We start from the raw sequence: 115,343 nt of genomic DNA, 5'->3' as shown, positions 1-115,343 counted from the left end.
TCTCGATTACGCCGCAGAGGTGCTAGATAACATCTGTCATCTGTCACTCTATTTCATGGGTGGATATTAGAACTGGCAGGTGCCGTTAAAGCAGGTAAGTTCGTGGATTACCACGCTGCTGGTAACAATTTTTTTGGTTATCTTTAATGGCGCGCAGTACCGGTGTGGTCGCGATACATCCACCTCGGCAGGAACGCCGAGTATCGACCAGCGGCTCTGTTAACCGCGAACAGATGTATATCGTAAGGAATAAAGACGATTGACACTTGTCTGCTAAACTTGCGTCGTACATCATCTTCGTAATATTGTGATTATAGGTGCGTCCTTCGAGAAGGACATAACGATTGTCGTAACTGACGTCGTCCCATTCGCTGGTGCCGTTGAGCCACAGGTAGCTACGAACTTCGTCGTGGGACCAACCGAAGGACGCGATGATGCTCGGTGCCGAGACAATGAAACGCAATATTCCTTGGGAGTCATCCGAAATGTACTTTGCTCACGCTCTGCGGTGCCTCGGCATCTATCACCGCCGGGTGCTGTACGTCGATGTTCGACGCGATACGGCGTCCGCGGGTTAATCTCTTCGTTCTCGGAGCTGTAGAATGTGTGTCGAGGGTGCTCTTGTCAAATTTAGTCGGAATGCCTCCGCCTACGATGAGCAAGATCAGTCGAAGCGCGCGGCCGATGGTGGCGCTGGAACAATTACCCGAACCAACCACGTTGCCGCCAGCGTTCATCCCAATCCAGCGGACTACGGCGCCATTGACCACAACTAGATGTGCGACGACATGAGTGGTAGCCTTAATGGTGTTACAATTGAACCGAGCATCGGTAAGTACAAGAACGGACCTCCACAATACCGGTACATATTCGGGCTTGCAAATTGCAAGTACCATGTTGACGGCCAGCAACTCACCCGTCCGGTTGCCCATCGTGGTGAAATGCGCGCCACTAGTTCTTTTGGGTCTCCGGCCAAATATCTCCAAGGCCGCAGCGACGTGCTCCGACGTAGTTAGCACCACCGACAAGTCATCGCTATTGGTCACAGTAATACTTTGACGAGATCGAGCTCTTTAGTGGTCGTAGCGGTTACTGGATGCCTTTCTCAGTAGATCTAGCCTCGTTGTGAAAATTAATTTTGCCACACCATCACTGTCTAAGACATATCTGTACACTTTATTATATCCTTTCTATGAAAGATCCAGAGTTGCGTTACTCCGTAACCGCGGTCGCCGGGCGACTCCACACCACCCAACCACCGCTGAGCCAGCAGATTCGAAAGCTGGAACGCCACCTGAAAAGAATCTCATCGATCGGTCCCGCTGCTCGATCCAACTCACTGATGTTGGCAACGCGTTGTTGGATGAGTCCAGGCCGGAGCTCACACACAGCGAGGGGTTTTGCAACTGTACGCGGGGTCGCTGCCGGCCAGGACCAATGCTGTGGTTAACCAGGTGCCTCCCTTCTTAGCTAGGGGATGAGATTGCTTAGCGGCCAAAGCTTTTGGTTGAGCATGCTGGTTACGACATGGTTTGTCGATTGTCAGGCCCCCATAGTGGTTGCATGCCGCAGGGCACCGCCAATTGGGTTGCGGTGATCGCGTCGGCCAAGTCACGCAACGCGGTGTCGACCGCGGCGAGTAGCTCAGCCAGCACATAGCGGCGCCCGTCGGCACTGACCTCTTTCAGCTGAGCGGGAGCGGACCGGCGCAGCCGGGTGCTCATCTCGGCCACCATCCGCTCCGGGAGTGATGACCTCGACGAGCCCGGAAGGTCAGCGAGATCGACGCGTAACCGATCCAGTTGATACACCAGTGACCGCGGGTTCGTCGCGTCGAACAGCATGAGCTCAGCGACAACGGCAACATCGATCGTGCTTACCGTGCGGCGCTGGTAGATGACCGATGACTCACAAATTACCAGGATTGACTCGATGATGCTGTGCTCAGCCGCGGGGCTACGGACGTCGGTAAGCGTGGCATGCAGTAAGGCGGTCAACGCCAGCCCGCGTTCGATGCGCTTTCCGATGTCCATTATGGTCCAGCCGATATCACGCACCATCGATTCACCGGCTAATCCGGACAGTGTCAGCATGCCAGCAAGTGTCCGTGCTTGCACCGACGCCAGCAGGGCGTCGCCCTCGACCAACGACTCCGGCGGCTCGGTCTCGTGCACCATAGCGCGCTCTACTTCACTGAGCACCATCCAGGTGTCGCGGGACAATTGGGCGCGCACCGCTCTTGCTGCCAATACTAGCCCGTCCACCGACTGCACCAGAGACCCTGGCAGATTACGGTCGGTAGTGAGCGACCACAATGTCGAGGGCGCAACGGCTATCACGTCAGCCTGACCACCGGATCCGGTGTCGGTCCCGGTGATCTTACCAAGCGCCGCTATCAGCACCGGCAAGCACGCGTTTTCTTCCGTGTTCTGGCGGTGCCGGGAATCGTGGTAGTGCTCGCGGGTGACAATGAGCAACCGTGCCATGTTTTCGGCGCGCTCACCATAGCGCCCCATCCAAAACAGGTCGGACAGTACCCGCGGCGAGCTCACCCCCAAGGTGCCTGTTCCCGTCATTGGCGGCGACTCCAATAATGAATGGGTTATCGCCTCGGTGCGTGCGCGCTCCGTTGGAAGAACCCAAATATCTTTTGCTGCAACTTTTTTCAGAGAGTAGGCATCAATTCCAGATGCCAGGGCATACCCTAGACCGCCGATCATCGGTGCATAGCCGCTGCGTTGGGCAACCGTGAACACTCGCATACCGATGCTAGCCGGTGACAACACGCCATCATGATCTGTGGGTGCAGTTGAGAATTGCGGCAGTTCTTGGCCTACCCACTGCCACGGCTTAGCTGCGATTCGAGCAGCCATTTCAGTCAGTTGTCCGGACGAAAGTGATGGTCCTACAATGGTTTTTCCGCCTACGGTGGATTTGATTAATAGCGACGACAAATTCGTCAGCAGGTGCAAGCGTTCGCTGTCGATTCCTGCCCAGTAGACGGGTGCGCTGGGCAGCAATAGGGTTTCTCCGAGTAAACGCTCGGAGAGTTGGGGCAAGAACCGCAGTAGCCCTGCGCTTTCTAGAATGCCGCTGCCTAGTGTGTTAACAACGGTCACCGTTCCGCGATGTTGTGCCTCCACCAAACCGGCCACGCCTAACAGCGAATCGGCACGAAGATCCAGGGGGTCCATATAGTCCGCGTCGACGCGGCGCAGTACCACGTCGACGCGTTTAAGTGTGCCCAAGGAACGCATCCACACCTTGCCGTCGCACACCACTAAATCCGAGCTTTCTACCAGTTGGAAACCCAGCAAAGTTGCGAGATACGCTTGATCGAAGGCGGTTTCTGAGTAAATTCCCGGGCTCAGCACTACAACTACTGGGTCCTGAGCGACCTCGGGTGCTGCGTCTATCAGTGCCAACCGCAGTGCTTGAGCAAACGGTGTAGTCGGTCGCGGCCCGATCGTTTCGTAGAGGTCAGGAAGTGCTTGTGCGACCACACGTCGGTCCGCCAGCGCATATCCGGCCCCCGAGGGCGCTTGCGTCCAGTCGGCGTTGATCTGGAACCCGCCGTCTGGCAACCGGCTGAGGTCACAGCCGTGCATGAAGAGCTGGTGATGCCCAGGAACCTCGATGCCGTGGTCGGTACGCACGTAGCCAGGGTGGCCGAACAGCAGTTCTGGCGGCAGCACGCCGTCGGTTAGCAAGCGGCGTGGCCCGTACAGGTCTGTGAGTACGGCATCGAGTAGGCGTGAGCGCTGAATCAGCCCGGCTTCTAATACCTCCCAATCGGTCGCAGAGACCAACAGCGGCAACGAGTCTAGCCGCCAGAGCCCCGGCACCACACCGTGGTCATTGGTGAGCGCTCCTGGGTCGATCCCGGTGTAGGTAATGCCATCGTTGTAGATTAGTCGGTGCATCACCGAACGCAATTGATGCAGTCCGGCCCGACCTCGGCCGCCGATCGCATCCGCCAACTCGGTCCAGCTAGGTCGCACGTAGCCAGAGTCGTCGACGAATTCATCGTAGCCGATTCCCGGGCCGGCCGTGCCGGCAGAGTGTAGGTCGAACAGAACTTTCTGGGCGCGGGCGGCGCGGTACCCGTCTAGCAGTCGGTCGGCGTCAGAGTGATTGAAACGCGCCGAGGACGATGCACTGTTGCTCAGTGCCATTTCTGTGGATACCATATACCGTATCACGGTGCGGACGCGTCTGAGGTTGAGGATGCTAGGCGCGTCGATGTCGGTGGAGATACTGACTTGCTTTTCCGGATGCAGGACATAGTAATTTTGCTTGGGATGAAACCGGTGGCTTCAAAGCGACGGCTCCAGCGTGCCTGGGCTTCGAGGGTGCTGCCAGTGTTGATTGCTTTTGACCCGGTGTGGCTGGCGTGATAAGTGCAGCCACCGCGCGAGGTTACGGTGGACTTCTCGCCGAACGTAGTCCACGGTTCGATCGCGTTCCGTAACTCGATCTCCACACCGTGGAAGACAGAAGTGCCGAGGCGCGGTAAGCGGAATTCGATGAACGGGTACAGCCAGTTGGTCTCGAAAGCGAGGCCGTGTTCACGCAGGCTGGTTGCTATGGCAGCCATATCATGGCTAACGAAGTGGGGAAACAGGTATCGGCCGTGCAGATTGGTGCCGTGGCGTATCACTGAGGCGCGCAGCGGTTCCTCCCAAAACCACGCCACCAGCGAGCGAACCAGCAGCCAACGCACTATCACCATTTGCAGGTACAGCGGCATCGCAAAGCCACGTAACTCTAACAGACTGAGCCTGCCGTGGGTGTTATCGTGGCTGTGAAGCTTGTCGATGCAAAACTCGGCGTGGTGGATGTTACCGGTGATATCGACAACCAGGTGCCGAAACGCGCGCACCTCGTCAACTTGCGGTGCCTGCGATATGGGGCCAACGAATTGCCCCGCAAACCGGTAGGATCGCGAAGGGTGTCGTTGCCAGCAGGTCAGCAGCGAGACCAACAGATCGGGGTGACGCCGTAGCGGTGTGACGTCGCCGAGTGTGATGTGGTTATTGCCGCCGGTTCTGCCGTGTGCGCCGCTGTCGTCAAACGACTCCGTCGACAACCGAGCCATTCCTGCCTGTGCATAAAAGGTTTCCAACTGCTGGCGTTCTGCAGCAAAGCTGGCAGCGGCCGCGACTTGCCCTGGCTTGACGCACATCGACTTCAGCCGCAGGTCCGTCGGCAGCCCGTAACCCTCGATCACGACTGGGCAGCCAATGTTCGCGGCAGCGGTCTCGCCTCCGGAGACTAGACTGACGAAGTGTTTGAGCGTTTCGGTAGGCGATAGGAAAATAGACAGAAACTCACCGCGAATTTCGGCCACCATCGCGGTAGGCGGTGCGGAGTCGGGGTTCTCGAGCACAGCTGCGGCGGTGTTGGGTTCCGCCGACCACGCGCGCCAGAAGGTCATCGGATCGAGGTAAAACGACACATGCGGTCGTGGCCAGCTGATCGAATCCAGCGGCAGCAGCAAGCCTGCCAGCGAAGCGTCCTCGATCAGCACAATGCAGCCGCGGTGCAGCTGCAAGGTTGCTTGGACCCAGCTGAGGTTGTCGTCACGGCTGTGCAGCGACAGCATATACGCGTCCGGCAAGGTGACTGATTCCTCGAGACGCGTAAGCAGTGCGACACGGTTGACGGCGCTGTCCGGGGTAGTGGGGCCGCGGTCGTCACTTAATTGCACTGGGGCGCCGCTCGGAATCCGCACTTTAGCTGCTAGACGGCGCAGCGTATCCTTGTATGCTGCCCGCATTTGTGTGAGTGGTAACCCGAGACCGTCAGCTGCCTGGGCTAGCACCTTGTGGGCTAGCTCGCTATCTTCAAGGGTTGTCTTGTTTCGTTCGCTTGGACCGGCTTTCCAGGTATCAGTCAGCAGTGCATCGTTGGTCCATAGTGGCTGTCCTTTGGTGCGCCAATACAGTGTAATCTGCCATTGCGGCAACGGCTCTCCCGTATACCACTGGCCCTGTCTGAAATGGATCAGCCCCTGCGGCGCCCAGGCGGCCTTCAGCCGGGCAGTAAGATCGGATGCCGGCTGGCGCTTAGACGGGCTTTTGGCGACCATCGTCCACTCTTTGCGGCCCTTGTTCGGGTGGATGTTCACCAAGACGACTGTCGGCTTCCCGCCGACGGTCAGCCGTTGGTAGCCGTGCTGGCCTATCGCGCAGATCGCGTGCCACGCCACGTCGGAGTAAGGCAGCGTGATGTGCGGGTCTTCTTGGACCTGGGTGGACAATGTTAGGGAAGTCCAGCACCGCTTCGCACGGGTCGGTTGAGCCGTTGGTCGGCGCTGCCGACGCAGTATGTGGTGTGGTTGCCAACGGTATGCGGACCTCGTTGGCGAACAGCCCCGAGATCGGGTCCAGCCTGATTTTGCCCGTACAGGGGATGGACACTTCGGTCCAGGCGTGCAAGTAGGTGAATTCGGTGGCAGGCCCCGATGGCTCGTTGAGTGCCTCGATATCGGAGGGCAGTTGTACGAGGTAGCTGAGCTGGACACAACCCAGGCGGTTAATCTCATCTGCCATAAAATCGATACCAATAACCATGCCGAGTCCCGACACGAGCTGATGCCGGTGCGCAGCGTGAAATCCGTTGTCGGGACACCGTGTTCCATGCACACGATATCGCTGACCTCGGCGTTCATCGCTTGATTGAACGCGACCAGGAAGTTGATGAAGTTGATGGTTCGGATGCCATCTGGCACCGGGAAGTTGCGAATCCATGCCCACACTAGCTCATTGTCGACGAATCGGTTGCCTGCTTCGTCGACGGGCCGCAGGTAAGGCTTGAGGTCCTCGGCTAGCGCTTCGGGATAGGTGAATGTCGGTCCTGACCTGGCCGTGGCAGGCCACGTCTCGGCCCAGTTTTCGATATAGCAGTCGAACGGGCTGATCATCTTGAGGTTGGTGATGAGCCCGAATCCTATGCTCCGTCGGCGCATAGGATTCGGCAAGACCAGTCGGGTCAAGCCGTTGCCTAGCGTGTCTTGCTGACAGTTGATGAAGTGGCCGGCTGGCTCGATCTGCAGCGAGTGGGCCTCGATAGGCGGGCGTGAGTGTGGTGCCAGGTGTACCCGAACGACATGCGGACACACCTGGACCAGCCGGTTAAAGGTGTAGCTAGTGCGGTGCTCCAGCGTGACCTTGATGTTCATAGCCGCCGATCTCATCACAAGAGCGAACTCGTCGCAGCGCGTGGTAACAGTTCGCCACGCTTGCCTCTGTGACTACGAGTCCTGGTGGAGCGATGACGTATGTGCCGGGTCAGTGCCTCGCAGCTGGGTCGTGCAACATGCTCTCGATGAGTCGGTGCAGCACCTGTCTGGTTCCTCGCTGGGCTCGCTTCGGGTAGTCGGTGGTGGCGTCGTATGGCCATGGCCGACTCGTAGAGCTTGCCGATCAGCACGTGGTCCAGCGGCTGCGCCAACTGCCTCGCCCGGCTGGCCTCGCTGAGCAACTGTTGTTCGGTCATGCCCAGGCTGTAGTGTTGCGCGACGTCGCGGAAGGCCGCCCAGCCGAGCACACTGGGTGCATACAGCAGGATCAATTGACGCACCTGTGGATCGGCCAGGCCCTCGAGCCATGCGTCGACCTTGGCCCGGATCGCGTCCACGGGGGTTTTGGCTCCTGACGAGGCCACTACGGAGGCTATTTGGGCCATCGCATCCTGCTCTACCGTCTCAACGACATCGCGGAATAGTGCGGCCTTGTCGGTAAATTGGTGGTAGACCGCTCCTCGGGTGGTGTCCGCTTCTTTGGCTATCTCGGGCGTGCCCACTTCCGCGTAACCCCGTAGTCTCCACAGCCTGTGCCGAGCTAAAGTCAGCGCATCACGGGTGGCTGTGGAGCGCTCTTCCTGGGTACGCCTCTGGCTTTCCATACAATCTGTTTGTAAGTTACAAACAAGCTGTCTGCAACAGTATCTCGAATTGGAGAGGCACCTATATATATATATATATTATCTAAATATTATATATATTATATCGACGATCGACATTAATGCCGGAGCTATCCATACATGAAGCAACCGGGTCGGAGAATGACAGGCCTGTCTTGTTTGTGCACGACTACATGATGGGCAATGAACTGTGGCGGCAGGTCAGTCGAACGGCTTAGCAACTTCGGCCTGCGGAGCATTGTCCCTACCTGGCCGCTGGGTGCACATGCTGACCTGCTGTGCCCTGTCGCTGATCGAACCATCACTGGCGTCGCCAGCATCGTAGCTGGTGCTTTTGCTGCCCTTGGCCTAGAGAATTTCTTTGTTGATCAGCTACGATACCGACGGTGTCGTAACATAACGCACTACTCCGAGTGGTTGGGTGCCCTTGTTATCACGAGTGGCGATGCGTTCGAACACGTTCTGCCGATGGTCCTCAAGTAGCCTCAAATCGGTTATTTTTGTCGGCCAAGTCGAAGACGTTGTTAAGGACTGTCATTCCGGTTATGTGGTCGGCGCTGTCCGGTTCCGCGATTGTCGGAGACCTACGTCAATTTTCGTTATCTATATCTCTATGCGCACGGGGTGACCCACCGGGGCTGCGTCCCGACTACCTTAGCTCGACAAACCAATGTTCATCGCGTGGTCGGCCGACGCCCAGTTCTTTGCGTTCGGCGCCGACCAGCGACTGGCTGCGACCATCTCCGCCGTTCGTGTTGAATTGATCGGGGGAACGTGCACGTTCTCCCTAGTGGATTGACTGGACCGGCTGGCCGATTTTGCTGTCTATGATCGATGTGCTCACCTAGTCTCACGCTAGCCGTACGGAATGTCTTTGTCCGTGTCGGTTTCCGCTCTGTAACCGGATCCTCGGTCGAACCGCTTTGGATTGTCGTACTGCGGTGCCAAGGCCCCGGCTGGTGTCATTGGACCTTGCCGCGGCCTGCTTTGGCTTGACGGTCCTTTATTGACGCGACCATCCTCGAATCCTTATAGATCCTCACCGCCGTCGGCGAGAGTGCCTACCATTTTAATCGAATTAGCGCTGTACGGCGGCGCCCCCCAACATTGCGTGGTTGTGTTTTAGGGATCGCCGGTCTGACCCGGAAGACGGTTGTCCATCATTGCATACATCCACGCCATTGCTGCCATCGTTACGGCATTATAACAGTTGGTCAGTCGGTTACGGGTAGGGCAGTTCGCTGGAGCTGCCACGTGCATAAATCAGATTGTAGCACGGAATTATAGAATATCCAGCGATTGTAACGGATACCACCGGGGGTGTTTGTTAGTTGTTGCACGTGTATTCGAGGTGATTGTATTTGTAACCGAATGCTTGGGTGTATCTAGCACATTTACGGTGGCAGGGTTGATGTTATTCATGTGTGTGTCAAGTGCGCGGAGATAGATTGAAAATCGTTGTGCTGTCGCTATTGAAACCATCTTCGGAGAAAGAGAGTATTCGGCTGTATCTTTGGGTCGAGGACTGTCGATTCGATATCCTAGTAATTGGGGTAGAAATTTTCTCTGAAATTTTTTGCGGCGTTGCTGGCGCGTTTTACCATGAGATTTTTTGTGTATAATTCTGGGGTCAGACACGGGATTATTATCCTAGTCAGTATTAGCGACTAAGGGCAGCAGAAAAAAATACCCAAACCATGTTGGCTGCGCTATGTATTTTAGCGCGGATGTTTACGGCTTGTTGTGCGCATAATTTTGTGCTAGTGAATCAGTAATGTAAGAAATGACGTGGTAAAGATTGTGCAGTGGCTGGGCTCGTGCCTAAGCCAATGGGATACCGTGTCACGTTGAGAATTGCACACAGCTGCAGGCGCATCTCGCCGTGGGGTGGCTGGATCAGAAGGCAACAGAAATCAGCTATGTTTTTAGCGGTATCCACTTGTGCTGGGATATGCGAAAATGATCGCTTCGCGGTCGGATTTAACCACGTCTTCCACGTTGCTGCATGTTTTGTGGAGTTGCGGTTGGATCGACTAGTCCCGATGCAAATTCGCACTGCGGTTTATGGCTGTGTAGTGAATTTTTCGCACACTGAGTCGACGATTATAACCGCGCTTAGCATCGCAGGAATGACTGTGTTACTGTGTGAACACGACTAAGGCGGCAAACATCAAGCAGGAGTTGAACCCATCTGCCTGACCTGATGGAGTGCTATATAATCACGACCAAATCCTTAGCAGTCATCAAATAAAGTAAAATACACGTCGATTAACGAAACGCGGTTTTTTTGTATTTCGAACCAGCCTCCCTAGAGTGGGTGGTGATTTTTGTGGCTAGCTGGTGAGCGGCAGCGAGAATGGGGATTCAGAGCAACCGCAGTAAACGTCCTCTTAATGGCCCTGCAGCTCTCGAATGACAGCAATTCGGTCAGTAGCGTACTAGGTTACGCTAGGCGTACATGTAATAATTCCGGGCTAAGATAGTTTGACATGGGCCGAACGCTTCGGGCATATCCGGCCATTACTCCCGTATAGGTACCTGTTTGCTTATTCGGTGTTCATAGACGGCGACATCCGCTGTTAATGCGACAGATTTGTGTCGTGACGAAGTGCGGTGACAGAGCGATTTAGTTAATAGCTAGTGAATTCCTAGGGTCCTTTTTGGGTGTGTTGCGGTTCGATTGTGCATGAGTCTCGGCCACTGCCATGTCCAGGCCATGAGCGTTGAGTCCAATGCGCCTCGTAAGGAATTCGACGAATCTAAACAGACATGACTCACTCCCAGTGTTGGTGTCGTGGGGTGGCGGGCTCCTTCTCAGATACCGGCTATGAGATAATAATGCTGGTGCTGCCTACGTTTTTCACCGGAACATCGGGCACGTTGGCAGCGGCGCTCGGTGTATTCGACAGAGTCAATGAAACTGTTCGGTGGCCCTCTGCAAATAAGCGGGGAACTAATACCGTCGGGTAGCTCTCTGAGCGCCGTGCTGGCAGCAGGAGCTATCGGTAGGGCAGTAACGGTGTGGCCCAGGCTGGGGTTGCGTGTCGTTGTGCATTCGTTGGTCTGCGATGCACTGTTGGCGCCGCTGAGTCTGGAATGAGCCCACGTTCCGGGCATTCGGGCTTGAAATGAGCCGACGACCACCTGGGCGCGGTGATGTGCCTGTTGTGCTCCACTGGGTTGGTGGCCTGTTTAGGCCTCCAACCGGCGCTGTATCTGGCCACTATTCTTGATCTCTTCCGCAGTGGTGGCGATCGTTGTAATCGGCATGTGAGGGCCTGTAGGCGGGTTGATGCCGTATCCGAATCAGCACCACGGCGGTTGGAATTCAAAGCATTGCGGCACGTCGGTATGTTGCCGGCTGCGGTGTTTCGAGTTCGTCTATCTCGCGACAACCTTGTTGATCCTTTAGGTAACGCACGCAACGTAGTTGTGATGGTGGCTTAACCGGCGGGGTGCCGTGACCAAACAAAACTGCGCGCGGTATTTCGCACCGTGTACAGTCCTGTACATCGTCTCTGTAGAATCTCTTATGGATTACGAGCCAGTATACCGCATAGTGTGTTCGTGATAACACTGGGTTTCGCCTTGGCCGAAGCGGGTATCGGGGCTTGCTGGGCCGACACAGTCAGCCGTAGTTTCTAATCTTATTCCAATCGACTTCGTGGTATCGGGCCATCGACGTGCTCGGCGCGGTCCAGGTAACAGGTGACCTAGTGTGGCGACAGTGGTTGCCAAAGCTGGAAACGGTGCTGCTTTCGGTTACGTGGCAGTATGAATAGCGGTGGCCATCGTTACGGCAGGTATGTTGCGGCCGTAGGCAAGCTACAATGAGTAGCTGGCAGTCACAACAGCCGATCTGGTGTTACCGGAGCGATTTCGAGAAGCCGATTGTATTTTGCGACTTGTTCTTTGCCCCCTGGAGAGTCAAATTTGATTTGACCGCACCCGGACGCCACCACGATGTCGGCGGTGAGCCTATTAACTTTTTATCTTTGAGCTAGAGGAAAACGTCGCAATGTAGCTCGCTTGTCAGCACAAGAGAGAGCCTCTTTCATTTCCAATGAAGCGTCAATCTGACGGACCTTGATCAAGGCGGCGTTTCCGATGCTGGAGGGCACCGAGACAGCTATTAATTAGAGGTTAGTTACCAAATTGTTATCACCAGCTAGTTGCACTTTTTTGCCCTAAGGCTTCAGTTAACTTCCGTTAGCTTTAGATGTCGCCTTTATCCATCCCGTTTTTGATGTTCCATGCCAGTATAGTTCGTAACGACGTGCAGTGCTTCAACGTCTTCTGGACACCGCATCTCGGGTCCGATGCCGCCTTCGTCTCCCAACTTTGTCGAACGTGCCATCCAGCGTCTGCAGAGTGAGATCGCTTGATTCAGGGCGGTAAATGGACGACCCGTCAACGGTTCCACGATTGGTTCGTTGACATTGCCAGTGCTTGATGTACATGCCTGGCCGGCATAGCGCGTCGTAATGGTCGCGGTTCAATTGCTTTCCAGCTACCCGCCATGGAAATCGAGAATTTTAATTGCAAATTTTGACAAAAACGAACGGTCCTTTAATTATCTTCAGAATTATGCGGTTATCAGTCGCTGATAGTGTCATGGTCCTCGATGGCATCGGTCAGTTGTGTCACGCCGAGCCGCTCAAGGAAAGCTGGGCATCGTGTAGCTGACGGCCGTCGTATCGGTGCAGGCGAACACGGTAGCCGAGTGTGGCAAGTGAAACAGTACGCCGATTTTGCTGAAGTATTATTCAGGGCCAGTCATGTTGACAAAGTCCTTACCGCCGTTGGCCAATTCGCACATAATCTCGAATCTATCTTCAGATACCACGTAGATACGCTTGCCTATTGTGCTCTGCTTGAGCAACACGGCACCGGCCTTCATATGCATTGTTTCGAATGGCCGATTCGTTTACGCAACCGCGGATACCAGCTCGATTACCCGGTAGGCCAACGGCAACATTCGATTGTCATGGGTCGTAATCATTACTACACTGTTGGCTCCGTTCGTTCTGCGTGCGTGAGCGGATGAGCTGTAGCACCTCCTCCATTTGGTTGAAGTCGAGGTACGCGGTTGGTTCGTCGACAATGATCTTAGGCCGGATCCAGTGTGAGCGGCGATCAGCAGTAACGCAGCGCTGTTGCTGACCGCCGCTCAAGTCACCTGGGCGGTGCTTCATTTGCTCTGCGAGATTGACCCGCGACCGCGACTCCACATCGAAGTTTAAGCCGCCGATTGGCTGTACGGCATACCCACTGCTGGAGGTATTTCGACGATGAGCTCCTGATTATTTAGCTTGTCCATCGCTCAGGGACTTCCGACCGCGAATGCCCTATCGAACGCGATTATACACTGCCGTCCAGCGACGCTGACCAACTGCCCGATCGTCACTGTGATACCGGTAGCATCGCGAAAATGCTAGCAGGAATCGTGACAAACAATCATCGGGAACAACGGTGCCACCAACAGCGTAAGAATGCTTACCACTGTGGCAAGTAGCGTTACCACGACCACCTTAATGGTGGTGAAGACTCACGCCGCCGTTCGAGTAACAGGGAAGTAGACAACTGATTCGATAATCACCGTCGCCGCGACTCACAGCAAGACCCCAAGGATCGTGATCGCGGCCACTGTAACTGTTAATGGGCGCATCTGATCGTTGACAGCTACTCCTTGATCGACGGTCTTATACCCGGTCGGGAGCTGTGTTGCATTGCCTACGACGAGCTGCGTGGACTGTATGTCTGTTAGTATTTTAGAAGCTCCCCGTTGTTACTGGCATCGGCCCGGCGTCCTTGGTGGATGTGCCCGTATCCATTTTGCAGCGGACCGGCTGGCAATCGTTGCCAGGATCGGAATCCTTCTTTCTGGCGGTCAGGGCCAGTGAGGTGTCGCTGCTCAATCTTTTATAATACTACGACAGTTTTAGCTGAGAAATTTTCTAGATGACTTAATTATCCGGTGATAATAGCGGCGAAATAGTTCCGGATATTGACATCAAGAGCGGTATATATCTACATATCATAGTAGCTATGTGATAATGTCCTTGACCGCCGTTATTCTGTAGCCGATTTTGGCGTCGTAGCGAACGGTTATTTAGACACAGTTTTGCTCTATAATTCCCACAATTATGAATTGCTGGATCCCGTGTTTTTGATCTGGAGATCGAAATTGGTGTTGGTGAAACTACTGAAACACTGATATGCTTGGAAAATAATTTAACCCGATTGAAGTATAAACTCGAAATGACTCTACTCGCCACAGTTTCTGTACTCGAAGGTCCAACGTGACCATGCAGCTCTTTAGACTAGCTAAATATAAATATATTATTATGTAGCGTAGTAGTTAGGTGATTTCGCCAGCGCCGTGCGTAGAAAAAAAATTTATATTGACTTTGTGTGCGGCAGTAAGAAATTTATCCGTGTGTGGAGCGTACCGGTTGGTTTCAGCGACACTATTTCAGACGATTCTATATCTTGCTGCCCTCGGAAATAAAATCGTTGTACAGATCAATAACAACAAGGCCGGTGAGTTTTTCTGTACATCATGTCGGTCATGTTTCTTCTATATATTTTAAAGCCTTACATTGAACGAACGTCGATGTAAGTCCTCGAAATGTATACTAGATTAATTCTGATGGCTTATTTGAGTGGCACTTCTAGTGCTTCATCGCGCGGCTTGGAGAGTGAATTCCAGATTTACTGAAATTTATTCTCTACCAAAATATTTAGCTTGCATAGCAAGAAAAATTTACGTTAAGTGAATTGGAATAACCAGTTCGTGACGACCTTGTTCAAGCCAGGGTGATCAACTAAGGCAACTAACTCGTCAGTTACAGTAACGAGCTAAGCTGTTTCAGCGCTGCTACGCAGCCTCGTCTTTGTGGACTTGGCTCTGGTCCTGCTGAACTTCCTGTTTTACGCGGCCCACGTCTTGTTTGATTGTTGACTCAACAGGTTTCGCCGTAGTGAATCATCGTAAAGCCACATAACATTATAACATTTTGCCGGATTCCCTGGCTTCGATGACCGACACCATCTACTCAAGTGGTATTATGGCTGTTGTCAGCCAGTCTCGATAAAAGTCCCGTGCCATCTATCGGCTTGGTGTGTAGAGACGCGTTCCTGCCGTGCAACTCGGCCTGCTGAATGACCAGCGCCAGCCCTAAGCTGGGTCCTGAAGACGATGCTGTTGATCCGCGGATAGAGCGCTTGAAGACTGCGGCGCGTTCGATTTCTAGCACGCCGCTGCCGTCGATGGCGATTTCTACGCCTTCACGGGAACTGCTCACGATGAGCTGGATTTCGGTGTCACCATCGTGCTTAACCGCGTTGGGGATGGCGTTATCGATAATTAGCTGCAGCCCGGTGGGCAACCCCACCATCAGTATCATGGGCGAGGGCACCAGCCGCACTTACTATCCCGGCTAGATGCCAAGCTCATTGTGCGCGGCGCGATCCAAAAGCTCGATGACATCGAACGGGACAAAATTGTCGATGGTGGTCAGGTTCACCCTGTGCCAGCCGTTCAGGCGTCGTCAATGTCGCTTAGATCCGGTTTTGGGTGCGAATGATGTCATTTATTACCTCCTCACGCTGCTCGGAGACTAACTCCAGGACGGCCAACACCCCCAAGTTAGTGCGCATCGAGGTTAACGGAGTGCGCAGTTCGTGTGAGGCGACGTCGACAAAGTCACGAGCCACCTCTAGCACTGTCTTGGTGTGCTCTTGCTCGTTTCCGATGCGGTCCAGTACTCCCTTAAGACTAGCCTCGGCGATCTCGATGGCTTCCACGCACGCTGCGTACCTGAACTTCGTCTGAACCGCGCTGGACATTGATGGCACGAGCTTGCTGGGCTAGCAGGAGGGAAGGATTGAACATGATGAACGAGATCACCCAACCTACTAGACCTGTTCCGTCTATGACACTGGCACAGATCAAAACACCCGTGAATGCAGTTCGTTTATCCGATGTTGCGCTTCGGCTAACGGTGCTGCTAACGCAATTGAGGCCGGACCCGCCGAGAAGGTACGGACGCGGTATTGCACGCCGTTGATGGCGGTGTTCGAATATCCTTCTGTGAGTTTAGGCAGGATGATATCCGTCGGGTACTGATACAGTCACTCCGCTAATGCATGTACCATGTATTAGTTACTAGGTTACTCTCCGATGTGGGCCGATTAAGTATGGTCTGTTGCACTCTGTTGAGCAGTGTGTCTATATTGCCAAGGCTGTTGACTCAATCAAGGCGACGGTCGAGTTGACTGTATTGATAGTTGGTGACGTCAATGCACACCACAAGTGCCTAGGGTGAAGACGAGAGCAATCACCGATAGTTGTCCCGCAATGATGATGGTGCGCAGTGGACAGCACACGCATCGGCAGCCGTATCCCGAACATATGTATGCAGAGCTCCATCATCGAGTTTGTTGCGGGAGTAATGCACCCACCGTGTGGTTGATCCGGTGGCATGTCCCGTCAACGCTTTATCTTTGCCATCTGTCCTTCCCTTATTACCCGGCTCGGCCGTCGACCTCGGGCATGAGCTGTATCTCGTCGTCTGTCTACGACAGCGCGCCTAACCCTCCCCGGTGCCAGCGGACCAATCAATGGTCACCTTATCTCCGAACGCTTACTGGAGTCCTGGCTGCGCCCACCCAAATTCATCACCGCCGCGCGCTTGCTACGCATGTTGGAGCCGCGATACTAAATAGCCGCCGTTATAACGCAGAGCCCTCAACATCTGACCAACAGTTACGCTGGGAGAACAATCATGAGCGCCGAGCAGTGGACCATCATCTACACGCTGACCGACGAGGCGCCGCTGTTAGCGACCTACGCCTTTCTACCGATAGTGCGTGCCTTTACCAAGCCCGCGGGTATTAAGGTCCAGACTAGCGACATCTCCGTGGCAGCACGCATACTGGCCGAGTTTCCCGATTACCTGACCGAAGAGCAACGTGTGCCGAACAACCTTGCCGAACTGGGCCGGTTGACACAGTTACCGGACACCAACATCATCAAGCTGCCGAACATCAGTGCTTCGGTGCCGCAATTGATGGCCGCCATCAAGGAGTTGCAGGCCAAGGGATTCAAGCTTCCAGACTATCCGCAAGATCCGAAGTCCTACCAGGAAATCGACATCCGTAACCGCTACGGTAAATGCCTTGGCAGCGCCGTGAACCCGGTTTTGCGGGAAGGTAACTCCGACCGTCGTGCACCTAAGGCTGTGAAGGAGTACGCACGTAACAACCCGCACAGCATGGGCGAATGGTCGATGGCTTCGCGCACACACGTCGCGACCATGCGGCACGGCGACTTCTATCACGGCGAGAAGTCGATGACTTTAGACCGCGCGCGAGACGTGAAGATGGAGCTGGCAACCAAGAAAGGCAAAATAGTCGTGCTCAAGCCCAAGGTGTCGCTACGGGACGGCGACATCATCGACAGCATGTTCATGAGCAAGAAAGCCCTGTGCGAATTCTACGAGGAGCAGATGGAGGATGCTCGCAAGACCGGCGTGATGTTCTCACTGCACGTTAAAGCGACGATGATGAAAGTGTCTCATCCTATCGTTTTCGGCCACGCGGTGAAAACCTTTTACAAGGAAGCCTTCGCCAAGCACCAGGATCTGTTCGACGAACTGGGCGTAAACGTCAACAACGGGTTAGTCGATCTCTATAGCAAGATTGAGACCCTGACCGCATCGCAGCGCGATGAGATCATCCAAGACCTACATGCGTGCCACGAGCACCGACCCGAGTTGGCTATGGTCGACTCAGCGCGTGGAATTTCGAACTTCTATTCGCCTAGTGATGTCATCGTGGATGCGTCGATGCCAGCGATGATCCGTGCGGGAGGCAAGATGTATGGCGCCGACGGGCGGGCCAAGGACACCAAGGCCGTGAACCCCGAGTCCACCTTTTCCCGCATCTACCAGGAAATCATCAACTTCTGCAAGACCAACGGAGCTTTCGATCCGGCGACTATGGGCACCGTCCCCAACGTTGGCCTCATGGCGCAACAGGCTGAGGAGTACGGCTCGCACGACAAGACATTCGAAATTCCCGAGGACGGCGTCGCCAACATCGTGGACCTCACGACGGGCGAAGTGCTGCTGACCCAGAATGTAGAAACCGGTGATATATGGCGTCTATGCGTCGTTACCGACGCAGCAATTCGCGACTGGGTCAAGCTGGCTGTCAGCCGTATGCGCAACTCCGGCATGCCAGTATTGTTTTGGTTGGACCCTTACCGTCCACACGAGAATGAGTTGATCAAAAAGGTCCGGGCGTACCTGAAGGACCACGACACCAGTGGCCTGGATATCCAGATCATGTCGCAAGTGCGCTCAATGCGTTACACGTGCGAGCGCCTCATCCGCGGGCTAGATACCATCGCCGCCACTGGCAACATCCTGCGGGACTACCTCACCGATCTGTTCCCGATCTTGGAGTTAGGTACCAGCGCCAAAATGTTGTCCATAGTGCCGCTAATGGCCGGTGGCGGGATGTATGAAACCGGGGCGGGTGGATCGGCGCCCAAGCACGTCAAGCAGCTTGTCGAAGAGAATCATCTGCGGTGGGACTCGCTGGGTGAGTTCCTCGCGCTGGCCGTCAGCCTGGAAGACCTGGGCATCAAGACCGGCAATGAGAGGGCCAAAATCTTGGCTAAGACGCTGGATGTCGCAACCGGAAAGTTGCTGGACAACAGGAAGAGTCCGTCACGCAAGGCCGGTGAGCTCGACAACCGTGGAAGCCAGTTCTACCTCGCCATGTACTGGGCTCAAGAGCTTGCCACGCAAACCGATGACCAACATCTGCGGAACTACTTCACCCCACTGGCCGAAACGTTGGCCAAGAACGAATGCACTATCGTCGCCGAGCTCAACGAGGCTCAAGGCAAGGCGGTCGATATCGGTGGTTACTACGCACCGGATGCTGAGCTGGCCAAGGCGGTGATGCGTCCGAGTGCCGTGTTCAATGCTGCGTTGGCGGCTGCTCAAGGTAGTTAAAGGCCCCCCACTTTTCGTCCTGTGTGTCACTGTTACTGACGTGCGAGTTCTCCTATCGAAATACGAGTCGTGGGCAACACCAGCGACTGGCTGTAGTGATAGCAATAGGCTATATTTCGGCGAATATTAAACGAACTTCAGAAGCACGACACTAGCTCCTTAATGAAAACCGTGTAGTGCACAGAATTTGCCATCAAATGGGGAAAAGTTCACCGGCATCGGACAGGATCGGTGATATCGACTGTTGTTGTACATACCGAACTCGATGCCCGTCTCCCACAAGTTGTCCGCCCCGGCGGCACGGTGTTGACCCACTGGTGTTTTGACGCCTCAGCCACACTCGACCTCCGCTATAAGTGTGGTTTCGATCATGCCTGGTGCGCATCCTCGGACTGCCCCGATCTGGTGGGCACCCGCAACCCCGTGCCGTCCCTATAGGTGGCATTGTCCAGCGGTAACTGGCTCGATTCCAGCTTGGCACGCCGGTATGTGGGATGACTACGGGCAACCTCCTCGACAACGGCTACGGCTCAACCGAGGTCTACACCGGCCGAACTACGGCATGTCCAGAAAACCGTGGGGAAGCTGGTTGCGGGATGCCCGGTACGTATCTTCGACAGAAGTTGCCGTCCTGTCGGGCTGTGCGTGACCGGACGCATCGTAGTTAGCGGTGACCAACTTTTCTGGGCCAAATTGGCGGATCGGTTGTGGGAGACGCCGAAGTCATCATTGACTAGATTGGCTAGCACCGGATACATCGACTTTCGACCATTCGGGTCGGCTGTACATCATCGGTCGCTAGGACGACATGATCGTCTCGGGGGCGAGATGTTTATCTACGTGCGCTGGAAAACGCGCTCGCGGAGCATCACGGCATCGCCGCGAATGCGGTCGTAGGTGTTCTTGATGAGACGAGTAGTTAGGGCAATGCCTTGTCGTGTTTAGCGTGCTACGGCACGCAGTAACGTCATCGATAAGCCGGAAGTACGTAGAGTACTTGAGTGGCAAGGTATCTCGTTTTGAACAGACCAAAGATATTGGCATCGTCGATAACATTCCGGACAATCCCGCTGGCAAAGGGGTGACCAGCTAAAGCAAGGTTAATGCTCACTCCTGATTGAGTTGCGCGATACCAAAAGCTTTGTTTAACCACTGGGGTGCCAGTACCGAGACTGCGGTGGCTCCTGCTGTGGCAGTTATTACTCCTGACCAGGCTATTGGCCCAAGCGGTGTGCACCCGAAAAACTGACTGATTACCGGGGTTTGAATGATACCGATCAAAACACCCGCGCTGCCTAGTGCGGTTGCTACGACGAGCGGGCTGTGTCGGCGCGTGAGCAGGGTCTGTGCCAGCTGCGTCGTCACCAATGCGGTCAGTCCCATTGTCGCCGTTCGTCGTTCGGTACCCGGCGTCCAGCGCCCGATAGCCCAGGCTGTGGTCGCACCGGCGGCCGTGACCACACCACGGTTGACGATCTGTCGCATCAGTGGCGCGTCGAGCGAGGGCGTAGGTCCGGTCAGTACCTCGTGTTGGTGTGTTCGTCGCGCCTCGTCTGCCTCTTCGTCGGTTTGATATTCGTCCTCGCCGGGTTCTTCGTATTGCGAGGTAACAGCGATCGAAAGCGCGGGGAACATATCGGTGAGCAAGTTCACCAACAGTAGTTGACGGGTTCCCACCGGCGCCCGACCAGCACCGAATACCGTCCCAATGATAGTAAAGACGACTTCGCCGACATTGCCTCCGACCAGAATCGTGACCGCATCACGAACGCCTGCCCACATGCTGCGGCCTTCGACCAGGGCATCGAGCAGTACACCCAGATCGTCGTCGGTCAAGACGATGTCAGCGGCTCCTCGGGCGGCTGAAGAACCGCGGCCACTCACGCCGATGCCCACATCGGCCATCCGGATGGCAGCGGCGTCGTTGGCACCGTCACCAACCATCGCCGTCACTTGCCCGCAGCGTTGCAACGCTGCCACAATCTGCACCTTTTGCTCCGGACTGACTCGGGCGAAGACCTGCACGTCGGCGGCAAGTTCGGCGCATGCGTCCTCGTCGAGGCCGATAAGTTCGGTGCCGTTCACTACCCGTGCATCCGAGCGCAGACCCAACTGCTGGGCGATAGCCCGTGCGGTGATGGGGTGATCGCCGGTTATCAGTACCACGTTGCGGCCGGCGGTTACCAACGCTTCGATCAACGGACGCGAGGATGGCCGTGCGGTGTCCGCTAGTCCGATATAGCCGACCAGCTCGAGGTCATGCGCGGCAGCGTCGACGGCATCAGCATCGGTGTCGTTATCGTCGGTGGTGTCGTGGCCCCAGGAGCATTGCGCGACCGCCAAAACGCGCAGGCCTTGCTCGGCGAGGTGGCGCACCAAGGACTCTGCGTGAGCAACGTCGGCCTCTGGATCGGCGAACCGGCAACGCGGCAGGATCTTTTCAGGGGCGCCCTTGAGCATCAGCATCGGCGCCTTACCATTGCCGGTTATGCCGATCGCGGCGGCATAACCGCGACTGGACTCGAACGGTACCTCCGCAATTAGGCTCCAAGTCGAATCGGTATGGCTGTTAAGCGAACTGGCTGCCGTGAGGATCGCTTCATCGGTGGCGTGCGTGTGGCCTTGCCCGTCGTGGGGTTGGGTGGACGCCCGCGCGGCGTCCCGCAGCACCGCAGCAGAGTGCGGATCGGTGATGTCGGGAAGTGGATCGTGTGGCATCCTCGTGTTCGGCACCGCACAGACGACACGCAGTCGATTTTCGGTGAGCGTACCTGTCTTGTCGAAACATATGGTGTCAACGCGGCCCAGGGCTTCGATCGTGCGGGGCGATCGGACCAGCGCCCCCTTCGCCGTTAAACGCTGGGCCGCGGCGAGCTGGGAGAGGGTGGCCACCAATGGCAGACCCTCCGGGACAGCGGCCACGGCGATTGCGACGCCATCGGCGACTGCTTGACGCAGTGATGCGCGGCGTAGCAAAGCCAAACCCGTCACCGCGGCGCCACCGGCCAGTGTCAGAGGAAGGACCTTGCTGGTCAGCTCCCGCAGCCGTGCTTGCACCCCGGCTGATACTTCCACGTCGGCGACAGCCGAGATCGCGCGGTGTGCGGCTGTGCCGACCCCGGTGGCCACCACGATCGCGCGGGCATGTCCTGCCACGATCGCGCTGCCTTCGAACAGCATGCTCGCTCGGTCGGCGTCGTTGATGGCGACGGGGTCCACTCGCTTGTCCACCGGCAACGACTCCCCGGTGAGTAAAGACTCATCGACTTCGAGGTCTTCGGCTACCAACACGCGAGCATCTGCCGGTACCACTTCCGGAGCAGCCAGGTCGATGACATCACCGGCTCGCAGCGACTTGGCGGACACCGTGACTGTCCGTGTGGCGTGCTGTGCAGCCTCCAATCGACGACGGGTCGTTGCCACCGCCGGGACAACGACGCGTCGCACCAACTGATCCTGCTCGGCGAACAGCTCGGCGGCGGCCGCCTCGGCCCGCAACCGTTGCACGCCACCGGTAATCGCGTTGACCGTCATCACGCCCGCGACCAAAAGGGCATCGATATTACTGCCAACGATCGCCGACGCAGCTGCTCCGACCGCCAGGATGGGAGTCAGCGGATCGGCGAATTCCTGCCGGGTCGCGCTCGCCAGCCGAGCCAGTTTGGTTACTGGTTTGCGCAGCGGTGACAGCGCCCGGGTGTAGGACAGATCGTCGAGACGACGTCGCCAATCGGGGGTACCGGGCTCAACGGCTAACGGTTGTGTGACGCCGGCCAATCGTGAGTAAACGATCTCGGGGTCCAGCGCGTGCCAGGCGGTCAGCGGTTGCGGGGTAGGGTCCGGCAGCCGGAGCACCTTGCTGGCTGAGACGACGCCAGTCACCAATGCGGTCGCTGCGGCCGCATTGACCGGACTAAACCAGCGCCGCAAAGTAATTGGGCTAGCGGATTTGCTACCAGCGCTCGCGGTGATCAGCAGCAGCCCTGCCAGGGTAGTACCGCCCTGAGCAAGGTGCACCGAAGATTCACTGGCTGAACGGGCCACGGGCAGCGCAGACAGGATCCGCACTGCGGCCGCCAGATCAGTGCCAGTGATGATGTCCGCGGTCCACGGTGTAGCTGCATGGGGATCGTCCAGGGCTACCCCGACGTCGGCAATGGCTAGTGCGGCCAGCGTGTCGGTCGATGCGAAGTCCCGGTGCACGGCGGTGATCAGTAACACCGGTCCGCGATCGGTGCGCAGCTCACGTACCAACTTCAGCAGCGGTGTACCGGGCGGATGCGTCGCGCCGACGCTGGCGGAGAGATCTTCTGTGCCAGCTACATGACGCAAGACTACGCGTGCCCCGGTTCGGTGTGCGGTCTGCAGCAGCGGGATCGCATAGGGGTCGACTTCCCATCCGACGTCGACACCGCCGACGCACTCGCCATTAACCACCAGATCCGCGTGCTCGCGGCCCTGTACGGGTGTTGCCGACGGCCCCTGCAACGGAACCCATCTGAGCCGCGCTCCAGTGGCCGGTGACTCGTCGGGATCGGGCTCGGGTGCCCGCTCGCCGTGCAGCAGTGCGTCGGTAACCTCATATACACGGTCGTCGTCCCAGCCGGGCGTATTTCCCCGGGCAAGCAATACCGCGCGGTGATCACCGCGCAATGCGGCCCCGTCGATGACGACCACCTTGACCTGGTCCAGGCGGCGCAGCGCACCCGGATCGAGTACCAGTTGCCCGGCGTTGGCCAGTCCGCGGCCCAGTGTCGCCGCGAACGCTTGCTGGCCCATATGCGCCGCTCTTGGCACCCCGGCCAGGATCGCGCCGGCCGCGTCTTCGGTGCCACCGCCCGCGAGCAAAGCACTCGCCGCGGCAATCAACGAACCGTTTGCCGCTGAATCGACATAGCTCTCTACAGGTCCTTTCATCGACCCTTTTGCGGTGTCGATTGCGGCGTCGATTGATCCGCCGACCACGAGGTGCGACGCTTCATTCGACGCTGCGGCTGTCCAGTTGTGGCCTGCGGCATGCGATTTTTCCCCTGCCGACGAGATCACGGGGACCACCGGCGCTTGTGGCCGCTTGGGTGAGGCCAGTTGAGGCTCTCGATCTCGCCACACGCGCTGGTGAGCCGCCGCTTCGGAGAGTTGCAGGCCACGGCACGCCAGATCCAGCAGTGGTGTGCCTACCGCTTGGGTCAGCCCGCTAGCCGCCGCTGTTGTAATGCTGAGTGCAATATCGGTGCCGACCCTACCCAGTCGTGATTCCAGCAGTGACACCATGCGCGGTTGATGATTGACGAGAGCCGCCGCGGCCCGGATAGTTTGCGGTACGGCGGGCAGTCGGGTGACCCAGCCGGTCACTGCGGCACTCAACGCGACAAGGTCCATTACCGCGGCGGTTAGCGGCATAAGAATTGCCAGCGGATTACCTGGGTCGGCAAATGGAGCAACCTTGGGGGCCGATCTCGCCCCTGTCAATGCTAAGTCGGCGGCCAGGGCAATAACCACGTCACGCACTTTGCCCAAGACAACGTCGCTATCCGCGTTCTTGTCTAGTTCGATTACTAGCCGTCCCAATGAGCCCTCGACATGGCCCTTAGCCACCCCTGGAATTCTACGAACCGGTTCTTCTACTACTGCTGCGTACTCATGCCAGCGGGGGAACGGTAGCAGCGGATCCAGGTCTAGGTGTACACGCTGACCGTTGTGCCAGCGCACCGGTGGATCGACCCGGTTCGCAAAATTCGGTGAATGGCCCGTACCGAGCGCTCGGCCGGTGGATTTAGCTACCGATTGCACCACCGGCCAAGCGAACTCGGCGACCGGGCTGGCCAGCATCTGCATCGTGTTGACAGCGCCGGTGGCGGCATGCGTACTGGCCCGCACCACCTGCGCCATGCCGCCGACCATATTGCTTACGGGGTCGGTCACATGCGGAATCTTCATTCTTCACCCTTCAATCGCCGCTACCGCGCCTAAATTCAATCCTGGTAATGCCTGTTTGATATGTCTACCGCTAGGCCCCATAGATAGGCGAGTGAACAACTTCAGTGACTGCGTGGGCGCTGGGCTTTCGCCCAGTTATGTTAGGGTGATAGTCGGCGCAGCTTTAGGAGCCTCACCGGCTTAAAGACAAACCGAACGCGTTAAACAGCGCTGTATCGAGAAATACGGTGAAGTGTAGTGATGCTGGCGTGGGTGGACGTGAATGGGCTGGGCCCGAATTACGTGGTTCGAGCTGCCCGCGTTTTGACGTTATTTAGGCAGCCGTGGCCTGCGCGTCTGTAGCAGTAGGGATCAGTGCCACGTCGTCGTCCGCCTTGACGACGACGTGGCGGTCACCACAGCGCAGCACAGTGTCTCGACTTGTGAACTGCACCATCATCGTCGGCATTTTGATTTGAGTTGTCCTTCGGTTTGCAGCGGCTCGAGCGCGGGGTTATGGGGTTATGCAGTCCGTCGCACACTTTGTCGGGCGGCGAAGGCTGTTCGCCGGGGCTGCCACCTTTGGTGGTCAGCGCAGCATGCCTCGGAAACGCCGAGGGGGTGACGTCGCGACGAGGACGAGTTCTCTCACCAGATCGGGTGCTGCCATTGCCGTCGAGACTGACGTCCGAATCGACCGGAGCATCGCCTAGCCTAGTGGGTTAGGTGTCCTAGCTTCCTCCGGCACGCGGCTGTCGCGATCCGGTGCAATTAATTAGCTCCGCAGCGCCGTGCATTCCTTAAACTCCGGAGGAACGCTGTTGTGGCCCGGCGCCTTCACCCCCATGTCCATCTCGGCGAGCTTGATTTCGCAACCGAAGCCGATCCCACAGTTCGTCCTGGTTCCGATCGCTACCTGCATGTAACTGGTCTGCTTTACATCAATGTTGTTCGAATTTGGTGTTTCGCCGCTTTTCCTGCGTCGTTTGTCGGTAGGACATCCCAAATGCCTATTTGTTCGGGTACCTTGAACTGCGCCATGCCGCGTCGGATTTTAGTATATCTGCGCAAGCTGTCAACGGCCGATCCGAGTGTGATGATAGGCACCATGACTGCGCACGCCCGCTCACCGGTGTGCTCGTCAGGCATGCTTACGCTAGCTATGTCTGAGGTGGCGGGCCAGGATAGAATCGATTTTCTTGGGATAGAGATGTTCTCGCCGTTGCAGGTAATGACATCCTTCGCCCGGTCGGCGCGCAACGGGGTACTCACCAGTGTTCTAATGACCTTTGGCCGCTAGAACGTCAAGAATCGTCTTGGAGTTTTTAGGTTGTGTTTGCTATAATATCCACTTTTGTCTATGGTCTGCCATATCATTTGCGACGGCGGTAGTGTGGGCATATAGTTTGGTGCTCAGGAGCGTACGCACCAGCCGAGCGTAGAATTTTTAGTGTAGAGGGTCGCCAACTGCAATCCGTCACTAGAGTAATGTTGTGTAGCGGTTCTGACCGAAAGTCCGAGTTCAGCTGGCTCTTGGGTTTATGATGTTGATGTCGGTGAACACGCTGGTGAATGGTCCGCCGAACTACAGGGCGGGGGTTCTTCTACCATCCTCGGTGAGGGTGTGCCGCGCTATCCGCTCAAAGGCTAGACTCGCAAAGACACAGCCTTAGCTGACAGGTTGCGTATCGAGCGGACGACGATGGACCGTACGCGCGCGGGCCTGTAACTCTATCTATGGGCCGTCAGCAGCCCACATTGTCGGTGTCGTTTATGACAGTTTGACGCGCAGCAACCGCCCATCCTTCAAATATGATTTTATGCGCAAGTGTCGGTAGAAGGTGTTGACATTGACCTGGGCTGGGTGCCGTAAGTAACGATCTGGATCTTGTACTGCCCGCCCGCCTTTGCGCCACAGCGTTGGCCGCGTTTGAAGCTCAGCTTGATCACTTCCAGTCGACCGATGTCGAGGTGTCGGCCATCAGGGTCTCGAATAACCCCCAAGCTCGGAGGGGAGCATTGAACACCTAGAGTGTGAGGTTTCGACTCGGCGCATCAATAGCTCCCATCAATAGCTGCCGCGGCCGTGCTCTGCCTGCGGCAACATCGACCACCAATGTTGTTGGGCGAACATCTGGATCGCATCTGGGCCTAGCCGATCGCAGATCCTCTGCAGCAGCCGGATCGGTGGTTGTGGTCAACCCCTTGGACAGTTCAGTGAGCCATATACCACTTTGCTCGCCTGCCGGTTAGCCTACTCGTAGCCCGTTGAGCTAAATCTTCATTGGATATGGAAAATAGGCACAGACCTTGATGAATGCCGGCTCGAAATCAACGTCCTAAACGTAGCTAGAAATAGATAGAAGTAAAAACACACTACTCGCCGCTGAAATGCGGCGAAGGTAAACTGCACTCCCGATGTCTGCCTGGTGTGTTTGTCGCGGTGTATACGATGCGACTTCTGGTCCACCCTGATTGCAGTCCCACTCACGCTTCCGGCCGCGGCTTGCCCAGCCAGATACGGGTGCATAACGTCGATCTTGCGGTCATTCTTGGCAAAAAGACCACCAGGGTTAATTGGTCTCGGCGAATGAGACCACCTCCCAGCGAAACCTAATACCAATTTTTTCTAGAACCACAGGCGAGAGGATCTGATTGCCCAGATGCTGGATCAGAAACGACATCACCTTACCGCTCATCTGCAGATTTGACGCATCACCGTTGAGTTAGATCCGATCCAGATACTCGATATCCAATCTCACATGCCCATCAAGGATATCGTGGCTTCTCACCATCACAGCCTTGACCGACCAGCCTCGGTGGCCAGGTGTGGACCGATTCGAAACCAACAGCCAACCACAATTACCCCACCCAAAGCCGACCAGCCACTTAAGCGGTCCGAGTTAGACTTAGTTGGATATCCGGTGCAGAAGGGCTCTCACGGTCGAAGGACTCGGTTTCGTCGTCTGGGTACTTACTGGTTCAACCACCATCTGCGGGCTGGGCACATGAATCTCGCCGGAGACTAGCTGAACACTGGCCAGACCGCTGCAGTTATCGGTGTTTGCGGCATAAGCGCGGCGTCTCGGTGCTCCGATCGTTGTGACTGGAACTTCTGTCGAACCATCCATACACGTGGAGTGACGACCGTTGACTCGAGATATGCTGTCGCTCTCCGGATTAACGACAACATACACAGACACACCGGAGTACGCGAAGAGCTTGAGACCTTGAAGTCGGGACCCGGCACGTTGCGCTGCCTTCAGCATCTGCTCGAGAAACGGTGTTGTGCCCGCCACAGGCGTGCACCGTTCGGATTTTTATTGAGCCGCACTGCATCGGTTCCACCTCCAGCTATCCATAAGTGTGGCGGTGGTGCACAACAGCAGTGTGCATTGGAACGGCGTCGGAGTTCAGTTTCGGTAGCTGTTCTGGTAACCGTATGCTGCGCAAGCAACGACACGAACGTGATGTGACCCGCGCTGCAATCATAGCTTACCAGTACAACAGCACGACTGCTCTGATAGCTGGGTTGTCACCCACTCTAACATAGCAGTGTAGTCATGGCTATCGAACCATGTTGGGAAAAAGACCATCTGGCCGTCGGCGTCTTCGAGGATGAAACGCAGTTTACGATCCTGCCGCGGCAGCAAGATAAGTCGGCAACTGTTACTGCTAGCCTTGATACCAAATACATTACGGCTGAATTCGTGCCAGTTAGGAAACATGAACGACATCACGCTGGTCACGGGGATGCGAGCATGCACCAGCGTCGTTGTTGGCTGGCAGAGACTTCGGTAGTCAAGCCACCTGTCGCCGTCGATCAACATCACCTGACAAGGCGTGTACTGCGCGACCTCGTGTAGCGTATCGACTAGCACGCCATGAATTCACCAGCAGTAGGCGAAAACATCGGCGGTGTAGTTAATCGTACTAATAACCCATCTTAAGCCGATCAGTTTTCTGTTATTGTTCAACCAATATCCGCTTTCTCTGGCACTCAATTGGTGACGTACCTGTGTGCCATGCTCACGGGGCAACCGATACGTGGAGGTAGAGAAGGCATTGGTCGTAATCTGGACTGCTTGTCTGGCAGACGTCGTGTAGATACATTGCACTTGCAGGTCCTGGTGTTCTGGACTTGACGTTAAGGATAGTTGCCAGTTCTGACGGAATAAGTATCGTCGGGATTTCTTGATGAACCTCAACGATCTTCAGGTCGAGCAGGTCATTGAGCAGTGAGAAACGAAGGCTTTACACTTTCCGCCGAATCTCGGTGACCGTGATGGCGTTGATCGTGATCGCACTCCGATCTCAACCGCCAACAAGTCGTTGAACGACATGACCTATTTAACGTATGATTGTTCGGACACCAGCGGTCTGTACATCACGCTGGAGCAGCAAAAGCAACCTATAGATACAGTGGTATGCTCTGCTGGATGAGCCGCTGGCTTTAGCGATTTTGACGCCAGTACCGCAGAAATGTGCGAAGACCACGAGTCGGTTGGTCCTGATGTAAATCGGATCGTCCTAGATAACAGGGCTCCAGATAGGAAACCTGGCATAGGAAAACCGTGGTGTGTCTTAGCCGGTATCTGGTTTGTGCTGCATCTAAGCTTGCGGGAATCAACAGGAGGAGCAGCGACGTATCGGCAGCAACTATGGCGCCGGACGCCTTGGTGGTCAGGGCGCTAACCGCGCACGCTGAGCCGGGCGGGATTTATCCCGCGCCGGCTTGTTTTGCTCGGCATCCTCGATGGGTTGCTCCTGTGCGGCGTGTTGGTCTGCTGAGGATTTGGAACCAACCCGAGCGGCGTAACGGCATTCCAGCGCTAGATGGTCTTCGTGCGATAGCGGTTGCGTTGGTGCTCACTCAGCACGGTGGCATTCCCGGCCTGAGCGGCGGATTCATCGGCGTCGATCTCTTTTTTGTCCTCAGTGGGTTTCTGATTACGTCGTTGCTGCTTGACGAGCTGCGACACACGGGGCGTATCGACGCTATCAACTTCTGGATTCGGCGTGCATGCCGGCTACTGCCAGCTTTGGTGTTGATGGTGCTCACCGTAGGCATTGCTCGCGAACTTTTTCCGTACCAGGCGCTCACCAACTTACGGAACGATGCGATAGCAACGTTTTTGTGGGTAGCGAATTGGCGCTTCGTGGTCCATAAGGCCGACTATTTCACACAAGGTACGCCTCCCTCGCCCCTGCAGCATGCCTGGTCGCTTGGGGTGGAGGAGCAGTACTACCTTGTCTGGCCACTGCTGTTGATCGCGGTAACTTTACTGTTGGCCGCGAGGGCCAGGCGGCGTTGCCGCTACGCGACCCTCGGTGCCGTTAGATTGGCTGTCTTTGTGCTCGCCTCATTGGGAGCCTTAGCTTCTGCCACAGTCGCCATCGCCCGTGTTTGCGACGTTACACGCGACCGCATCTATTTCGGCACCGATACCCGTGCGCAAGCGTTGCTGGTTGGCGCCGCGGCGTCGGCTCTGCTGGTTCGGGATTGGCCGTCGCTAAACCGTGGTTGGTGCTTGATTAGGACTCGGTGGGGGCAGTTGATCGCTCGGTTCCTACCGGTCCTTGGTCTGGCAGGGTTGGCGGCGGCTACACACTATGCAACGGGAGGGGCCGGTGACTTCCGTCACGGCCTGCTGATCGGGGTCGCAATTGCGGCCGTCATCGTGATCGCGCCGGTGGCATTGGAACAGCGTGGAACGGTGGCCCGCCTACTTGCATTGCGCCCGCTGGTGTGGCTGGGCACTATTTCGTACGGCATTTACTTGTGGCACTGGCCGATTTTCCTGGCGCTCAACGGCGAGCGCACCGGGTGGTCCGGAGTCCCACTGTTTGCCTCTCGGTGTTCTGCGACAGTGGCAGTGGCGGCAGTATCCTGGTGGTTGATCGAACAACCCATTCGCCACTGGCGACCGGTACGAGTGCCGTTATTGCCGTTGGCTGCGGCCACTGTCGCTAGTGCCGCTGCGGCGACGATGTGGGTGATTCCGGTGGGAACCGAAACGGGTTTGCGTGATATTGCTCTGCCGCCGGAAGTGTCGACGGTAGCGGCCGTATCACCGTCCCCGCCGAGAGGAAAACTTTCGAGTACGCGAGATCCTAACCAGCCTTTTACTGTTGCGGTATTTGGTGATTCGATCGGGTGGACTTGGATGCACTATCTTCCGCCGACGCCAGGATTCGCCTTTATCGACCACACCGTCATCGGCTGCAGTCTGGTGCGTGGCACGCCGTATCAGTATATTGGCCAAACTCTGGAGCAACGACCAGAATGTGATAACTGGCCCATCAGGTGGTCGACTCAGATCAACAAAGATCATCCAAATGTCGCACTGCTGATTATAGGTCGCTGGGAGACGGTAAACCGCGTTAACGAAGGACAGTGGACACACATCGGCGATCCAACTTTCGACTCTTACCTCAATGCGGAGCTGCAGCAAGCACTGAATATCCTGGGCTCCTCTGGTGTTCGAGTGGTCGTTGCCACGGTGCCATACAGCCGCGGCGGCGAAAAGCCTGATGGTCAGTTGTATCCAGAAGACCAACCGGATCGAGTTAACCAGTGGAACACCATGTTGCGCAATACAGTTAGTCAACATTCGAACGTACAGATCCTCGATCTGAACAAAAAGCTATGTCCGGACGGTGTTTACACCGCTAAGGTCGACGGAATTAAGGTGCGCAGCGACGGTGTCCACCTCACTCCGGAAGGCGTCAAATGGTTGACACCTTGGCTAGAAGAATCTTTGAAGTAGTTGTTAATTACTGCCGTACCTAATCGGGTTTTATACTGCTGAGATTTTGACCGGATAAACGATGATTATGTAGCCATTGTCTGGATTACGTGCGTAATCGAGGTATGGTTGGGTTTTGGGTATGTTCGTGTTGTCAGCAACAGTCAATTCTCCCATCGACAGCTACGGTTCGAGCGGTTTTTTTGGCAGATTATCGCTCCTTCCAACCGTTGATCAAACGAACTCAACTGATCTGTGGATTTTTACCAGGTTCGAAGCGTATCGTTCTTTTAGAACGGTGATCAGGTAGTTCAATCCGTTCGTGTTGAACATTTGTTTCGCACCGGCGCTCTTGGTGGCGCTGAGTTCAGCCGGAACGGACCAATCGCCGCTGTCATTGTGGGGTCGTATTACCGCCGCGAGGTGGATGGCGTGGCTGCTAAACGACGTACCAAATTCGACCACCGTATTGGTACGGATTAGTCCGTACCAATACGTAAGCAGTAGGCCGGCTTCGGGGTGGGGGATACTGGTATGTATTATGTATGAAGTCACGCCAGCGCGTCGGTGCGTTCTTGTTCGCTCGTCAACTACATCTGTTCGAGCTCGTCCACCTTCTAGCTCAACAGTGACGTCTGACTTTTCGCCTCGGCATACATTCGGTTGACCGCCACCACGACCTAGCCGGATATTTGACTGCCTCTACCAAACGACGGAAGCGTGAAGCTGACCATAAATGCCAATCTAAGCTTCTTAAGATTTAAGATTCTGTACTAAGGCGTTTGACGAGCACCGGGTGTCGGGTGTAAGCATGGGAATGCAAGCACCTCGGTAGGTGAGGCTTCTGCATGGATATAGGCCACCGATCCCGGACGTCGAGAGATGCATCGGGTCAAGACAACTCCCAGGGTTGGGTCCAAGTCCAAGTGGTTTCTGGACGTTGGTCCAGATATGCTGTGCAGTGCCTAAGCTCCGGCGATGAGGGGATGCGTTCGGCGGTTTCCTGCTGAATGTTTCTGCTTCTTACCTACAGGTGACTAAATATAGCCGACACCCGCGTGTGTCCCGGCCGTGAGGAGGTGAGGGCGAGATGAGTCCGAGTGACAGTCCGTATGTGAAAAAAATTGTCTTGTCCCGATCCAGTTCCGGTGTTCCTTCTTCCGCCTGAGCTTTCTCGGATGTTCCGTATGCATCTGTCGCTATGCTCTGGGTTGCAGCCCATGCCCAGGTGCGTCTCGGTGTTTTGAAAGCCGTTGTGCATGACGTTATTGAATGCCACCTGCCGATTGGGTTCCTGGTAGGAGAACGATCATGATCTTTTTTGGTGCACAACATGTTATCTGTGCTACTAGGGTGACCGAATGGTCAATGTTGCGTGCGTTGCGGTTGCGAACCAAACGTCGGGGAACCCGGCGCCTCCTGACTCCGCAGGAGCGGGCCGACCGGTATCTGTCGCGGATGGCTATTTCGATAATAGCTAGCTAGGCGGTTATCCGTCGGTCAGTGCGGAGAACCACCCTGGTCTGTCCTGCTATAACTCACCCAGCGGCGGGCGATGTCCCCTGCTTAGCGCGCCTTGTCGCTCATCATCTTTGAGCACGAGCCCGTCGATAATAGCGAGAATCCAATGACTTACATTTCTACTGATGCAATCAGTGCCGTAGCGGTCCCGCCTACCACCGGTGACGCCATCATGTGTGTCAAAAACTGTGCTACACCACGGGTAACACCCGACACGTCCGGTTCATCTGTGCTGGATTCCGCACACGTCGGTGACATCGTTGGTGCGTTTGGCCGCATAGGGTGGGATGTCACCCATGCGAGCCGCAGTCGTTGGCAACAACTGCGATTGATGATGGTTATCACAGGTCCGGGACTGATTGCGATGATTGGTGACAACGATGCCGGTGGTGTCGCTACCTACGCACAGGCCGGACAGAAGTACGGGATGAACTTGTTGTGGACACTGGTGCTCCTGATCCCGGTTCTGTATGTCAACCAGGAGATGGTGCTCCGGTTGGGTGCGGTTACCAGGGTTGGGCATGCACGACTGATTTTCGAGCGGTTCGGCAAGTTTTGGGGTGCTTTCAGCGTTGGTGACTTGTTGATCCTCAACGCTTTGACAATCGTCACCGAATTCATCGGTGTGTCATTGGCGCTAGATTTTTTGGGTTGCCCGAAGACGATCGCTATACCCGTTGCCGCAGTGCTGTTGTTCGCGATGGTCGCCGGTGGCTCATTCCGTCGTTGGGAGCAGGTGATGTTCATGCTGATTTCGGTAAATGTTGCTGTCATCCCGCTGGTGTTGTCGGTGCATCCTGCCCTGGGCCCAAGCCTGCACGGACTGCTGCCGTCATTGCCCGGCAAGCCAGATTCCCCGACCTCCGTTGTGTTGCTGGTCATCATGGCGATTGTGGGCACCACGGTGGCGCCTTGGCAATTGTTTTTTCAACAGTCTAGTGTGGTTGACAAGCGCATCACGCCGCGCTGGATGCGTTATGGCCGAGCCGATCTGGTTGTCGGTATCGTCGGTGTCATGGCAGGGGCTATCGCCCTGATGTCGGCAACTGCTTTCGGGCTCGCCGGTACAGCTGACTCTGGCAACTTCACTGATGCAGGGGCGGTAGCATCCCACTTATCCGATCACGTCGGGCACCCGATAGGTGTATTGTTCGCGATCATTTTGTTGGACGCGTCGTTGATAGGTGCCAATGTCGTTGGGCTTGCCACTACATATGCACTCGGCGATGCTCTGGGCAAGCCTCATTCGCTGCATTGGAAAATTACCGAAGCCCCACTGTTTTACGGTAGCTACACAGCGCTTCTTGGGATATCGGCTGTGGTCGCGTTCAGCCCTGGTCACATCCTCGGTCTCATCACGCAAGGTGTGCAGGCGCTCGCCGGTGTGCTGCTGCCTTCGGCAACTGTGTTTTTGGTGCTGCTGTGCAATGATCGCCCAGTGCTGGGTCCGTGGGTGAACACTGCACGCCAGAATGTTTTTGCGTGGATGATCGTGTGGTCGCTGGTGGTGTTATCGCTGATGTTGACTGTGGTGACATTGTTCCCCAACTTATCGACAGCGGCCATGGTGGGTGGCTTGGGTGCCGGCACCGCGCTTGGTGTTGTTGGGGCTGCTGCTGTCATTGTAGCCGGCTGGTTAGCTGAGCGTCGCGGCGCCGGGGGCATCGCGCAGCAGCCTAGTTGCTCGGGTTCCGAACAAGCGCAGTTCGATGCGCTAGCGAGACTGACGCGTGCTGAAAGAAGAGCCTTGTGTGATGAGCGTCGCGCAAACTGGACTATGCCCGTTTTAGCGAACCTAGATCGGCCGGTCATGTCGCCGGTGCGTCGGATAGGGTTGTTGATGCTACGTGGTTATTTGGTGCTGGCCTGCGTGTTGGTTGTGGTTAAAGTTGTCCAGGTTGGTGTCGGTTAGCGTGTTGAGCAGTTTGAGACGCCACAATAGTGGCGTCTCAAACTGCTCAACACGTAGCAGCAGAATGATTTTTTGCCGTGTGTGTCACTGTCCCCAAACACCTGCGGCGCACCCGACCTCTAGGGTGGCACGGTAGCTGATCGCCGCAGCGTGCGGTCCCGGTGCCAACAGTTGATACGCTTTTATCCACTTCTGGTGCCAGCCTTGCCGGCTTGCTGCAAAGGGACAATAAAGATGATGGTGTGTTGACCCATTCCAAGGCTACACTAAAATCCATCGCCAACTGAACGTAGTCGGGACGCACAAGTCGATGAACGCGTCGATTCCGTTCGGCCTCGTCTTCCGCAGCCGGATTTGGCCAGACTCTGGAAAACGTGTCTCGTAGGTGATCCGGAGGACGCCACACGAGCGCAGTCAGTCGGCGTTGCTTGGCCCTATAAATGCCAACATTTGCTCCTTGAGCAGAACCAACAACTGCACGACAAGGCTGTCTACGCCGCCTCTCGACAACATACAGCGAACCAGCTACCTCCCAACTCAATTAAGGGAGGTTTCGGGATCAACTGCCCCAACGGACCACCGGTGTGAATGGCGTGGCTGGAGCAGTGGAAGCTGCACCCCGGGCCCTCGTCGTCGACGAAGAACTCGACGACGTCAGGCAACACGGCGGTCACTACGCAGGTAAGGTCGGCGGCCCTCGCCGAACGAAAACTCGGCGGGGGAATGTCTATCTCGTGCACCGCACCGCCGCTGCTGGTGTCTTCGCCGGAGGTTGATGCCGTCTGTGTGAAAATCGGTCACTATCTCGCCACGACTGTGCAGCGGCATATAGACGTTGGCTAATTATAACACGCTACGACCTCCGTAACGGTCGAACCGCACAACACGCATCACCGCCGCCGTCATCTTCAGCTCCTTACTTGTGTATCGAAGCTTATGCGTTGTCGCACATACACATAGGTGGTAAGACATTTCCGGCCATGGGCCTGTGCGGCCATTTATCGGCCTCTTGTGTTCCCGCCAATTTTCGCAGTAACGGACTACCAATGACAATCGCTCGGTCAGCACCTCCTTCCTTATCCCGGTCTGCACCAGCAATTCTCCACCGGCGTCGGTATGCCAATTTATCGAGGGTAAAGCGTTCGTGAATCTTAAATTCGACAGTGTACCAACGATCCGATCGATCCAAGGGTTTGTAGCCTATATTCGGTAGCAGCAAGCCACCGCGATAAAAAATGGATTGCTTAATTAGTTGCGGGTTTTCCTTCCCGGTTCTGTTTGTTTAAGCGTTGGCGCCGTCGGTAATCTCCCGGCCATGCTTCGGGTACCTTAATTTCATTGTTGCACCTGCATTTAGCTTAATTTTGTGTTACCGTGGGTTTGGTGAGATATGTTCGTCGGGAACTACCGAAGGCCAATTTTATTTCGAAGGCTATCAAAGTCAGGACGCGGAATCCCATACACCACCCGACTCGTTGTCGCCCAGTCTAGCCCACCCGAGTTGATTCGCACCGAGCCAATGAGGTTTTAGTGCTTGAGCCCCCTGCCTTCAACCCAGGTGCTGCAGCAAAGCCGCCTACCGCAGCACCAACTCCCGCAGCCGGCTGATCACGATAAACCAGCCCGCACTTCGACCCGGATTAATCCCTGGTCCCGGAAAGGGGGGCTCGGCTACGAGCCGAACATCCAGGATCAGGGTACCATTGCGTTCCACCCCGGCTGTTCAGCCAGGTAATACACTGGCCACTGTAGTTGTTACTGCATGGCTAGCTAGGAAGAATCCGTTTGTAGCGACGCTGGTAGCCCGCAGGTCCTCATAGTCATGACCCGACTATGAGGACCTGGCCACAAACAATGCTGGCCTCAGCGTACCTACTTGCGTTGGCCTACGCCCTGGGGCGAGGAATGTAATGGGTGCCCATTCTGATGTATTGTCCGTCAACCTAGTCCGAAACGCTGCACTATATCGACGGCAACGCCCTGTTCGGCACGCCGGATTTTACTCCATGGGACCATTTATTCCTATCCGTAATAGGCTGCAGTGATTAACGAGTTGTTGACTCTGTACGGTGAAGATTTACTGGCCAAGAACTCGCCCCCAATGCATCGATGAAAAGCTGCTCAAATTCCAGTTACGGAATCTCCGCGGATATTTCAACGACGATATGGATAAACTTGTCAATGAAGAGCCGGTCAAGAAATTTTTGATATTCAGCTGATCTAGCGCTATAAAGTAAAAAAATTACCGGTATTCAGCGCCAGTAATTACTATAATCCGTTGGTGCCGTGTACGCATCTCAAACCCACTCGGACATGCTTGGTGCAAGCAGGGAGCCTATGTCCAGTTCTAGACCACCGAGGAGCCGTCGTTCCTTGAAAAGACTTCAATCAACCACGTGCTGACGGCGCGGTGGTCGCATCCATCATTCCGCTGCTGTTGTGGCTCGCCGGTCAATTCAACGACTTACCCAATTTCTGCACGTTTTAGATCCGAATGTCGGATTCTCTTCGGTAGGCTGGCTGCCCCGCAAGTACTGCGCAGCCAGCATAGTCGCGGGTTAAACCGGTCCAAGTATCCGCAGATCCGTAACGTACTTGTTCGATTAAAACCAGCGATGGATGCGGAATATCTTTTATACACAACAATTTTGGCTGTCTGCACTACCTTTAGCCGAATATCCGTCGGCTATTCCGGATTCTGATAAGCTATCAATGGGCTGACCGCTGCTTGTACTGCAAAGCCCGCAGAGCGGGTTCGAAACGCCTTAGTTATTTGGTCATAGTCATCGATCCGCTGGAGGTCGTGGCCAGCTTCGAGTAGCCAGGCCACGAACACATCCGAGAATAGCTCGTCATCGTGTGGGTTCATCACGTCGTCGGACCGCTAGCCGCCGTACACCTTTGCAAACTGTGAGGTGACTACCTCGGCTACGAAGTCCGTCGGCAAACCGTCGTAATGTGCCCGTTAGTCCGCACAATGTTGTGTTCCTCGCGTAGCGACACCGCGGTTGCCTCACGTTAGGCCACCACTTCGATCGGGTCACCGACGTTAACGGTGTTGAAATACCATGTGGCGTCGTCTGGGCTTAGGTTTATACATCCATGACTGACGTTGGTGTAACCCTGTGAGTTCACCGACCATGGGGCTGAGTGTACGTAGACGCCGCTCCAGGTAACCCGAACCGCGTACTGCGCGGTGATCAAATACCCTTCGGGAGAATTTAGCGGAATACCGATGGTTCGTGAGTCCATCACGACGGTGCGCTCCTTAGACAATGCGGTGAACTTACCGATCGGTGTCGGCCGGGTGGGCTTACCCATGGACGCCGGCATGGTACGGAGTACCTCTCCGTTTCTGCTGACGGTGAAGGTGTGCGTGGACAGGCTGGCAACGCCGAGCAACGCGTCACCGGTTTCGAAGCCCGTCGTCAGCGCCTGAACCTCGACCGATACATGAGTGTAGGCGGGCCAATACTTGGTTGGAATCCACTGCACGACATCTCCATCAAGCCACTCGAAGTGGCCGGTCATGTTGTTCGGCGATGTTATACGAATCGACCGCTCAGCGGCGGAGCGGTCCGTCACCGGTGCGGTGAACGTCACCACCACCAGATGAGCCACACCCACCACCGCGCCGTTAGTAGGCAGCACCGAAGCAACTTCAGGGGTCGGCTTTAGTGCAGGGATAGCGGCCACGCTAGGGCTGCCTGATTCTGCCACCGCCATCAGGATGATCGCGGCCATGACAAGTAGATAACGAACCGCTTGATACATGGCTTCCGCCCTTCGAGATGGTGCGGTCAACACAACGTTACTCTAGTTAGTTTAGTGGCCATCTACCCATTACAGGTTTTAGCAAACGTTGATTAATTTGTTCGGGTAGTCTTTTGCGCACTGTCCCAGCATGAGGGGCGGTTGGTGCGTACCTTGTGTGGATCGGCGTGCTAGACAATAATAGCTCATTGCTTATCGTTGAGTCATTGCTCAATGTTGTTGAACTGAAACACAAATTTTCTTCTGTTCGCAGCACTCCGAACTTGGCAGGCCTTGGTCTCCGTGTGGTGAAAATAGCAGCAACACATAAGTATTCGTAGTTTCAACATCGCCACCTGTCCGCTAATACCGAGCTAACGCCTGGCTGTTAGAAATCTATTTGCGGTTGCTTCGAGTGGGTAGGTTGGATGGGCTGGTAGCGACGCGTTAGCCTCAGCGAGATTGGTACCCAAAGGGAGGAGGTACGGGTGCTCTTCCGTCAACTGGAGTACTTCGTCGCGGTAGCCCAGGAGCGGCACTTCGCCAGAGCGGCCGAAAGGTGCTACGTTTCGCAACCTGCGCTCTCATCCGCGATCGCCAAACTCGAACGTGAGCTGAACGTCACACTGATTAACCGGGGGCACAGCTTTGAGGGCCTAACGCCCGAAGGGGAGCGCCTGGTCGTGTGGGCCAAGCGTATTCTCGCCGAACACGATGCATTCAAGGCAGAGGTGCATGCAGTGCGGTCCGGGATCACTGGTACGCTTCGATTAGGCACGGTGCCTACTGCCTCGACGACAGCGTCCCTGGTCCTCTCGGCTTTTTGTTCGGAGCACCCATTGATAAAAGTGCAAATCTGCTCCCGACTGCCTGTCACTGAACTGCACCGACGGCTGGGCGATTTTGAGCTCGATGCCGTCATCGTACACTCCGCGCCTGACGACACTCACGCTGTGGACCTGGTGCCGCTTTACCATGAACATTACGTGTTGGTATCGCCGGCGGATATGTTGCCGCCTGGGGCGTCGGTGTTGGCATGGCCAGAAGCCTCGCAGCTGCCGCTGGCTTTACTCACGCCCGACATGCGAGACCGCCAGCTTATTGATAGGGCCTTTGCTGGTCACGCGATCACTGCTACCCCGCAAGTAGAGACCGACTCTGTCGCTTCGTTATTCGCTCAAGTGGCGACTGGAAATTGGGCGTGCATTGTTCCGCACACCTGGCTGTGGACGACGCCGATAGGCGCAGAGATCCGTGCGGTAGAAATGGTTGATCCGGTTCTGAAAGCCGACGTCGCACTCGCCACCAACTCCGCCGGGCCAGGTTCTCCGGTAGCCCGTGCGCTCGTCGCATCCGCCAAGCAACTGGCGTTGAACGAATTTTTTGAAGCTCAGTTAGCGGGAATCACTCGTAGACGCTGACCGATATTGCGGCATTGCGGCGTTCGTGGGTTTGAGGCGCGCGAGGCGTCCGTTTTTCACCTCCACGGTTGGATGCCACGAGCTCGAAGTCAACGATTGATAATCCGTTCGATGTGATCGCTTCGGTTAGCATCGACCGCAGCTAATAAAGTGTTATGAGATAATATACTTGACTGCCGAAGACTTCTTCGATTACGTTGTGGCGCGAGCGTTTAGTCAAATCGATGTTGTAGGTTGATGAGGGGACCGCGTCGGCAATAGCATAGCCCATGCCGATACCCATCACGTCCCAGGTTTCCGTGTCAAGTCGGTGCTGGCTTCTCTATCTTGAGGAATTTACTGGCCGGGGCGAGTATATGGGCTCCGGTGGTCGAGACACAGATCGAGCGATTGTGCGGAACATCGCGAATGACGTTCAGTGCGTTGTCGAAATGCATTGGATGAGATATCGTCGGCCAGACACTGGCGGATTTTGACTCCGTTTGCTGTTTTGTGATCTGGCCAGCTCGTTGGTCCAATATGTGGGAGCGACGATCCGACTCGTAGTCGCGCCGTTGAGTAGCATCGACCTCCCCGCACCAACTTAGCTGTCCAGTGGCGACGCGATCAGCCGGCCGCTGCCGAACTCCGCCACCGCGATATCAATCTGAATAAAAACAAATCGACTTGAATAAAAACAAATTTTGCATCAGTATGCCACTGCGGCGATTCACCGTCGCCGATAAGCCAGTTCAGCCGGGCGTTGACCCGGCCAATCCTGCACTTGCTTACGATGGCCAGCGAACGCGCGGCGGTAGCGGACTGCGGGTATGGAGTTGGGCGATAGCCCTTTGGCCATCAACATCCACGTGGATGTCTTCTCAAGACATCTTCGACATGGCTTGCATCATGTTGTCTGCTTGTGCATAAGCTTGAGTACGAACAGCCGGGGCTACTCCTGTGCCAACGCGTTCAATGCGCGATCAACCGATTCCGGCTCCGACAGCTGACGGGGCGCGAGATTGACGAACTGGAAAATTGTGTCGGATGCGGCCGGGAGCACAAGGACCGAGACCATCGTATAACCGAGGGATATCGAGGTAAGCGGTGCCCGGGAAGCCCAACACTGAAACGCAAATGGCGCGCCCTGTTCTTGCTTGGTCAATCCGGGATGTCGCCTTCGCGAAAGGCTTTACAGCGTTGAGCTGGTCGAGGTCATCGTAATCTTCTTAATGCCGATCCACCAGCGCTTGATTGCTTGCACCCTAGGTCTGGATCAGCGTAAAGCAATTAATCGTGGCGTTTGCCAAGGCAACTAGGCTGTTGAGGAAGCCGGGTGCCGCCACCATTCCAATTAGACACACACGGGCGTCGGACGAGGAATCCAGCAGCGGCACGGCGTTGGACAGAGGTCTTCTGACGGAAGCTGATGTGGCGGATTCCAAGCACCTACGCGATACGCACGAGGTCGGTGATCGGGATACCAACGACCCTGTAGATTGTTTCGATGCCGTTGACCTTGAGCGGATCCACAACGCGGTCAAACGCGCGCTTTTCGCCCTTGTCGCCGCTTCGCTGCCAGGGAGGGGCATGTTAAGAATCGACTACATCGTGTGCGTCTAGGCGGGCTGTAGGCGATCCGCAACGGCTTTGATGTAATCACACTGATTTGGCGGACTCGTCGCTGTCCAAGCCTAAGCCGCTGTGCGGTGATCCACGTCGTCTATCGAAGGACTATATTTACCTGTTAGTCGGCGTATTATTGCCGTTTCAATGGTATTCGCTATCAAGCATTATCGGGTGGTTATTGGACGCATGACAAAACTGCGTGGCATGGTTTTCTGAAGAGAAACGCTGTTCATATCGAAGAAGGCGTAAGGAGTGCGGCGATGAAATCGGAGTCGATTACCAGCAGCAGAGCTCCGGTTGAACAGATAGATGCGAGGCTGACTGGCCAATTCGAAAGCCCGAGTATCGCCAGCTTGGTCGAGGCGGCAGCAATTCGGAATCCAAGCGCGCCAGCGCTTGTCGTGACCGACAATCGCATAGTGGTGAGCTACCGAGATTTGCTCCGACTGGTCGATGATTTGACCGTCCAGCTGGCGCTGGGTGGCCTGCTGCCTGGCGATCGGGTAGCGCTGTGCGCGGCTAGCAACATTGAATTCGTTGTAGGCTTACTAGCGGCGTCGCGAGCCGGCCTGATTGTGGTGCCGTTAGATCCGGCTCTACCTGTCAATGAGCAATGCATCCGGAGCCAAGCAGCGGGCGTGCGAGTGACATTGGTGGACAGTCTTGCCCTTGAAGGCGTTAGCGACCAGCGAGCAGCGACGATGCGCTACTGGCCGATTGCGGTTTCCTACGGTAGCGTCACAGGCGCTTCGGAAGGCAGCTTGTTGGTCCACCTGGACGACACTGCGGCGTTGCATCCAGTCACTTCGACGCCTGACGGGCTCCGGCACGATGACGCTATGATCATGTTCACTGGAGGAACGACGGGTTTGCCGAAGATGGTCCCGTGGACAGACGGGAATATCGCCGGTTCCGTTCACGCCATCATTACCGCGTACCAGCTCGGCCCACAGGATGCGACTGTCGTGGTGATGCCCCTCTACCATGGTCATGGGCTCATTGCTGCGTTGCTGTCGACCCTGGCATCTGGAGGTGTGGTGTTGCTCCCTGCTCGCGCGCGGTTCTCGGCGCGCACATTCTGGGACGACATCGATGCCGTTGCGGCTACTTGGTACACGGCCGCGCCGGCGATTCATCGGATCTTGTTGGAACTCGCTTCTACTCAATCTTTCCGGAGTAAGCGAGCCAAACTCCGCTTTATCCGCAGTTGCAGTGCGCCCCTTACCCAGGAAACGGCGCAAGCGCTGCGTGAAGAGTTCTTGGCGCCGGTGATATGTGCTTTCGGCATGACCGAGGCCACTCACCAGGTGACAACCACAAATATAAAATGGTTCGGCCAAGGGGAGAATCCCACCGTAACAAACGGTCTTGTCGGTCAGTCAACTGGCGTACAGATCCGCATCGTCGGGTCCGACGGTCAACCCCTCCCCCCGGATACCGTAGGGGAGGTTTGGTTGCGTGGCTCCACAGTGGTGCGTGGGTATCTGGGTGATCCGGCGATAACCGCAGCGAACTTCACCCACGGATGGTTGCGTACCGGTGATCTGGGGTCACTGTCGGTAACCGGTGACCTGAGGATCCGTGGCCGGATCAAGGAACTCATAAACCGCTCCGGCGAGAAGATCTCGCCGGAGCGCGTCGAAGGTGTATTGGCCAGTCACCACAACGTTATGGAGGTAGCGGTATTTGGTGATCCTGACAAGGTGTACGGGGAGACAGTGACCGCAGTGATTGTTCCTCGCGAGGTCATAGCACCGACTCCGTCGGAGCTTGCGGTGTTCTGCCGTGATCGGTTGGCGGCCTTCGAAGTGCCCACCAGATTTCAGGAGGCGAGCGCGCTTCCGCACACCGCCAAAGGTTCGCTCGACCGCCGCGCCGTGGCCGAACAGTTCGCTCATCGGGGGTGAGGATGTGAGGACCCAGTTACGTTCGAAGCCACGTTTTCCCACTCGGTCTGCACGCACCCACATCGTCGATGTGATAGGTCTGGACCAGTGTGGCCACAGCGTCAGCGATCACCAGAACTCCGATCAGTCTCGTGCAAAGTACATTTCACCGTTTGTCCGCTTGTCCGGCGAATATGGACAGTGGTTAGCAAAGCGAACACGGCTACCAGCGGTGCAAGGAGATGTAGATCAAGGTTTCGCCGAGTTCTTTGTGAATCCGCAAGGTGATGGACAGGGCGATCCGGATTTTAACCATCTAACCATCAGACTCGCGCGTTTGGTCAATGGGATCAAGATATCAAGGTATTAGAGTACCGCCGGTAAGTACCAGAACCAGCTAGATCAGTCGCCGTCGCGTTGCGGTCCATAGCACGCAACGGATCACCAAAATGGCGGTCAGCGGACCCAAGACGACAAAATGTTTGGCAGTCTGTGGGCGAGAAATTCGCTAATCGTCAATATTTTATAATAAATACACGTCTACATGCGTGGTATTCACCCAGGACGTTGCGGATTCCTGCATAGGTTCATAGCGGGTGAATAACACGACGTCGTATGTGAATTGAATCATTTGCGTTGGTTCTTCCCATCGCCGCGTCTACGACATCATCGGATATCAGCACAGAGATCTCGTCGATCGGCTCGAGCAAGGTAACCGTCATCGCAGCTGCCGTTTTCCGTAAGGCCACCGCACTCGCCGCCGGGAATGCTAAGTCCGAAGGGGCGACGCTGTGTGCTTTACCGTCCAGCGGTGTGACTCGGACGTCGACCACCGGGTAGCCGGCTCGTACTAGTTTGCTGATCACTCAGATGTCGCCCACTACCGCCACGGGCGCGGAGTGCTGCTGACCGCTGAGTGGGAATGCAAGGACCCCGATACGTTTATCCTTGTCACGGTCACTCTGCCCAGATGCTTGCGCGCTGTTATCCGAACTCGAAGCACAGCAAAATCGCGCGACATGTGAACTATCGTGTCAGGGTTGGTGGTCTCGGAAAACATCTGTACCAGGACGACCCTGCCGACCGTAGGGTCTGACGTCGTCTTCACCTCCTCTGCAAGTAACTACCGTTAGCGCTACAAGCCAGCTAGACGTGCAGCGAACCCAGCGAACCCTTCGGTGTGAAGAATTTTGTCCTTGAATGTTCCACCAGCGACTCATCCTCGGATTCCTAGAGAATTCCTTCAATCAGGGTGTCGCGCGCTTGCTCGGGTACGATCGGCGTCCGACGGGTCGTTGGCGTCCGTTGCTCTGGGCCGCCATTGTAATCGATCGCAGGTCTGTGACAACAATCCGATCAGGTCGTCTTCAGTAGGAAGGAAAGTGGTATATTTCTTTCTTGAACGTGTTTTTTGCGGCAGAAAGTGTCTCCTGATAATTCATCTTGGGAGTGGCCGAGCTTAGTGATTGCTGCGGATCGAGGACTATCCACCGAAGCCCTGGTTTGCCGCGATGACGAACGGCGTGCAATCTGCGGCTCGCAGCTCGCCCACAAAATCGGTGTATCCGGGCGTGCGTCGACGGGGTTGACCTTGATGCTGTCGTATAAGTAGATGAAGTCAGGGTAACGCCCCACTGACCGCTGCTGACAGATTTCAGCTTCGCCGTAGTTGTAGACCGTACTGTCGTACACCACTGTGCCCGGTCTGGGTAACAGGCTGGCCGCGATCGGTAGTGCTTCGACGAAGGTGGTCTTACCAGCTACGGACGGACCGACCAGAACCACATTGCGAACGTTGTTGGGGCTGCTCGCGGTGGGAACGACTACCGTGTTTCGGGGATCCATTCACTCCTGTCCGCTATAGATCTTTTCCTTTTCGTAGTTTTCCGGGGCCATTACACACGCCCTACATAAGTATGTGTCCCATCTAACAGTATGCGGTAAACAGCTTTCCCATCAGCGACTGCCTAACACAAGGCTGCTGGCCGGGTACCAATGACTGGGCCGTAGCACTGGCTTGCGTTGGTTGACCCGGGTCTGCCGGGGGACGTCAGCTCGTCGGGTCGAATTCCCGTACAGTGTCGGTGTAGGTAGGGCCACACTAGGTTAACGGCCTGGAGAGTTGTACTCAGATGGCAAACTTCCTCTGTCACTATGCCGCACGTATCGACAGTCACGACCTGGCGGGGGCGGTCGCTCTCTTCGAGCCTGCCGATATCCGCATCAGGCCGACGGCACAGTCAATGCCACCCGGCTACTGGCGATCTGGAAGTCACTGATCATGCTTTATCCCGATAGCACACCCCGAATCACACACGTGTTTAGCAATCCGCTCTCGAAGTCGACGAGGACGCTGGTATCGTGACCCGGCTCAGCTACTACAATCGTGTGACAACAGACCGCGGGGTTTACGATGTAGATGATTGTTGCTCGGACCGATACCACGACCGTCTTGAGTGGGACGACAATATACAGGGGGAACCATCGGCTTGTGTGTAGCACTGAGCCGACCTTAAGGTGAGGGGAATCTCCCCGCCCGGCGCGACCTCACTTAACCCCGTTACGTCAGCACAGCTGATCGTTTGACAGCAACCTCAGCGTTCCGTTCTTCGCCGGCCGGAGCGATATCCCAAATGTGTAGCCGACAGCAATTTGCACTAGCTTGATATACACAAAGTCATGCCACCCAGAACCGAAGGTTGGAACAATTCTAGTTCTTAGCTGGATGCGGGAGATTACGGGATGAGCAGACAACCCCACCGTTCACTCTGGCGGTCATGGCTGGTAAGTACATTAGCTGCGCTAGGTCTGAGTCTAGCCGTGGTTCCAGGGTCAGCCACACCGTCTGGACCGTCCACTTTGGCGCTCGATCGGTTCAGCAACCGGCCACCCCTGCCGCTCAATCCCGCCGCGATGGTTGCGCCTCAGGTGGTCAATATCAGCACTAGATTAGGCTACAACAGCGCGGTGGGAGCCGGGACGGGAATCGTTATCGATTCCAGCGGTGTCGTGCTGACCAATAATCACGTGATCTCGGGTGCTACCGATATCAGTGCGTTCGATGTCGGAAATGGCAAAACTTACGGCGTCGACGTGGTTGGTTACGACCGTACCCAGGACGTCGCGGTGCTCCAGCTTCGTGGCGCGAGTAACCTGCCTACCGCAGTAATCGGTGGTGACGTGGCGATCGGCGAACCGATTGTGGCTCTGGGCAACACGGGCGGCCAGGGTGGACTTCCCAGCGTGTTGCCGGGTCGTGTCGTAGCACTTAACCAGACCGTCCAAGCGTCTGAACCCCTGACCGGCGCCCAAGAGACGTTGTCCGGACTAATCCAGGTCGACGCCCCGATCAAACCCGGCGATTCGGGCGGGCCCGTCGTCAACAGCCGAGGTCAGGTGGTCGGCATGAACACTGCTGCTACCGATAACTACAAGATGTTGGGTGGGCAGGGCTTCGCCATTCCGATTGGTCAGGCGATGGAGGTCGTCGGTGCCATCCGGTCCGGGGCTGGGTCAAACACCGTACACATAGGCCCGACGGCCTTCTTTGGCCTGGGCGTTTTAGACAACAACGGCAACGGCGCACGGGTTGCCCGTGTGGTCGCGACGGGTCCAGCCGCGATGGCTGGGATTTCGGTAGGTGACATCATCACGTCGGTCGACGGTGTACCCATCAGCGAGGCCACCGCTATGACGAATGTGCTCGTGCCGCATCATCCTGGGGAAACCGTTGCGGTGAACTATCGCTCTGCTGGCGGCGGTGACCTCACCGCGAATGTGACGTTAGCGGAGGGACCTCCAGCTTGACATCCGGTCGGATAGTGGCGCGGCCTGCCGGCCAGCCAATTCGCTTGGAGCGATGCTTGATCTCAGGCCTGATCCCAGGGTGTCTTGCCTCGGGTATCTGTGGCATTGTGGGTTCATTGATCAACGAAGTCCATCTCGTTGAGGCTGGTGAGCAGCATCCTGCGGCGACAGTCACGTCGAAGGGGGTGTAGTCGAGCATCCGAGTGCCGAGGATTTCGGTAACGCTGTTGTACCGACTGTAGACTCGACTTGATTCGAGCAAGTTGTCTTTTACGAGGGATTGGTCCGGGCGTTCTACTACGTTAGTTCCGCCGGTGCTGGTCGATCTGCGGGGACTCAATAGACCGCTTGCATTACCGGCAATAGCTCGGCATCGACTACATCTGGCTTCTGCTGTTCTATGACTCCCCGCTGCATGATGTCTGCTACGATATACGGTATTTCATATAAGGTGCTGCCCGCATTCTGCGAATACGTCTAAGCTCGAATCATCTTTGTCGACAGCGAAGAGTCTAACTGGACGTTCGACCCGGTCCGCTACCAAGTGCTATTGGCATATCTTTCTTTTATCACCAACCGGATCTGAACTACGACAATGTGAACGTGCAAGAAGCGAGGATCGATTTTCTCCTCTTTTGACTTGTCATGTTCATCGACGGGGTTCAGCTGGAAGTGGTGCCCTACCTCTTCGAGCTCGATTTGTGCCAATTGCGAGAATTTTTCCGAGAAGCATGCTTTCCTTAAGCGCGGTAGCAAAGTGGTCGACGACGACAAATTCCTGGGACAGGTACTGCTGGACGAAGCTAAGAAGCTAATCAGTGGCCGTCCGATTTGGTCTTGTAGTTCGGTGATGCCCGCCGCCGGTGGTGACTAATGCCGTATGGCCATATGGCGTTTTACTGCCAGCTGATGCCGCGTATCTTCATGTCGCCGCGGCTGGGGTAGTCGTGGTTCCCGATCTCGAAGATCCTGGCGCAGACGCCGGCAGTTCCAAAGATGGCTCAGTGGGAGATTTTCCTGCGCAACTACGACGAGTTGCCACTGGAAATGGTCACCGATGAAGAACGCGACTACATGTATGCCGAATACGCCAAGGAGCCACGGATGAAGGCGAATGTCGGAAGCTGGCGCAGCCTGGCACCACTGCTGGATAGCGACCGTAACCAAATCGAGCTGTTCACCGCTCTACTCGCTCTACTGTTGTTGCCCGGCTAGCCGGTCCTGTACTAGAGTGACGTGAGATGGTTGGGGAGATCACGACGGAGTGCATGCCACTCAATTATAGGAAAGACATTGGTCCGCAATGCCCGATTATCTAAGGCTAACCCGGAGCGGCTTTATCTGCCTATCCAGCCAAGATTCGGTCTACCGCTACCACGTTGTCAGTGTTGGAGAAGTAACGCTATAAGTTCTGCCTCGGTGCTCAACTTCACCCCAGTATTCATAGTATAATGCTGACAGTTCGTCGACAGCATGATGACGTTGCCATTGAAGCTTTCCAGGAGTTACACGGTTCGCATTCGCCAGTATCGTCTTTTGTAGGCAAAACAGCTGGTGATGGCGACACTGTGCTGAGCGTCAACAACTTGCCGCTGTTCTCACAACTCATCGCTTGCCGCTGTTCTCACAACTCATCGAACTCAATCTGCCGTATTGGAACGGCTACACGCCGGTCCAGCTTACCGGGTAGGTGGAGTTTCCGTGTTCCGGCCACCTAACCCTATCTATTGACTCTGGCTGAGGCACGGGTTCTACTGGTTCCAGTTGTCCGTGTATGATGAGAAAGCCATAACTTGTCGCAAAGCAAAACAATTAGTGTTGATTAACGTCAATGACTCTGCCAGCCAAGTTGCTTAGGTGTGAACAGCAACTTTGGTACGTCGTACGCAATCGCTGAGCTTTCCACCGCTGATCTTGCGGTAATAGCTTTGCTTCGAGACGACCTCGACTTGATGTTGGCAACGCCAACTACAGTGACGGTTCATAAGAGCGTTATCAGGTGATAGTGGGGTGCGATTTCGCACCGGCTACCGGAGTACAGCAACATAGCAACTATCTGCCTCTACCGAGGATCGCGCGAGCTTTGATGCGCTTTATAAGCTCTTGCCACACCTCAATGCTTGCTGTAGCCGATAGCCTTTTCCGGCACCCTGGCCGAATGCTTGGGGACGATGCAGGTCACCTTCCCCGCGGCCGACTGAACACGGCATCGACGATTCTGACGGCGGTTCTGGAACTCGGGCAGTATCGTGGCACCGATCGAAGATCGATTCCAAAAGCTCGCGAACTTGAAGGTCACTGTTCAGCGGGTACATGGCGATCTGCATTTGGGACAGGTGCTGCGTACCCCGGAGAGCTGGCTGTTGATTGACTTCGAGGGTGAGCCGGGCCAGCCGTTGGACGGGTGCCAGATTCGCTGTTACGCGATACGTGACCGGGCCTGTTGTTCTTTTTCGATTACGCTGCTTAAAGGTCACTCGTGGACCACGCCGCTGAAAGCAGCTTGCCGCCCCGCGTTTTGTGAAGGCTACGCGGTCGTGTCGGGATCGATCGCTGAGTTTGGCACAACTTAATGGTCGCCTACTAGCTCGCCAAGGCGGTCTATGAAGCTGGGTATGAGACTCGGTTCCAGGCCGAATGGTTGCCAAGTCTTACTACGGTGCCCAGTGCCTGGCGCACCGCTGCCTAGGTTGTTCACTGGGTCTGTTCGTTCCGCTTTGCCAGTGCGGTTGCGCATTGTGAGCATTGGGCGTATCTGAAACCGTGGATGTAGGATTCGTGAGGTTTTCGACAGCGAGGCACGGCTGTCGCAGGTGAGGCCGATGCCGAGCTGGTGTAGGCGACTTGCTGTGGCGGCAGGGTGCGACATTCTCGTGGGCCGATGTAATTAAATCCGACTCACTTCACTCCAATTCTGCTTGTGGTTTTCGGTCTGGGCATGCTGACCACACCGGATGTCAAAGATGGTGAGGTGTCGATCCCAATTAGATATGTGACAGGCACACTGGTCAAGATGAGATGGGGCATCGAACGTCACATCGCCGGTGGAAAAGTGACGGACTGTCGCGGCTATTTTTGTTGTTCGCCAGCTTTGTGTCGGGTAGTGCCATCAGCGTGCGCCTACGCGGAATCCCAAATGTCGGCGATTGCGGCTGTCGTGTGCGTGGTGCCTACTGGGCTGTGCCTACTTTCACTCTTGTCATCGTGCTCTGTTGTCCTAGCGCCTCGGGTTGTTGTTTGGTTTGCGGGTTAGATGGTATCAGGCATTGTTGTTACTGCCGTTGAGTATTTGCTGGATGTCGGGTTTCATGGCAACCAGTTGTTGATTCCAGTACGGCCACGAGTGTGTTCCGTTGGGTGGGAAATTGAACACTCCGTTGCGTCCGCCCGAGGCTGCGTAGGTGTTCTGGAATATTTCGTTGGTGCTTAGCGTGAGGCTTTCCAGGAATTTCGCCGGTATGTTGTCGCCGCCAAGTTCGTTTGGTGCGCCGTTACCGCAGTACACCCAGATCCGAGTGTTGTTGGCGACAAGCCGTGGAATCTGCACCATCGGGTCGTTGCGCTTCCATGCCGGGTCCGTGGACGGGCCCCACATGCTGTTTGCGTTATAGCCGCCCGAGTCGTTCATCGCCAAGCCGATCATTGTCGGCCACCAGCCCTCGGATGGGTTGAGGAAGCCCGACAACGAGGCGGCGTAGGGGAACTGCTGCGGGTAGTACGAGGCCAGGATTAGTGCGGAACTGCCCGACATCGACAGGCCCACCGCCGCGTTACCGGTCGGTAACACGTTCTTGTTGGCTTGTAGCCACGAGGGCATTTCTTGGGTTAAGAACGTCTCCCATTTGTAGGTGTAGTGCTGACCGTTTCCTTGCGACGGTTGGTACCAGTTGCTGTAGAAGCTAGACTGTCCGCCGACCGGCATGATCACCGATAAGCCGGAATGGTAATATTCCTCGAAAGCCGGGGTGTTTATGTCCCAACCGTTGTAATCTTCTTGGGCCCGGAGCCCGTCGAGCAGGTACACTGCATGTTGCCCGCCGCCCTGGAACTGGATCTTGATGTCATGGCCCATAGACGGTGATGGCACCTGCAGATATTCCACTGGAAGACCCGGCTTAGAAAACGCTACTGCTATAGCCGTGTCGCCGACGACACCGACAAGGCCGGCCAACAGGGCAGTCCCTATAACTGCGATGGTCAGCCGTGCCGGAAACTTTGCCGCCAGGCCAAACAACTTTCGCATCTGCTGCAAGAACTTCATGGCTTCTACCCATCCCAACTTCCATACTGCCGCATGATGCGGTTGAATTTGTCCTGGGCGATTTAAACATAGGGGTCGCGGCTGAATCGGCTGCTGCGGCCCGAGCTCATTGTTGCAGTTGGTTAACAATCAAGAGTCAGCTCGGCTTCGTTACGTCCAACTCACGATTGGCTATCGGGACGATGTTGCGGTCTTCGAAAGTTATGAAAATTATATAGCGGATGCACTATTTAGGTAGCTAAGAAACGAGACGGCGCAACACAGTTGACGCCGAACGTGGGTTGGACAGAAAGTTGTTGCGGTACATAGCCCAGATTTCTTCACGGCGTTGAACTGATCATAGTGATAGGTTCGATGTCACGCGTCGATCGTCATCACTAGCGATCTGCTAGATGCGGTGTGGTTGGTCAAGCTGACCGAGTTCCTCGGCTGCTGGCCGACAAGCTTGTAGCAGTTGAGACTGTGACTCGGGGCGCCGCGCTGTATCGAACTGGTTACCGTGAGACCAACCGAAGGACGCGATGATGCTCGGCGCCTAGGCAGGTAGATTATTGAACTCTAACAATAAGCTTTACTATACTAGACTAGCTATTTTTCCAACGGGTGGACGACTACGTCCGTTAATGCCCCGTTGTCGACATTAGCGGTCATGTAGCTGCAAAAAGCTTGATGGCGACGATCTGTTGGCGAGCCAGGATTCAGCAGCCGCAAACCGGTCGTCGTCGTGGTATCACATGGTATGTGACTATGTCCGAACACCAAGACCTGGCTGTCCGGATACAGTTGCGACATCCGGGCTTCGCGGCCGTCTGCTGCGCCGGTCTCGTGCACAACTGTGAAATTCATGCCTGCTAATGTCACGTTTGCTCGCTCCGGCAGTCGTGACCGCAGTTCGGGCCCGTCGTTATTTCCCCAGCACGCGACCAGCTGAGCAGCCCTGGATTCCAGCTCGTCGAGTAATTTGGGCGATACCCAGTCGCCGGCGTGAACTACGACATCAGCCTTTGCGACCTCGTCCCATACCTGTGCGGGCATGTCGGGTGCGCGTTGTGGCACATGGGTATCGGCAATCAGCAGTAGCATCATGAGTTCTATATTTACCCACCAGCAGAAGAGAGACACACGCGGATCTTCGAGTCAATTAGCGTAGCGTTACTGCCGCTGTGGGTGAGACGATCGAACAGAGCTACTGGGCGACTATAATTAATATATTACTCAGGATGACGTCGACAGGCTTGCCTCTGCGGTCGACAGCCACCATATAGGATCCACATCGCGTTAGGACTACTGTTGCGTGTGGACACAAACACAAATAATTCGCACCACATACCACCACCATGACATCAACGGTGTCAAGCTCGCAATCGACCTCATATATTGTCGTAGTTGGGTCGACATTGAATTCGCCGCAGAAGAATATCGGTCTGTCGCGTTCAAGAGTGGCTTGGATAGCCCCCTGCGCTCAGAGAATTTCCACATAGCATCCGCTGCTAGCCTGATAGCAACTCCGAAACAAGCGTTCGACAGCGGGCGTACGATTTGTGACGTCCTGGCGTAACACCTTGCCGTTGCCGCGCATGATCATCGGTGCGTTTTCTCGATGATCGAGACCGTGTGGCTCATCGAGGGTGAATTCTGTGCACCCCAAGCACCGCCACATTTTACCCAGCCGGGTGTTGCCATTGAGCTGTTCAGCGAGTTCCTCGTTGTCTGGCCAGTAAGTAGCATGTCCGGTGCACAGGCCGGGTCTGGTGTCCACCGTCGAGGATACCGCCTGTTGCTGAAGCACTGGCCTTCGGAACCTAAGCCGGCGGTGTGGGCTCAAGGCGCCGCGGCTTGCCCCGTACCTAGCACCGGGGGCGACGGTCGGCTACGGGGATTTCGTCGACGTATGTGACCGCGGCGATGGTTATAGGAGCGTAGTGCAACATTGCCGGATAACTCTGGCAAGCCGTCGGAATTTGTCTATTATACGGCCCTATGACATCGGCCTGCTGGGTGGTCTCTCGTAATCGGACTATTCGCGGAAGAATTTACGCCACGCTCACGTACTCACCTGTACCCACGGTCTCCGTGCGCTGCGAATAGTGTGTCGTCGGGTAGGCCGGCCACCTGGACGTGTCGATCCGCGTGAGCAGATCCTGCACGTCGCCACGCCGGATACGTTATTTTTCAAGCTGTTCAGGACCAACAGCATCTTATTGCCGCCCGCGCAGAGTTGCACCTAAAGAACCGACATCAACCGTATCCTGCTGCCGGTTTGTGCGCGATTGCCGACAGGCCGCCCCCTGAGAAGTCGCGACGGACATCGTACTTTAACACCTCAGCCTTCTCGGCATGCGATTATGTGCCAAATTACTCTAGCCTGGCAACAATAATATGCAATACCGAATAAATATGCAATACCGAATACGAATTCTTACTCTAATGGAACCGGGAGGCCATTGGCAACAGCGACCTTAGCAGGATAGCTGAAAAGGATTCAGCTGCTGTAAGGTCGCCGATAGTTCTGCGTCTTTTTTCTGCCGGTGCCACCCCGGAAAATTGCATCGCGCAGCCGAGCACATAGCTGTCCAGTGCGGTTTAGGCGCAACTAACCGCCACCGGTGGAAATTCGTTGTCGAGCCGACCCGACAGACACATCTCTCGGTCGCCCAGCGCGTTGGGCCTGGTAAGAGGGCATATTCGATCAGCAGGGTGCCGACTGTGCGCGTCGAACACATTTTGTACAATTAAGATGCAGGTATGTTACCAGGGCAATTCGACGACCTTTTGAGCATCGAAGGTTAACTTTTTCAGGCATGGAGTCGACCCACTATCGCGACCAAATTTCGATCGTGTCGCGAAGTGACGATCGATAAAGTGTAGCAGTGTCCGAATCCAGGAGCTGGGTCAGCGATTGCATCGACAGTGAATAAACTCCTGTTCTTCCAGCAATTCGTAGAGCTGTGGCGAGAATCCGGCCCATGGACAGGGCCGGGTGTCCGCGGGGGTCTCGGCAACTTAGTTCGCCGTCGACCACATCGCACAGTATGTCCGTCTCGAACACCTCCCCGCAATATCCGATGCATTGTCCGAATTTTTGTGGAACAATCACTATTAAGGAAAGATCGCTACATATGACCCTGCCCAGGAATACCCGACCCGCCAATCCCTTGGTCACTCCAAAACGGATACGTTGTTGTATGACATCCGGCACCATTGACAGCAAGGATATTTCGCCATGTTCCCCCTTTCGAGCCAGAGCTCTACACAGCTCTGTCTGACCACGACATGCTTCCCATAAGGAGTGGCGGGCATCAGAGTGTTCTTGCGGAGCCACACCGATTACGGACGCCACGATGGTCCGGCTCTACCGCAGTGGGGGCCTGTTCGAAGCCGATTGGTAGACACATTAGCTACGGTCTAGCGTAGCGATCACGAAATTTTCCCAGTGTAGCCGCGATACTCACCGGGTTGACCTTCCGGGTACCTAATATACTGATAGGTACTTTAATCGGTTTTCGAGTTCACTGCTCATCATGATCGCCGAATATTTTGGTTACCCGGGGTAATATCAGCGATAACAACTCAAAATTCCAGCCGCTAACTGTGGCCTACAGAATGGCACCCCTTTGCTAATTTACTAAATTCGTTTGGTTTGGGAGTGGTAACCGTACTGGTGATTCGGTAGGGAATACTATGCATTTTTCATTTTGGTCTTTCGATCCTGCAATTAATTTTGCTTCTACTTCCATTTTAAATGCTGTCACCTACCGTTCCAGGACCATCCAATTCGTGGTGGCGCTGGTGATTGGCCACAATCGCATAGAATTCGGCGACTGGCATGGTTACTTCAACAGATTGGCTGGCAGCCTTGGTGCCGTATCGACAACGGTGACAGTCATGATGTCCTTATCCCTAATGTTGACTACGACAGTGCCAAGTTGAGGCTACGATGCATCGAGTTGTCACTAGCACTGCCCGCCTCCAGACCAACACCGGCCACCGGCGGGCAGTCCGATCCCATTCGGTTGGCGGCTTGACTTGATGTGTGGGGATGCCAGACTGTTGCCAACAGTGGTGACGTCCTTGACAGATATACCCTATTTCGGTTTACAATTTTATTGTTAGGCTTGCCTCGGCTGGGTATTTAAGTGCAGGAATGCTATAATTACTAACAGTATAGCAACCGGGGGTTAACTGTTGGCATTGCGAGGTGTCCATTCAGCGCCAGATAGGCAGGATTTTGGTATCCAAGCCGTAGCGATTGACCGCCCGGACGACGGGCCGGCTCATCGCCACCAGTTTCTGCGCCGATTGAGGCCGATTGAGGAAGCCGCAGTGCTGGATGCAGTTAACGAAGCCGGCTTGGTTGCATGTCGATATCCGGGTTCCCGCTGCGATCGTAGATCTCGTGCGCGGCGTAATCGCCTGCTCTGCTTCAAACTTCCAGATGTACATTGGCATGCCAGAGTAAAGAGCGCCCATGCCCAAGATAACTGCCCCTCCGACCACGATGAGCCATATCGAGCTCAAGATCACCGGAATTATGTATGCCTCGTGCGCTACGCGCATCGAAAAAGAAACTAGAATAATCTCGTCTGGGGAAATTCCATCGTAAACTACACTACCGAAAAAGACACCGTCACAGTCACTTTAGGCTATGATCCTCATAAGTTGTTCACCGAAATCGAAAAGACCGGCTAAACTTCACCTCATCCCGCAACACCATCAGAATTCCATACCGGAACATGCGGTATAATCGGCGACAGAACAGGCGGCTTACCAAGCTAAGCTGATCTCACTAGGCAATACCTGGTCGTCGAGAACGTGCTCGTCGTACCAGCGATCTCCATGGCCGTGATCCCGGTCCTGTATTGCATTGCCGCAACTGGCAGTGGGCATCCCTGGTGCTGGCTGGCCCTGTGATGGTGTTCCTCAGAGCTTTGATCGTCGTCAATAGCATAAGTCTGCGCTTGGTCACCAGCATGAGTTAGAATCCTGTTGGCTTATGCTAACTTTGCCACGGCGCTGGGGCGACCTGCTTAAAGTTCAATACGCTCACCTGACCGATGAATCAATCGAATTGCAGTTTCAGCGGCTTTAGACTAGGTCTAAAGTGGTGCTGGTCTGGTAGTAGAGTAATCGCCTTTGGCTCTGTTTTTGTACCATCCGACTCCGCGCAGTCAGTGGATTTAACGAAAGCTACGATTGTTGCTCCTATTACCGAACAACCGTTCTTGCTGCACGACTGATTGCCGGCGGTCGTACAAGGTTCTGCTCTGCTCATGGTTATCAAAGCGATAGGTAATGGGCCAGGCGCCGTTGGCTTAAACGGACACTACCGTTGTGCTAGGCGTCGCAGCCGCTGTGACGGCGCTGGCGTATTGGTACGTCACCTCGATTGGGGTTGCTGGGGACCCAGCACAAAAGTCGTTGTGGCTGTGGGTAACTTTAAGTGGGCTAGCTGCGGCCGTACTGTTGCTGGGCTGGTCAGGTGCCCGCTGTTAGCGCCGTGGTCTGGCGCTGCTGTAGGTGCCGCTGTGCGCAACCTTGGTCTTGAATCTATGGGACGGTTATTTCCCCACGGTGCAAGTTGCCTGGAATCAATTGACGGCAGGGCCCTTGCCTGATCAGATCGATCGGCTGCATGTCACCGAAATGCAGATAGCCGGGATCAAGCCAACCAAGTGTGTCGTGGTGCCGGTAGACATAGTTTCGCCGCGTCCGGTTTTACCCACCGCCAGGAACTGATGTATTCGCCCCTGGCATGGTTCAAAAGCAATCCGTCTCACCAGCTGCCGCCAGTTATGATGATCATAGTTCTGCCTTTAACACTCCTGCGTACTGGCTGCGCTCTAGGGGCGGTTTCGACACCATCGACAAACCGCGCGGCCTGTCATCACGGCTTCGCTCCGACGCTGATGTTCGTTGACCCCACCGGCTCGTTCGACACCGACACCGAGTGCGTCAACGGGATCCGCGGTAACGCCCCCCGACCATCTAGCGGAAGATGTTGTGCCATTCATGCCCCCGAATTTCGGGGTGGCCGCAGTTCTGACCAACTGGGGTATCGCTATCTGGTCGATGGGCGGTACTTGCGCCGTCGACTTGACCGTCATGCATCCAGACATTTTCAGCGCGACCGCCGTCACCAGCGTCGGGGACATCGTCGACGACCTACGCCCCAACAAGGGCACAAAGGACCAAGCTATCGTCGGGTTGTTTGGCAGCAACTTCGCTGCCTGACCTGCCTCGACACGATCATGGTCATGACTCGGTACGGTCATTACACCGGGGTTTCGGGCTGGTTCGATGGTCACCTGCCTAGCGTCCTAACCCACCGGAGTGTCCTCAAGCACCAGCCGCGGCCAATGGGATCAATTGCGTGGTAGTTACCCAGTCCGGAAGACATTAACTGGCCATTTGTCGCACCGGCGTTCGCCGCGCGATCCACCCGCTGGCCGTAGTGCTGGGAACCCCCGATGCCGAGCTTGTACAGTTGCCGCCCCGCAACTCTGGGGTGCCTGAGTAATTCGGGCAGCCGGATGACTTGCAGCTCGACAATTGTTTAGTATCGGATACAGTTCGACGACTAGGAAAGCTCACGAGCCCGCGATCGGATGTGCGGCGAAATATCTTTTCGTAATAACTGCAGATCGGCCGGTCGTCAATTCCAGCGCTGATTCGCTGATCGAGCGGGAAAGTGTGGACAACCTTGCGGCTCCAACATGGGTAGCAAGCGTGCGCCGGTCTTGTCATCGGATGCTATACCTACGCAAGTGACCCCGGCGACTTACGACGCCTACGGCTGGATTGCGGTAGGCAGTGTTTCAACGGAAGTAGCTAATCAATTCGTAGCGTTTCTGGTCTGGTCACCCAACAGGCAGTCGGCCATCAGCCAAGTGCATCGGGTTCGACGATGATTACTGCCGGAGAAGAGCTCAGGATGACCCAGTACGGACTGTAGTGTGTTGGCCGATTATAGACTTGGTGAATCGGCACGCTGCGCGGTGTACCTAGCCGCTGAATCGGTATTGGCGCAGATCCTTGTCGATTTCAGGAAAACCCCACGGCTAGCAACGGCCACATTCCTTAAGAATGCGAAGAGGGCAATCCACCGACTCGACCTTGTCGACAACGACGTCACCGGTCCTCATCACCCCAGCAAGCTAGCTGCCAAGATACATTGAGAGCCAAATTGGACGACACGTGATGACGTGATCGGTGCTTGGCGCGGTAGCGGCGTCGTGGTGCTCGAATTCCACCATCTCCCCCACAATCGAATCGCTCGCGGCTCCACAGCAGCGCACTCTGCACCGTGGTCAATACATCTTAAATAAGTATAGTAAGAGCCCGTCATCTAGTCACCGGTTACCTAATGTGGAACATTCGCTGCCGCGACGGAACCTGTATCGAAAACCGGACTCGAACGCTTCTCAACCATGATGGTGGAAACGTCATTGAAGGTCAACTATTGAATCTTCAATCAGTGGCTGACCTGCCGCAACTTATCCGGCATAGTTTTCCCTGTTAGTGGTACGGTTTGCTGCTGTGGAGGCCGACGTCGGTGACATGAGCATCCCGCAAGCGGGCTTGTCTATCGTGTATCGCACCGCAAACCATCTCACAATGACCGGATTGGGTTTGCTGGATCTGTCATGGTGCATACGTGTGCTCGAGGCTTTGCTGTGTCAGCGCTAAACCGGCGTAGCTTTTTGGGCGCGCTTGCCGTGTCCACTGTGACCGGCCTCGGCGCAGTACGCCTCGTGGTCGGCCCGCAACCGCGAACATTCGTCCAAGCGCCGGTGGTTGCCGAGTTGACGCCGACTCCTAACGCCGCAGGTGTATTGCCGCCGCCACCAACGAGTGCACGCATTCCATTGCCTGGCGGTGGTGTGCTATCTAAGATCCCGGGTCGTGGCGATCTGCTTGCTCTTACCGTCGACGACGGCGTCAATACCGAGGTAGTGCGTTCCTACGTGCAGTTTGTCAAAGACACCGACATACGGCTGACGTTTTTCGTCAACGGAGTCTACGACTCCTGGACCGACAACATGTCGATGTTGCGACCGTTGGTGGAATCTGGCCAGATCCAACTCGGCAACCACACTTGGTCTCACCCGGATCTGACAGCAATGACTAAAAGCGAGATAGCCACACAGCTTAACCGCAACGACGACTTCCTGAAGAAGAACTACGGTATCGCCGCGCAACCGTACTGGCGTCCACCGTATGCCAAGCACAACGCCACTGTTGATGCGGTGGCGGTCGATCTCGGCTACACCGTTCCAACCTTATGGTCGGGTTCGCTGTCGGATTCCACGCTGATCACCGAGGATTACATCGTGAAGATGGCTGACCAGTATTTCACTCCGCAAGCCATCGTGATCGGACATCTCAACCACCTACCGGTTACCCACGTCTACCCGCAGCTCATCGACATCATCCGTTCACGACATCTTCGTACCGTCACCCTTAATGACGTATTCCTTACAACCTCATAGTTCTCAACAATATGCGATCTGCTTCCAGGATCATCGGAAACTGTTTGGTAAAACTGTGAGAGTGGAACTGTTCAGAATGCCGCTAGCCCGGTTGTTTTGTTAGGGCCTTGGCCGCTATAGAGGAAGATTTCTACATACATATTTCTACATACATATAGGGGACCGTACCGCCGCGACCACGAACAATCGACCCGGTCGCAGGGCACATCGGTCCACACCAGCTCGGCCACGACGAGACTGCGCCAGGTGGTGGTACCGAGTAGGACGGCTGCCAGCCCCTCAATCATGAAGTGTAATTAGGGCGCGGTCGTCCATCGATTCGGTACCGATGCCAACGATGGTGAAGCTGCCCAAATTTTGCGGTGAAAGCTGTTCATGGACTGCAATAGTGACGGTGCTATATCCAGCATGGCGACATCCAACAAATCTACGCACTGCAAGTGTTTTGTGGGCGTTGACGATGCGGAGCTAGGTTTAGTCATGCACCGCCGTTGCCCACGCATCCCGCCGATCAGCAAGCAGCCAGGCCATCATCTCATGTCCCGTATTTCACCAGTGCGTTCATCTACCACCTAGTCGCGGCATTCGCTGCAGCCCGAGATATGCTTCTGTAGTGGGTGGACAGAAGTCCTCCACCGCGGTGGTGCGGCCATGTGCTGACTAATCATGTTTCGGTGTTGACAGGGCGATTCCGGGCGAAATTGGATTCGGCGCCCGTTATACTACCTAAGCGAGTTCGGCAATGTCGTGCAACCAAGGGGTTCGAGCGTCGGACTATGCTGTGTGCTGTGCTCGCTCGGCAGTAACGCTAGCCGATCGAGGTGGCTAGGTTGTCTGGCAGCTGATACCGAAAAGGGTTTGGTGTAGCACAGAACCGCGTCGCACGTGAAATTGTTGTTGAAGTCATTTACGGAGCTCTTTTCGGTGCATTTGAGGCTCTGTCGGGCTTGGTTCCGCAAGACACCGTGTTAGGGCCAATGGGCCGGTACAGTATGGCGCCGTCCCTAATTCGGGTGCTGATCTTAGCGATCGCTACGGTTTTTAATTTAGGTTTCCCTGCTTACCGGCTCCCAAAGGTGTTGAAGTTCCTTGGCGTTGCCGTGTTACCGCGATGGACCGTCGAACGCCAGGCGCGCTGCAATCACGACATTTTCATGCTCGACTCCCGATCTACGGCAGAGCGGCTTCGCCGCCGTTTGCACGGCACGTGCATGAAGAATCACGTGCGTATCTTCGAAGCAGAGCCGCTGTGGGGGCTTAGAACTGGCCTGAAGGCTAGCCTTTTGCCACACTGCCGTTTGATTAATCGGATCACGATCAATGTCATCATGCGCGCAGGTTTCGGCTCCGAACTAGACGAACTGCGCCGGCTCCATCCCACCGCGGCCACTCTAGTCGGCCTCTTCTAATTGTTGAGCCAGCACCTGGGGGTGCTGGCCGATCCATCATCGATGGGGGCGACAATGCCAGGTGATGATCCTGCCCCCGCGCTGCGTCAGGCGACTATACCTGGGAGTCCAGTGGACCAGGACGGTCATCGATTTCGCCGCTCGTCGCGTCTATTCGTCCGTGTACCACCTCAGCGAATGGGCCATTCCCCGAGAGGATTCGATCTTGATTAGCATTGCGCAAATTTACTGGCCTGTCCGTGGTCTCGGAGCACTGCGATCCGCGGCGGTACGTCGAACACAAGCCATCCTCCTTCGCGTGGATCCCCGTTCAGCGGCGGCACGAGCCGATGTGTGTCCATTTGCCAAGATGGAGATGGAATGAATGTGGTGCTTAAAATGGTGTTGCGCTACTGGATTATAGATACCACCACGGCGCCTGGTGAACGATAGCACTTGCGCGGGGTAGTCTACACCCCAAGAAATGGCGGGCGAGTGGATCCTGCGTCAACGCTGACCGCCTGGGGTCCTAGCCGATCAGCTGTCGGCTTTTGCGTCTGCGGGGGCTCGTCGTGGCAACTTCCAGTTGGGACGAACGAAGTGGCAGGTGTACCCGTTGGGATAGTGCTGCAGGTAATCCTGGTGCTCAGGCTCGGCCTCCCAGAAGTCCTCAGCGAGGCTGACCTCGGTCACTACTTTGCCAGGCCATAGGCTGGAAGCCTCGACGGCGGCTATGGTGTCCAGCGCAACTTTCTTTTGTTCGTCGTCGAGGTAGAAGATGGCCGACCGGTAGCTGGTACCCTGGTCGTTTCCTTGCCGATTTCGTGTTGTCGGATCGTGGATTTGGAAGAAAAATTCCAATAGTGTGCGATAATCAGTGATCGCTGGGTCATAGATGATTTCGACCGCCTCGGCGTGCATGCCGTGATTACGGTATGTCGCGTTGGGTGTGCCGCCGCCAGTATAGCCAACCCGGGTCGATATCACACCGGGTTGTCGGCGGAACAAATTTTGGATTCCCCAGAAACAGCCGCCGGCGAGGATCGCTTTTCGGGTGTTTGTCCTTGCCATTGACTCTCCCTGTTGGCTTTACCAGCGATGGTGCCTGGGGCCGATGACGGTCCCTAGCCAGGTTACACTCAGACGAATGAGATGTAACGGCATTCGGAAACCGGATGTGCGATCGAATTGCGCCAAGAAAATCCGCCTAGCCAACATTTTCCGGGTGCTTGCGTGACTACCTGGCTGTTCTTCCGTTGCGAGCTGTCCGTCGCATTTGAGAATTTCCAGGAGACCGGTCGCTCGGGCCGTTGAAACATTAGTATGGTACTCCTAGATCGCTCAGTAGACACTGGACGTCACGTAGATCCAGCATGCGGTGTGCGCCATGCCCGAACACGATCAGGTGCGTGCTTGGATTGAGCAGACGATTAAGCCCTTCCCCGTGAGCCACATGATCACGTTTTCGTCGTTGTGATCAGTCCGATGAACCTACCGAGCGCATCATCTGCAAACCAGACAACCCAGTGTCCGATCTTTAGTGACGGGATTACACCCACCGCGACCAATACATCCATCATTACTCGACCAATACATCCATCATTACTTACGTCGCCGTCTGTCAGTGGTGTCGTCAACAGAACTATCTTACTTACTAAAACCCTAACCCGCTGAGTTTCTTGCGGGGCGGGGGTGTAGATGTAGTTGTGCTGTAAGCAAGCCCTGGGGACGCTATAACGTCGCGGCAGTGTTACTGTATGCGCTGAGAACAGCTATGGGGAGTGAGGAATCGGTGAGCACCACACTCGCATTGGTCATCGTCGCCAACGGTTTCCTCAGCTCGTATGTGATACACAAGTTTGTTACCAACGTTACACCTGTGAAACGCGATGTGTTGGCGATGGTCTGACTCACCTCCAGCACTTGTGTTATCGGTGTCTTGTACTCCACACGGTTTCCCTGCGCCTGTTTCGACGTCGCCACCCTACGCGAGGTGATGGACTGCTGCGGGTGACGTGTACTGCTGGGTAGTCGACACTGCCGCGTGGTTACGCGGCAAGTAGCTATTGTTTCGCATGAGTGGGTGTGTGAAGGGCGTCGTAATATCTTTGGTCGCGCCTCAGCAGCCTGGCTTGTGCAGATTCTCTTCACCAGTGTCTACGCAATGGTGGGCCGGCGCTGTGGGTAAGTGCCAATCGGGGCCAATGTGATCGTCACCACCGCCCTGATGCCCTAAGTCCCATATAGTTTGCCTGCTGAGGATTTGATGATGTGTTACGTGGCCGCGTTCGGCCTGCTCGTCGTCGCAATGTGCTTCTCGACGACGTACGGTAGTGGCCATGCCCACCCTGAAGCTTTCATTTCCTGCGTGGTTTTCGGCAAGCTGCCGTTTTTGATGAACGGCATCGGCTGCAAATTCTCGTCTAGCGATATGTATCTGAATTTGGATGATTCCGTTGCAGCAAGTCGTGAGTATTGCGGCCGATTAAGCCGGCGTGCCGCAGCCGCAACGGTCCTATCTCGACCCCGATATTGTAACGGTCCGGGCGTTACGGGGAAGCTTGCGAGCTCGGCTCACCGGCAAAGATGTCGAACCTCAGCTTAGCGTCGGTGCGGACGACGTGCACCGAATCAGAAATCGATCACGGCAGGGTCGTACGGGAGTTGAGTTGGGAATCGTTCCTGGTCGAGGAATCGATCCGTGCGGATGTTCAGTTCTGGGTCGCGATGCGGAACGACTCGAAAGATCGCCGCTGCCCCATCGGAATAGGTTCGTGCACATGGAATGGGTGCATGTCGATGGATCCGCCAAAGTGTTCGACACCGATGTTCCTCACTTGATACTGGCTGACCATTACACGAGGGTTGCTGTGGCTTGTATTGACTATGCGTAGGTCGACAACGTTTATAAGCAAACGTGCTACGGACCCCGTAAGTCGTTGTTAGCCCCGCTGGCTTCGACAATTAGACGCTCCAGCTCCATACTTAGCTGTGCACGATGAAGCGGTAGTGCTGTACACGGGTTGTGGTCTGGTTGCTCGACGTGAGAGACTGGAATTCCCTGCGAGTGTGTGCTGGTAAGATATCCACTCTCCTGAAGTCATCGCGTTGTGCCGACAGCTATGTCTCGTTTGCACGAATTATTGGATGTTTCCGACGTCGGTGACCGATTTTGTTCTGGCTGGCGGTGATAACTCATCCGCGCCTCTGGCCTTGTTCATTGCTGAGGGTATTATGGTGTACTTGTCGAAAGATGAACGATTGGCGTTGCTACGCTACATCACCGAGCGTTTTCCGGTGAGCCGGCTATGCGGTTCGACGTATTCAACACTTTCGGAATTCGCTCCCAGGTGATCAATGCGGTGGTTCGTCCAACCTGCGCCAAACTTTGCTGGTGGATCGTCAGTCCCGCTGAAATTGTGTACGCTTTTTCGGCGTCGCGCCTTTTGGTGCGTCGAATCGGTGTTTGACAGCGACATATTCAACCTGGTGTCGCCTGCATGTCGGTGGTCGGGTAAGCTCTCAACTCCAGGTAGGCCGGTCCCGGAACTGTGGACGATGGCGCAATACCATCGCTATGAGTTCGGACTGGCCCTGCCCGTGTGACTTGGGAAGCGTTAAGCTCTCAATCGTCGTCACCGTCCGGCTTAGTTCCACACCGACACCAGCTAACTTACTGCCCGTTCAAAATTGACGCCAGCTACTACAGCGGAGTGACCGTTGCCGGTGCCGCTGTATTCGCGGATCGACACAAGTCCGTCACGGGTGTCTAAGCTGAAAATGCAGGTGCTGTCGTACCGCACGCCGGGAGTGATGCTGTCGGCCTGCCCCCTCAACGATCCCGGCGTCGCCTTAATTGGTGCAGCGCATCGTTCGATGTTGATCTCGAAGATCTGTTTGCTTCGCTCGATGGCGATGCCGGAGAGTCTGCTTGTCGAACGAATCTCGGGTGACGCTGCTCCAGCAGGTGGAGTCATCGCTGAGCACCGCGAAACCTTAGTCTCGATCACTATACGTCACATAGACACTGTAGGCACGGTTCACGTCAGCTCGACCTGAATGTCGTCAAACGGCGTCGTCACATTGCCATCCTGTCTAGGGAAATAGTTTGCGGTCCAACGTACGATGAATCTGTGATCTGCTGGAGTTTGGAATCATAAGGTGAAGGGTGCACGCATTGTTACGTTCCCTGGTAACGGCCCGTTGAGGTTGGGCAATTCAGCCTTAACTGGTCGGTTCAGTGCTGCCTTCGCTTGCCTACCACGGCTGGTTTAGGTGGCTGCACTGCTTCGAGAATGCGTTGGTCATCTCCGCGACCATGATCATGATTTGCCAGCGGCGCTCGGCAAGCTGTCTAACTATGCGTTGAAAGATCTACTCGAGCAGAAATCGCTATACCCGGGGCATCCAGTACTCGGAGTAGTCCGCACAACTATCCTGAGCTGCTAGTGCTGATTGACACTGATGTGCCGACGATCTTTAGTGATCGCGAGTACCGCTACAAGCCAACAAACGGGACCGCCATTAGTGACTCCGAGCGGTGTCCAGTCATAACTATTGTCCAAGACCCGGGATCTAGCAGTCCCAGGAGTCCACCCAGGGTGGGTTTGAGTACCTGCCCGCCGCGAAGGTCGCTAAGTGATTAGCACCGACGCGTGTAATTAAGTCGTACAGGTAGCGGCTGCTGTCGCAGCCAAATTTTATCACCACAAACTTTCTCATCGGTCACGCTTTTTCGAAGCGATACACGGCGTTGATGTAGTTGACCAGTGAAGGGTAACATCCAACACCGATCCATGCACTGCGTAGGCTCTCCCAGGGGTAATTAACCCCGGGATCAGCTGGCGGTGGTCGCAGTTGTCGCGGTAGACGATCGATACCGCCATACTCCCATCGTCTAGCGGTGCTGTGAAGATTGTGCTAATGCCCAACGCTGCCGCGATCCGGCCGTTCTTGTCGGACAGGCCGAGCCGTCGTGTCAGCAACAAAGCGAAGCCAGCGGAGATTGGGGCCGTGGGGTCTTCGCGTCCAGCTGAACCCCCGGAGCCAATGGTGAGTGCGTTGACCACCATCTTGACCAATTACCACTCCGGCTGCAGATGCCGTGTATTGCCTGAATGGCTTCGTCAGTGCTGTGATCGGTGGCTTCTGGCGCGAGTTTAACCTAGATCAATGACCACAGCAGTGCCCCAGCCGTGGTCACCCTGATGCCTGACGTATCAATGCTCAACGACCCACGCGGCTGGAGCAAGGTGCAGACAATCGCTATACCGGCGTGGTATACACCCTTGGTGCTCACCGTCGGTGGTATCGCACGGAACGGGGTGCTGAGTACCTAACCATAATAAGCTAGGTGAAGAGGTAAAGATGTCCAGCTACATAGTGATGTAGCTGGACATCTACTCGGCCGGGTCCGCTGACGCCGAGCTGCCAATCCGATCGATCACCATCGGCCCGCGAGGGCTGGGCTATGAAGGTTAAGGGCTTTTCCAGTGTTCCGGGCGTTAGCCGGGGTCAGCAGCGCGGAACTGGACATATGGATCCATTAGGTGAAGTGGAGTACCAGCCGGCCACTTCCCGGTACCGATTGGCATCTGTGCCGATGCTTCGAAACGGTCACTTAATGTGATCGACGGCACGTTCACGCATTAGGATTCTCATGGTGGGGCGATCTTATCACGGCCGGCGCGACGCCGTGGATGCTGGACCCGCCATCATCCACGGCGTTCAGCTCTGGGGTGAGTTTGTCCAGCAAAGACAAGTTCACGTTCTGTCGGTATCAGGTCATCGAAACCAGCAATGTTACGCTGCTCCCCGACGGGGAGACGGCGGTGCGCTGGTCCGTTATGTTGTCGTGGAATTCGAAGTCCGCCGCGGCCTTGGTGTTACCCACACGCTGGTCGCACTGCATGCACGCCACGATCTAAAATGGAGGTTACGCCAACATTGCTATGGTGGCCCGACTGTAGTGCATTTGGTGTATGTGTTGTTCGGTAGCTGGTGCCTCGTCCCGGTCGCTCATCTGGTTAACCAGGGTCGGTTGGCCGTTCCCGGGCCCGGCCGATCGAATCACCGTCGGAGTTAAGGCAGACCAAATCGTACGACGTACTGATGCTGGTCGCACTGCCGATTCGCGAGTTGATATTTCACTGCGAACCATTTGTGATCAACTCTTGTGCTGAATTGATCGAAGTGCTTGACGACTACCGGTCCGGCAAGTTCGGCAACATTCCAGCTAACGTGTGATGCCGCATCGCGGCGGTGGTGGCACACTTTAGCAAGGCCGTCTAGGGTGAGTCGCAATCCAGGCCGTCCCCCAGCGGCGAAAGCCGACGAGACACGCAAGCGCATTGTGCGCGTCGCTCGCGAAGTGTCTCAGTGAACGTGGTTATTACGGGGCGACTTTTCAGGCGATTGCTGTCCGTGCTGACCTGACTTGTCCCGCGATCAATCATTACATTTTCCAGTAAGCGGGCATTGTACAGCGAGGTGGTGGACCAAACCAACCAATTGGTTATTGCGACCAGCATCGATCAGGCTAAGCGGGAGACGACCCTGCTTAGGCCGGTGTCGGTATTCATCAACCTTGCGATGCAAGCGCATTCCGCTAATCCGTCCGCTCCGTTCGTGTCGGCGTTCCTCGTCACCAACGTGCTGGAATCACAGCGACATCCAGAATTGAGTTGCACCGAAAACGATGCCGTACGGCTTAGCCGAGATTTTCTGAGCTGGGCTGTCAAGGATGCCATCGAGTGTGGCGAACTTGCCAGCTACATCGATGCGTATCCCTTGACCGAGACCTTGCTAGTAGTGTTGTGCGGTGTGGGGGCTGTATGCAGGCTATTTGCTCAGCCCTGAAGAGATGGAGGCTCTCACCGAGACGTTAACCCACCAGCTAAGCGGCGCACTCTAGCGGCTCTAGCGGTCCAACGCCTAGCTGGTGGGCTAAGAGACTCAATATAGTTTAAGTATGGCATACTATACTATAGACTATAGTGAGCTTTGACTTAAATTCTTATTCTCGTAGTGTGATCACGACAAGGCTAGTATCCACGGCTTCCCGGTGTTGTGTAGCACTGGTGGTAACTGGGTCATTACCGAAAGCGTGGGCGCCAGCGCGTTGGGGGTGCTGCCTCACGGGTGGTGCAAGTGCTTGGCACTAATTCACTGATTCGTCACCTGTTCGGCTCCCATGCTTGTGTCGTTCGCCGGTCGAGTGGTGGGGCCCGGCTAGCCGACGCGAACCCGGCCTGGCTGGACGGCGATGAGCGCGAGCACCGGGTGCCTTGGATTAGCTGTGACTGCCGGCATGTGTGCACCCATTTTTTCGACGAGTACTTCGTCTTCGCCGGTATTCGGCAGGTAGTGATACTGTCCGGTGTTGCGGTTTATGCGATTGAACAGGCCGGAGTGCTCGAATACAAGAGCGGAAGAATTCTTCAGTCGTATGGTGTGGGTGCCCACCGTTCGGCCCTCCCCGGTCCCGATGGATCTGCTTGATTACTGGCAGGCCGCATTAGCCACGGCCGGGTTTGACTACTCCCAACCGGACCGCCTGCCCGCCGGGGGTTTGCTGCTGTACTCGTCCAGCGATACTGCTGACAGGCTCTTCGATGTAGTCACCACTCTAAAAATAATGCTTTGGGCAATCGGGTCGTTGTCGAGGCGTTCGGCTTGAATTCGAGTCCTAGCCTGCAGCATTGGTCGCGCATGCGAGAATGGCTCGGTCTGGATGTCAACGTCCCGGAGCTCACCTACCACCAGCCTGACCGGGGTCGGATACTGCGTCAGTGGTTGGCCAACTACTGCGGGCGGAGGCAGGAGCGCAGCGTCAACAATTGAGACGTGTTGGCCCGGCTTGGTTGGGGGTCCGATACCGGAAGACCTAGCCGGCGAGTCAGAATGTACCAAGACCTTTATAGTAGAGCGGGAGCACGTAATGAGCACAATGCGAACCCACGACGACACCTGGGATATAAAGACCAGCGTCGGCACTACCGCGGTGATGGTGGCTGCTGCCCGAGCCGCCGAAACCGATCGGCCTGACGCGCTGATTCGTGACCCCTATGCCAAACTGTTGGTGACCAACACCGGTGCCGGCGCCTTATGGGAAGCTATGCTTGACCCGTCGATGGTGGCCAAGGTGGAAGCCATCGACGCCGAAGCCGCAGCCATGGTCGAGCACATGCGTAGCTACCAAGCAGTTCGGACGAATTTCTTCGACACCTACTTTAACAACGCTGTCATCGATGGAATCCGCCAGTTCGTGATCTTGGCGTCGGGACTGGATTCCCGCGCTTACAGGCTGGATTGGCCGACTGGGACCACTGTATACGAGATCGATCAGCCTAAGGTGTTGGCTTATAAGTCCACGACGTTGGCCGAACACGGCGTGACACCCACGGCCGATCGTCGTGAGGTGCCCATCGACTTGCGTCAGGACTGGCCGCCGGCGCTGCGATCCGCGGGCTTTGACCCGTCAGCTCGAACGGCTTGGTTGGCCGAGGGGTTGCTGATGTACTTGCCTGCCACTGCCCAGGACGGGTTGTTTACCGAGATCGGTGGGCTGAGCGCGGTCGGCAGTCGAATTGCGGTCGAAACCTCGCCTCTACACGGCGATGAGTGGCGCGAACAAATGCAGCTGCGGTTCAGAAGGGTGTCCGATGCGCTTGGTTTCGAACAGGCTGTCGACGTGCAGGAGCTAATCTACCACGACGAAAATCGGGCGGTTGTTGCCGACTGGCTCAACCGCCACGGTTGGCGGGCTACTGCTCAAAGTGCTCCGGACGAGATGCGCCGGGTGGGCCGCTGGGGCGATGGTGTGCCGATGGCCGACGACAAGGATGCGTTCGCCGAGTTTGTGACCGCTCACCGGTTGTAATGACGCCCATCGCGGATGATTCCTGGGACATTGCAACCAGTGTCCAGGGACGTTCGCAGCACAAGTCTTGACCCGCTTATCCGAGACTTTTGCTGCGCGTTCTGAAGGCCCACTCCGGGGCGATCCGGTCTGGATCTTCCTGCTGTTGACCCAACCAGGTGATTAGGATTGCGGCTAGCACTGATGAGTGCTATCGCGGAGGGCGGTAGGGAGTTGCGGGAAGGAAGAAGCTCTGATGATCACTGAATCAGTCGCGCAGAAGACAGCCGTGTCCAAGAGTGGGGTCCCCCCGCACACCCCACCGGGGGTCAATAGTGAGGCTACCGTGGTTCGGCTTCGTCAGACGTTTGCCAGCGGCCGTACCCGTAGTGTCGACTGGCGTACGCAGCAGTTGCGTGCGCTGCAGGCGCTGATGGTAGAGAACGAGGGCGCGATCGCCCAGGCGCTCGCCGATGATCTGGACCGCAACCCGGTTGAGGCATTTATCGTTGACATCGCAGCAACCGTCAGCGAAGCGAAGTATGCGGCCAAAAAAGTGCGTAAGTGGATGCGCCGCAAATACCGATTCCTTGAGGTATCGCAGTTGCCTGGCCGCGGCTGGGTGGAATACGAACCGTATGGGACCGTGCTGATTATCGGTGCCTGGAATTACCCGTTCTACTTGACGTTGGTACCAGCAGTTGGGGCTATCGCGGCGGGAAACACGATGGTGCTCAAGCCGTCGGAAGTCGCGGCCGCTTCGGCACACTTGATGGCCGAGCTCGTGCCGCGTTATCTGGACAATGACGCGATCGCGGTGATCGAGGGCGGCGGTGCGGTTAGTCAGGAGCTGATCGCACAGGGCCTAGACCGTGTGATGTTCACCGGCGGAACCGAGATCGGCCGCAAGGTCTACGAAGGCGCGGCCTCACATCTTACCCCGGTTACCCTCGAGCTAGGCGGCAAGAGTCCGGTGATCGTGGCTGTCGACGCTGACATTGACGTGGCTGCCAAGCGTATCGCCTGGATAAAAATCCTGAATGCCGGCCAGACGTGCGTGGCACCCGACTACGTGTTGGCCGCCGCGCCGATTCGAGACGAACTCGTCAACAAGATCGGCTTCGCTATCGCCAAGTTCCGGTCCCAAGATGATCCAAGCGGCATGCGCATCGTCAACCAGCGCCAATTCGACCGGTTGTGTGGTTATCTCGCAGGTGTGCAATCGGCGGCTGGAGGAAAGGGTGTGGTTGTTGTGGGGGGTAAGTGTGATGCCTCGACGTTACGCATCCAGCCGACCGTGATCGTCGATCCCGATCCGGAAGGTCCGTTGATGACAAAAGAGATTTTCGGACCGATTCTTCCGGTGCTAACCGTCCAATCCTTGGATGAAGCAATAGGTTTCATTAACGCGCGACCTAAGCCGTTGGCGGCATACCTATTCACTAAATCACGTAAAACCCGCGATCGGGTGATCAAGGAGGTATCGGCGGGCGGCATGCTGGTCAACCACCTAGCTATTCAGGTGTTGACGGCGAAGCTGCCGTTCGGCGGTGTCGGCGAGTCGGGTATCGGTGCCTACCATGGCAAGTGGGGATTCGATGAGTTCAGCCACCGCAAGTCGGTTTTGACCAAGCCTACTCGCCCCGATTTATCGAGCTTCATCTACCCACCGTACACCGAGCGGTCCTTCCGGCTGGCCCATAGGTTGTTCTGATTGTTGTTTGCTCCCAATCGCTTTCTCAGAGAGGAACCTGATGCGCGGTGTGCAAGAATCATATCGTCGTTGTCACCTGAATCGGCGGGGAACTGAGGCGTGCATATGCTCGCACCCTTGCCTGGGAGGGGGCCAGTGTCGCCATCAACGACCTTGGTGAGGCCCGCGATGCTTACGGGCGTTGGATCGGCGATCGCTGACCATGTTGTTGCCGAGATTCGGCACGTGGGTGGTCGTCCGGTCGTAACAACGACATATTTCACTTTGTAAATTTGCCCAAGGCCGCCACCGAGGACGGTGCGGCTAACATCATCAAGCCCAAGCTGGCTGAATTCGGTTCCGTGCACGGGACCAACTCTGGGGTCTTGCGCTACGGCATCTTTCACATGAGATGATTTTCTAGAGCTGGGAATTCGTGCTCAAAGTACATTTCTACGGTTGGTAAAACGTGCTGCGCGTGGTCTGGCGGCACATCCGTGGCCACTCCGACCAGGCATCGATCGATACGCTGGTCCTGTAAGTCGCTAAGGTATAAATAAGGTACAAAATCCACACCAATGCGGTAGTTCCGAATTGCGGCTACCAGCGTCGGCAGCTTGGTGTGCATCGTTGGCGGCGGCAAGGTGCAGCGGGCTGTGCTGTTTCAGACTGGCGGCATCAACTTCGATAAGCCACTGTCGGTAAAGGATATCGCCACGCAGTGGTCCGAGATTACTAGTCTGTCTAGCGTGGAAAAACAGACTCAAGTTGTAGAATACATCAAAGCCTATGTTATACAAATGTTTTTACCTGGCAGCCCAGGATGATAGTGTGCAATGATATCAACGGTTGGTTCCGCCTATTTCTTCATAGATATTTGCGCCTCCGAGAGATGTGTTTTCATGATCGGCTGTTAAGCAAGGGTGAGTATTCACTGAAGTTACCGTCGTTGTTTATTCCGGGTGATGGAAACAGTAACTGACCATGTCGCGTTGTTAGGTGCCTATGTGGTGCTGATGTCGACTGATGGCTGGGCTCAGCATATGCGGAATATATCTATCTATGGCTACGGTGTCGACATTGTAGTCGATTCCATTGGTAGGTGCAGCTTTTGACGACGCGATTCGAATGCTGTCCATCGACGGTAAGTTATCGGGCGGCTAGCAGTGCTGCGGGTGATATCCCCCACCTTAAGGTCAGCCGATTGCTGCTGTTGCGCAAGGTCAGCGTGATGTGTGTGGCATGGTGCGAGTACTTCAGTAAGGTCCCTGGTTTGGCGGCCTTGTGCTCCTAAAATCTAAGCCAGCTGATTTTTTGTTACTGGAACATCCTCCGTCACAACGCTATCCGTTGTCGGAAGCGCAAGTGGTGTTGCAGTGTATAGCCTGATATGGCGTTGTGCTGGACGAGCTTGTCCTCGAGCGCTTAGAGAGCATGCTAGGGGCACCTGGAGTTCGAAAATTGTTCTGAGAGATCGGCGCAGGGATCAACTTAGTTTTGGACTCCTATTCCTGGGTCCGGCGCAACTAGTGATCCTGCAGTTGATCCTAAATAACTTCGCCCATTTCAACTGCTCACTGCGAACAATGTGTTAGGGAAAATGCTGCGTCGATCGCTGACCCCGAGAGGGAATATCAGAGTTTCTGCCTCCACAACATTGAGGTGATGCGGTCTTATAACACTGTAAAGTGAGCCTTATAACACTGTAAAGTGTCTGCAGTGTTGGGCAACTTTCCTTCGTGGGATAGGCCGCCGGAGATGACTAAACGAGTTTGTCTTGTTCCCAGTCTAAAGCGACTGGACGTGGTCCGTGTGGCGTGACGTTGATTGCGCCAGCTGTTCCCGCGCCCGCATGCCGTGGTGTATGCGGCCGGGGTCCCAGTTGGGCTTGCGCAATCACGAAGCTAGCTACTCTGCTCCCCCGTGCATAGCCGCTGCACGGCCACCGGAAAGGTACCCGGCCCCGGCGTCCCGGTACACCAGGATCATCGATTGTTGTTGGTGGGTGGCCGTATCGGGGTTGGTACGGTCCATTGCTATGAGAATTTGGCGGCACGAGTCATCTACCCGGATGTCCACTTAATATTCTAGCCGTTGGGATGTAGTCTCCGCCGTCCGGCGAGATGGTGCTTTCGATATTGCGGGTGTCACTGTTGGCGACTGCCGGTTCGGTCATCGAAAAGTCGCCGCAAATCTAGTCGTCCAACAACACCTGCAACCACTTCATGCGTTGCTCGTCTGTGCTGAACATGTGCAGAATTCTCCATATTGCCAGTATCCGCCGACGCGCAGTTCGACGTATCTCGGCGCGATTTCCAGGCTCCAGCCGGTCAGCTCATCCAGCGACGTGCATTTCAGACTAGTTAATCATTACTCCACCCGTAGGAACAAGTTCCGCGGCTCGCGCCTCTTTGGCCTTGTTCTTCAGATCTTAAACTATTGGCGACAACGTGGGCGGCTAGCGATTCGGCGTCGCTGCGTTGTCACCGTTCACCGTAAAAACCGCGATCCAAAAAGTGCAGCTCGCAAGGAATGTCTGGAACAACCGTTACCTGGACCACGCGCTTGACTCACAATGCCGGCGTCGGAGCGAACACGTAGTCGGCAGGGTCGAGATCGTGGCGTTTCTGGCTTGCAAATAGCATCACGAACTCGACTACTTGCTACGCAAGATTTGTGGGTCATCTATGCCAATCCGTCGACCTCGACGCCGTTTTCCTTGTTGGTGATGTACCCCGCTTCCGGGGTTCCGATCACCGCCTTGGATTCCACCGAGCTGGATGTCGCGCAGCGAAGCCAGCATTAATGATGTGCCGATATCCGAATTCGAGTGCCATTACTTCGGGCCTTGCCCCACGTCTGAACGCGGGGCGAGGCATTACACGCTGGTAGCGATGTCGAGCCTGGCGACGATGCAGGCCGGGCAGTGCAGGGAGCTACAGCTAGGCAATCGGGTTAGAGTGTTTGGGCACACTCAGCTATCAACTTGCTACGCGTCTAGCATGCGGAAACAGGGCAGCAAGGCCAAGGAAATAATACAGGAAAGCAGAAAGCAATGATGTACGTGCCATGACAGAAGCGCAAACGACGGTTGGAGTGGTCGCCGAGTCCGGTTCCGACGAGCGGCGCGTCGCTTTGGTGCCAAAGGCAGTAGCGTCTCTAGTGAACAGCGGTCTAGCGGTCGTGGTCGAGTCCGGGGCGGGCGAAGGTGCATTGCTTCCCGAGCAGCTCTACACAGAGGCCGGCGCTCGCATCGGGGACGCGTGGGCTGCCGACATCGTCGTCAAAGTGGCGCCGCCGGCTGCAGCCGAGGTCGGCCGACTGCGCCGCGGGCAGACGCTGATCGGCTTCCTTGCGTCCCGCAATGCCGACAACTGGATCGGCGAGTTGAAACGAGCTGGTGTGCAAGCGTTCGCGCTCGAGGCAATCCCGCGCATCTCGCGTGCACAAGTGATGGATGCGCTGTCGTCGCAGGCTAACGTGACCGGGTATAAAGCAGTGTTGCTTGCGGCTTCTGAGTCTACCCGATTTTTCCCGATGCTGACGACAGCTGCAGGAACGGTGAAGCCGGCCATCGTGCTGGTGCTCGGCGTCGGGGTGGCAGGTTTGCAAGCGCTGGCGACGGCCAAGCGCCTTGGCGCGCGCACCACCGGCTACGACGTGCGTCCTGAGGTGGCCGAGCAAGTCCGGTCGGTGGGTGCCCAGTGGCTTGACGTAGGAATCGAGGCTTCCGGTGCGGGCGGATACGCCCGTGAGCTCACCGCCGACGAACGCGCTCAGCAACAGAAGGCATTGGAAAAGGCGATCAGCGGATTCGACGTGGTGATTACCACAGCGCTGGTCCCGGGCAAGCCGGCACCGCGGTTGGTGACCGCTGCGGCGGTGGAGGCGATGAAGCCTGGCAGCGTGGTGGTGGACCTCGCGGGGGAAACCGGTGGCAATTGCGAGCTCACTGAACCCGGGCAGACGGTGATCAAGCATGATGTCACTATTGCGGCGCCGCTGAATCTGCCGGCAACGATGCCTGAGCACGCCAGCGAGCTCTACAGCAAGAACATCAAGGCGCTGTTGGACCTACTAATAAAGGATGGCAAGTTTGCCCCGGACTTTGACGACGAAGTCGTCGCGGAGTCATGTGTGACTCGCGATCGAGAGGACTCCATAGATGTATGACGAGTTATTGGCTAACTTGGCGATTCTGGTGTTGTCTGGGTTCGTCGGGTTCGCTGTGATCTCCAAAGTCCCCAATACACTGCACACACCGCTGATGTCGGGCACCAATGCCATCCACGGTATTGTACTGCTCGGCGCACTGGTGGTGTTCGGAGAAGTTGCGCAACCATCGCTTGCCGTGCAAATCATTCTGTTCGTCGCGGTCGTATTCGGCACGCTGAATGTTATCGGGGGTTTTATCGTCACCGACCGGATGCTGGGTATGTTCAGGGGTAAGAAGAAGGCCTCGGCCGTCAAAACCGAAAAAGCAGCAGAATCGGTGGCCAAATGAACTACTTCGTGATCGGCCTCTACATTCTTGCGTTCGCATTGTTCATCACCGGCTTGATGGGCCTGACCGGGCCCAGGACCGCGGTGTCCGGCAACTTGATCGCTGCGGTCGGTATGACCATTGCCGTGGCGGCGACGCTGGTCAAGATTCGGCACACCGAGCAGTGGGTATTGATCATTGCCGCCCTGGTGGTGGGCATCGTCCTTGGCTTCCCTCCGGCACGGCTGACTAAGGTGACTGCGATGCCCCAGCTGGTGGCGTTCTTCAACGGCGTTGGCGGTGGAACGGTCGCGCTTATTGCACTGTCGGAGTTCATCGAGACTAGCGGCTTTTCGGAATTTCAGCATCACGAGTCGCCAACTGTGCATATCGTGGTGGCCTCGCTGTTCGCCGCGATCATAGGGTCGATCTCGTTCTGGGGATCGATCATTGCGTTCGGTAAGTTGCAGGAGACAATCTCCGGATTCCCAATCGGTTTTGGCAAAGTCCAGCAGCCTATCAATTTGCTACTGTTGGTCGGCGCCATAGTCGCCGCAGTGGTCATCGGTCTGCACGCGCAGCCCGGATCCGCTGGGGCCTCGTTGTGGTGGATGATCGGGTTGCTGGTCGCCGCTGGCGTATTAGGCCTGATGGTGGTGCTGTCAATCGGCGGCGCCGACATGCCGGTGGTCATCTCCTTACTCAACGCTATGACTGGGCTCTCAGCTGCTGCGACGGGCCTGGCGCTGAACAATACCGCAATCATCGTGGCCGGCATGATCGTCGGCGCGTCCGGCTCGATCCTGACCAATCTCATGGCCAAGGCGATGAACCGCTCCATACCCGCGATCGTCGCAGGAGGTTTCGGTAGCGGTGGCGTGGCACCCAGCCGTGACGGTGACAAGCAAGTCAAATCCACCTCGGCAGCCGATGCGGCGATCCAGATGGCTTACGCCAACCAGGTGATCGTGGTGCCGGGCTACGGGCTGGCGGTCGCGCAGGCCCAGCACGTTGTCAAAGACATGGCGTCCTTGCTGGAGAACAAAGGTGTGCCGGTGAGTTACGCGATTCACCCGGTTGCTGGCCGGATGCCCGGACACATGAATGTGTTGCTGGCTGAAGCAGAGGTCGACTACGACGCCATGAAGGACATGGACGACATCAACGATGAGTTCGCTCGTACCGATGTTGTGATTGTCATCGGCGCCAACGACGTCACCAACCCGGCGGCCCGTAACGAGACAGCCAGCCCGATCTATGGGATGCCGATCCTGAATGTTGATAAAGCGAAGTCGGTTATAGTGCTTAAGAGGTCGATGAACTCCGGATTTGCGGGCATTGACAACCGGCTATTCTACGCCGACGGTACCACCATGTTGTTCGGTGATGCCAAACAGTCGGTGACTGAGGTCACTGAGGAACTGAAGGTGCTATAGCCTTAGGTCGAAACTAAGCCGAGTTGAAGTGCTGCGGCGCCCTAGACGGGAGGAAGATATCCGTTGCCATCGGTAACCCCGCGGAAGCTCCATGTTAGGTACCTGAAAAAGTATTCGATCTCGTCGCTCATATCGTAATCAGGACTCGGATCCATCAGACCACCTCTCGTTTCGCGACTAGTTCGCCTTAAGAGTCTAGTCCTCTTCGCGTAGGTGCGACAGGTAGTAGCCGCTTGCCTCAACTATCCAGCCCGTTGATCGATGCTTGCTCTAGCCGGGCTAAGTCCGGCCTGCCCGCAGGGACGATAGTGAATACAGGTGGCATCAGATATCCTAGGCCACTGGGCTGAGCCGCCGTGAGGATTTGCTGGCTGCCGCCACCAAAGCCATTTGCGGCTTGTGGCTACCATGCCACCTGCATGGACGATATCGCTAAGGCTGCTGACTGAATTAAGGGGACGGTGTCCCATTACTACGCTAGCAAGTCGCTGATTCTGTTCGACATATACTGTTCAGTCGGACGAAGACACGCTGGTCATCCCTGCACGCAGGTCCGTCCGCCTCGGCACTTCGCTGCTGCTCTACGCAATACACTGCTCGACTTCTTACGGGGATCGCGGGCGATTCGGAGCGTGCGCCGTGTATTTCCAGGAGCGGCCGTACATTCCCGAATGGTTCACTATCGAACGAGTCGCCGAGGTCTGTGAAAAGGAAGTGCAGGCGTGCATGCACATGCATGGCCTGATCGACCGTGGCATTGCCTAACGCCGGAATTTTAATTTTATCGAGTGCGACTTGTACATGTGGCATTAGGTTACATCAGGGCTACGTTGGGCAGCTATCGCTGGTTACGGCCGAGTGGACGTTGCACGGCCAAGGAAATCGCCTCAGAATTCAGCACCGCGCTGCTGTGCGGACTGATTCGCGACGAGTCGGTACGCACAGCAGTCTCCGCTGGGGCCGTAAGGCCGAATCAATTCAACCTCGGCGGATTGAGATACAGGAACCGCTTCCCCGGGCTACCGCGCAGCACCGATAGCGCCGTCATTTGCGGATGACCGGAGTAGAAATTCAGTCCTGGGTTGATCGACGTAGCCCACGGATAAATGTCTGGGGACCACTTAGGTCCCCAGAACCTAGTATTTCACCCCTATTTCCACTACTGTGCCATGGGGTGTTTTGCAAACTCTCCAAAGGCCAGTTAGTAGGTGCCAGCGACTGGATTGGGAACTGGGAACAGCCTTGCTGGTTATTGTCTAGCCAGCCTCGGCAGGTTCTGAGTGCTGAGTCATCAGCATGTAGTAACTGGGTTGTTGCCAGTATGGTTCGGAGACGTCGACAACTACACACCGAATCATTAATCGCTTTGCTCAGCAGAGTTATGCCATGGCAATCGTCGTACTGGGTGAATGTCAGGTTGCCCAGTGCGTGCGGTAACTGGCCAAAATTATTCTTTGGGTATCCTGGCAGCCTAAGAAGTTGGCTCCTTGGGAAGAAACGTTGGATGTAGGAGCTGTTGACGACAGTCTGGTCAATCGGGTCAGGTTACGGAGTGTCGCCACTGCCCGTAATTAACGCCGATAACGGCTTGGCAAATGCGAACTCCAGCATCGAGGTAAGTACCTACTCGGTACATTCCCCAACGCGGCCGCGTTGTCGGCCTCGGCAATTGTATAGGCGTTTCCTTCTGCGGCCAGAATCTGGTAAATTGACTATGAAAAGCCGGCGCTTGCGTGGCGATACTCTTGCATTTTAGCCGCATAAAATAAATTTAGAGTCTCGAATCTGCTGAAAAATCATCTTCTGCCTTCGGCAGTAATTCGGTTGTAGTGCTAGTCGTGTTCACGTAGGGCCGCGCTGATTGTCGAGCCCGATCTTTTATATTTAGGCTGCGGAAGACATCAATATCTCCGGGACGGTTATTACATATGTCATATCCGTCGTCCTTACTGATCACTGGGCCCTTTCCCAGTCAAAAGTGACCAACACGTTACCGTGAGTATTAGATATTAAGAGCAGAGTAAAGTAAAGTGGTTTGCCAGGCCGTACCGCGTTTCACATAAGCTTCGTTGAGTTTGGCTGCGTCGATCTTGGAGTTGGCGCCGTTGAACATCGGAGTGAACTCGATTCACCCCGGCTTCATCCGCACCCCGATGACTTCCAACCTGCCGGAAAACATGGTCACTATACCCACTCGACCTCCTAGCCAATCTGGGAGAAGTGTCGACTTTTGTCGTGTTCTTGGCCGTCAACGAGTCGTCCTACGGGCCTAATAGCGAGTTCGTAATTGATGGTGGACTGGTGAGCGATGTGCCGCATGAACATTTGTGAAACTTAGTGAACGCCTATAGAGATCCCTCCACAGGATTGCCGGTCGACCTGCACGACGCAGCGGTCCGCGGGTGATATAACCGCAAACATGCTGCGCAGCCTTGCGGCCGTGGTGGGATCGAGCCACGTAATTGCGGATCCCGATGTACTGATCGCCCACAGCATTGATCACACAGGTCGGTATCGGGGCCAGGCCAGGGCGTTGGTGAGGCCGGGTACGGCCGAGCAGGTGACTGAGGTACTGCGGGTCTGCCGCGATGTCGGGGCACACGTCACCGTTCAAGGCGGTCGGACCTCATTGGTGGCCGGTACCGTCCCGGAGCACAATGACGTGCTGTTGTCCACCGAGCGGCTACGGTCCATCAGTGAGGTAGACACCGTCGAGCGCCGTCTCCGGGTCGGTGCCGGAGCAACCTTGACTGCGGTGCAAAATGCCGCTACCGCAGCCGGTTTGGTGTTCGGCGTGGACCTGTGCGCCCGCGCCACCGCGACCGTAGGCGGAATGGCCTCAACGAACGCCGGCGGCCTACGCACCGTTCGCTACGGCAACATGGGCGAGCAAGTCATCGGCCTAGAGGTGGCACTGCCCGACGGTTCGCTGCTGTGTAGGCACAGTCTGGCGCGCTTCGACAACACCGGCTATAACTTGCCGGCCCTGTTTGTCGGCGCCGAAGGCACCCTCGGTGTCATCACTGCGTTGGATCTGCGACTCCACCCGGCCCCGGCGCACCGGGTGACGGCGGTCTGCGGGTTCTCCGACCTCGGTGCGCTGGTCGATGCCAGCCGGGCTTTTAGGGACGTGTATGGGATTGCTGCACTGGAATTGATCGACGGCCGTGCCAGTTCGCTGATCCGCGAGCACCTAGGGGTGAGCTCCCCGGTTGATGGCGACTGGCTGTTACTGGTGGAACTGGCCGCTGACCACGACCAGACCAATCGACTCGCTGAACTGTCCATGGCCGTGCAGATGTGTGGCGTTCCCGCGGTGGGTGTGGATGCCGGGGCACAGCAGCGGTTATGGCGCGTGCGCGAATCGTTGGCGGAGGTGCTCGGCGTTTATGGGCCGCCGCTGAAATTTGACGTTTCGTTGCCTCTATCGGCGATTAGTGGATTCGCAAAGGAAGCAGCAACTTTGATCGACGCGCAAGTATCGGATGTTCAGGAAGCGCTGCCCGTGCTGTTCGGTCACGTCGGTGAGGGCAATCTGCACCTCAACGTTTTACGCTGTCCACCCGATCGCGAGAAGACGTTGACCGCAGCGATGATGGAACTCATAGCGCAAGCCGGCGGCAATGTAAGCTCGGAACACGGCGTAGGTAGTAACAAGCGTGCCTATCTTAGGATGTCGCGGGATCCGGCCGATATCGCTGCTATGCGGACGATCAAAGCGGCGTTGGATCCTACCGGCTACCTCAATGCTGCGGTTTTGTTCGATTAATCGGTCCGGAGCCGCTTGATTCTAACCACAGGGCGCAGCGCCGCTAGAAATGAATCCGTGTAGTCGCTTCGGACCACGTAGTATGGTGCCTCGATCCGGATTACCGTCGCCGATTTTACCGCGTCGTTGGGTCGCCTGGGCAGCCGCCGTTAGAGTTTTCCGCATTTGCGGATTCACACGAGAAACTTATGCGATAACGTGCTTGGGCTCGACATCTACCCTTCACCCCCGAATAAGAATGCTGATAATCGACAATGAATCGTACCGCGGCGTTGAGTCTGCCGGCGCTCTTGAGTCCTGCGGTTGCCTTAGCCACTTTCGAAGACCTGTCACTCATAGTGAGTGAATGGCGAGAGCAACGCGATTTTTGGATGCGAAGCAGTTAGGGGAAAGTGTCGCTAGTGACACTTCGGGCTGGCCAGCTATGTCGGATAGTCCCAGCTTGGTTTTGCCGTTGTGGCTGAGTACCTTGGCGGTGGCCATAATCCGCTATCACGTCGAGTTATCGATCTCGGCTAGTTTTATCGCTCGGGCCGGCAAGCTCCGAATCCTATCCTTTACTAAGCTATTGCCGAATTGCGTGACCGTTGGATCGTTCGACCGCCTCCGAGTGTAAACCTCAGCGGCGGTTAACGACATCCCGGTGACGGACCATCAGTTCGGGAATTTACTAAACACGGCAAAAGTGTTACGCGCTATGGTCTTGGTGTTAATGCGTCGCTGCTGCTTTAAGCATCACGGACTCCCCCTGTTGCCTTTTAGCGATGCGTGTGTTGGTGGAGAGCTTGCTCCGGGCCTTGGTCTTGCGGCGGTCTTGTTGGTGGTAATCGTGAGTAGCTTGGGGGTGAAGGCCTGGAGCGGACGTTGAACTGTGGTGGGGTTGATGCTGCACGCCGTCAATATCGCTGTTAACCTCGAGGATCGAAAATAGCCATGTTGTTGGCGATCTCGTCCAAGACGGAGATCGCCCATTTGCGGGTGTTGTTGCCCACGTTGCGGTCTTTCTGTGTCGTTGATGACTAGCTCATCGAGCCGGTCGTAACGGGTCCGCTACCAGCTTGCCCCACCACACAGCTGTAGGGATTCTCGACTCCGATCCGGCTGCGTCAATTCGCTCACTTTGAGAACCCGGGTCACAGGGGCGCTATTCTCACAAGGCGGGGATCGCCCCGCTCCACTATTGGAATTTTACCCCTGGTCAAGTTCTGTCAACCCTTACCTAGGCACTCAATGGCGGTCCGCTGTTTACCATCCAGACGCTAGCGGTTGCCTCCGAGCCAGTAATGCGTTGGGCCTATGTGCCGGATGGCTATATGATTTACATGCCGCGGTTGAGCAGTGGCACCACTGGTGGCTGTCTGGGAGATCGTGGGTGAGTATGTGTTGTTCGAGATCGTCGCACTGCGCAACAGCAGCTTCGCCGACCTGCCCGGTTCCGCGCTAGCCGGCAAGCTTGCAGTGCCTTATCTTCCCGATGGTTCAGCATTGCCTAGTGGGGGACTGGGTGTTTAACACCAAGGTCTTCGAAAGCATGATTAGCACACCGCTCGACATGAAGCGGATTATGATCGCCTTTCAGGAGGCGCTAGCGGATAGGTCATCATCAATACCCACGTCGGTGGCCCGGGTTCTTCTGGCCTGATGGTCCGCGGCGATTGCCGCCGGGCAGAGCACCATCATGAAGCCGAGGCTGTAGCCTGTAGTGCGTGGTGGGGCTTGGTTTGACGTCAATGTGGCTGCCTACGTTGGTGGACCACATTCCCGACGATCAGCCCACCGGAAACTGTTTTGGGCGCGCTGGATTCAACTCGGGGTATCTGATTTCTTGCTCAGCAAGACCGGTGGTGCAGGACTTGTGCTAATGATCAACTCCGCGCCCGCAGAGACATCACGACTTCCGATATTCCCAAGCTGCCATTTGTCACCGAAGTGATCAACCGGATAGCTTTAGTGACCAACGTTGGCTGGGCTGACCCCATATCGACTATCGACGTCGCAACGTGTTGGCATACATTCATGCGCCTTAGGTGACGTCGGCACCGGACACACTCACGCCTGCTCGCTGTCGTACTCACAGACCTGTACGGGCCACTTCGCTTGCTCACCGACGGCGTACTGCTACCAGAACTGCTGTTCGGCTATCTCAACAAATGCTGTCTATTACCCCAGCTGTTCGATACCGCGATCAACACCAGTGTCGGGGTGACGTCACCGAACGAATCGAGGGCCTTCAACGCGGCCGACGACCTGATTGGGGATGGTTCGGTCGAGCGTGCCGGTCTACATCGCGCAACGTCTGTACCGGGAGAGTCACCGGAGGGTCTCCAAAGGGGCCACAGCCCGGAACCCAACGATTCACCGCCCTGGCAGCGTGGGTCCGCCCAAGCTTCCCAGTCCGGTTATCGCCCGTCAGATCCGCTCACCACTACACGGCAGTCGAACCCAGCACCAGGTGCAAACGTCCGATAGAACCGCTTTATCCCCGTAGCGTCGATTACGGCATGTCACTCAGACCGGCCGTAAACCGATCCCGATTCCGGACGCAATCCGGTCACTACTGGCTACGGCATTGGTTCGATTCTCACCGCGATAGCGACTGAAATATCCGCCTAGGAAGTAGTTTTCGACGTTTACCACAGGACTCGGCCGTCATTGGGGAGCGTACCCGGTTATGCTTCGCCGATGCCAGTTATGAGCAAGACCGTTGAGGTCAGGGCTACCGCCGCATCGATCATGGCCATTGTCACCGACTTCGAGGCCTACCCCCAGTGGAATGATGGGGTCAAGGGTGTTTGGGTGCTCGCCCGCTACGACGATGGGCGTCCCAGCCAGCTTCGTCTCGACACCGAGATTCAAGGCACGAAGTGTACTTATATACAAGCTGTGTACTACCCGGCTACGAACCAGATCCAAACCATCATGCAGCAAGGTGACTTATTTACCAAGCAGGAGCAACTGTTCAGCGCGGTGGAGATCGGGGCAGCCAGTTTGTTGACGGTGGACATCGATGTCGAGTCCAGCATGCCGGTGCCTGCGCCAATGGTGAAAGCGCTCCTAAACAACGTGCTTGACAACCTCGCTGAGAACCTCAAGCTGCGTGCAGAGCAGTTGGCCGCCAACTAGGGCTTCAGCTGTTCGTGGCTTAGCACGAAAATGCAAGAGCGGTCTAGTATCTGGTTTAGCTAATCGTCGGCTTCGTACTGCACAGGTCCTCGACATCGATGATCAGAGCCACCGCTGCCTAACTCCTCGGCAAAGTAGCTTACTTCTGAAGCCTATCTCACAGATTTCCGGTTACTGTTGTCAGCCGCGATGAACGGCAGACGTGCTTTTCCTTAAGTAGTGGTAATGAATACGAGTGGTGTTGAAGAACATGGGTTTTAGCGTTGTACTGGGTTAACTAAAATGACCCGTGCTGAGTGGTGCGTGGCTAGATTTTTACGTGAACATGCCTAGCGTTATGTGATGGTACTGTGCGGGGTGTATATGTAATTTATGATCGTCACGCCAGAATGAGTGTCGGCGGGTGATTTCCTCGCTAAGTGGCCTGCGACTTCGTTGGCCAACTATGCCCGGGGCAACAGCCGTCGGCTATGCAGATCGGGTTGCTTTAACGTGACCTGCCAGGATTTTCGAGGGCTTGTCCGGGCCGGCCATAAGATCGGATGAAACTTGATCTAGGGTTTGTAATGAGACCACCGAGGCCCTAGTGGGGTACGAGCCACACAATGCTTTAGCAAATATCAACTGCCACAAGCAGTGCACGATCAAAGAGTAAGGTACTGGCTTACCACGCAACATGCCGGCCACCTCGCACAGACCATCGAGCCACCCTATTGCGTTCGGCGGCAGAACTGAGTTAACCACCTCGAGCGACCACGCGTTGATACTACCATAGGCGACGGCGCTTAGGTTTCCTGGCACCACGGTTACATAAGTTGATCTGCGGTGCCGTCGCAATGAGGTGTTGATGGGTGTGGCGTACGTCGTCGTGTTCGGACACCGGGTGATGATCCTGATGCCTCAACCGCCCGCCAAACCTCGCGTCGTTGCTAGCCGCCAACATACTTGGGTCCATTGCGATCCCGGTGAACTTCCGGCTCATTCTGAGCCTAGATCGTCGCCCTGTTTGACGAGTGCGAAGCACAGGTGTAGTCACCGAAGCCGTGCTGTTGCAAGTGGTCACCGCCGCCCGACATCCAACCCATACTAAGTAACGGTAACGATCGTCGTTGCCGGTGGCTCCTCTGACGATCACGTGTCCAGCTAGGAAGAGTTCATCAACGAGCCCGGTGATGTACCCGAACCGGTGAATATCGCGCATAACATCCTCTAAAGATAACGTGCACTTAATAGGATATCATCAGATAATTTCATTTAGGATGCCGTGCTGACGCACATCAACTTGGCTGGCCACGCAATTACATCGTTTTATATCCAGCGTCGCCAATATCAACAGCGATATCGGTTTCAGTGGTGGGTCGTTGTTCCACATTGCTGTCACCGGCAAACATGCTGGGCGTCCCTGTGGTCAACGTCGACAGCTTTCCCCGAAGCCCTGGTGAAGGGCGGCATTCTGTCCGGCCGAGATGTCTCTGGTCACTTGCCTGCGGCTGGGCGACGACGTGGAGCCGTAAGCGCGGATCGGTCAGGACGGTAATCTAGTATGGCCGTCGCCCGGGCGGTGGTCGACGAGAACATGAACGACGTGGCTGTTGGCTGAGGTGGTGGAAATAATTTACCGGCCGCCGACATGGATAAGCGGTTACTTGGAACAACTCGACGGCTACCTCGGAGGTGTTTGCTAGCCCCTGGTTCCATACCGAGGACCTCGTTTGAATGGACGAAAATGGCTACGTCTGGTAGGTGGATAGCAAGCAAGAAGGACACGAGCATCACCGGTGGTGATAACATCTACTGCTTTGAGGCAGAGAACATCCTCGCCGGCCATCCCGACATCGTCGAGGTCTCCACCAGCGGGTGAGCTCACGAAAAGTGGAGCGAGGTGCCGACCGCGGCTGTAAAGAATGAGCATTTGCGGCTAGCAAGGACTAACTTAACTTGAGTTCCTGCCTGATCGGCTCGCGCGCTACAAACACCCCGCAGCGCTTGAGATCGTTACCAATCCGCTTCGCAACCCAGCCGGGAAGGTGCCCAAATATGCCTCCCTGACACAGTGCTAGAAAATGAAAGTTCAGATAATGCACCGCTGCGGTGCTGCACACGCACTGGAATGTCGAGCATAAAGCACATAACACGGTCTGGTCTAGACCACCGGAAACCGACTCGTGACAGTCTACCGCGCTAAATACATCTTTATGGCCCGTGCAGGGAATTCGCCAAGGAGTGTGCTAGTTGGTTTTTGGTAACCACAACAGGCGTTACCTACTCGATGCGAGTCCCAATACGGGCGCTGCAGAGCGTAGGTGCATGTGGTGGTCATTCAGGCCGGGAAGCACAGTTTAGCTGCCGACGTCGAACACGGTATCATCTCGCCTAGCGGCAAAGTTGTGACCTACCTCGGCGGCCCCCGTACCAACTCGGATATCGACCACCCAGTAGGCTAAAAATCCTTTCGATACATGCATCCACACGGTGTCGTCATCAGCGCCGCTTAGGTCACGACAACCGCGGCCATGGACACTTCGATCACGATGGTCGGCACCCTCCAGCAGTATACATAGCTCATTACCTTGATGGTCTAAATGCAGTCTTTAAATACCTTTTCACTGTTGATCCAGCCAAAGAAGGAAGACGGAGTTCCGTCCGGTCGACACGGGCTTTCGACCTGGACGGCGATGGCATAATCCCGTGCCAGCAGATACTCGCACAGCAGGCCCTCCCACATAGAGATCAGGTCAGCCACCAGCAGACCAGCCAACCCATGCGCCGGAGCCCGAAGCCACATTCGGCGAATGCGCGACGGGGCGGCCGTTTCCTTACCCAGTGCCATTTCTACGAATGTCAACTGTAGCCTTTTAGGTGGTTGACAACGTATACGAGACAGGTTGCGGCACAACGTTGAAGCATTGACCAAAAAGTGAGGGGAACTTTGTCTGTGTTGAGTAGTGCAACATAGCGATTACGTCGACGGGTTCTCATCCAAGTTTGGGAGGCAGCGTCGATAGACGGTTGGCCACGTCCGGATCAAACCAAGTAGTCCAGCCCAACCGGCGGTTAGTAGTGTGGCCGCCTCGCTTCCGACACCCTCGCTGTCGCCGACGACTGCGGCAACACATTCGGCATAACCCAAACACATTGACAAGCAAAAACATTGACAAGAAAGAAGTCCGGTTGCTCGTCAGGAATACCTGCCAGATAGGCCAGCCACTACTTGACCAGTCGCTAGCTCACTGGCCTGCTGTGGCAGCTAACGACGCCAAGCCTAACCCAGCGTTAGCGTCGTGCAGCGAATTAAAACTGCAGAACGGTAAAACGCCAATCCAGCACCAGATGGTCGGACCCGCCCGCTGCAGACACCGCGTAAACCAACGATCGCAACCCCAACACGCCACCCTGCTCTGTCGCCTCGGCGGACTCGACATGCAGTTCACTGTAAAGGGTATCCCCCTCATGGACAGGTCCGGTATGGTCGCAAGACCTCCAGTTTAACACCGTGGCCAGATTGGGCAACATCCGGCCGGCCTGGGCCAGCGCCAGACCAATGGTGTGTCCACCATATACCAGCCGGAGCCCCCTTACTCGCGAATCATGGTGTGTAGAAGCAATATTTAAAGTAAGTCTAGCCAGATCCGGTGCACTGCTCACGATGTCGCCGGTGCTGCGCAACACCGCACCAGTTATACCGGCGTCGAAATGCGGACCGGGCACCCGTTCCCGGAAAGCCGCGGCGTCCCACTGCCCGGTTGGATCGGAGGCCGACGCTACGGCGTCGGCTCCGACGTTGGCCAGGTCATCGTTGCGGTTCAGTGCGTCGTGGGGATGCCAAGCCGCACTGGCGGGCAGCATGGCACAGCGGTAGAAGTCAAGCACCAACCGATCGTGCTGGTCGGTTGTGGTGATTCGCAGCGCCGCCATTCCTGTCGGCGGCCGGCCAGGTTTCGCCGAATTAGCCTGCAAACCAACTACTTCGGTGCTGGTATATAGGGTGTCGCCGATGACCGGAAAGCGGTGAAATGTGAGCCCGCGATAGAACAGGTTGGCTTTCACCCGCTGGGTGACCAGCGTAGATTGCCCAATCGCCACATCGCAAACCAGTCCTGGATGTGCCAGCATAGCGTGTGTGCCTATCACCGTGGTGGATAGCTCGGCATCCAGAGCCAGGCGCATCCGGTCGCCCAAAATCGCCTGATGAACAGCAGCCATCCCTGACGTCAAGGTCACCGCCGGCGCCCAATCAAACACTTGACCAATTGAGAGATCGTCGAAGTAGGGGCCGCCTTCACGTCGGCCTGCGTGCCCGTTAGCAGTCACAACGCCACATGCTGGCAGATTGTCGATCCGGGATCAATCCGGAGGTCGACACGAATTAGATATGTTGAACGCAACACCAAGGAAGAAAAGCTGGTAGCCCCCGTGCGGGTATTCATCAATTGCGATGTCAAAACCAATCGTGCGTGAGGTTAAAGCACGGCAACTCCTACCTCGCGCTACGGACCACCATGGAGCTAACCGAGCCAGGCGTCGGCTTTTATTTGTAGACTATGTCGACAACGGCGCTACCCGATGGCTCCGGAAGCTTGCTGATCAAAAATGCTCAAAATTTGGATCAGCAACGCACGCCGTATCCGGACTATATCGCATTGCCGTATGAAATCTAACAACAGGTGCACGCCGCGCCACATGGGTATGTTGATTCTGTTGTAGGTGCACTGTCCTATTCTGACGATGGTACGCGACCTACCCAAGTTCAGCGACAAGACGTGGAGTCCTGCGAGCTAACGCTCGACAAATTGGCGGTACTGATACCGGCGGTCTTGAACGACCGCATGGGTGAAAGTTTTTCGCAGAAGATAAAGGGGCTGGAGAAGGCCCGAATCCGAGTGGCTGCTTGAGCTCTCAAGCATAGCGACTACTGCGCTCGAAGACGCACTGGCCTATGCTCAGATTACGGGAAATTTTCGGCCAGAAGCTTTGACAGCAACCGACCGTCGATAACCACCTGACCGATATAGTTACCGAACTCACCGCCGTCCGTCACCTCACTCGCTATGCCGCCGAACGTTATGACATCAGCGAGTGCTGCGATATGGCCGCCGGCATGGCCAAGCTATATCACTTCCGAAGCGGCGATGGATGGCGCCCTGAACGCGGTACACATCCGTGTTGGTTATAGCTATTCATGCGAATACGATGTCGAACGCTAAGTCCGGGCCGCGCCACTGATGATCTTCGGAGAAGGCCCCAATGCAATCCAGCACAATGTGATAACCAGACAGTTGATATCCTGGGGAGGAATCTGAGCAAATCTTTGAAGATACAGAATTGAGTGTGCTTACAAAGGAATTTGTGAAATCGACGCTAGCAACTGACCGGTGCTGTATGTTTGCCTAACTTCGGTGCAGGAAACCTGACACCAACAGTTAGCCTATCACAGTGGAGGAAAGGAAGTCACTATGAGTAATAGGCTATCTCCTGATCCTGGTTTCTCAAATTGGCCCGCTTAACAACCTAGAGCGGCAAAGACAGTAACCCCGGTTGCTGAGGTCACAAGGAAACCGGCAAAGCTAACAGCAGCCGGATAACTACCTCGTCTGGGCGATTGTGTGCACAGTCTTGTGTCGCCTTCTGTTTGGGATTGTGTCGATCGTGTATTCTCCTAACATCTCCAAGGCTGTATAGTCAAGAACGCTATGCTGAAGCGCAGCTGGCTCCCAAATAACACCAAGCAGTGGGTAATCATCATCACTATAGATACGTTGGCGAGGGCGTTGTCGAGGCCATCGCGACCGGAAGCCGGTGCACTATCCAGATGCATATGCCGGAGCCGGACAGCAGAACCACAGACCAATTTTCGGTAAGAAAATAATCAAATTGTACAACGCTTCAATCTATACCAGAACTCAGTCATCTCCCAGCCCCTGCCCAGCACATCGAGAATCAGGGCTGGGCTGTGGCTGGTGCGCGCCACGTGTGAGCTCGCTGCGGCAGTCAAAGTGCCGAATTCTGCTAGATTGCCGGCGCTGCAGAACGATAGGCCGTTGCCGCTCAACACGATACCGGTCACCGACGGGTACAGCTGTGCAATGGCAAGCGCCTCTAGCAGGGCGGCGCAATAGTAGGTGGAAAATGCGTTATGACGCTACGGCGACATCTTGTCCGCAAAATATCGCCGTAGCGTTCCACGAGGATCTGGTTCGGTAGGCCGGGTATGCGAGCAGAATCGCTGTCGGTCAGCCAGCGCGTGAACTCCGGTACCACCTGTAAGGCCAAGTAGACCGTCAACTCGACGATGATCGCTGTACGATCGGCACATTAATCCTCGGCCACGGTGAAAGCCACAGTGTAAGTAAAGTATTCGTCTCGTTCCTGTAAAATGCGAATATCGGTGTCCGAGCCGAAGGCAACGATAACACCAGCGACCAGGGTGACGTTCAGAGTACTGCGCCACCGATATCGACCAACCAGAGCATCGTTTCACCCAAGTATTTCTTGACCAGACCGTTCTTGCGGAGCTTCCCACTGTCGATGCGTAGCGTCTGCGTTTCTAGCACAATGGATCGCAGGAACTTGAAGTTCGTCAAGCGGTCCGGACGTCAAGCCAGTAGCTCATAGGCAAATTGGTCGGTGGCACCATCCGAGTCGACGACCTGCGCCGCCGCCATCACACGTTGATTTATTTCCTCGTCGGGAACACCTAACTCCGCCGCGTCAAGCACTTTTGCGTGAGTAACCCAGAAGGTTTTCGGTGTCTTGTGGGAGTAGACTCTCCACTTGGCGACTAATGGGTCACGATGCTACGCATCGGTGACGTCGCCAGGTCAAGCGATCAGCTACGTCAAATTCAGTTGTAGAGCCATTGTTTCCAGATCGTCGGAACGGCTTAGCATCGCCGACAATGACCCGGCATCGGACGAGTAATGTCGCGGTCGCCGCGCGGCCAAACCTGCGCGCGGCGGTGGTTACGATCGTGACCAGACAGGTGGTCTTGGATTGGGTCATACAGACGTACTGCCAGTTAAAGGGAACATATTAGTCAATCCCTAATTTCTAGAGCGGCCACATGACCACCGCAGACTGATTCACCGTCGGGAAGTTAGCGAATTGCAGCGGATTCACGGCGTCGGCAATCTCGTTTCACGAGAATCAAGGCCTGATGACCGCAACCCGAACGGCTGACGGACAACACCGATTCTCACGACAGATGCTGCGGCGCCTGGCGTTCACCCGGGCAGTGCGCAACGTCGACTTTGCGCCTCGGCCGAGGTTGTGGACACACTGATGAAGCCGTCGGATGAGCGTATAACCCAACCCGTGCCGACTGAGCTCATCTGTCCAAGGACCGGCTAATCGACTGCAGCTGCCTGTCGCTGAAGTGATGCGCTTTCTCGAATCTGGACAACTCGGTAGCCGGCCCCGGATCGGGTGTAGTATACCTATCGAAGTCGTTGCGACGATACACGATTGGCTGTTAGTCCTCCTTTGCCAGCCGCTGCTTGAGTGCTTCGAATTCATCCTGCATGCCAGAGGGCAACTTGTCGCCGACGAACTCGAACCACTCTTCAATCAACGGCAGTTCATTGCGCCACTCGGCGGGGTCGACCGCGAGAGCCTTGGCAACGTCGTCGCTGCTGATGTCGAGTCCGTCCAGGTCCAGGTCCGTGGCGGTCGGCACGATGCCGATCAGGGTGTCCTGTCCGCCTGCCTTGTGCTCGATGCGGTCAACGATCCACTTCAACACCCGGCTGTTCTCGCCGAAGCCCGGCCATAAGAATTTGCCGCCTTCGCCGCGGCGGAACCAGTTGACGAAGAACACCTTCGGTAGATTGGATTCGTCGGAGTGTTTGCCCAGATCGATCCAGTGCTGAAAGTAGTCGCCGACGTGGTAGCCCATGAATGGCAACATGGCCATCGGGTCGCGCCGAACCGTACCGACCTTGCCTTCGGCTGCGGCGGTCTGTTCGCTACCCATGGTGGCTCCCATGAAAACGCCGTGCTGCCAGTTGCGAGCTTGCGTTACCAACGGCACTGTAGTCTTGCGGCGGGCGCCGAACAGAATGACTGAGATCGGCACACCCCGCGGATCGTCCCATTCCGGCGCCAAGATCGGGCACTGCGACATCGGCGTGCAGTAGCGCGAATTCGAATGTGCCGCGGGGGTCTCCGTCTTCCCAGCGTACCAGTCGTTGCCCTTCCAGTCGATCAGATGCGCAGGCTCTCCTTCCAGGCCCTCCCACCATACGTCGTTGTCGTCGGTGAGCGCGACATTGGTGAAGACGGTGTTACCCGCGGCGATGGTGCGCATGGCGTTCGGGTTGGACTTCCAGTTGGTGCCCGGTGCGACGCCGAAGAATCCGAACTCGGGGTTGACCGCGTACAGTCGGCCGTCCTTGCCGAATCGCATCCAGGCGATGTCGTCCCCGAGAGTTTCAGCGCGCCAGCCCGGGATTGTCGGTTGCAGCATGGCGAGGTTGGTCTTGCCGCAGGCCGACGGGAACGCCGCCGCGAAGTAGTACGCCTTGTTCTCCGGGGAAATGAGCTTAAGGATCAGCATGTGCTCGGCAAGCCAGCCCTCGTCGTGGGCCATCGCCGAGGCGATTCGCAGCGAGTAGCACTTCTTCCCTAACAGTGCGTTGCCGCCGTAGCCGGAGCCGTAGCTCCAGATCTCGCGGGTCTCCGGGAAATGGGTGATGTATTTGGTTTCGTTGCACGGCCACGGCATGTCTTGTTGACCCGGCTGTAGCGGGGCGCCCACCGAATGCAGGGCCTTGACGAAGAACCCGTCGTCGCCGATCTTCTCTAGGGCGGATGTGCCCATCCGAGTCATAACCTTCATCGACGCAACAACGTATTCGGAGTCGGTGATCTCCACGCCCAACTTCGGGTCCTCAGCACCCGGCGGACCCATGCAGAAGGGCACCACCCACATGGTGCGGCCGCGCATGCAACCGCGGTACAGCTCGGTCATGGTAGACCGCATTTCAGCGGGGTCCATCCAGTTGTTGGTGGGTCCGGCATCGATCTCACGCTCGGAACAGATAAAGGTCCGTGACTCCACCCGCGCCACGTCAGAGGGATCGGACAGCGCCAGGTAGGAGTTGGGGTGTTTTTCATCGTTCAGCTTCTTGAAGGTGCCCGCCGCTACCAGTCGCTCGGTGAGCTGTTGCCATTCTTCGTCGGAACCGTCAGCGAAAACCACCTGGGCAGGATGTGTCAGTTCAGCGACCTCCTCTAGCCACGACAGCAACTTCTGGTGGTTTGTTGGAGCGGTATCCAGACCGGGAATAGTCGCTGAAGTCATCGAAGTCTCCCTCTCCTGAATTCATTTACGTATTTCGTCGGCTTCTCGTGGTTGTTGATGCACTCGCCTGTATTTGCCAACACAAACGCGTTATGTACAGATGTACAGGTTATCGTGACCAACTTGTTGCGGAAGGCCGGGGCAGGTATAAGCCTCCTCACAACGAGGATTCGCCAGCCTGAAAAACGTTAGGAATTGTCGCCAACCGCTGTTGCTGCTTGCAACTCACCCAATTCTGGACGCACAACATCGAGCGCGGCTTGCGCTGCCGACATTATTCCGAACACGCCGGCGCGGTGCTCAACGCCGACTCGGGCCAGTACCCGAGTCGCAACCAGCTCTTCCACCGTGACTCGCAGCGCCGGCGTTACGTCGCCCACCCGTCAGTCCATCACCTCGCGGTCACGTAACAAACCGCAGATGTTGACCACCACGACGGTTAACAGCCAATCTGGCCACCAAGCGTGGACTGACCCATGCGGCCTCTAGCCCAAATCCAGACCGGCCACCAGTCAATCCAAAGATCAACGGCGCCCCTAAATCCACATCCGGCACCTAACAAGATCATCCGCTAAAGTTTCTTATCGCCGCAATTTCAGCAGCAGGTCCGGGACGTCGAACGCCGACAACACTTCGAAGGCTAGCGGGACCAACACGGCATCCCATCACCTAAGCTACCTTGGCGAGGTGAGGGTGTACTATGATAACGTCGTTTATCTGTACGACCTGGCCGCGTGTATACGCTTCAGAACCTGGCCATATACCGCCGAGATAAACCGGCGGTGTTCTTATTAAGCTTTTATTAACGATAAAACCGTCTATTATGTCTATTATACGGTGTTTTTAACTAGCCGCACGCCGACGAACAACAATCGCGTGCAAAGTCAGACAACTGGACCCAAGCCTGCTGGATCAGACCGCACAACCTAATGATCCGGCTCGGATTTAGTATTGGCTCCGCTCCCGCAGGGTCGTGCTGCACGCGACGAGTCACCCCATACCCACACCAGGCTTTGGCCTATGGCCCAGCGCGCCATTGTGTTGGTCCGCCCGAGGAGAGTCCACAAGCACGGCATCTACCAAATCGTCGGTCTGTGGTTCACCGAAAATCAGGCCCGTCGTCCGTCATCCTGAGCAGCACACAATCCGATTCCGCCAGTTCAGCTACTGCAGAAACGACAAACAACAGCGGCAGCGGAGCGTCGCCGTGCCCCTGGTAGGTCAACTCGATGAACTTGTGCTGCGGCAAGCGTTCGCTTAGCGACGCTGCCACACCAGTTACGCTGGCTATCCATGGTTAAGTTTAACTGGTACCACCTCACGGCGATTAATGAATTGATGAACTTCGGGCCGCTGCCACCGCGGCGCAAACAGGGCGACCGGGTCTCGTCAGCTGCGCTGATAACCGCTACTCTATAGCGCCACCGGGCGCAGCAGCCCAAGACCAGAACCGTAGCGATTCTTTGACGATATCCGAGCCGCATTAACGATGCAGCTCGCTCAACGAACCGAGGTTTCCGATGCTATAGCGCTGCCAGCGCGCCACCCGCGACAGATGGGCGGCAAGATCGTCAGCCAGGGCGCCGACAAAAATCTGGTGCCCCCGTTCTGTCACGTCCCCGCTGGCCCGAACCAATTAGCCCGATCCTCTTGACCCCTTGCCGTTTTTTCTTCTCAGGTCGCAAATTCTGCTTCATCGCCCAGCTAGGTTAGTTTGCTGGAGGCCGATCACACACTACCGAATGGTCGCACCTCCGTTGCCGAGATGTGAGCTATCGTTGCCAGTTGAAAGCAACTGTTGGATATCAATCTGGGCCAGGGGCGGCTACGTTAAGGATTCATACGCCACCATGGACAAATGCATGAACAACCCGGGGTGAGGTTACGTCTCGACACGCTTGTAACGGCGCGGAACCCAGCTAGCCCAAGCTGCGGAGCGGACTCGCACCCGTCGTTAGAGCCGCGTGAGACAAACCACTCTGAGCCTGGCTTCGAACAAAGTGGTGTGGCACGCCATCTACCAGCCACTGCTTTTCGTAAGCGACGCTCCGCCTTATCACACGCCCAGCGGCAGACCTGGGAGCGGTTGTGGCCGGAAATAGGCATTTCGGCGGTGTCCCAAACCCGCAGCGCCGAGCGGCTAGACACCGGAGCGTGGTTCGGGCGTTCCACCTTAGTGGTACTCGAGGTCGGCTGCGGCAGCGGCACTGCAACGCTGGCCATGGCGCAGCACGAACCCGACATCGATGTGATCGCAGTAGAAGTTTACCGTCGCGGATTGGCGCAGCTGTTGTGCGCGATCGACCGAGACCAGGTGCACAACATCCGTATGATTCATGGGAACGCGCTCTACGTGCTGCAGTACCTTATCGCACCAAGGTCGCTGACCGGTGTTCGTGTCTTTTTTCCCGATCCATGGCCGAAGGTTCGCCACCACAAACGCAGGTTCCTACAACCGGCCACGGTTGAACTGATCGCTGACCGGCTACTCCCCGGTGGGGTCCTGCACACCGCGACGGACCACCCCGACTACGCAAAACAAATCGCCAAATTCGGCGACGGCGAGCCACTGCTGAGTCGTGCTGATGGCAGAACCCAGCTGCCAATTTCAACCGTTCGCCCAACCACCAAGTACGAAACGAAAGCGCAGCATGCCGGCAACGTCGTTACCGAGTTGATTTGGAAAAAACGCAGTTGATTTGCAAAAAGTGAAGTTGATTTGCCGAAAACTCGAAATTGATCTCGAAAGCAATGCAATCGATCTTGATAAACCGATGACTATCCCAGTGACCGAAGAAGCAACCGTTGCGGCGGTCCTGGAAACACCGGAGCCGCCTGCACCGACGGCACGATCCGGCAACTGCGTCGAGGCTCGGGCTAGCTTCGCCCCCCCAGCCAGGTGTGTGATGCTGATATGGGATGCGCCCAACCTCGATATGGGCTTGGACGCCATTGTGGACCACCACCACCGGAACGCCCTGGAACGTCCGTGTTTCGATGCGCTAGGTCGCTGGCTATTCACCTGTAATACAGAAGTCGCGGTCGGCTATCCAGACAGCACGATCGGACTGAAGGGCACTATGTTCACCAACATAGCGCAGGCCAGCGCCGACGTGGTTCGGCTTTGGGTGGACACGCTACGTAACGTGGAATTTGTAATTTTCGTCAAGCCGAAAATTGACGAAGACAGCCACATGCTGGGCCGTATCAAGGGGCGGTACAACGAAGGGCTGGCAGTGCAGGTGGTGGTCTCCGCGTACAGTCAAGCGTTACGCCAAACACTGGAAAGAACCGCGCACGCCGTAATCGATGTTCAAATGATCGGATTTCGTGAACACACTAGTTGGGCGCTAGCGTCGGCTATCTTAGAGTTCGCCGACCTGGAGGACATCGCGGGTGTTTTCCGAGAGTCATTGCCGCGAATCAGCCTAGATTCGCTGCCTGCACAAGGGGAGTGGTGCGCGCCATTTCCCGGCCGATGGCTGCGTTATTAAACTCGAGTGTGTGACACTGGCGCGTTGAAAAACCGAAAAGGCACTGCGCGGGTCGCTACAGATCCAGTAAGGAGCTTACGTGTTCGCCTGGTGGGGTCGAACTGTGTACCGCTACCGATTCATCGTAATCGGGATCACGGTCGCTCTGTGCCTGTGCGGCGGAGTTTTCGGGCTGAGCCTAGGTAAGCACGTCACGCAGAGTGGTTTCTACGACGACAGTAGTCAGTCGGTGAAAGCCTCAATCCTTGGTGACCAGGTCTATGGCCGGGACCGAAGCGGCCACATCGTGGCGATCTTCCATGCGCCCGACGGCAAAACCGTCAATGACCCGGCATGGGCGAAGAAGATCACCGATGAACTTAACCAGTTCCAGCGAAACAACTCCAATAAGGTGACGGGATGGGCCGGCTACTTGCGCGCATCCGATACGACCAACACGGTTGTTCAGGGCATGGCCACCCCGGACAAAAAGTACACGTTTGTGTCCATACCCCTTAAGGGGGACGACGACGACACCATCCTCAACAACTACAAAGCCATAGCTCCGGACCTGCAAAAACTGGACGGTGGTACCGTCCAGCTCGCTGGCCTCGACCCAATCGCCAACGCCTTGACCAGCACCATCGCCACCGACCAACGGCGGATGGAAGTCCTGGCGCTGCCGCTGGTGGCAGTGGTGTTGTTTTTGGTGTTCGGCGGCGTAATTGCAGCCTGCTTGCCAGTTATGGTGGGTGGCCTGAGCATCGCGGGTGCACTAGGCATCCTGCGCTTCATCGCACTCTTCGGACCAGTGCACTTTTTTGCCCAACCGGTGGTTTCGCTGATTGGCTTGGGCATCGCGGTGGACTACGGTCTCTTCGTGGTGAGCCGGTTTCGCGAGGAGATAGCAGAAGGCTACGATACCGAAGCTGCGGTGCGACGCACAGTGATGACGGCAGGGCGCACGGTGACATTCTCAGCGGTGCTTATTGCCGCATCGGGAGCTAGCCTGCTACTGCTACCGCAGGGCTTTGTCAAGTCGCTGACCTATGCTCTTATCGCAGCGGTGACACTTGCGGCTTTATTGTCGATCACGCTGCTGCCTGCATGCTTGGCAATCTTGGCCAAACATGTTGACGCACTCGGCGTGCGGACCCTGTTCCGGGTGCCTCTCCTACGCAACTGGAGGATGTCGCACGCCTGTCTCAACTGGCTCGCGGACCGCCTGCAAAAGACCAAGACCCGCGAAGAAGTCGAAGCTGGCTTCTGGGGCAAGCTCGTCAACTTCGTGATGAAGCGGCCCCTAGTTTTCGCCATACCGATCGTTATCGGTATGATCCTGCTAGTTATACCGCTGGGCAACCTCTCATTCGGCGGCATGAGTGAAAAATACCTGCCACCCAACAACGCGGTGCGGCAGTCACAGGAACATTTCGACCAGCTCTTCCCGGGGTATCGCACCAATCCGCTAACGCTGGTTATCCAGACCAGCAACCATCAGCCCGTCACGGACCAGGAAATCGCTGACATTCGTAGCAAAGCGATGGCGATCAGCGGGTTCATCGAGCCGGACAACAATTACGTGAACATGTGGCAAGAGCGCACCGTGGCGCCGGGCGCATCGAAGGATCCGTCGGTCAGGGTCCTGCAGAATGGCTTGATCAATCCGAATGACGCGTCGAAGAAGATCAACGAGCTACGCAGCATCACGCCACCAAAAGGCCTCACGGTATCGGTCGGTGGCACCCCGGCACTCGAGCAGGATTCGATTCACAGCCTGGTTGCACAGGCCCCGCTGATGGTCATTATGCTGATTACCACCACAATGCTATTGATGTTCTTAGCGTTCGGGTCGTTCGTCTTGCCGATCAAAGCCGCGGTGATGAGCGCACTCACACTTGGGTCCACGATGGGCATCCTGACGTGGATCTTCGTCGACGGGCACTTATCCAAATGGCTGAACTTCACGCCGACACCGTTGATGGTGGTGATCATCGCTCTCGTCGTTGCGGTCGGCTATGGCTTGGCAACCGACTACGAGGTGTTCCTAGTATCCCGAATGGTGGAGGCGCGCGCAGAAAGCATGTCGACCCAGGAGGCCGTCCGGATCGGCACCGCGTCCACCGGCCGGCTCATCACCGCGGCAGCGCTGGTCCTTGCCGTGGTCGCCGGTTCGTTCGTATTCTCTGACCTGGTAATGATGAAGTACCTGGCCTTCGGGCTGATGGCAGCGCTGTTGCTGGACGCGACCGTAGTGCGTATGTTCTTAGTGCCGTCGGTAATGAAACTGCTTGGTGACGACTGTTGGTGGGCTCCTCGCTGGGCTCGGCTCCTGCAGAACCGCATAGGGCTGGGCGAAATTCACCTGCCTGACGAGCGCAGGCGGCCGACTGTCAGCGGGCGTCCCGTTCGGCCTCCGGTCACAGCGGCTAGCCTAGCCGCTCCAGCGTCGCGAGTACCGCGTGGCCCTACTCACCCCGCCACGCTGGAGCCGTCGCAGCGGGCACGTTCAGGCCTGGCGAGCCGGCCGCAGATCAAACGGCCTCAGGAACTGCCTTCTGGCGCAAGCACCGCGCGGATACAGATGAGGCCGAGCCAGTCGGTGGAAGCGACAACGACCCGTCTGTCGGTACCTGGCAACGCCCCGACCACTGCAGCGGTGTCCAGCAGCCAAGGCGTGCAAGCCGTACCGCTCGCTGCAACGCGACATCCGTTACCAACCCCGTCACCGGCCTCCGGTCAGACGCGGGCCATGCCGGTTCCGGCGAACCGCTCCAGCGACAATGCGAGCGAGACAGCCGAACCCACAACAGCTCTGCCGATCATGCGGCCACAGGACAACGATTCCGAAGTTGCCACCGAGAAGTTAAACGCCCTAGGACAAGGCGATAATTCGCGCCAGCACCGCCGCGCCACCGGTGGTGGTATTAGTGCGCAGGATCTGCTGCGCCGCGAGGGACGACTCTGAGCCTCACTCCTAGCATTTAGCATTCTTTGGGGTTATCCGGTTTCACCTGGCTGAGGCCGCCCCATCAGCGTCGGTCTGCTGACCTGCCACGGCGGATGGATCCGGAGCCAGCAGTACCGACGATCCCCGCAGCTGGGCCGGTGGAAAAGCCAGCCCCACCCGGCGGTTAACGATCCCGACCGGACCCATAACGAACGGTCGCAGCACACGAGTTTCGACTTGGTTTACCGGGACAAGCAAAAACTAGCGTGATTAAATCGTAGACGATTCCCTTGTCGAGCTAGTAGGCGACCACCACGGCCAAAAATCGGCGATAACAGACCTAACAGCGGGATTAAGCCGCCGAAAACACCGTGAAGCCGATGGCAGCGCAAGTGGCACATCCATGGCTGCCCAACACTGCACCCACCCCGGCTGCGCCGGTCCTGGCCACCAGAAATGTCTCCAGCACGCATCCGATTCAGTGACCCGGATACCGGGTCAGCATGGGCAAGGTATAGTCACGACTTGCCGCCAGCATCTTGTCGCAGATAATAACCGGGAAAATCTTGGCAACGTGCTGCCAGATAGGGGACGCCGTTCAGGAAGAAAATCAGCGCGAACAGCACCAGCACAGCCGCCGTAACCAACTCGGTGATGACGTCCACAATGGCCCGTGCACCCGCAAGCCAACTTCGCTTGGCTGTTGTGCAGCGCCTGGATCGCAGCGTTGCCCGCGTTGTCGACAATCTGTTCACCCTGCGAATGCGCCGAATCTTCGATCAACCATCTGCGGGTGTTTTCGATACTGTGGGTCACCTGCTCGGTGAGATTGGGCAACCCCCACGACGACTTGGCTGATTACAGATGTTCAAATGCCGCTCAGGAATCACGAATCCGCCCAGCAAGACCAACAACGATACCGCGGTGCAGACCTTGGACGTCCAGCCATTTCAACACCGGCACCAACAACGCGCTGATCATTAACGCCAACAGCACCGGCACAACGATGACTTCAAGCTTTTCAGCACCCAACTAGTAATAACTAGTAAAGCGATCACCGACATCAACATGACTAGCAAACACCACACCCGGCCGTGATCTTGCGGACCCGAGGCACAACCGACGCTTCGCCAACATCCACCAACCCTAGCCGGCCCTCTGGCTGGCCCCAACCGCTTTTACCAGGCCTCCGAAAACCAGCCCCACAAGAGGCACAGTGAGCTAGCACGATCTAGTCACGACTCTAGACCAACCCTGACACAGTCGAAGATACGCTACGATTAAGATCGCATATGCACGGTTAGTCTAAATATGTGTCACATGCCGCCCCTGTTCGTAGACTCCTCCAGCGTGTGGGGGTGTCGCCTGCTGGTGGTGGCGAGGCTCCGCCCGGCAAATACTGGTGGGTGCGGTGGGTGGTCCTCAGTCTCGTGGCCATCGTTCTTGTTGTCGAGCTGGCACTGGGATGGGACCAGTTGGCCAAGGCCTGGACGAGTGTGTATGAAGCGAACTGGTGGTGGCTGCTTGCGGCGGTGCTGGCCGCGGCCGCAGCAGTGCACAGCTTTGCCCAAATTCAGCGTACCTTGCTGAAGTCCGCCGGGGTGAACGTAAAGCAATTGCGGTCCGAAGCCGCGTTCTACGCTGCCAACTCGCTGAGCACCACGCTGCCGGGCGGTCCGGTGTTGTCGGCGACGTTTCTGCTCCGTCAACAGCGCATCTGGGGTGCGTCCACGGTGGTGGCGTCGTGGCAGCTGGTGATGTCGGGTGTGTTGCAGGCGGTGGGATTAGCGCTGCTCGCGTTGGGAGGCGCTTTCTTTCTGGGCGCGAAGAACAACCCGTTCTCGTTATTGTTTGCACTGGCCGGTTTCGTCACGTTGTTGCTGCTGGCCCAGGCAGTAGCGTCGCGACCGGAGCTGATAGAAGGGATCGGCCGGCGGGTTTTGTCGTGGGTTAACTCGGTACGCGGCAAATCGGCCGATACCGGCCTGGATAAGTGGCGCCAGACGCTCACTCAGCTCGAATCGGTGAGCCTGGGCCGTCGCGACTTGGCGATGGCATTCAGTTGGTCACTGTTCAACTGGATCGCCGACGTGGCCTGCCTGGGCTTCGCCGCTTACGCTGCGGGCGACCATGCCTCAGTTGCCGGGTTAACAGTCGCCTACGCGGCCGCTCGCGCGGTTGGAACGATACCACTTATGCCGGGTGGCTTGTTGGTCGTCGAGGCGGTGCTGGTGCCGGGTCTGGTATCGAGCGGCATGTCGTTGCCGAGTGCCATTTCGGCAATGCTGATCTACAGGCTGATCAGCTGGTTACTCATCGCCGCTATCGGCTGGGTAGTGTTCTTCTTCATGTTCCGGACCGAGAACGTCACCGACCCTGACGACTTAGGATGTAACCCTGACCAACCGCTCGACTAGCGGTCACACAGATAGATCACCACCTCGGAACGCATCTTTAGCAGACCCGCCTGCGATTATCTTGAAGTTCATTGCCACCTCTACCACCTCCGGGTCAGGAGGCAGATGGCGGTAATTAGCCGACTTGCTGTGATCACAAGGGGCCGGGGAGCAGCACGTTCACGATGGGCTATATGGCCTGAGTGTCACTCAAACGATAGTGCCGCAGCGATGGAACCATCAGGCAGGCCCGGCGGGCGCGGCACCCCTGCACCGACTGCATAAGACCTATCGCCTGCGATACCTGGTCCGCAATACCTGTGTTCATGGATAATTCCTACGGTTTGCGGCTGTACGCCGAATCAGCACTACTTGCAAACAGCTGCTATCTACGGCGTGTGTCCCCTGACGCACGCGCAGCCACCTGCCCGGCCCACACCCCGCGCACCGGCAAGCCGCCGCCAGCACAGATGGCTAAAATCCCACTCACCCGTAGACTCACATCAGTATTATCGGCATCGTTGCCTCCGTAACTTAGCTGCCGATCAGTCGATCCGGTCCACAGCATGCTGCGGTACGCTCACCTGCACATGCACAGAGCGAGAAGGCGGGGAGAGAAAAAATCCAGCAGTTGATGATGCGCCTGAGCAGCTACCTGCGTCGGTTCCGCTGGTTGGTCTTCACAGGCTGGTTACTCGCTCTGGTCCCGGCAATCTACTTGGCGATGACGCAGTCGGGGAAGCTCACCGGTGGTGGGTTCGAAGTTGCCGGGTCACAGTCGCTGCTGGTCCACGATCAGCTGCAAGAGCAATATCCCGACCAGGGAGCTGTTTCGTTGGCCTTGGTGGCTGCTCCCCGCTCGGATGCCAGCTACCAGGACATGAACGACGCTGTCGCACTGCTAAGACGGATTGTCAGCGAGTTCCCTGGCGTGTCGGAAGTGCCCAACCCCACCCAGCTGCCGCCGCGACCCGATCGGCCGTATGGTGTGTCACTGCGTTTGGATGATCGCAACTCGGTCACTAGCGATGTCGCCAAGCAACTACGCACCAAGGTAGGTATCAAGGGCGACCAAGCGGGGCGGACCGCCAACGGCAAAGTGCGACTCTATGTTATCGGGCAGGGAGCACTCAGTGCCGCTGTGGCGGCCAACAGCAAGCACGACATCGCCGAAGCGGAACGATGGAACCTGCCGATCATTCTGATCGTCCTGCTCGCGGTATTTGGTTCGCTGGCCGCCGCGGCAGTTCCGCTAGCCTTGGGCGTTTGCACCGTCGTGGTCACCATGGGCTTGGTCGACCTAGTGTCGATGCACACCATCATGTCGGTGTTCGTGACTTCGACGGTGTCGATGTTTGGCATCGCTCTGGCCGTTGACTACTCCTTATTCATCCTGATGCGTTTTCGCGAGGAGCTGCGGTCCGGTCGGCAACCACAGGAAGCTGTCGACGCCGCGATGGCTACTTCCGGGCTCGCGGTGGTGCTGTCCGGTATGACCGTCATCGCCTCGCTCACCGGAATCTATTTGATCAACACTGCGGCGCTGAAGTCGATGGCGACCGGAGCGATTCTGGCCGTTGCTATCGCTATGCTGGCATCGATTACCTTGACACCCGCGGCTTTAGCCACGTTCGGCCGGGCTGCTGTCAAAAGGTCAGTGCTGATGCACTGGTCGCAGCGGTCGGAGTGCACCCAGTCCCTGTTCTGGACCCGCTGGGTGGGGTGGGTGATGCACCGGCCGTGGATTTCGGCGTCGGCGGCGTCGACCATCCTGATTATCATGGCGACGCCGGTGACATCGATGATGTTGGGCAACAGCCTGCTGCGGCAGTTCAACTCTTCGCACGAGATCCGTGCGGGAGTGGCGGCCGCGGCCCAAGCGCTCGGTCCAGGCGCACTGGGGCCCGTTCAGGTACTGATCACCTTTCCTGACGACCCGAACACTCAAGCATCATCACCCAAACACCGCCAGACAATCGGGGCTATCCGCAACAGGATGCTACAGGCTAAGAACGTCATGTCGGTAGCACCACCGCAATTCGCCGACAATAATTGCAGCGCGTTGCTAGGTGCGGTGTTGTCGGTCGATCCCGAGGACCTGGGCGCCCGAGAAACCGTCGATTGGATGCGTACGGAGCTTCCTAAGGTTCCCGGCGCGGCCCACGTAAATGTCGGCGGACCGACCGCGCTGATCAACGACTTTGATGACCGGGTGGCCAAGACGGAGCCGCTGATGCTGGTCTTCGTCGCACTGATCGCGTTCGTGATGCTGTTGATCTCGATCCGCTCGGTGTTCCTAGCATTCAAAGGCGTGCTGATGACATTGTTGTCGGTGGCCGCCGCCTATGGCAGCTTGGTGATGGTGTTCCAGTGGGGCTGGCTGGAGAACCTCGGTTTCACACACATCAATTCGATCGACAGCACGGTTCCCCCACTGGTGCTGGCGATGACCTTCGGGTTGTCGATGGACTACGAAATCTTCCTGCTCACACGCATCCGGGAACGTTTCCTGCAAACCGGGCATACTCGCGACGCGGTCGCCTACGGGGTGAGCACCAGCGCACGCACTATTACCAGCGCTGCCCTGATCATGATCGCGGTGTTCGTCGGCTTCGCGTTCGCCGGCATGCCGCTAGTGGCAGAGATCGGCGTGGCGTGCGCCGTCGCGATCGCGGTTGACGTGACTGCGGTGAGACTGGTTCTGGTACCGACGCTGATGGCGATGTTCGCGCAATGGAACTGGTGGCTACCCCGCTGGTTGTCCCGGGCCTTACCCGCCGTCGACTTCGACAAGCCATTCCCGCCGGTCGATCTCAATGAGATCGTAGTTCTCCCCGCTGACATCTCAGCAACCAAAGTGCCCTGTGGCGACCTGCGGATGGTGCTCAAGTTGGCGGCGAAGCTCAAGAACCTGGCGCCGGACGCAATCTGCGTGGCCGACCCACTCGCCTTCACCGGGTGTGGGCGCAACAACAAACGATCCGACCGGGTTCTGCCAGGCGCTGCTACGCAAGAATCAGAAGAGGACCCCGCAATGGGTAAAGCCAGCGATAGCACCGCGGCACTTACTGCAGCTCAGGTAGGCCCGGTGACCAGAACCAACGGTCACTGGACGGCCAGGAATCTTGTCATCGGCTTGACGCACCGCAACAGCATTACGCGAGTAATGCCCTGGTCTGACCGGCCGGTTCATCCGTTCACTTTGTGGCGTAGCCGGTTCTCAGTCGCCATCGACGCGCTGGAGGCGCATATAGCCGTGCAAGCCGACGCCCCCGATCAACCAAATTACCAGCGGTGCAGCCCGGTGGAGACCGCTCACGTCCAACTACCCACCGGCGATCGGTTGCTGATCCCCACAGGCGCAGAAACGCTACGCCTGGTGAGCTATCTGATCATGTGTCGTAACAGCATCCGCGACTACGCCGAATTGGCTGACATGGTCGATGCGATAGAGCCCGAGACTGCGGCCGTAGTGCTAACCGAGCTAGATAGATATTACTCTTGTCAACTACCCATGCGGCAATGGATGGCAACCCAGTTGGTCCGTCGGCTCTCGGACCCCCATCCCGTTGACCTCACTGAAGATCAGTGGTCTGATCCGGATAACAAGGCAGAATGGCAGGACGTCAGGCAGCGTTGTCTGTCAGTGGCTGTAGCGATGCTCGAGGAGGCGAGGTGACGTTGGCCGACGACCACCGACGCCCCGCAGCGCCGCCGGAGCAGCCTGCGGCAGACCAGGGTCGCTACGACCCCGATCAGCCGGTGGAGTTCTGGTCTACTGCCGCCATCCGCTCGGCACTGCACGCCGGTAGCATCGAGATCTGGAAGCTGATTACCGCCGCAGTCAAACACGATCCATACGGACGGACGGCCCACCAGGTGGAAGAAGTCCTCGAGGGCACACGGCCGTATGGCATTTGCAAAGCGCTCGGTGAGGTGCTGCAACGCGCTCGCACCCACCTCGAGATCAACGAACGCGCTGAAGTTGCCCGCCACGTGCGACTGCTGATTGATCGCTCTGGCCTGGGGCACCAAGAATTCGCCTCCCGCATCGGTGTGGCGCCCGAGGGTCTGGCCAGCTACCTGGACGGCAGCACCAGTCCGTCGGCCGCATTGATGGTCCGGATGCGCCGGGTGTCGGACCGATTCGTCAAGGTCAAGGCCGCACGTTCGGCCAACAGCGACTAAAGCCGAAGTGCCCGGCTCTCCCCCGCAAGCAGGAAGTATCCCGCCTAGCACCGCACTCTACTGCACATTGTCGCCGACCTAGCGGGCGTTGATCGATAGTACGTCGGTTACCAGCCAGTCACTGCCGCGCTTGATCAATGTCACCCGCACTGCGGGTGCCGCCTGACTGGGTGGCTGACCCGGCGTGTTTTGGGTTACCCGCAGAATCACCGCGACACTGGCCGCCGACGACCCAATGGCCTCAACTCCGGCCGCCAGTACGGAGGCTTGAGCAGTAACGTTGCGCCGGGCCAGATCGGCGCTGGACTTTCGGTATTGCTCCTTGAACACGCCCGCCTGGTCAGGCATAATCATTGCTGCTGCTCTATCAATGGAACTGGTCGGAGCACTCGGGGTAAACGACGCCATGGCCTCCGCCATCCCCGTGGCGATCTGCACTACTTCTCTGGAATCCAGACTAAAGTCGCGGTCCGGGGAAGTCCAGTGCATATATCCGATGAGCACCGCCGCGCACAGGGCAGCAGTACACACTGAGACGACTGCTAGACGCAATCCGGGCGCGTCATCATCAGTGCCAATGGTAACCGAATCACGGCGCAGCAGCCAGAAATTGACCCCGACACCTTCTACAATCAGCAACACCAGCACCGAGCACGCCGACACCCACCACCTTGGCCAGTCCAGTACCACCCCTATCATCACCAGCGCAGCGATCGCGACTAGCGGTGCCACGACGTCGAATGCCAGTAGCCGCCACCGGTTTCTCATCGGATTGACTCAAGGTGAGAGATCATCAGCTTGCCATCGACATCGGAGACATCGAGCCGCAAGCTCCAGTGCACCGTCGTTGGCTTGCCTCCTACGTTCTCGCTGACCGATGTCGCTACCAGCATCACCGAGTCGGTACGGGCCGCCGGAGGTAGCAGTTTGGTGGTCACCACGGGATGCGCTACACCGGGCTGCGTATCCAGGTCGTGGTGCACTGACTCGATCGCTACCGCTTCGATCTGGCCCCTGCTTTGTGTCTGCAGCTTCTCAACCACCTTCCGGTAAGGCTGAACGGCGGCGTCGAAATCAGTGTTAAGTTCTCCGACCGTTCCGGCATGCAGCCGCTGCAAACTGGCATCGACATTGCTGGTGTTCATATTTATCAGCACACCCGTCCAGTCGAACGCGGTCTGCATCACATGAGTCAGGTAAGCACGTTCAGCCGAGTTATCATGGTGTGCGCGCCAAATGACGACGCCGAACACAACTGCGGCCGCCGACAGCACCGCAAGAACGGTTGATGCGATACCGTACTGCGAGAAGACGGAACCGTCTGAGAGACCAGGATCGGAGTAGTCGGCAATCCCGGCAAACTCTTTGTGGACCGGTAGCTCTGTCTGCTCCTCGTCAGGCATGGCCGCTAGGGTACCCGGCGTCTTAGGCCAGTTCACGAGTAGGCACGGTCTCGGGCCGTCTCGAGCTGTAGTTGAAAAAATGCAAGGATGGCGTCGTGAATATAGAGGCCATCCGTTCGGGCATCGACCTCAGCTATGTCGACGCCAATACCCGACCCCAAGACGACCTGTTCGGTCATGTAAACGGCCGCTGGCTATACGAATACGAGATACCCGCCGACCGGTCGACCGACGGAGCCTTCCGCCACCTGTTCGACCAAACCGAAGAGCAGGTGCGCGACTTGATCACAGAAGCCAGCGGGACAGCCGCCGCAGGGGAGACCGCGGAGGCCGACGCACAGCGCATCGGTGACTTGTACGCCAGCTTCCTCGACGAGCAAACCGTTGAACGCAGAGGGACCCAACCCCTGCTGGAGGAGTTGGCCTTGATCGATAACGCCACCGATACCTCCGATTTGGCCGCCGTCCTTGGCGCGTTGCAACGCACCGGGATGGGCGGCGGCGTCGAAGTCTATGTGGATACCGATTCCAAAGATTCGACCCGTTACCTGCTGCACTTCAGCCAATCAGGCATCGGGTTGCCCGACGAGTCCTATTTCCACGATGATCAGCACGCCGAGGTGCTGGCAGCCTACCCTGAACACATCGCACGAATGTTCACTCTGGTGTATCGGGGCGAACGCTACCAAGATCCCCGATGCCACGCCAAAACCGCTGCTCGCATCGTGGCGTTGGAGACCAAACTTGCCGACGCGCACTGGGACGTGGTTAAGCGCCGCGACGCCGACTTGTCCTACAACCTGCGCACGTTCGCCGAACTACAAAGCGACGGTGTGGGCTTCGACTGGTCCGCCTGGGTGACCGCGTTGGGCAATACGCCAGAATCAGTCACTGAATTAGTTGTGCGCCAACCTGATTATCTCACCGCGTTTGCTGCACTGTGGGAAACTATTAACCTCGAAGACTGGAAGTGCTGGGCACGTTGGCGATTGATCCGCGCCCGCGCCCCCTGGCTGACCGACGACTTGGTTGCCGCGGACTTCGATTTCTATGGACGCCTGCTGACCGGCGCCGAGCAAATCCGTAACCGCTGGAAACGAGGGGTTTCGCTGGTAGAGAACCTAATGGGCGATGCCGTCGGAAAGCTTTACGTGCAAAGACATTTCCCGCTGCACGCCAAAGCCCGCGTCGATGCCCTGGCGGACAATCTGCAACAAGCGTACCGAATCAGTATCAGCGAATTGGCCTGGATGACGCCACAGACTCGAGAGCGCGCGCTGGCCAAACTAACCAAGTTCACCGCCAAGGTTGGCTACCCGAAGAAGTGGCGGGACTACTCTCAGCTGGTAATCGACCGGGACGACCTCTACGGCAACTGCCAACGAGGGTACGCAGTCAACCACGATCGCGAGCTGGCCAAGCTCGGCGGTCCGGTGGACCGTGACGAATGGTTTATGACGCCGCAGACGGTCAACGCGTACTACAACCCAGGAATGAATGAAATCGTTTTCCCCGCAGCTATTCTTCAGCCGCCGTTCTTCGACGTCGAGGCCGACGACGCCGTCAACTACGGTGGGATCGGGGCAGTGATCGGACACGAGATCGGGCACGGCTTCGACGACCAGGGAGCCAAATACGACGGCGACGGCAATCTGATCGACTGGTGGACTGACGACGATCGCACCGAGTTCAACACTCGCACCAAGGCGCTCATCGAGCAATATAATGTGTACACCCCTCGGGGGCTCGACGACCACCACGTAAATGGCGCTTTCACCGTCGGTGAGAACATCGGCGATCTGGGCGGGCTGTCCATCGCACTACTAGCCTACCAGCTGTCGCTGAACGGCCAATCAGCTCCTGTTATCGACGGTCTCACCGGCGTACAGCGCGTGTTTTTCGGCTGGGCACAGATGTGGCGGTCCAAATCTCGAGACGCTGAGACAATACGACGGTTAGCCGTGGATCCGCATTCACCGCCAGAGTTCCGGTGCAATGGCGTTATCCGTAATGTTGACGCCTTTTACGACGCCTTTGACGTAGATGAAGACGACGCACTGTTCCTGGAACCTCAGCTCAGGGTCAGGATCTGGAACTGACTGCTCCCAGCCCCTCAATCAGCCCGGGAACATACTTGTGCCAGGGCATACTAGCGTGTAGAAGTCTAGCGATTTGGTGGACGTCAGTATGTTCGGGGCGACGCCCGGGGTGCGACTGTGGTCATTGGCGACGGTGTAGTCGAGCCCAAATCCGTTGGGCAACGATTATTCCGTGCTTATTCCGTTCGGGAATTTATTGTCTCGGTGATTTCGACGGTCGCGTCGATGCTTCCTGCTGCAGTTGTGATCCGGGCGTGTCCTCACCCGCCGGCGAGTCCGATAGCGTGCGCATCTTCGATGCTGGCACGCACCTCACCGTCAGCATCCCGTTTGCCCCAAGACGAATCGGAGACATGTGCGGTGGCCGTGTAGGCGCGCCACTTGCCCATCGATAGGCACTTGCAGGAAACGCCGAAGTTGTCAGCTGAGACGGTGTTTTAGTTAGCTCCTGTAACTAGTCCAGCATTTCAGAGATTTCCAAGAAGATCTTATGGTCAGCGTGGCTAACAAAAGTGAAGTCAGCCTGGTATGTTATGGATGGTGGATGTTACTCTGGACGGGCTGGCCAGGATCGCGTGTAACAGCGCATTGTCGTCGGCGTAGCCGGCACACCGAACGGCATCGAGATGACACCAATCCAGTCAGTCAGGGACTGACCCACTACCCCAAGAACGCCTCGATATAGGCGACGGTCCTGCTTGGCGGCATCTCGTAGCGGCCGCAGGGCCACGTCGTCGATGCCGCCAAGTGATCCACACCTGCTGATCCCAATCTGTTGGTGCGAACAGTGTTTCTAGCAAATTTTCCAACAGCGAACTACGCAGTGGAAAGCCGCTGTGCGGAAACTTGCAATTGAAGAACGTGGCTTGTAGCTTCTCGAATTGCGAGAGCGTGGGGAGCACATAGGGGCAATTTCGGTCAGCGCAACGTCGACAGCCACCATCAGTTCCAGGTCCTGGAACGCCTCGCGGCAGGAGGCCGAATTGGCCAGCGAATGGGCAGTACTGCTGCTTTCGACGATTATGGCCCAGAATCGGCCCGTTCGAGCAGTAAGGATCTCCTCGGAGACGGCAGCGGCAGGATGTTATCCCCACAATGATGGGGATCCGGTGACTAGCGTACAGCCAAAGTCCGTGCTGAACAGCGGAACGAAGGACGAATGCAGGTGTTGGCTTCCCTTTTTCGCGAAATTTCCGGTGAGTATCCATATAAACTTGTTCAGATACGAGCACAGCATGCTGTTCTACACTTGATGAATCATGATATCTTCGAACACCGCAACGTTGGATGCGGTGCACATGCGACGCACGGTGATCCGTAACAGCTCTTTGTCCTTACAGCAGTGCGGCGCGTAGTCAGCGACTGAGACAGTTTGCAGATTACCGCGGACGTCGATGGCATCATGTACGTGCTCAACATAAAAAATACTTCGTCACAAAAGCTTTTCTATACCAGGATAGTAGCCAGGGCGGCCAGAAACCAAACGACAGAGCTGGGGCGTACCCACAAAAGATGAAAGTCCGCCATCATTGCGTTGTCAGTGACGTCAGGGCCGGTGACAATCATCGCGCAGGCCTGGTCTTTGACAATCTCGCCCGACACCAGGAGACCCCGAATAAACTCTGCTACGTTTACGGATTCTTATCCCACGAACACCGATCCCTCGGCGAGATCAGGCGAGCACGATTGTTCTGGTAGTAGTCTAATCGAAACTCCTTATTGCAAGTATAGCAGTCCACACCAATGGCTATAAATGTCAGTTTTTCACTGCCCCCGTGACCAATTATCAACACTTTTAATTGCACATTGGTGCTCCTATTGTCTGGTAAGAGAACTCCTCAAGCGTGGCGGAAAATCCTCCAAAATTTTCCGAAAAAACGAAGACGACATCGATAGTTTTTGGTGTATAGATTTGGACAGAATTCGGGTGTTTACAAAGAGTGGATTTTGTGTACTGGACCGCGTGACCGTCACATATACCCATCTGCGCGCCGTAGTTCTGTGTGTAACTCTAGATAGAACTCTTCCCTACAACGGGATAGCCGCTACTAAAGTTGTCGTAGGAATCACCTCAGCGTTGCTGAGGCTGAAGTTGATGCAGCTATGGCTGACATTGAGCACGCCCTGATCGTTGAACGACCACGGTGCACGAAATTACCGCTGTTGTCGATATGGACGGCGCCGGTGACCGTCACCTTGTAGCCCCACGACGAGTTAACCGAAATTTCCATACGCCGGGGAATTCGTAACCACCTACGGCATTGCCTTCTCCAGAAGGTACTTATGTGTTGTTTAGAGACAGCATACTGCATATAACCCCGTAGCGCGAACCTTTGCCAGCATCGTTGCGACGCGGTACCTTCGCAGCGGTGCTCACCGCGGTGGTTGGCGGGCCAGAAGTTGATCTGGTGTCAACGAAACCGAATCAGGCTCATTTCTATAGTACTACCTGCCCAACACAGGTGGAGGCGACGAAATGTGGATGGCTCTTTCGGCCATTCCAGCGTAATCGACTGGCCCCGAGAAGTCGATGATGAGCGGCTTGGCCACATCGGCCATCGCATCATTGATTGGATTGAATGCCGGTGGCCAGAATAGCGCCTTCGATAAACGGTGACGGATCCTGTTCCGGCCACTGGACCAAGTGGCCACCGGCAGGACCAACGGGTTCGGCGTCGATGGTGCCAACCAGCCCGGCAACGGTAGGGCGTTAGCGGCTATAGGGGCCACACTTGGGTCGCCGATAGTATGAGTCCCAAATTCACCAAGGCAATGCCGGTGCTGAACACTAACGTAAGCACCGATACCAATTGAGGAGATAAGCAGGTTTTCCCACGGCTTCTCTCGTCTGATGAGACGACATGCATCCCTTCTAGTCAAATACGCCTGCCAGTGTGGCATAGTGCGCAGACCAGTTACCTAATTTCGTGACCCCGGGAAAGCTAATGGACGACTAATTCACGTCACTGCAAAGTTCAGTCGTCGTGTGACGTGATCGCCGGGACGTCCAACAGCTACCGGCGGAGGTCAAGGGCAGGGCCGCCGAGACCAACAGCATCAGCGCCACGCTGCGCTCTAATATAATAATCTACCTGCCATGAGCCCCACTCGATCCGCCGTCACCTACAGCCCTGACGCACCGTCGGGGTCGTCTGCGCCGGTGAGTGTCCCCGCGGAGCGATGGCCGGTGACGCCTACCGGCGTGAGCATGATCACCGTTATCAACCGGCGCTTGCGGTAGATAATGCCTCGATGGGCCGACGCACTAACGGGAATGGTCGTCAGAGCCGCTAACAGCGCATACCAGGATACTGGGGCAACTAGTAACAAGCTTAAGCTGAGATTCCATGCGACCATCGATATCGTCTCTACAGGCAAAAGTTCTGCGGTGATATATAAGGAAAAGCCGCTGCGGACAGTAATGCAAATTGCGTAGCAATCCGGGGCTTCCAAGGTCGTACGCCGACGGTGGTAGCGGTAGCCATCCAGGTGGGCTGTAGTTTCAGCTAGGTTTGTCGATTTTGTGGGTAACTAGTGCCGCGCAGGGTCACGCCGTCCCCCACTGTAAGCACAGATCAGGAACGAACAAGGCGTGCGATAGCGGCCGAGGCTTCGGCAAATTTGTCCTCGGCCTCACTGCCTCCCTCGGCGACGGCACGGCTGACGCAGTATTCCAGGTGTTCGTCGAGTAGATTAAGCGCCACCGACCGCAATGCATTACTGACAGCGCTGATCTGGGTGAGGATATCGATACAATACTTGTCCTCATCAATCATACGCGCGATGCCCCGCACTTGTCCCTCGATACGTCGCAGTCTTTTAGCGTAGTTGCCCTTCTGCTGCGAATATCCGTAGCGATTGTCATCTTCCCGCACCGTATCCTCATTCAGTCCCTCGCCAAGCCAACCTAATACCGCGCTCAACATCTGGCTTACGATCGACCTTGGTTGCCAACTTCGGCGCGATCGCCGATGATCTAGCATACCTCATACCCCAACTGGGTATTACCCGCCGATTTTGGGCACACTTACGCCGCGCATACTTAGATGATGCCCCCTGACATCAAACCCCGCAGCCGCGACGTTACCGATGGCCTGGAGAAGGCCGCTGCTCGTGGCATGTTGCGCGCAGTCGGCATGAACGATGACGACTTCGCCAAGGCGCAGATCGGAGTTGCGTCATCATGGAACGAGATCACACCTTGCAATCTCTCGCTGGACCGCCTGGCCAAGGCGGTCAAGGAGGGGGTATTCTCGGCCGGCGGTTATCCGCTTGAGTTCGGAACAATTTCGGTTTCCGACGGCATCTCGATGGGGCACCAGGGGATGCACTTCTCGCTGGTGTCGCGCGAGGTTATAGCGGACAGCGTCGAAACCGTAATGCAGGCCGAGCGCCTCGACGGCTCAGTGCTTTTGGCTGGCTGCGATAAATCACTACCCGGAATGCTGATGGCCGCCGCACGTCTCGACCTCGCGTCGGTATTTCTCTACGCCGGCTCGATCTTG

Annotated in this window: 68 protein-coding genes, 18 pseudogenes and 1 riboswitch (1 of these 87 cut by a window edge); of the genes and pseudogenes, 46 read left to right on the top strand and 40 right to left on the bottom strand. The window is 56.5% G+C overall.

All coding sequences use genetic code 11. From position 1 onward, the window contains the following. Positions 1-476 precede the first annotated feature (476 nt). On the bottom strand, positions 477-1,046 hold the full coding sequence (locus ML_RS13705; protein ID WP_049769932.1) for a hypothetical protein: 570 nt from the start codon (positions 1,044-1,046) through the stop codon (positions 477-479). Between the two features lie 146 nt (positions 1,047-1,192). On the opposite strand from ML_RS13705, the gene ML_RS19785 reads away from it, so the two are divergent. Further along, a complete protein-coding gene (locus ML_RS19785; protein WP_081439389.1) occupies positions 1,193-1,450 on the top strand; it encodes a LysR family transcriptional regulator in 258 nt (85 codons plus the stop codon). 70 nt (positions 1,451-1,520) lie between these two features. Here the strand turns inward: ML_RS19785 and ML_RS13695 are convergent, their stop codons facing one another. From ML_RS13695 to ML_RS13665, 7 genes and pseudogenes are all read right to left on the bottom strand, one after another. Next, positions 1,521-4,175, bottom strand: a complete 2,655-nt coding sequence (locus ML_RS13695) for a circularly permuted type 2 ATP-grasp protein (protein ID WP_049769952.1) — start codon at positions 4,173-4,175, stop codon at positions 1,521-1,523. A gap of 15 nt (positions 4,176-4,190) precedes the next feature. Then, positions 4,191-7,183: pseudogene (locus tag ML_RS13690) on the bottom strand (transglutaminase family protein); the annotation flags it as partial. Between the two features lie 109 nt (positions 7,184-7,292). Then, positions 7,293-7,908, bottom strand: a pseudogene (locus tag ML_RS13685) (TetR/AcrR family transcriptional regulator). A 1,140-nt stretch (positions 7,909-9,048) separates the two neighbouring features. Next, positions 9,049-9,186 carry a DUF5134 domain-containing protein gene (locus tag ML_RS19780; RefSeq protein ID WP_111481120.1) on the bottom strand — a complete coding sequence of 46 codons (138 nt, stop codon included), beginning with the start codon at positions 9,184-9,186 and terminating at the stop codon, positions 9,049-9,051. Between the two features lie 2,585 nt (positions 9,187-11,771). Further along, the gene (locus ML_RS19775) at positions 11,772-11,888 is read right to left on the bottom strand and encodes a hypothetical protein (RefSeq protein WP_162618297.1); all 117 of its coding nucleotides are present in this window, start codon (positions 11,886-11,888) and stop codon (positions 11,772-11,774) included. A gap of 800 nt (positions 11,889-12,688) precedes the next feature. Further along, positions 12,689-12,826, bottom strand: coding sequence for a hypothetical protein (locus ML_RS13670; RefSeq protein ID WP_156511870.1), 138 nt, complete (start codon positions 12,824-12,826; stop codon positions 12,689-12,691). A 2,158-nt stretch (positions 12,827-14,984) separates the two neighbouring features. Beyond that, positions 14,985-16,321, bottom strand: a pseudogene (locus ML_RS13665) (sensor histidine kinase). 394 nt (positions 16,322-16,715) lie between these two features. Here ML_RS13665 and ML_RS13660 point away from each other — a divergent pair. Then, a complete protein-coding gene (locus ML_RS13660) occupies positions 16,716-18,956 on the top strand; it encodes an NADP-dependent isocitrate dehydrogenase (RefSeq protein WP_010909024.1) in 2,241 nt (746 codons plus the stop codon). 1,107 nt (positions 18,957-20,063) lie between these two features. Here the strand turns inward: ML_RS13660 and ML_RS13655 are convergent. Together ML_RS13655 and ML_RS17660 are read right to left on the bottom strand one after the other, a co-directional pair. Further along, positions 20,064-24,893, bottom strand: a complete 4,830-nt coding sequence (locus tag ML_RS13655; protein ID WP_010909023.1) for a cation-translocating P-type ATPase — start codon at positions 24,891-24,893, stop codon at positions 20,064-20,066. A 313-nt stretch (positions 24,894-25,206) separates the two neighbouring features. Further along, entirely contained in the window at positions 25,207-25,332 is a 126-nt protein-coding gene (locus ML_RS17660; protein WP_269147043.1) for a hypothetical protein, read from the bottom strand. A 363-nt stretch (positions 25,333-25,695) separates the two neighbouring features. On the opposite strand from ML_RS17660, the gene ML_RS19935 reads away from it, so the two are divergent. From ML_RS19935 to ML_RS13630, 4 genes are all read left to right on the top strand, one after another. Then, on the top strand, positions 25,696-26,172 hold the full coding sequence (locus ML_RS19935; RefSeq protein ID WP_231846661.1) for a hypothetical protein: 477 nt from the start codon (positions 25,696-25,698) through the stop codon (positions 26,170-26,172). Between the two features lie 3,469 nt (positions 26,173-29,641). Continuing rightward, positions 29,642-31,642: an acyltransferase family protein gene (locus ML_RS13645; protein ID WP_010909022.1), complete on the top strand. Its 2,001-nt coding sequence runs from the start codon at positions 29,642-29,644 to the stop codon at positions 31,640-31,642. Positions 31,643-32,441: 799 nt separating this feature from the next. Beyond that, positions 32,442-32,611, top strand: a riboswitch (M-box (ykoK) riboswitch). A 703-nt stretch (positions 32,612-33,314) separates the two neighbouring features. Next, positions 33,315-35,054 carry an NRAMP family divalent metal transporter gene (locus tag ML_RS13635; RefSeq protein ID WP_172591985.1) on the top strand — a complete coding sequence of 580 codons (1,740 nt, stop codon included), beginning with the start codon at positions 33,315-33,317 and terminating at the stop codon, positions 35,052-35,054. 588 nt (positions 35,055-35,642) lie between these two features. Next, positions 35,643-35,897: a hypothetical protein gene (locus tag ML_RS13630; protein WP_010909019.1), complete on the top strand. Its 255-nt coding sequence runs from the start codon at positions 35,643-35,645 to the stop codon at positions 35,895-35,897. Positions 35,898-38,072: 2,175 nt separating this feature from the next. On the opposite strand, the gene ML_RS13625 is transcribed toward ML_RS13630, so the two are convergent. Continuing rightward, on the bottom strand, positions 38,073-38,828 hold the full coding sequence (locus ML_RS13625) for a L,D-transpeptidase (RefSeq protein ID WP_010909018.1): 756 nt from the start codon (positions 38,826-38,828) through the stop codon (positions 38,073-38,075). A gap of 467 nt (positions 38,829-39,295) precedes the next feature. Between ML_RS13625 and ML_RS13620 the strand changes: the two genes are divergently transcribed. From ML_RS13620 to ML_RS13610, 3 genes are all read left to right on the top strand, one after another. Next, entirely contained in the window at positions 39,296-40,228 is a 933-nt protein-coding gene (locus ML_RS13620) for a LysR family transcriptional regulator (protein WP_010909017.1), read from the top strand. A 1,275-nt stretch (positions 40,229-41,503) separates the two neighbouring features. After that, complete coding sequence (locus tag ML_RS13615) at positions 41,504-41,830, top strand: hypothetical protein (RefSeq protein WP_041323569.1); 327 nt, start codon at positions 41,504-41,506, stop codon at positions 41,828-41,830. A gap of 266 nt (positions 41,831-42,096) precedes the next feature. After that, the gene (locus tag ML_RS13610) at positions 42,097-43,743 is read left to right on the top strand and encodes a FadD7 family fatty acid--CoA ligase (RefSeq protein WP_010909016.1); all 1,647 of its coding nucleotides are present in this window, start codon (positions 42,097-42,099) and stop codon (positions 43,741-43,743) included. Between the two features lie 623 nt (positions 43,744-44,366). On the opposite strand, the pseudogene ML_RS19765 reads toward ML_RS13610, so the two are convergent. Next, positions 44,367-44,585, bottom strand: a pseudogene (locus ML_RS19765) (elongation factor G-like protein EF-G2); the annotation flags it as partial. 493 nt (positions 44,586-45,078) lie between these two features. Continuing rightward, positions 45,079-45,567: a P-loop NTPase family protein gene (locus ML_RS19760; RefSeq protein ID WP_049769930.1), complete on the bottom strand. Its 489-nt coding sequence runs from the start codon at positions 45,565-45,567 to the stop codon at positions 45,079-45,081. An 897-nt stretch (positions 45,568-46,464) separates the two neighbouring features. Between ML_RS19760 and ML_RS13600 the strand changes: the two genes are divergently transcribed. From ML_RS13600 to ML_RS17655, 3 genes and pseudogenes are all read left to right on the top strand, one after another. Next, positions 46,465-47,529, top strand: a complete 1,065-nt coding sequence (locus ML_RS13600) for a S1C family serine protease (RefSeq protein ID WP_010909015.1) — start codon at positions 46,465-46,467, stop codon at positions 47,527-47,529. Positions 47,530-47,648: 119 nt separating this feature from the next. Next, a pseudogene (locus tag ML_RS14570) lies at positions 47,649-49,386 on the top strand (alpha-amylase family glycosyl hydrolase). A gap of 431 nt (positions 49,387-49,817) precedes the next feature. Next, the gene (locus ML_RS17655) at positions 49,818-50,102 is read left to right on the top strand and encodes a hypothetical protein (RefSeq protein ID WP_145985237.1); all 285 of its coding nucleotides are present in this window, start codon (positions 49,818-49,820) and stop codon (positions 50,100-50,102) included. 686 nt (positions 50,103-50,788) lie between these two features. On the opposite strand, the gene ag85C is transcribed toward ML_RS17655, so the two are convergent. From ag85C to ML_RS13575, 3 genes are all read right to left on the bottom strand, one after another. Further along, positions 50,789-51,790: a diacylglycerol acyltransferase/mycolyltransferase Ag85C gene (ag85C, locus tag ML_RS13585; protein ID WP_010909014.1), complete on the bottom strand. Its 1,002-nt coding sequence runs from the start codon at positions 51,788-51,790 to the stop codon at positions 50,789-50,791. A gap of 588 nt (positions 51,791-52,378) precedes the next feature. Then, the gene (locus tag ML_RS13580) at positions 52,379-52,876 is read right to left on the bottom strand and encodes a metallophosphoesterase family protein (protein ID WP_010909013.1); all 498 of its coding nucleotides are present in this window, start codon (positions 52,874-52,876) and stop codon (positions 52,379-52,381) included. 376 nt (positions 52,877-53,252) lie between these two features. Next, positions 53,253-53,549, bottom strand: coding sequence for a hypothetical protein (locus ML_RS13575; protein ID WP_064430344.1), 297 nt, complete (start codon positions 53,547-53,549; stop codon positions 53,253-53,255). Positions 53,550-57,027: 3,478 nt separating this feature from the next. Between ML_RS13575 and ML_RS19755 the strand changes: the two are divergent. The 3 genes and pseudogenes from ML_RS19755 (at position 57,028) to ML_RS13555 (ending at position 61,688) form a co-directional block, all read left to right on the top strand. After that, positions 57,028-58,307: pseudogene (locus ML_RS19755) on the top strand (alpha/beta hydrolase). 1,126 nt (positions 58,308-59,433) lie between these two features. Next, the gene (locus tag ML_RS13560) at positions 59,434-60,279 is read left to right on the top strand and encodes a polysaccharide deacetylase family protein (RefSeq protein ID WP_049769928.1); all 846 of its coding nucleotides are present in this window, start codon (positions 59,434-59,436) and stop codon (positions 60,277-60,279) included. A gap of 1,013 nt (positions 60,280-61,292) precedes the next feature. Continuing rightward, positions 61,293-61,688, top strand: a complete 396-nt coding sequence (locus ML_RS13555) for a hypothetical protein (RefSeq protein WP_145985236.1) — start codon at positions 61,293-61,295, stop codon at positions 61,686-61,688. Positions 61,689-62,204: 516 nt separating this feature from the next. Here the strand turns inward: ML_RS13555 and msrA are convergent. Next, positions 62,205-62,738, bottom strand: a complete 534-nt coding sequence (gene msrA / locus ML_RS13550; RefSeq protein WP_010909010.1) for a peptide-methionine (S)-S-oxide reductase MsrA — start codon at positions 62,736-62,738, stop codon at positions 62,205-62,207. A gap of 2,091 nt (positions 62,739-64,829) precedes the next feature. Here msrA and ML_RS13540 point away from each other — a divergent pair. After that, the gene (locus tag ML_RS13540) at positions 64,830-65,021 is read left to right on the top strand and encodes a hypothetical protein (RefSeq protein WP_145985235.1); all 192 of its coding nucleotides are present in this window, start codon (positions 64,830-64,832) and stop codon (positions 65,019-65,021) included. A 314-nt stretch (positions 65,022-65,335) separates the two neighbouring features. On the opposite strand, the gene ML_RS13535 is transcribed toward ML_RS13540, so the two are convergent. Then, the gene (locus ML_RS13535; protein ID WP_145985234.1) at positions 65,336-65,644 is read right to left on the bottom strand and encodes a hypothetical protein; all 309 of its coding nucleotides are present in this window, start codon (positions 65,642-65,644) and stop codon (positions 65,336-65,338) included. A 741-nt stretch (positions 65,645-66,385) separates the two neighbouring features. Then, on the bottom strand, positions 66,386-66,739 hold the full coding sequence (locus ML_RS13530) for a chloride channel protein (RefSeq protein WP_049769925.1): 354 nt from the start codon (positions 66,737-66,739) through the stop codon (positions 66,386-66,388). 627 nt (positions 66,740-67,366) lie between these two features. On the opposite strand from ML_RS13530, the gene ML_RS19750 reads away from it, so the two are divergent. The 9 genes and pseudogenes from ML_RS19750 to ML_RS17075 all read left to right on the top strand — a co-directional run bounded on the left by ML_RS19750 (position 67,367) and on the right by ML_RS17075 (position 73,047). Further along, complete coding sequence (locus ML_RS19750) at positions 67,367-67,594, top strand: hypothetical protein (RefSeq protein ID WP_049769924.1); 228 nt, start codon at positions 67,367-67,369, stop codon at positions 67,592-67,594. A gap of 184 nt (positions 67,595-67,778) precedes the next feature. Continuing rightward, on the top strand, positions 67,779-67,913 hold the full coding sequence (locus tag ML_RS19745) for a hypothetical protein (protein ID WP_414085503.1): 135 nt from the start codon (positions 67,779-67,781) through the stop codon (positions 67,911-67,913). Between the two features lie 46 nt (positions 67,914-67,959). After that, positions 67,960-68,580, top strand: a pseudogene (locus ML_RS13515) (TetR/AcrR family transcriptional regulator). Between the two features lie 236 nt (positions 68,581-68,816). Further along, entirely contained in the window at positions 68,817-69,167 is a 351-nt protein-coding gene (locus ML_RS17090) for a class I SAM-dependent methyltransferase (protein ID WP_231846659.1), read from the top strand. Then, entirely contained in the window at positions 69,058-69,345 is a 288-nt protein-coding gene (locus ML_RS17085) for a class I SAM-dependent methyltransferase (protein WP_330944728.1), read from the top strand. The genes ML_RS17090 and ML_RS17085 overlap by 110 nt, the downstream gene beginning before the upstream one ends. After that, entirely contained in the window at positions 69,309-69,509 is a 201-nt protein-coding gene (locus tag ML_RS17080; protein ID WP_231846828.1) for a hypothetical protein, read from the top strand. The genes ML_RS17085 and ML_RS17080 overlap by 37 nt, the downstream gene beginning before the upstream one ends. Positions 69,510-69,615: 106 nt before the next feature. Continuing rightward, the gene (locus ML_RS13505) at positions 69,616-70,548 is read left to right on the top strand and encodes a class I SAM-dependent methyltransferase (RefSeq protein ID WP_010909009.1); all 933 of its coding nucleotides are present in this window, start codon (positions 69,616-69,618) and stop codon (positions 70,546-70,548) included. A gap of 232 nt (positions 70,549-70,780) precedes the next feature. Continuing rightward, entirely contained in the window at positions 70,781-72,241 is a 1,461-nt protein-coding gene (locus ML_RS13500) for an aldehyde dehydrogenase family protein (RefSeq protein ID WP_172591984.1), read from the top strand. A gap of 40 nt (positions 72,242-72,281) precedes the next feature. Further along, positions 72,282-73,047 (top strand): annotated as a pseudogene (locus ML_RS17075) (Rossmann-fold NAD(P)-binding domain-containing protein). 1,153 nt (positions 73,048-74,200) lie between these two features. On the opposite strand, the pseudogene ML_RS19740 reads toward ML_RS17075, so the two are convergent. Continuing rightward, positions 74,201-74,563, bottom strand: a pseudogene (locus ML_RS19740) (acyl-CoA dehydrogenase); the annotation flags it as partial. A gap of 137 nt (positions 74,564-74,700) precedes the next feature. On the opposite strand from ML_RS19740, the gene ML_RS17065 reads away from it, so the two are divergent. Then, positions 74,701-74,862, top strand: a complete 162-nt coding sequence (locus tag ML_RS17065; RefSeq protein WP_269147042.1) for a DUF1348 family protein — start codon at positions 74,701-74,703, stop codon at positions 74,860-74,862. A 35-nt stretch (positions 74,863-74,897) separates the two neighbouring features. On the opposite strand, the pseudogene ML_RS19735 reads toward ML_RS17065, so the two are convergent. Beyond that, positions 74,898-75,004 (bottom strand): annotated as a pseudogene (locus ML_RS19735) (hypothetical protein); the annotation flags it as partial. A 285-nt stretch (positions 75,005-75,289) separates the two neighbouring features. On the opposite strand from ML_RS19735, the gene ML_RS13485 reads away from it, so the two are divergent. Genes ML_RS13485 through ML_RS13475 form a run of 3 tightly spaced genes read left to right on the top strand, consistent with a single transcriptional unit; the run spans position 75,290 to position 78,139 of the window. Next, the gene (locus tag ML_RS13485) at positions 75,290-76,393 is read left to right on the top strand and encodes a Re/Si-specific NAD(P)(+) transhydrogenase subunit alpha (protein ID WP_010909007.1); all 1,104 of its coding nucleotides are present in this window, start codon (positions 75,290-75,292) and stop codon (positions 76,391-76,393) included. Next, positions 76,386-76,724 (top strand): NAD(P) transhydrogenase subunit alpha part 2, encoded by a 339-nt coding sequence (locus tag ML_RS13480; RefSeq protein WP_010909006.1) that lies wholly within the window; start codon positions 76,386-76,388, stop codon positions 76,722-76,724. Before ML_RS13485 ends, ML_RS13480 begins: the two co-directional genes overlap by 8 nt. Beyond that, positions 76,721-78,139, top strand: a complete 1,419-nt coding sequence (locus ML_RS13475; protein ID WP_010909005.1) for an NAD(P)(+) transhydrogenase (Re/Si-specific) subunit beta — start codon at positions 76,721-76,723, stop codon at positions 78,137-78,139. Before ML_RS13480 ends, ML_RS13475 begins: the two co-directional genes overlap by 4 nt. Positions 78,140-78,180: 41 nt before the next feature. On the opposite strand, the gene ML_RS13470 is transcribed toward ML_RS13475, so the two are convergent. After that, positions 78,181-78,297 (bottom strand): hypothetical protein, encoded by a 117-nt coding sequence (locus ML_RS13470; RefSeq protein WP_172591983.1) that lies wholly within the window; start codon positions 78,295-78,297, stop codon positions 78,181-78,183. Between the two features lie 188 nt (positions 78,298-78,485). Here ML_RS13470 and ML_RS13465 point away from each other — a divergent pair. The 3 genes and pseudogenes from ML_RS13465 to ML_RS13460 all read left to right on the top strand — a co-directional run bounded on the left by ML_RS13465 (position 78,486) and on the right by ML_RS13460 (position 81,908). Next, positions 78,486-79,105, top strand: a pseudogene (locus ML_RS13465) (TetR family transcriptional regulator). Positions 79,106-80,220: 1,115 nt separating this feature from the next. Further along, a pseudogene (locus ML_RS17060) lies at positions 80,221-80,470 on the top strand (SDR family oxidoreductase); the annotation flags it as partial. A gap of 88 nt (positions 80,471-80,558) precedes the next feature. After that, positions 80,559-81,908, top strand: a complete 1,350-nt coding sequence (locus tag ML_RS13460; RefSeq protein WP_010909004.1) for an FAD-binding oxidoreductase — start codon at positions 80,559-80,561, stop codon at positions 81,906-81,908. Here the strand turns inward: ML_RS13460 and ML_RS17055 are convergent. Then, positions 81,905-82,391, bottom strand: a pseudogene (locus tag ML_RS17055) (TetR/AcrR family transcriptional regulator). The gene ML_RS13460 and the pseudogene ML_RS17055 overlap by 4 nt on opposite strands. A gap of 867 nt (positions 82,392-83,258) precedes the next feature. Here ML_RS17055 and ML_RS13455 point away from each other — a divergent pair. The 4 genes and pseudogenes from ML_RS13455 to ML_RS17050 form a co-directional block, all read left to right on the top strand. After that, positions 83,259-83,420, top strand: coding sequence for a hypothetical protein (locus tag ML_RS13455; RefSeq protein WP_162618295.1), 162 nt, complete (start codon positions 83,259-83,261; stop codon positions 83,418-83,420). 585 nt (positions 83,421-84,005) lie between these two features. Next, positions 84,006-84,377 (top strand): hypothetical protein, encoded by a 372-nt coding sequence (locus ML_RS13450; protein ID WP_010909003.1) that lies wholly within the window; start codon positions 84,006-84,008, stop codon positions 84,375-84,377. 213 nt (positions 84,378-84,590) lie between these two features. Next, entirely contained in the window at positions 84,591-85,031 is a 441-nt protein-coding gene (locus ML_RS13445) for an SRPBCC family protein (protein WP_041323537.1), read from the top strand. A 1,261-nt stretch (positions 85,032-86,292) separates the two neighbouring features. Further along, positions 86,293-87,091 (top strand): annotated as a pseudogene (locus tag ML_RS17050) (AMP-binding enzyme); the annotation flags it as partial. 518 nt (positions 87,092-87,609) lie between these two features. Here the strand turns inward: ML_RS17050 and ML_RS13435 are convergent. Continuing rightward, on the bottom strand, positions 87,610-87,876 hold the full coding sequence (locus ML_RS13435; RefSeq protein WP_145985233.1) for a hypothetical protein: 267 nt from the start codon (positions 87,874-87,876) through the stop codon (positions 87,610-87,612). 446 nt (positions 87,877-88,322) lie between these two features. Then, positions 88,323-89,342 (bottom strand): MaoC family dehydratase, encoded by a 1,020-nt coding sequence (locus tag ML_RS13430; protein ID WP_010909001.1) that lies wholly within the window; start codon positions 89,340-89,342, stop codon positions 88,323-88,325. 1,290 nt (positions 89,343-90,632) lie between these two features. Between ML_RS13430 and ML_RS18280 the strand changes: the two genes are divergently transcribed. Next, a complete protein-coding gene (locus ML_RS18280) occupies positions 90,633-90,710 on the top strand; it encodes a hypothetical protein (RefSeq protein ID WP_231883315.1) in 78 nt (25 codons plus the stop codon). 752 nt (positions 90,711-91,462) lie between these two features. Here the strand turns inward: ML_RS18280 and ML_RS13420 are convergent. Further along, complete coding sequence (locus tag ML_RS13420) at positions 91,463-91,612, bottom strand: hypothetical protein (RefSeq protein ID WP_156511970.1); 150 nt, start codon at positions 91,610-91,612, stop codon at positions 91,463-91,465. 12 nt (positions 91,613-91,624) lie between these two features. After that, complete coding sequence (locus ML_RS17650) at positions 91,625-91,747, bottom strand: hypothetical protein (RefSeq protein ID WP_269147041.1); 123 nt, start codon at positions 91,745-91,747, stop codon at positions 91,625-91,627. Between the two features lie 374 nt (positions 91,748-92,121). On the opposite strand from ML_RS17650, the pseudogene ML_RS19730 reads away from it, so the two are divergent. Then, positions 92,122-92,310: pseudogene (locus ML_RS19730) on the top strand (MerR family transcriptional regulator); the annotation flags it as partial. Positions 92,311-92,499: 189 nt separating this feature from the next. Here ML_RS19730 and ML_RS13410 read toward each other — a convergent pair. From ML_RS13410 to ML_RS17040, 4 genes and pseudogenes are all read right to left on the bottom strand, one after another. Next, the gene (locus ML_RS13410; RefSeq protein WP_010909000.1) at positions 92,500-94,329 is read right to left on the bottom strand and encodes a phosphoenolpyruvate carboxykinase (GTP); all 1,830 of its coding nucleotides are present in this window, start codon (positions 94,327-94,329) and stop codon (positions 92,500-92,502) included. Between the two features lie 188 nt (positions 94,330-94,517). After that, entirely contained in the window at positions 94,518-94,709 is a 192-nt protein-coding gene (locus tag ML_RS13405; protein ID WP_041323534.1) for a hypothetical protein, read from the bottom strand. A 752-nt stretch (positions 94,710-95,461) separates the two neighbouring features. After that, positions 95,462-95,703 (bottom strand): annotated as a pseudogene (locus ML_RS13400) (hypothetical protein); the annotation flags it as partial. A gap of 109 nt (positions 95,704-95,812) precedes the next feature. Continuing rightward, positions 95,813-95,965, bottom strand: a complete 153-nt coding sequence (locus ML_RS17040; RefSeq protein WP_156517103.1) for a hypothetical protein — start codon at positions 95,963-95,965, stop codon at positions 95,813-95,815. 375 nt (positions 95,966-96,340) lie between these two features. Between ML_RS17040 and trmB the strand changes: the two are divergent. The 3 genes and pseudogenes from trmB to mmpL3 form a co-directional block, all read left to right on the top strand. Then, positions 96,341-97,027, top strand: a pseudogene (trmB, locus tag ML_RS13395) (tRNA (guanosine(46)-N7)-methyltransferase TrmB); the annotation flags it as partial. 76 nt (positions 97,028-97,103) lie between these two features. Continuing rightward, a pseudogene (locus ML_RS13390) lies at positions 97,104-97,837 on the top strand (NYN domain-containing protein). A 65-nt stretch (positions 97,838-97,902) separates the two neighbouring features. Continuing rightward, positions 97,903-100,770, top strand: coding sequence for a trehalose monomycolate exporter MmpL3 (mmpL3, locus tag ML_RS13385; RefSeq protein ID WP_010908997.1), 2,868 nt, complete (start codon positions 97,903-97,905; stop codon positions 100,768-100,770). A 42-nt stretch (positions 100,771-100,812) separates the two neighbouring features. Here mmpL3 and ML_RS17035 read toward each other — a convergent pair whose 3' ends face one another. The 3 genes from ML_RS17035 to ML_RS17025 all read right to left on the bottom strand — a co-directional run bounded on the left by ML_RS17035 (position 100,813) and on the right by ML_RS17025 (position 101,784). After that, a complete protein-coding gene (locus tag ML_RS17035; RefSeq protein ID WP_111481112.1) occupies positions 100,813-101,010 on the bottom strand; it encodes a hypothetical protein in 198 nt (65 codons plus the stop codon). Positions 101,011-101,270: 260 nt separating this feature from the next. After that, on the bottom strand, positions 101,271-101,498 hold the full coding sequence (locus tag ML_RS17030) for a hypothetical protein (RefSeq protein ID WP_231846658.1): 228 nt from the start codon (positions 101,496-101,498) through the stop codon (positions 101,271-101,273). Between the two features lie 133 nt (positions 101,499-101,631). After that, a complete protein-coding gene (locus tag ML_RS17025) occupies positions 101,632-101,784 on the bottom strand; it encodes a hypothetical protein (RefSeq protein ID WP_231846657.1) in 153 nt (50 codons plus the stop codon). Between the two features lie 281 nt (positions 101,785-102,065). On the opposite strand from ML_RS17025, the gene ML_RS13375 reads away from it, so the two are divergent. From ML_RS13375 to ML_RS13365, 3 genes are all read left to right on the top strand, one after another. Further along, a complete protein-coding gene (locus ML_RS13375; RefSeq protein WP_172591937.1) occupies positions 102,066-103,169 on the top strand; it encodes a lysylphosphatidylglycerol synthase transmembrane domain-containing protein in 1,104 nt (367 codons plus the stop codon). 613 nt (positions 103,170-103,782) lie between these two features. Further along, entirely contained in the window at positions 103,783-106,827 is a 3,045-nt protein-coding gene (locus ML_RS13370; protein ID WP_041323530.1) for an MMPL family transporter, read from the top strand. Further along, on the top strand, positions 106,824-107,336 hold the full coding sequence (locus ML_RS13365; protein ID WP_010908994.1) for a hypothetical protein: 513 nt from the start codon (positions 106,824-106,826) through the stop codon (positions 107,334-107,336). Before ML_RS13370 ends, ML_RS13365 begins: the two co-directional genes overlap by 4 nt. Positions 107,337-107,414: 78 nt before the next feature. Here ML_RS13365 and ML_RS13360 read toward each other — a convergent pair whose 3' ends face one another. Both ML_RS13360 and ML_RS13355 read right to left on the bottom strand, forming a co-directional pair. After that, a complete protein-coding gene (locus tag ML_RS13360; RefSeq protein WP_010908993.1) occupies positions 107,415-108,104 on the bottom strand; it encodes a hypothetical protein in 690 nt (229 codons plus the stop codon). After that, positions 108,101-108,739, bottom strand: coding sequence for a hypothetical protein (locus ML_RS13355; protein WP_041323526.1), 639 nt, complete (start codon positions 108,737-108,739; stop codon positions 108,101-108,103). Before ML_RS13355 ends, ML_RS13360 begins: the two co-directional genes overlap by 4 nt. A 95-nt stretch (positions 108,740-108,834) precedes the next feature. On the opposite strand from ML_RS13355, the gene ML_RS13350 reads away from it, so the two are divergent. Further along, on the top strand, positions 108,835-110,838 hold the full coding sequence (locus ML_RS13350) for a M13 family metallopeptidase (RefSeq protein ID WP_010908991.1): 2,004 nt from the start codon (positions 108,835-108,837) through the stop codon (positions 110,836-110,838). A gap of 260 nt (positions 110,839-111,098) precedes the next feature. On the opposite strand, the gene ML_RS17645 is transcribed toward ML_RS13350, so the two are convergent. The 4 genes from ML_RS17645 to ricR form a co-directional block, all read right to left on the bottom strand. Next, entirely contained in the window at positions 111,099-111,227 is a 129-nt protein-coding gene (locus tag ML_RS17645) for a hypothetical protein (RefSeq protein WP_269147040.1), read from the bottom strand. Positions 111,228-112,284: 1,057 nt separating this feature from the next. After that, positions 112,285-112,440, bottom strand: a complete 156-nt coding sequence (locus tag ML_RS13345) for a hypothetical protein (protein WP_156511972.1) — start codon at positions 112,438-112,440, stop codon at positions 112,285-112,287. A 1,521-nt stretch (positions 112,441-113,961) separates the two neighbouring features. Beyond that, entirely contained in the window at positions 113,962-114,195 is a 234-nt protein-coding gene (locus ML_RS13340) for a hypothetical protein (RefSeq protein ID WP_041323521.1), read from the bottom strand. A 218-nt stretch (positions 114,196-114,413) separates the two neighbouring features. Then, a complete protein-coding gene (gene ricR, locus ML_RS13335) occupies positions 114,414-114,764 on the bottom strand; it encodes a copper-sensing transcriptional repressor RicR (protein ID WP_172591936.1) in 351 nt (116 codons plus the stop codon). A 120-nt stretch (positions 114,765-114,884) separates the two neighbouring features. On the opposite strand from ricR, the gene ilvD reads away from it, so the two are divergent. Further along, a protein-coding gene (gene ilvD / locus ML_RS13330; protein WP_010908989.1) for a dihydroxy-acid dehydratase crosses the window boundary here: on the top strand, positions 114,885-115,343 show its 5' end (the start). Its footprint extends 1,236 nt past the window's final position; 459 of the gene's 1,695 nt are visible here — the first part of the coding sequence; its start codon is at positions 114,885-114,887; its stop codon lies beyond the right edge, outside the window.

The organism is Mycobacterium leprae TN, from assembly GCF_000195855.1.
Lineage (GTDB): Bacteria > Actinomycetota > Actinomycetes > Mycobacteriales > Mycobacteriaceae > Mycobacterium > Mycobacterium leprae.
This window is presented reverse-complemented; position numbering and strand designations above follow the sequence as displayed.

Coding starts and splice junctions, on each gene's coding strand:
- ML_RS19785 (WP_081439389.1), top strand. CDS start 1,193: ATGAAAGATCCAGAGTTGCGTTACTCCGTAACCGCGGTCGCCGGGCGA.
- ML_RS13695 (WP_049769952.1), bottom strand. CDS start 4,175: ATGGCACTGAGCAACAGTGCATCGTCCTCGGCGCGTTTCAATCACTCT.
- ML_RS19780 (WP_111481120.1), bottom strand. CDS start 9,186: ATGCACGTGGCAGCTCCAGCGAACTGCCCTACCCGTAACCGACTGACC.
- ML_RS13670 (WP_156511870.1), bottom strand. CDS start 12,826: ATGAAGGCCGGTGCCGTGTTGCTCAAGCAGAGCACAATAGGCAAGCGT.
- ML_RS13660 (WP_010909024.1), top strand. CDS start 16,716: ATGAGCGCCGAGCAGTGGACCATCATCTACACGCTGACCGACGAGGCG.
- ML_RS13655 (WP_010909023.1), bottom strand. CDS start 24,893: ATGAAGATTCCGCATGTGACCGACCCCGTAAGCAATATGGTCGGCGGC.
- ML_RS17660 (WP_269147043.1), bottom strand. CDS start 25,332: ATGATGGTGCAGTTCACAAGTCGAGACACTGTGCTGCGCTGTGGTGAC.
- ML_RS13635 (WP_172591985.1), top strand. CDS start 33,315: ATGTGTGTCAAAAACTGTGCTACACCACGGGTAACACCCGACACGTCC.
- ML_RS13630 (WP_010909019.1), top strand. CDS start 35,643: ATGGCGTGGCTGGAGCAGTGGAAGCTGCACCCCGGGCCCTCGTCGTCG.
- ML_RS13625 (WP_010909018.1), bottom strand. CDS start 38,828: ATGTATCAAGCGGTTCGTTATCTACTTGTCATGGCCGCGATCATCCTG.
- ML_RS13610 (WP_010909016.1), top strand. CDS start 42,097: ATGAAATCGGAGTCGATTACCAGCAGCAGAGCTCCGGTTGAACAGATA.
- ML_RS19760 (WP_049769930.1), bottom strand. CDS start 45,567: ATGGATCCCCGAAACACGGTAGTCGTTCCCACCGCGAGCAGCCCCAAC.
- ML_RS13600 (WP_010909015.1), top strand. CDS start 46,465: ATGAGCAGACAACCCCACCGTTCACTCTGGCGGTCATGGCTGGTAAGT.
- ag85C (WP_010909014.1), bottom strand. CDS start 51,790: ATGAAGTTCTTGCAGCAGATGCGAAAGTTGTTTGGCCTGGCGGCAAAG.
- ML_RS13580 (WP_010909013.1), bottom strand. CDS start 52,876: ATGATGCTACTGCTGATTGCCGATACCCATGTGCCACAACGCGCACCC.
- ML_RS13560 (WP_049769928.1), top strand. CDS start 59,434: ATGGTGCATACGTGTGCTCGAGGCTTTGCTGTGTCAGCGCTAAACCGG.
- msrA (WP_010909010.1), bottom strand. CDS start 62,738: ATGGCAAGGACAAACACCCGAAAAGCGATCCTCGCCGGCGGCTGTTTC.
- ML_RS13535 (WP_145985234.1), bottom strand. CDS start 65,644: ATGACTCCACCTGCTGGAGCAGCGTCACCCGAGATTCGTTCGACAAGC.
- ML_RS13530 (WP_049769925.1), bottom strand. CDS start 66,739: ATGGTGGTCAACGCACTCACCATTGGCTCCGGGGGTTCAGCTGGACGC.
- ML_RS19750 (WP_049769924.1), top strand. CDS start 67,367: ATGCTGGACCCGCCATCATCCACGGCGTTCAGCTCTGGGGTGAGTTTG.
- ML_RS19745 (WP_414085503.1), top strand. CDS start 67,779: ATGCTGGTCGCACTGCCGATTCGCGAGTTGATATTTCACTGCGAACCA.
- ML_RS17085 (WP_330944728.1), top strand. CDS start 69,058: ATGCGATTGAACAGGCCGGAGTGCTCGAATACAAGAGCGGAAGAATTC.
- ML_RS13505 (WP_010909009.1), top strand. CDS start 69,616: ATGCGAACCCACGACGACACCTGGGATATAAAGACCAGCGTCGGCACT.
- ML_RS13485 (WP_010909007.1), top strand. CDS start 75,290: ATGACAGAAGCGCAAACGACGGTTGGAGTGGTCGCCGAGTCCGGTTCC.
- ML_RS13480 (WP_010909006.1), top strand. CDS start 76,386: ATGTATGACGAGTTATTGGCTAACTTGGCGATTCTGGTGTTGTCTGGG.
- ML_RS13475 (WP_010909005.1), top strand. CDS start 76,721: ATGAACTACTTCGTGATCGGCCTCTACATTCTTGCGTTCGCATTGTTC.
- ML_RS13460 (WP_010909004.1), top strand. CDS start 80,559: ATGCTGCGCAGCCTTGCGGCCGTGGTGGGATCGAGCCACGTAATTGCG.
- ML_RS13445 (WP_041323537.1), top strand. CDS start 84,591: ATGCCAGTTATGAGCAAGACCGTTGAGGTCAGGGCTACCGCCGCATCG.
- ML_RS13410 (WP_010909000.1), bottom strand. CDS start 94,329: ATGACTTCAGCGACTATTCCCGGTCTGGATACCGCTCCAACAAACCAC.
- ML_RS13370 (WP_041323530.1), top strand. CDS start 103,783: ATGATGCGCCTGAGCAGCTACCTGCGTCGGTTCCGCTGGTTGGTCTTC.
- ML_RS13360 (WP_010908993.1), bottom strand. CDS start 108,104: ATGAGAAACCGGTGGCGGCTACTGGCATTCGACGTCGTGGCACCGCTA.
- ML_RS13355 (WP_041323526.1), bottom strand. CDS start 108,739: ATGCCTGACGAGGAGCAGACAGAGCTACCGGTCCACAAAGAGTTTGCC.
- ML_RS17645 (WP_269147040.1), bottom strand. CDS start 111,227: ATGGGCAAGTGGCGCGCCTACACGGCCACCGCACATGTCTCCGATTCG.
- ML_RS13340 (WP_041323521.1), bottom strand. CDS start 114,195: ATGGTCGCATGGAATCTCAGCTTAAGCTTGTTACTAGTTGCCCCAGTA.
- ricR (WP_172591936.1), bottom strand. CDS start 114,764: ATGTTGAGCGCGGTATTAGGTTGGCTTGGCGAGGGACTGAATGAGGAT.